This is a genomic window from Sphingomonas citri (assembly GCF_019429485.1).
GTDB classification, from domain to species: Bacteria; Pseudomonadota; Alphaproteobacteria; order Sphingomonadales; family Sphingomonadaceae; genus Sphingomonas; species Sphingomonas citri.
On record NZ_JAHXZN010000008.1, the window covers coordinates 1 to 115,343 of the forward strand.

A 115,343-nucleotide genomic window follows, 5' to 3' on the forward strand; every position below is an offset into this window, starting at 1 on the left:
CCAAGGGCGCGCGCGCGGTGCTGGTGCGCGGCACCGAGTTCATGCTGGTCGCGCCGGGCTCGCGGCTGACGCTGCCCGCCGCGACCGAGGCCAAGGGGATGACGCGGATCGTCGAGGAGTTCGGCAATGTCGTCTTCATGATCAAGAAGAAGATGACGCCGCACTTCGAGGTGCAGACGCCGTACCTCGCCGCGGTGGTGAAGGGGACGACCTTCAGCGTCAGCGTCGGCGGCGCCGGCAGCGCGCTGCAGGTGATCGAGGGCGCAGTCGAGGTCGCCACCAGCGACGGCGGCGCGCACGACCTGCTCACCCCGGGCGCCGTCGCGCAGGTCGGCGCGGACGACCGCTTTCGCATGGCGATCGAGCGCGACGGCGTGCGCCGCGTGATCGAGTCGCCGGCGCGGCCGAAGGAGGCGCCGGTGCCGGCGCTGCCGGTCGCGGTCGAGACCGCCGCCGCGCCCGAGTCGACTCCCGCCGCGACCGAGGCGGCGGCGCCGACGGCGCTCGCCGCCGCCCCCGCCATCACGGCGGAGCCGGCGGTGGCGAGCGTCGCGCCGGCGGCGGATGCGCCGACGGTCGTCGCGGTGAGCGAGACGGTCTATGCCGCGCCGGTGGCGCTGGCGGACACCACCGGGGGGCTCGTCCAGGGTACCACCGCGGCCGCGGGCGGCGCCAGCGCGGCGCTCGCCGCCGTGGCGAGCGCGACCCGCACCGCGACCGAGGCGTCGACCACGACGGTCAAGGCGGTCGAGATGGCCGCCGAGATCGCGGCGGCGCGCAGCGAGCAGGCCGTTGCCAGCGCCGCGGCCGAGAAGAGCGCGACGCAGGCGGCCGCGGCGGCCGCGGCGAAGGCGGCAGCCGAGCAGATGGCGGCCGCCACGGCACAACAGATTCAGGCAACGCAGGCAGCGGCCGCGGCCTCGTCACTGGCCGCGGCGCAGGCGAGTGCCGAGCAGGAGCAGGCCGCGGCCGCGCGTGCCGCGGCGATGGCGCAGGCCGAGCAGAGCGCCAAGGCCGCGCAGGACGCGCTCGCGGCGCAGCAGCAGCTCGCGGCGAGCCAGGCGGCCGAGGCGGAGGCACAGGCGCGGGCGGCGGCGGAGGCGGCAGCGGCAAGCGCCGCGCAGGCGCAGGCTGAGGCCAATGCCGCGACGATGGCGCAGGCAGCGGAGGCGGCGCGTCAGGCCGCCGCGGCGGCGCAGGCAGCGGCCGAGGCGCAGCAGAGTGCTGATCCGGCCGCGAGCGCGGCCGCGGCGCAGGCCGCCGCGGCGGCACAGGCACAGGCCGCGCAGGCCCAGGCAGCCGCGCAGGCGGCGTCACAGGGCGCGAGCAACGCTGCCGCGGCGGCGGTGCGAGCCGCGGGTGACAAGGCGGCGCGCGACGCCGCCAAGGCGCTGACCGACGCCGCCGTGCAGAAGGCGGCGCAGGAGGCGGCCAAGGCCGCGGACCAGGCGCAGAAAGCGGCCGACCAGGCCGCCAAGGCCGAAGCCGACAAAGCCGCCAAGGACGCCGAAAAGGTGGCGAAGGACGCCGACAAGGCCGCGAAGGAGCAGGAGAAGGCGCTCAAGGAAGCTGCCGATCAGGCCGCCAAGGCCGCGGCCGACGCCGCCAAGGAGCAGGAGAAAGCGGCGAAGGACGCCCAGAAGGCAGCCGACGACGCCGCCAAGGCGGCGCAGAAGGCGGCGGACGATGCCGCCAAGAAGCCGCTCCCCGGCCCGCTCGACCCGATCAAGCAGGTAATTGACCTGCTCCTGCCGAAGAAGCCCTGAACCGTAGAGGCTTGCGCTCCAGCCGCTTTTGGGGTCGCCGAGCGCGCATGGTAAAGATCGACTGCCACCCTCAAGTTGCGCGCTCACTACTTCCCTAGAGGGATCTTAAGGCGCACCATGCTTCGGTTGCTGACAAAGCCGCCTACGCCAGCCTGCTCAGCCTCCGCAGCAAGCTTCGCCCGGCCGCCCAGGATCGAGGTCTCAGCTTTTGGCAGGGCCGCTGGGTTCTGATCGTAGCGTTCCGGCAGTGCGCGGAGCCGAAATGTCTCTTGGTCGACGGCACGGCCACAAACCACCACCTCACCCGCAGCGGGGGCACTCGCGCAGGGACGCACGGGCGGCTTCCGTTGATCTAGCACAGGACCTACGACAGCCGCTTGTAGAACAAGCCACACCAGCATCGCTGTACATGCCTCACCTAGCGGAGTGACAGCGGAAGCGTAGCACCGCATGTCGCTGCCGACGACCGATGTATCGCGGTGGATGATGCCTCGTCGCGAGGCTTCGTAATCAACGAACACGTCTCCCTTCCCGCCCGCGGCGGCGAGTCGTGACGCTCCGCGCCGGAAAAGGCTACCTTTGAGCGCTCCCGGTCCCCTCTCCGCTCGTGGCGAGGACCCAGAAACGGCCGTTTCCCGCGCCCTCACCGCTTCCCAACTCCAGCCGCTTGTTCATGTCTATCGTCGTCGTACGCCCGCCCGCCTCACGCCCGCCTTTCCTTGCCCACTAAACGCCCCGTATTGCTGCCGCGAGCATAGCGGCGAGCGCTTCCTCAGCCCTTTGCCGCAAGGCCGGGTTGGTGGATGAAAAATCCCGGCGGATCCAGTCAGGTGCCCGGCTAACAACAGCGGCAACCACCGCCAGCTGCTCTTCCGTCATAGCGTCACTTTTCCCTTTTGTTCTCGCGCTCGCTGACTCATAGAATCGGAATGTCGATACGTCCCGAGAACCGCTGGCTCTACCCCATTGACTGGGAGCAGCTGTCGGCAGCGGTACGCTTCAAACGCGCACGCTCGCGGTGCGATCACTGTAGCCGCCCTCACCTGCGCAGGATCATCCACCTAGGAGATGGTAGGTGGTGGGACGCGGACGCCGGGTGCTGGCGATCGCATCTGGGAAGACGAGTTCCGCTCTTAGGCTATCTCGCACTCTCGTCTGTGCGATCGATCAAGGTCGTGCTGGCCTGCGCCCATCTCGACCACGATCTCGGCAACAATGCCCGCTCCAACCTGGCTGCGCTCTGCCAGCGTTGTCACCAAGTTCACGATGCTGCGGAGCACCGCTGGCAACGTTGGTGGAACAGGTTCCGGCGCCGAGCCATCCGCGACCTTTTCGAGGACCCACGTTTAACCAGACGGCGTGTCGTTCAACCGGCTGCTAAGTCGCTAAGGCGCCTTGCTCAGCGAGCTTAGGTGCGGATACCCAGCGTCTTGCGCGCGGCGCCAAGCGCCTCTTTGCCGCCCTTCTCCGCTTTGCCGACGATCTTCTCGGCCACCTGTTCGATGGCAGCACCGGCGCTCTCCACCAAGGTCGCAGCCTTTCGCCCCAGTCCGATCTGCTTCGCATGTGAGCGGCGCCGCTCACTGTAGCCCGGTGCCACCATCGGATAATTTGACTTGAGCTTGAAGCGCTCGCGATACTCAGCAGGCGTGAGCCCGTGGCTCGCGAGATGCCGCTTCAAGCTGGCGTACGGCTTGCCGTCTATCATGCTGATGATCCGATCCGGATCAGCGAGCGACTTGCGGGCCGAAACCGCCGGGATATGCTCCTCCGCCGACGTGGCGTCTGCGACCGAAGTGCGGCTCGACAAACCCTCCACAGCCTCATGCATCGACTTCAGGAAGGCGAGTACCTCGGCCGAGCTTGCACGCGTGTGTGGATTGGTGAGCCAGGCCGCTGTCAATTCCGCGGCGAGCGCAATGGTGTCGGGCGCATGCGCGCTTGGCTCGGAGGTCATAATAGTCATTCTTTGGGTCTAGCGAGGCGGGAAATCCGCTGTCCAGCGATCTGATCGCCCCCCTCCGATTTACTGTGTGTTTTTTGGAGCTCTAAACTTTCTGTTGGTGAGACCCAGGTGCGGTCACGCGTGGCGCCTCAGTCGCGTTCGGACATGAGCCTGCCGTCATCTGTTCGCGCCTCTTGCGTGCCCTACGCTGCCAGGTCATGCCTGGATCCCATTCAACGATTGAGGGAGCCGCGGCATGCAGGTGAACGCAGACGGTGAAGACACTGAGTCAGAGCGCGCCGAAGTCCACTTCCTCGCCGCGCTGCTAGACGAGCTGATGCGCAAGGTGCTTAGCGCCGGCGTGCTAACGCAAGCGGAATTAAACGAGGTTGAGGCCGCCGCTGCCAAGAGAGTCGGCGGAGTACCTCGAGCTTGGTAGCGTCAGGAGTGCCAACCGGTATCAGTGGGCGCGTGCGACCTCCTACTCTCTCGTGCCGAGGACTCATCTCCGGTCACTCCGGGCCGCCTGTCGGCCTCCCAACTTCGTTGGGGTGGACGCGCCCTGACGGCATCGATGTGCTAGAGTGGAGGTGTTGAAGTATCACTGCAGGAGGCGTGCATGAGCAAGGTTAGCACAGTCGGCATCGATCTGGCCAAGTCGGTTTTCGAAGATCACGGCGCGGGTGTGAGCGGCGCGGTCATAATCCGCAAAAGCTGCAACGTGACGAGGTCTTGGCGTTCTTCTCGACATTGCCGCGATGCGTGGTGGCGTTGGAGGCGTGCGCAAGCGCTCATTACTAGACGCGCGATATCGCCGCATTGAGGCACGACACTAAGCTGATCCCGCCGACGTACGTGAAGCCGTTCTTCAAACGGCGGAAGAACGACATGGCTGATGCGGAGGTGATCTGCGAGGCGGCACAGCGCCCGACGATGCGGTTCGTCCAAGGCAAGAGCGCGGAGGCGCAGGCATCGGCGGTGGTGTTCCGGACCCGCGACCTTCTCGTGCGTCAACGTACCCAGTTGATCAACGCCCTGCGCGGCCACCTCACCGAGTTCGGCTGCATCGTGCGTCAGGGTGTTGGGCACGTCGGCAAGCTGATCAAGGTGGTAGGCTACCCCACCTCCGACATCCCGGCTCAGGCGCGACCCGTGCTGGTCGTGATTGCGCAAGGGCTAGAAGCGCTGCCGATGCAGATTGCCCTGATCGACCGCGAGATTGCGAGCCGTGCGAACGCTGATTCCCGTGGCGAAGCGGCTGATGACGATCCCCGGCGTCGGCCCGGTGATAGCGACCGCCCCGGTGGCGCTGGCGCCCGCTGCCAACACCTTCCGTCGGGGGCGCGACTTCGCCGCCTGGCTCGGGCTGGTACCCCGACAGCACTCCAGCGGCGGCAAGGATCGCCTCGGGCGGACAATGAAGATAGGAGAGCGTAGCTTGCGCAGGCTTCTGATCATCGGCGCGAGCTCAGTGACGAAGGTCGCGGCGCGCAATCCTGATAAAGCCGGTGCATGGCTGGCCGGCGTGCTAGCTCGCAAGCCACGCATGCTGATCACCGTTGCGCTCGCGAACAAAATGGCGAGGATCGTCTGGGCGCTGATGGCCCACGGCGGATCCTACAAAGCGCTGGCCGCAGCGGCGTAGCCGCCAAGGCTTGAGGCGTCAGGGACGCAGGGAAGGTCAGTAGAGGGGTATGGCGCAACGGTCAGAAGACGGGATCGGGAAAACCAGTAGAATGTCCGAGCGCTTCGAGGGCGCAACCTCGGTCTGGACCCGGTCCGCGATATCAATACAGGCCAGCAGCCGTGATGATGGCTGCATAACAGGCCGGACATACGGAAGCACCTGAACCCGCGCGATCAAATCTTCCGAACACCCCCTTGTATCCGGTGGGGCGTCTACACACGGACGTTCACGGCTTTATCTGCCCTGCTCGAAAGCAGTCGTTCGTTCACGTTTCGTCTGGCCCAGCGCCTCACCCGCTGCTTCTCGCGGCTGCCGAGTCCGATCAGCGCCGCACCGTAGAAGCGCAGACCTTCGGTGGTGATCGCCTTAGGCGAGCCGTGGCGCTTAAACGCCTTCTTCATCAAAGCGAGCGCTGACTTCTTGTCGCGCGTTCTGGTGACGTAGCTTTCGAGGACCTCGCCCTCGTCATCCACCACGCGCCACAGGTAGGCCAGATTGCCGTTCAGAGGCACGTACATGTCATCCAGGTGCAGCGCCATTTGCAAAGGCCGCGCATTTGCTCACCCGCTGGCGCCGCACCTCGCCCGCGAGTAGCGGACCAAACCTGCTTCTCCACAGCCTGACCGATTCCATGGCAGATGTCGATCCCGCGTTCGAACAGCAGGTCCTCCACGTTCTGCCTCGACAGCGGAAAGCACACGTAGAGCAGCACCACGGCCGGACCATCCCGGGCGACGAGTTGAAGTAGCGGAACGGACTGCTGGCTTGCGCGGGCAAGGCATGGCCCTTCTTAACCCGGCGAGCGCCACAGGTGCATTAGCGTCGAAGGAGCCCATCGTAGCCTTCTTGCGAACCGCAGCCAGGCTCCCGCGGCAATCGTCCCCTCAACGCCAAGCTGCAAAGCTTGAAACGTCCGCGACCGACAGCACCGGCAGCCCGGCCTTAGGACCCACTAAGCGACAACCTTCCGACGACGATTGATTTAGCCGGCAAGCTTACGATGCCGCCGGTCGTCAGCGTCGCTGAAAATCTGGCGGGCACTAGGCGATCTGGCTCGTCAAAATCGTTATGCTGATCCATCGCTTCGGCGGTAAGGATGTGGCCGACCAATGCGCACGGCGACGACATGCCAGGTATCGTCAGCCGCACATTGCGCGCTCGCGTCGGATCCAGGTTCACCAGGGAAATCCAGATTATCCCGTCCTCGGCGCGAGCTACCGAGGCGTCGACCGCCGGCAACGTAATGGCGCCGACACGATACCTTGGCCCCCCGGTAACCGACGCTAGCGGTGTCGCGCCGCGGAATGGTTTGTAGAGGTCGAACACCCAGTAGGTTGGCGTCCGGAACATGCGCGGGCCATCCGTGTGGATCATGGCCTGATCGACATTGACCATCTGAGCGATGGTGGCCATACGAACGCGATCGCTGTGCCGATGAAAGACGTTGAGCGTGATTGCCGCTACTAGCGCATCACGCAATGTGTTCTGCCACGAATACAGATTTGGATCCTTCCCGGGCGGCGTGTCCAACCAGCTCCCCCATTCGTCGACGGCAAGCATGACACGCTGCTCTTGATCGTACCGGTCCATGATCGCACTGTGACGCGTCACCAGCTCTTCCATGCGGCGTGCATTTCGCAAGGCGGAGCCCCACTCGGCCTCGCTGAACCCGATCGCTGACCCCTTTCGCTCCCAGGTACCGGCAAAGGTGTAGTGATGCAGGCTTAAGGCATCGAAATACCGCGCCCCGGCGTCACGCATCATCACTTCGGTAAAGTGGTAGTCATCGACATTGGGGCCGGCCGCGACACGGATCGTGCGGGTACCGGGCGCGGTGGCGAAGAAGGCAGCGTAACGCCGTGTGGTCGCCGCCGCCTTTTCGGCGGTCATGTTGCCGCCGCACCCCCAGCTTTCGTTGCCGACGCCGAAAAAGGCGACGCGGAACGGCACCCTGCTGCCGTTCTTACCCCGTTCCTTCGCGAGGGTCGAGCCACCGACGGCGGTCATATACTCCATCCAGCGCGCCATGTCGGTGGGGGTGAGCGAGCCGATGTTCCCGGCTATGTAGGCCGACGTGCCGCCGAGTTGATCGAGCAAGTCCATGAACTCATGGGTGCCCACGGCGTTTGTCTCGGGAACGTCGCCCCAAGCGGTATTCACCCGGTTGGGCCGCCGCTTGCGCGGACCGATGCCGTCGCGCCAGTCATATTTATCGGCGAAACAGCCGCCCGGCCAGCGCAGCAGCGGCACTTCCAAGGCCCGTAACGCCGAGACCACATCGTTACGGAAGCCGCGGGTGTTCGGAATGGACGAGTCCGGCCCCACCCACAGGCCGCCGTAGACGCCGTGGCCAAGATGCTCTGAGAACTGACCATAGATATTCCGGCTGATCGGTACGCCTTCCGAAGCCGGACTGACGACGACGTCGGCGATCTCGGCCTTATTCGGCCGCTGCGCCCTCGTCCCACTCGTCGGCCAGGCGATGAACGCTGCGGCCAACAGCAGAATGTGCACCAGAGCCCGGGCATTGCCCCGCTTCCCCCCGATGGTCAAAGGCATACCAAGGCCTCCACTGGTTGTCGGCTGAATCACCAGAATGCCGCATAAAGAGCGATCAGGATCAGGATCACGCCGGCACTGCCGACATTGAACGATCGGGCCGACGCGTAGGAGACGTTCTCGACGTCGACCGTAATCGCACGGCGCTGGGGAACGATCAGCGATACAGCGACCGTCGCGCCAAGCGCCAGCACGAAGACGACGAGCCAGCGGTCCATGAACGGCAGGGAAGGCCAGATCCGAGCGAGCATGATCGATAGCAGAAGCGACCCCACCGCACCGACCAGCGCCCCCGCCTCGCTCGCGCGCCGCCAGAACAGGCCGAGCAGAAAAATCACGGTGATACCCGGCGTGAAGAAGCCGGTATATTCCTGGATGAACTGGAACGCCTGGTCCGCTCCGCCAAGCAACGGCCGTGCGGTCGCCGCCGCGACGAGCGTGGCGATGACGGCGGTCACACGCCCGGCCAGCACAAGTCGCCGATCTTCCGCGGCGGTGCCCTGATGCGCAGACGAGGCTCCAGTAACCGCATCCGGGCGGGCGCGCCGGCGGCCGAACAGATCGAGCGCGACGATGGTGCCGATCGCGTTGATCTTTGATGCCGCCGACGCGATGATCGCGGCGGTCAGCGCGGCGAAGACGAGCCCGAGGAGGCCCGGCGGCAGTAGCCGCATCATCGTCGGATACGCCTGATCGGGCTTGTCCAGCCCCGGCGCGAGCACTACCGCCGCGATACCAGGCAGCACGATGATGAACGGCATCAGCAGCTTGAGATAGGCCGCGAGCATCACGCCCTTCTGCGCCTCTGCCAGCGATCTCGCGGCAAGTGCGCGTTGGATGATGTACTGATTGAAACCCCAATAGGCGAGGTTCGCGATCCACATGCCGCCGACGATTACGCTGATCCCCGGCAGGTCGCGGTAGAAGGGATTGTCGGAATGAAGGATCATCTCGAAGTGCCCCGGCGCCGCTCGCATCAGCCGCCCCGCGCCCGCGAGGATGCTGCCCTCGCCGATCTGCGACAGCGTCATGGCGCTGATCGTCAAGCCGCCGAACACCAGCAGCGTGACCTGGACGACATCGGTGAGCGCCACCGCCTTCAGACCGCCGCGCAACTGGTAAAGGAGCGCAAAGGCGGCGAGGCCATAGAGCGCGACATCCTGGTCAAGGCTCGAAACCTGCGACACGGCAATCGATCCCAGCCAGATGATGCTGGTCAGGTTGACGAAGACGTACAGTCCGACCCAGAACACCGCCATCAGCGTACGGATCGACGGACCGTAACGCTGCTCCAGGAATTGCGGCATCGTGTGGATGCCGTTCTTCAGGAAGATCGGCAGGAAGAACTTGCCGACCACCAGTAGCGTCAGCGCCGCCATCCATTCATAGGACGCGATGGCCAGACCGATCGCATAGCCCGATCCCGACATGCCGACGATCTGCTCGGCCGAGATATTTGCCGCGATCAGGCTGGTGCCGATCGCCCACCAGGGCAGCTTCTTCGATGCCAGGAAATAATCGGTGGAGGTCTTTGGTCCCTCGCCGCGATCGCGCGACAGCCATTGTGCGAGGCCGAAGATGAACACGAAATAGACGCCGACGATCGCCAGATCGAGAGTGGAGAACCGCATCGCCGCTCCTGTTCAGTAGGTCGCCCGTCCGCCCGACAGATCGAAGACCGCGCCGGTGGAAAAACTGTTCTCTGCCGAGACGAGCCACGCCACCATCGCCGCCACTTCGTCGAGCTCGAGGAAACGTCCGCGCGGGATCTTTGCGAGCATGTAGTCGATGAACTCCTGTGTCACGGCGTCGAAGATGCGGGTCCGCGCCGCGGCCGGAGTGACGCAGTTGACGGCGACGTCATAGGCGGCGAGCTCCTTTCCCAGCGACTTGGTCATGGCGATCACGGCCGCCTTCGATCCGCTATAGGCGGCGGCACAGGGATTGCCTTCCTTGCCGGCGATCGAGGCGATGTTGACGATGCGGCCATAATTCCGGGCGATCATGCCGGGAACCAGCGCGCGGCTCACCAGGAACGTGCCGTCGACATTGACCGCCTGCACTCGGCGCCAGTCCTCCAGCGAATAGTCCCACAGGTTCGCGGTCGGGCCGGCGATCCCGGCGCAATTGACGAGGATGTCGATCCCACCGCAGCGCGCGCCCGTCTCCGCCGCCGCCGCCGCGACACTCAGCTCGCACGTCACGTCCACGGCAAGGCCGTCGTCGCTCGTATCCAGATCCCAGGCGACGACCACCGCGCCGGACGCGCGCAACCGCGCACACACCGCCGCCCCGATCCCGCGCGCACCGCCCGTCACCACCGCGACCCGCCCGGCAAGGTCGATCGCGTTCACGCGCCCGCGACCTGCTGGCGCTGCTCACCCAGCCCGTCGATCCCCAACCGCAGCTTCGCGCCCGGGCCGAGGAAGCGCGGCGGCTTCACGCCCGCCCCCACCCCCGCCGGTGTGCCCGTACAGATCAGATCGCCGGGCATCAGCCGTGTGAAGTCGCTGAGGTACGAGATGATGCGCGCGACCCCGGCGATCATGTCGCGCGTGTTGCCGTCCTGCATGCGCCCGCCGTCGACGTCCAGCCAGAGCGACAATGCCTGCGGATCTGGCACCTCGTCGCGCGTGACGATCCACGGACCGACGGGACAGAAGCCCGGATGGCTCTTGCCCTTCATCCATTGGCCGCCGCGCTCCATCTGCCACGCGCGCTCGGACAGGTCGTTGACGATCGTGTAGCCGAGCACGTGGCCGAGCGCGCGATCCTCGGGAACCCGATGCGCCGGGCGGCCGATCACGATGCCCAGTTCGACTTCCCAGTCCAGCTTCGTCATCGACGCGTGCCAGTGGATGGTATCGTTCGGGCCGGCCAGTGCGCTTGCCGCCTTGCTGAACACCACCGGCTCGTCCGGGATCGCCGCCCCCGCCTCTCGCGCGTGGTCGGCATAGTTGAGGCCGATGCACCAGATCGTGCCCGGCCGCGCCAGCGGACTTCCGATCCGCGCACCGGCGAGGTCGATCACCGGCTGGTCGCGATACCCGGCGAGCCGTCCGACCAGATCGTCGCTGATCGCCTCGGGAACAAGATCACCGATCAGCGCCGACACGTCGTGCGCATCGCCCGCGTCGGAAATGACGGCGGGCCGCTCGCTGCCGACGGCGCCGATCCTCATCAGCTTCATGCGTCACTCCCTCTCTTGTGCCACCATGTCCCGGCGAGCGGGCGACCGCCCATGAAGGCCGCGTCGCCCAGCGCGTCGGCGATGCGCAGGCACTCGTTCCACTTGGCGGTGCGTTCGGATCGCGCGATCGATCCGACCTTGAGCACATCGGCGCCCCAGCCGACGGCCAGATGACTGATCGACACGTCCTCGGTCTCGCCCGAGCGGGCCGAGACGATCGTCCGCCAGCCGGCGGCACGCGCCGCGCGGACCGCCTGGAAGGCCCGCGAAACGGTCCCTGCCTGATTGACCTTGATGAGTGCGGTGTTGCACGCCCGCCCGGCAGCCGCGATGCGCTCCGCGCTCGTCACAAGGAAGTCGTCGCCGACCACGAGCACGTGCGATCCGTGTGCTTCGCCGAACGCCGTGAAGGCGGCGACCTCGTCCTCGGCCAGGGGGTCCTCGACCGCCACGATCGGATATCGCTCCAGCCACCCGGCAATGCGTTCGGAAAATGCCGGGGCGTCAAGGTGCCGATCGTCGATCCGATAGCCGTGCGGCCCGCGAAACTGGGTCGCGGCGATGTCGAGCGAGATGACGACGCGCTCGCCCGGTACTTCGCCCACGCGCTCAATTGCGAGCATCAGCATGTCGAGCGCTTGCTCGTTGGTGCCGAAGGCGGGCCACCAGCCGCCCTCGTCGGCGACGCCGGCCCGCAGGCCGCGTTCCTCCATCAGCGCGCCCGCCGCGTGATAGACACCCGCCGTGATGGCCATCGCCTCCGCGAAGGTGTCGGCACCGGGAACCATCACCATGAAATCCTGAAGGTCGACCCGCCGCGCCGCATGTGCGCCGCCGCCGAAGATCTGCACCTCGGGCAGCGGCAGCAGCGGCGGCGCACCCGACGTCGCGGCAAGATGCGCCCAGAGCGGCACGCGTGCATGCGCGGCGGCGGCGTGAGTGCCCGCGAGCGACACCGCAACCGCGACGTTTCCGCCGATCGCGGCGAAATTCGGCGTGCCGTCGACCCGGGCCAGTACGGCATCGAACGCCGACTGATCGCGCACGTCAAGGCCGTGCAGCGCGGGCGCGACCCGGCTCGACAGCGCCGTCAGTGCTCGATCGACGCCCTTGCCGTCGAAGCGCGAGCCGCCGTCGCGCAGTTCAACCGCCTCGCCGCTCCCGCACGATGCGCCTGCAGGCGCCGCCGCTCGTCCGACCGCCCCGCTTTCAATCGCGATCTCGACTTCGACGGTCGGATGTCCGCGTGAATCGTAGATGCGGCGCCCCCGGACGGATCGGATATCAGCGCCGCTCATGTCGCATAGGCTCCCAGCAGCGCCTCGACACCGGGTGGCGGCGATGCGATCAGGCGGCGACCGAGCCGACGCAACCGCACGCGCTCCACCTCATCGAGATATCCCAGTGGCGACATCCCATCGACGCGCGCCAGGGTCAGCGCGGGCACCAGATCGAGCACGCGCGTCTCGATCGCAGCGACGGCTTCCCAGGTGACGCCCTCCGCATAGGCTTTCCAGGCCGCCGCGGCCGCCATGGACAGCGTGGCCCTGGGCAATCGCAGCAGCGCCGACTTGATCGCCAGGTGGTTGAGGAGGAACGCGATGTCAAATGCCGGGTCACCGAAGGTCGCGCATTCGGCATCGATGAACACCGGCCCCGCCGGGCCGTGCAAGATGTTCTTCGGACTGACGTCGCCGTGCACGAGGGCGGTCCGCGCTGCGTCGAGCTGATCGGCGAGACTGGACAGGCGCGCGAGGAGGTTGGGGTGGCGCCGCGCCGTGGCGCGCAGATAAGGATCGGTCCGCAGCCGCCGGAAATCCTTCTCGTTCGAAAAGCGCGCTGCGACGTCCGTAGCGAAGGCCGACCGCGCGTGGATGGCGGCTAGCTGTGCGCCGGCGGCACCGGCGAATACCGGGTCGACCAACCCGGTCAGCAATTCGCCCTTCCACACCGGAAAATCGGCCGGCGGCAGGAAACGAGTGACCACCGCCTGACCGGCGGCGTCATAACCGAGCGGTTCGGGCACGGCCGCACCGGCGGTCGGCCGTGCGAAAAGGAACCACTCGAACTCGGCAGCGGCGCGATGCAGCGGCGCCGTCCACCGCGCGGCGACGCGCAGCCGTTCGAGCGCGAACTTCACGCACACCGGTGGTTTGCCGTGCAGGTCGACGCGGAAGACATCCGCCGACACGCCGCCGGACAGCGCGGTTACCGTCGCGATCTCTGCCGGCGCGGCGAGCGCCAGCCGCCCGAGTGTCGCCGTCACCCGCGATCGTCCCGGCTCGATGTCGCTCATCAGTAGCGCAGCCGCACGCCGATCAGGAACGATCGCTCATCATAGGAATAGTCGCGAGGCACCAGCACCTCGTCCTGGTAGCTGCGGAATGTCCGAGTCTTCGCACCAGTCAGGTTGAGCCCGTCGAAGGTGATCGTCATGTTCGGGCCGACATCGTAGTTGATGCTGGCGTCCAGGCGCCCCTGCGGCTGGGCACGCGTGAAGTAGACGCCGGTATCGACCGGACGAACGTCCTGGCCCTGCGTCTGCTCGTAGAGGTTGTAGGCCGAGCGCCAGTTATAGACCGCGCGGGCGGAGAGGCCGAATTTCTCGTAAAGCAGGCCGACATTATAATTGTTTTTCGATACCCCGGTGAGCGCATAGCCTTCGAGCGTATCGCCCGGTGTCGTCACCTCGCTGTCAGCGTAGGTGTAATTGGCGAACACGCCCAATCCACCGAACGCACCCGGCAGAAAGTCGAGGAACACCTGACCCGACGCTTCGATTCCCTGAAGCGTGGCGGAGCCGACGTTGCGCGGTCGGTTGATGTTGTACTCGATACCCGCGATCGTCTCGCGCGCGACCTGCCCGACCACACGATCGGTTATGTTCTTGCGATAGGCGCCGAGCGCCAGATAGCCTCGCCGCCCGAGATAATATTCGAGCGTCGCGTCATAGCTGTCTGACTTCTGCGGTCGCAGGTCGGGATTGCCTGCGCTGCCGGAGTTCAGGATGTAGTCGCTGGTCGACAGCGTATAGTTGATGCCCGGATTCAGTGATCCGAAGCCGGGCCGGCTGATCGCCTTCGCATAGGTGACGCGCGCTTGCAGGTCGCTCCCGATCTTGAGCCTCGCGCTGGCGTTCGGCAGGAAGTCGGAATCGCTGGTGCTGCGTGCGACCGCAACAACCGAGGAGCCGCCGGCGTCGTCGAATACCCGTCCGGCGCCGGCGATGTCGCGATCGGTCTTGGTAAACCGCACGCCGACTAGGCCATCGAGCGACAACGCGCCGCTGATCGGCACGTCGTATCGCACCTGTCCATAGGCGGCGTAGGTTCGCTCCCTCACCGAATAGCCGCGCTCGGCCTGATCGACGGGGCGGCCAGCGGGCAGACCGTAGACAGCGCGGATCACGTCCTGGTTGGCGGCCTCGAGCAGGTAATCCGTGCGCGGGACGCTGAAAGTCGCCCCGCCGTCGAAACCGGCGACCGACGATGCTCCGAGAAAGCCGCTGCCGAGGTCGTAGTTGGAGATTGGCGTGGCGAAAGCGCCGCCGGGTGCACCGCCGCCCTGATAATAGCCACTTACTTCCGCCTTGCGCTCGGCGATCCGACCGCCGAACTGCAGTTCATCCACGATACCGCCGACATCGTAACGCGCATCGAAGCGGGCCGCCTTCAGCGTGGCCGCCGCGCGCGAGAACGAATCGTCGAGACCGTAGGTAAACCGAAAATCGCTCGGATCGGCCAGCGGCAGACCAACGGCGTCGGCCAGCGGCTGTCCACCCTCGTTCGTGCGCACGGTGACCGACGCGATCGGTTTTCCAATCAGCACCCGGAAACCCTCGTCGCTTGTCACCGATCTGACCCAAGACAGGTCCGCCATCAAATGCAGGCGACCCGAGTCATATTTGACGCCGCCGCCGAGCTGATAATTGTCCGTCCGGTTCCGATGCGCCTCGGTCGCGGTCAGCGCGTTGAGGTTGTTGGCGGTGAAGCCGCGCGCCACGCAATAGCGCCCGACGCTGCCAGTGGGGCTGTAGAAGCCGTTTCCACCCACCTGATAATCGCTGCAATCGTCGGACAGGTCGACGTTCGTCATCGATTGTGCGGAGACGTTGTCGTACAGGATATAGTTGTCGGCGCGGGTCGTACGGTCGCCGGCGTACAGCCCGTCGATGTAGAATTCGAGTTCGACGGATGGCTTCCACTGGAGAGCAAAATTGCCCTGTGGCCGCGTATAGTGGCCGTTGGCGTTCAAACCCGTCTGCGCAGCGGGCAGGATGACGCCGCCGACGCCCGGAATATTGCGCGCGAGCAGATTGTCGTTGAACGGCGTCTGGCGGCTGTATTGATACTGCCGGACCGACGCGTTCACGAGCACGCCGAACTCGCCGCCCGCACCGTCCCAATGATGGGCCGCAAGGACATTCGCGGTGATGCTGGTGCGACCGACCCGTTCACCGTAGATGGCCCGGACGTTCGCCGCGAGCGTCGTTCCAGCCTTGAGCCGCAGCGGTTTCTGAAGGTTCAGATTGACGACACCGGCCACGCCGCCCTCGATTAGGTCGGCCGAACTCGACTTGTAAACGTCGGCCTGCGCCAGCGCCTCGGCGGGCAGGTCTTCGAAAGCGAACCCGCGGCCGGCACCGGTGAACACCTCGCGCCCATTAAGCGTCGTCAGGATGTCGTCCAGACCGCGGATGATCGGCCCGCCGACCTCGTTGCGGCTGTTGACCGCCACCTGCACGCCGGGGATGCGCTGAAGCGCGGAGGCGACGCTGGTATCGGGAAACTTGCCGATATCGTCGGCAACGATGCTGTCGACGACTTGATCGGCGCGCTGCTTGATATCGGCCGCCTGGACCAGGCTGGCGCGCTGGCCGACGATGACGATGTCCTGGGCGGGGGCGGCTTCGGCCGCTTCGGCCGAGGGCGCATCCTGGCTCGTCGGCGGCACCAGATCGACCGTGCCGGACTGTGCACGCGCGACCGGCGCAACGACGACCGACAGCGCGGAAACCGACAGCAACCAGGATGTGCGCATGACCTCTCCCCTCGTCCGGCCGTCCCTCTAGTGGGGCAATCCTCAGAGTATTGAAAGTCTGCTTATCCTCAGAGTATTGCGCTTGTCAATCAGGCAAGTCGAAATGTGCGAACGTGGGAGAAGAGCCGGCCGGCACGGCCCGGCACCCGCTCGAACCCCTTGGCGAGGAACCGGATCGTCACGCGCTTGCGGTTCTTCGTGAGCTCTGGCGGCAGGGGATAGGTGACATCGTGCCACTTACCCGGCGCCTCGCGCGCCAGCGACTGGGTCGCCACCACCACCGCGCCAGCGTCGGGAAGCACGATGTCGAACAGCCGCGCGAAGGTCGCGTCGCCCGCATCGCCACCCCAATAGCGGCACGTCAGAAAGGTTTTCCGCACCGGATCAACGGCAAGCGTCATGTCGATCGCCTCGTCGCCCTCGATCCAGGCTTCGCCATGCGCCTGCCCGAAACGAACCCGGTTGGTGGTGAGCCGGTGAAGCGCCTGCGAGTGCGCATCGCCGATCGTCAGCTCGTCGAGGAGCCGTTGTTCGGGCTCCCCGATCAAGCGCGTATAGCCTGCATATCGATGATCGACGACGCGGTGCAGCGGTCGGAACCGGACCGGCGACGCGCCGGTAAGATCGAAAGATCCGGGCTCCGCCGCCGGGCGCAGGGCGCGCAGCAGCGCGTCGGAAGCGCCCGTGAACGTGACCTCTCCGTCTGCGCAGCCCACCAGGAAATTGGGACCGTGGTGGAGCGAGACCATGTCGGCGCGGTCGGTCATCGGCTCGGCCCGCAAGGCGAAGGGCAGATCGATCTCGACTCGGTCGCCGTCGCGCCATACGCGGGTGATCGGCAGGAAGGCACCGGGCGTAACGACCTTCGACACGGCACGATCATTCACGCGGACCGCCGCGCCGCTCGCCCAAGCCGGGATCCGCACGTGAAGCGCGAAGCGGCGGGGGGCCGGCATCGCCATGCGCAGCCCGATCCGCCCGTCCGCGGGAAACCGCGTCTCCTGCGTTACGCGGACCCCCGCGGCGCGCCAGTCGAGCGTGCCGGGTACGTAGTTCACGACATACAATGCCTCGGCGCCGCGATGAAGGAAGGCATTCTCGGGCAGCTCGGCATAGGCCTCGACCCCCGAGCCGTAGCAGCACCAGAAACTGTCCTCCGCGGTGCCGAACTTCTTCACCGAACCGGGCGCGAGATTGAGGTTGTAGACCAGCATCCCGCTTGCCGGATGCTGCTGTGCAAGTACCGCATTCACGTAGCGCCGCTCATAAGCGTCACCCCAGCGTGCGTCGCCGGTCACACGCAGCGCATAGGCGGTTACGCGGTTGAGGTTGTGGCTGCAGCAGCTCTCCCCGCATTCCCGGTGCCCGGCGCTCGAGACGCTGCCGACGCCCCGTGCGGACGGGGCCACGCTCGCCTGCCGGAACGTCAGGCCGGGAGTGCCGAACAGCTCGGCGCCGTAATCGAGTGGCGCGGGATAGTCGCTCGTCCCGCTCACCGATCCGTTGGCGAACTCATGCCCCTCGCGCATCCAGCGAAGAAAATTGAGCGTCGCATCGCGATAGGCCGGGGCGCCCGTCGTCTCGTGATGCCGCGCCAGCCCCATGACGTTGGCGATCTCAGTATTGGCGTGCTGGGCATTGCGGCCGAGCTCGTCACGGTCCTCAGCCAGCATCGACAGGAACCAAGGCCGGTCGAAACACGCGGCTAGGCGGCGATGCGCCGGGTTGCCGGTCTGGCGCCAGAGCAGCAGGCAGACGTCCTGCATCGCGCCAAATTCCATGAAGAATCTCGGCGTCTGCCCCTGATAACGGCGCGTTTCAGTCATCGCGGCGATGCGCGCCGCGTCGAGCCGCGACATCCGCCAGGCGAAATAGTTGGCCATGCCGGTGGCGACCGACAGCGCCTGACGATTGCCGCCGATCAGATAGGCGTCGAGTAGACCGGCCATAAACTTGTGGATCTGGTAATAGGGCACGTCGCACGGCTTCAGAGCCTCTAGGCGATCAAACTGAGCGGTGGACTGGGTGTTGAGATAGCCGAAGCGGCCCGGCGCGTCCTCACCCTGCAAACGGCCAATCGCCTGCTGGCATTGATGCAGATCGGCCACCAATCGGTCACGGCGCGCTGCCAGACCCCGCGCCGCCTCGGGATCGAGCGCCGCCATCGACTTTGCGGCCTTGCTGACCGCGGACAGGTAGTGGCCGATGAAGTGGCCGCGCGACCCCCATGTCGGCGCCTCCCACCCGCCATATGGCTTCGCCGATCGGGTCGACAACCCGGCATAGCTGCGGACGCTGTAGAGCAGTCGGTCGAGATCAATCGAGAGCAGATAGGCAAGGTTGACGCGCATCCGCGACGCGGTCTCGCTTGCGGGATCCACAGTGAAAGCGTCGTGCGAAAAGCTGCGAAGGGGGTCGAGCTCAGCCCACTGACCGTCGGTCGTCACTTGCGCCATCAGCGGCAGAGAAGCTGCGCCACATGCGCCACCCTTCATCATGCCTCGCCGGCTCAACCGCATACCGTCGTCGTTACTTATCATCACGGCCTCTCCTATAGGTCGTCAATACCCTGAGTTTTAAGGTTTTGAAAGATCAGCCTGTCGATCGAGGAGTGAGGCTGCGCGAGGCTATGGTGTGTAAATACGCGGGCGGCTACAAACGATTGGCAACAACGGCGTAAACCAATGTCCACTATGCCTTCCAAGACCCGTCGGACGTCCAAGCCGATCCTGGCAATCGAGCCGATCAACGCCGATTCCGATGCGGCGCGGATAACCCGCCCGCACAACGCCGTTGCCGAGCGGTTGGGCATCGCGATTCTGGGGGGCGACTATGTTCCCGGCGACACGCTGCCCAACGAAGATGAGGCAAGCGGACAGATGCAGGTGTCGCGCAGCGCCTACCGCGAAGCCATTCGCACGCTCGCAGCAAAGGGCCTGGTTCGAAGTCGACCGAAGGTCGGCACGCGGGTGACCGAGCCTGCCGACTGGAACCTCCTCGACGTCGACGTCCTTAAATGGATGTTCGCGAGGGAGCCCGCCCCGCGCTTCATCGCCGATCTGTTCGCGCTTCGCTTGATGGTCGAGCCGACCGCGGCACGGCTGGCGGCGGCGAACTGGACTGAGCCGAGCTTCCGCGAGCTGCGCGCCGCGATGGACGGGCTAGTTTCGCACGAGCCGTCGAGCGAGGCATGGCAGAACGCCGACAAGCAGTTCCATGAAGCGATAATCCGCCTTGCCGACAACGCGTTTTTAACCACGCTGTCGATCGCAATCACGACAGCGGTGCGACTAACGACGATGTACAAGCTGAGCGAGCCAGGAATCATCAACAATTCAACCGTTGACCATCTACGCGTTTACGAAGCGATCGCTGCGCGCGACGGCGCGTTGGCCGAGGCACGAGTTAAAACCTTGATTGAAACGGCACGCGACTTGACGGTTGCGATCGGCCAGCGCCCAGGACGGCGGCGGCCATCAACGACTTAGTTGCCCGCTTGCTGAGTGGCACACCGACCAGGTGATTAGTCATCGTTGATGGCCTGCAACGCGAGCTGCAGAGCGAGTGCACCCAAGATTAAGCTCAGCCTAAAGCGAAATGCCTCGAAGACGTCGTCGATGGTTTGCCTGCAACCTTGCTGTGATCGATTGCGCTTCCCCGTGCAACCCCTGCTCAGGCAATGCTCTGCTCACAACTCGATAGGAGCAAAGCTTCGGTGCCTCGCTACCTTACTGCATGAACGGTTGGCGCTCGATTCGATCACGGTGGAGTGAAATGTGGTGTCCGCCGGCTGCCAACATCCGCTTGATCACAGCGACGATCAACGCGCATTGCTGACCCGAGCCGTGTCGACAATGAGCTCGGCGGCGCGGCGTTTGATCGCCGATCGCACATCGATAACGACGAACGGGGCAAACAATCTTCGCGGAATCATCACCAAGAAAGACCTACAAAGAGCTGCAATGTCGAGACCCTTTTCATCTACTCGCAAAGCCATAGACCGGCACCTCATTGGCGCTGGCCTTTACCTTGAGTAATGCTACGGGATTGCTATCATCGTAGCTTTTAATTGCACAGCAAGGTCGCGATCAGGGCACTAATTTGCTGCCCGCGAACGCACAGCAGAGCACTGGGACGGCGAGCAGCGCATAGCCGCGCGAACATGTATCCGGGTGCGGACCGGCTGATCCGCACTGCCTGTGGGGAGGCGCTTGTCATCGCATTCAGCCCTAAGTAACTTAATGTATGATTTTAAGGGCGAGAGCGGTATAGAGATGCTCGACAGAACGCTGACCCGCCGCTCGCTCGTCGCCGGGGCGGCGACCATGCTGATCCCGACGAGGGTCCGACCTTCCGAACTCGACCGTTTGATCGCCGCGGTAGACCCGGACCTTCGTGCGCCGCTGCGCGGCCGTGTCGATCTCGGTGGCACGCCTCTGTCGCGTGCGACCCTCGCGGCCGCGCGCAACTCCATCATCACGCCGCGACCGCTTCCCGCACCGCCGATCGCCGCCCGCCGCATCGCCGGTGTTCCCGGCGCGCCGCCGGTCAGCCTCTATGTCATCAACCAGGGCGAGCCCGGCACGCGCCGACCCGCCATCCTCCACATTCACGGCGGCGGCTATGTGCTGATGCGCGCCGACGACACCTTCCCGCAGCTGCAGACGATCGCACGCGCGCACGACTGCGTCATCGTCACCGTCGACTATCGCTTGGCGCCCGAGACCCGCTTCCCGGGCGCACGCGACGACAATGAGGCGGCGCTGCGCTGGCTCCACCGCGAAGCGGATTCGCTCGGGGTCGATCGCTCGCGGATCGCTGTGATGGGTGAGAGCGCCGGCGGCGGCCACGCGGCGATGCTGGCGCTGGCGGCGCGCGACCGCGGCGAGGTCTCGCTCGTGGCGCAAATTCTGGTCTATCCCATGCTCGATGATCGCACGGGCAGCCGTCGCATGCCGCGAACGGGTATCGGCGAGATCGGTTGGACCTCGGCGCAGAACCGCTTCGGCTGGGGCGCGCTGCTCGGCGTGGCGGCAGGGTCCTCTGTCGTGCCGAGCGGCGCCGTGCCAGCGCGCGTGCCCGATCTCGCTGGCCTGCCGCCGACGTTCATCGCGGTCGGCTCGATCGACCTCTTCGTCGACGAAGACATCGACTATGCACACCGGCTCATCGATGCGGGCGTATCGACCGATCTGATGGTGCTCGACGGCGCCTACCACGGCTTCGACGGCGCGGTGCCCGACGCGCCGGTGACACGACGCTTCGTCGCCTCACGCGACGCCGCGCTGCGCCGCGCTTTCACCCCCGGCGGGTGGCGGCGCGGCTGAGGTCTGACCCATCTGCGACCCGATCATGCTCCAGCGTGGGCAATAGCACGGTGGCATCATGGCGGGAGGGAGGCCGCCCTAGAAGGAGTCGTGTGCCGGATGCCCTCCGGCCTCCAGCAACAGCCGCAGCGCGCCGTCGATCAGCTCGCGCATCAGCGAGGAGGCACCCCGCGCATTCCCCTCGACGATCGCGTTGGCGACGCGGCGATGGTCGATCGCGCTCGCCCGGCTGACCCCGGCGTACGCGTTGGTGCGGCGGATGCTAAACCGCAGCGTCGCCTCGGAGAGGTCGGTGAACTGACGCATGAAGCGGTTGTTGCTCGCCTCGATCACGGCACGGTGAAAGGCGATATCGGCCTCGAGCGGATCGTCCTCGCCCTGCTCGGCGGCGAACATCCGGTCGATCGCCTTCACGATCGCGGCCCGCTGCGGACCGGAGGCGCCGTTGGCGGCGAGCCCCGCCGCGCGCGGCTCGATGGCCATGCGCATTTCGGTGAAATCGATCAGCAGGTCGATCGAGAAGTCGCGCTCCATCAACCAGCGCAGCACGTCGGGATCGAGCAGGTTCCAGCTGCCTTCGGGCTGCACCACCGTGCCGGCGCGCTGGCGAGCGCGGAGCAAGCCCTTGGCGGTCAGCATCTTCACCGCCTCGCGCACCACCGACCGGCTGGCGCCATATTGCTCGCATAACTGCGACTCGAACGGGAAGCCCGTGTCGGCGGTGAAGCGCTGCGTCACGATCGCGCGGCCCAGGTCATTGGCGATCCGCCGGGTGACGTTGAGACCGTCACCGCCGCTCGCCGCACGTTCGCGTTCCAGTTGTTCCATCGTCGCATCATAACCGATGGTGCCGCGACGGCCACACGCTTGATCACCGCATAAGTCATACTTTTCTTGATTTGCCGCGGCTTGGCTCTATGCTCCGTGGGGACGATGCGCCGGAATGGCGACGGAGGGGGCGAAGGCGTGACCAGCGGTACTCCAGCGAGCGACGGCGGCGAGGCGGGCGACCGAATCGGACGGATCGAGTGGTTCCCGGTGCGGCCGCGTTGGCTGTTCGTCCGCGTCGAGACGGTACAGGGCGCGGTCGGCTGGGGCGAGGCGACGCTGGAAGGCCATGCCGAGGCGGTCGCAGGCGCGCTCGATGCCGCGCGCGACCGGCTGATCGGGCACGATCCCGCGCGGATCGAGGACGCATGGCAGCTGCTCCACCGGCTCGGTTTCTATCGCGGCGGGCCGGTGCTGCTCTCGGCCATCGCGGGGATCGACCAGGCGCTGTGGGACATCAAGGCGCGCAAGCTGGGCGTGCCGCTCTATCAGCTGCTGGGCGGGCGCGTGCGCGACCGGATCCCGGTCTACGCCTGGATCGGCGGCGACCGCCCCGCCGACGTGGCCGAGGCGGCGCGGCAGCGGCGCGCGCAGGGTTTCACCGCGGTGAAGATGAACGGCACCGAGGCGCTCGGCTGGCTCGACGGCATCGGCGGGATCGACTCGATCGCGCGGCGCCTCTCCGAAGTGCGCGAGACCGGTATCGACGTGGGCGTCGATTTCCACGGGCGCGTGCACCGCCCACTCGCGCGCACCGTGCTGCGCGCGATCGAGCCGCTCGGCCCGCTGTTCGCCGAGGAGATCGTGCTCGGCGACAATCCCGAGGTGGTGGCCCAGCTCGCGGGCTTCACCAGCGTGCCGCTCGCGCTCGGCGAACGACTCTACAGCCGCTGGGATTTCCGTCCCTTCTTCGAGCGCGGCGCGATCGACATCGCGCAGCCCGACCTGGCGCACGCGGGCGGCATCTCCGAGTGCCGCCGCATCGCGGCGATGGCGGAAGCCTATGACGTCGCGCTGGCGCCGCACTGCCCGGTGGGACCGATCGCGCTCGCCGCCTGTCTCCACCTCGCCGCGGCGACGCCCAATTTCGTAATCCAGGAAATGTCGCTCGGCATCCATTACAACGGCCCCTCGGAGGACCTGACGACGCTGATCCGCAATCCCGAGCTGTTCCGGATCGCCGCCGGCGGCGTCGCGGTGCCGGAGGGCGCGGGGCTCGGCATCGAGGTCGACGAACATGCGGTGCGCGCGATGGCGCGCGACCCGCACCGATGGCGCAACCCGGCCTGGCGCGGCCCGGACGGGGAGCTGCGCGAATGGTGAGCGCGCGGGCCGTGATCGTAACTGGCGGGCTGGGTGGGATCGGCCGCGCGGTCGCCGCCGCCTTCGCGCGCGAGGGCGCCGCGGTGATGCTGGTCGACTCGCGCGCCGCCGACACCGCCGACACCGACGCGCTGGCCGCCGCCGGCGCGATCGCCGTCGCGGCGTGCGTGACGGACGTCGCCAACGCGGCGCAGGTGACGGCAGCGGTGGACGCCACCGTCGGTGCGTTCGGGCGGCTCGACGTAATCGTCAACGTCGCGGGCATGATGATCTACAAGCCGATCGCCGAGCTCGACGCGGCGGACTGGCGTCGGCTGCTCGACGTGAACCTGGTCGGCGCGGCGCTGTTCACCGGCCACGCGCTGCGCCGGATGCGACCGGGCGGGTGCGTCGTCAACGTCGCCTCGGTCCACGCGCGGCGCACCTCGGCGCTGGTCGCACCTTATGCCGCTGCCAAGGCCGCGCTCGTCAGCCTCACCCGCTCCGCCGCGATCGAGGGTCGGCCACTGGGGATCCGGGTCAATGCGGTCCTGCCGGGCGCGATCGACACGCCAATGCTCCACGCCAGCCCCAACCTGCGCTCGGGCGTCGAGACGATCGCTCCGGAAGATCTCGGCCGGCCCGAGGACGTCGCCGCGGTGACGACGTTCCTCGCCTCGGACGCCGCGCGCTTCATCACCGGCGAGGACGTGGTGGCCGACGGCGGCCGCATGGGGAGATTGTAGATGCACCTCGCGGACATCGCCCCGCCCGCCGACGACGCCGAGCGCGATCGCGGCGCCAGCGGCGCGGTCTGGCTCGCCGCCGCGGTGTCGGCGCTGGGCGGCCTGTTGTTCGGCTATGACTGGGTCGTGATCGGCGGCGCCAAGCCCTTCTACGAGGCCAGCTTCGCGCTGACCTCGCCGGCGCAGCAGGCCTGGGCGGTGAGCTGCGCGCTGATCGGCTGCCTGGTCGGCGCCAGCCTCTCGGGCGCGCTCGCGGATCGCTGGGGGCGCCGCCCCGGGCTGGCGCTGGCCGCGGTGATCTTCGCGGTGTCGTCGCTCGGCACCGCCGCGGCGGGCGGGATCGGCGCCTTCGTCGCGTGGCGGATCGCCGGCGGAGTGGCCATCGGCATCGCCTCGGGGCTGTCGCCGCTCTACATCGCCGAGGTGGCGCCGCCGCGCAGCCGCGGCCGGCTGGTGTGCCTCAACCAGGTCGCGATCGTGCTCGGCGTGCTCGGCGCGCAGATCGTCAACTGGCTGATCGCGCAGCCCGTCCCCGCGGGCGCCTCGGCCGCCGCCATCGCCGCCTCGTGGAACGGGACGCACGGCTGGCGCTGGATGTTCGCCGCCGCCGCGGTGCCGGCGGTCGCCTTCCTGATCGGCTGCCTGCTGATCCCCGAGAGCCCGCGCCATCTCGCGCGGCGCGGCGACTGGGCGGGCGCCGAGGCGGTGCTGCGCCGGCTCGGCGAGGGCAACCCCGCCGAAGCGGCGGTCGCCGAGATACGCCGCGCGCTGGCGACGGCCCCCGGTCGCACGCTGGGTGCGGTGTGGCGCGAGCCGCGCTTCCGCCGCGTGCTGGTGATCGGCGTGGTCCTGGCGGTGCTGCAGCAATGGTGCGGCATCAACATCATCTTCAACTACGCGCAGGAGATCTTCGCGGGCGCGGGCTATGCCGTGTCGGACACGTTGTTCAACATCGTCATTACCGGCGCGGTCAATTGCGTCTTCACCTTCGTCGCGCTCGCCACGGTGGAACGCTGGGGACGGCGCCGGCTGCTGCTGCTCGGCTGCGTCGGACTGGCGCTGATCTACGCCGCGCTGGGGGCGAGCTATGTCGCGGGGGTACAGGGCTGGCCCTTGCTGCTGCTGGTGGTCGCGGCGATCGCGGTCTATGCCATGACGCTCGCGCCGGTGACCTGGGTGGCGCTGGCGGAGATCTTCCCGGGCGAGGCGCGTGGTGCGAGCATGGCGGTGGCCACCACGGCGCTATGGGCGGCGTGTTTCCTGCTCACCTACACCTTCCCGCTGATCAACGCCGCCGCGGGCACGGGCGTGACCTTCTGGATCTACGGCGTGATCTGCGCGCTGGGCTTCGCCTTCATCCTGCGCACGCTGCCCGAGACCAAGGGCAAGACGCTGGAGCAGATCGAGCGCGACTGGCGCTGAGCGCCGGATCGCGTCGGACGCGCGTGAGGGGGCGCGTCGCGATTACCCGGTGGACGATCAGTCGCGCCGCCGCAGCACCAGGGTCGTGATCGCACGCTCGCGCGCGAGCGCGGACGTGCCGGCGCATCCGTCCGCCGCGCCGCGCCGCGCGTCGGCGTAGCGCTCGCCGACCGCCCAGCGGCCCGGCAGGCCCGACGTAGCGACGTCGATCCGGCGCGCATAGGGTCCATGGTTGACGTGCACCACCACCGCGCGCCGCGCGTCGGCGGAGAGCGCGGTCACCGTGTCGGGATCGTCGTTGCGCACCAGCCGGTCACCCGGCCTGACATGGCGGCTGAACCCCGCCATGGCCCAATATTTGGCGGTGAGGTGGACGGTCATGTCGCGCGGCCGCGGCACCGACATGTCGGCGCGCAGCAGCCCCCAGTTCGACCCGGCCTCGCCCGGCGCCGCGCTGGGTTCGACCGCCTGCCAGATCACCCAGGCGGCGGGCTCGAGCCGCTTCAGGTCGAGCACGATCTGCTCGCCGAGCGCGAGCGCGGACGAGCGGTCCTCGAAATCCTGCACGCTGTTGGGCGCGGAGAGATCCACTTCCGACATCCACAACGGCAACCCCGCCACCGCGGCGATGTCGCGCGGGCCGGTCGCGCCGGTCGTGCTGTAGCTGTGGACGTTGAGTTGGCGCACCACTGCGCGCGCCGCCGCGGGGTAGCCGGTCCAGTCCTTCACGAACGTGTCGTGGTTGGTCTCGTCCATCGCCGAGAGCATCGCGGTGGAGCGATGCGCGGCGAGCGAGCGCGCGGTCGCCAGCAGCAGCCGCGCCTGCCCAGCGGGGTCGACGTAATTGCCCTCCTGCCGGTTGCCCGCGACCCAGTACGGCGTGTTGGGCTCGTTGAGCGGGGCGATGCTGTGGAAGCGAATCGCGTGGCGCCGCTCCAGCCCCTGCATCGCGCGGACGAGATAATCGGCGAACTGCGGCTCGAAGCCGGGGCGCAGGTTGGGCTGGTATCGGGCGCCGGCGCCCGCGACGTCGCCGCTGACGGTCATGAACCAGGGCGGCGAATAAGCCGCCGCCTCGATCACCCGCACGTCCGCCGGCACGCGACGGCGCACCGCGTCGAGCCACCATTGCTGGCCCGGGTCGGCCGACCAATCCCATTGCCGCGGGTCGTCGCCGCGCCACCAGTCGCGCCCGGTGGCGCCGGCGGGCATCTTCCACATGCCGGGGATGTTGGCATTGGGGCGCGTCAGCGGCGGGGTGCCGGGGCGGCGGCCGCCGCCGATATTGTAGCGCGCGATCGTCCAACCCAGCCCGTCCGGGCCGTAGAGCAGGTCGGCGAGCCGCTCGCGCACCGGGTCGACCCAGCCCCCGGTCGTGCTCGCGAACCAGGCGAGCGAGGTGCCCCAGCCGCGGAAGCGCGTGCGCGGGTGCGCCCAGTCGGCGGCGAGCGCGATCGTGACCGGCGCGGCGCAGCGCGGCGCGTCGGCAGCAGCGGTCTGCACCACCGCGGCAGCGGGGGCGGCGAGCGCGACCGTCGTCGCGGTCGCCAGCGCGAGGCGCCGTAGCCGCGCGGTCACGCTGTCACCGAGGCGAGCTGCGCGGCGGTCACCCGCGTGGCGGGACGGAAGGCGAACGAGGCCATATATGTCTCCAGGCTGGCGACGAGCTGCCGGCTGACGGGATCGTCCGTCCCGGCGCCATCGAGCGCGAAGCCGCAGACGATCGCGCGCCCCTTGCCCAGCGCGACCTCCACGATCAGCCCGAGCGGGCGCGCGGTGAACCAATCGTCGATCACGCGCACGATCGGGGTCAGTCCGCGCGGCAGGCCGTCGAGCCGGAGCGCGCCGGCACGATGGATCAGGTACCACCAGTGCCAGTCGCTGTGCGGCGTCGTCGGAAAGTCGGCGAGCGCGGGATGCGCCGGGTCGCAGAGCACGCCGAGCGTCGTCGGCGCCTGGCGCTCGGTCCACAACGTGTTCCAGAAGATGCTCGAGAAACCCAGCTTGACCGGGCGATCCGCGTGGTTCGCGACGCGCTCGGGCGGCAGGCCGATCAGCGCGGTACCGCCCTCCTCCAGGTGGCGCAGCAGTGCGGCGTCGATCCGGTCGGCGCGCCGCACGCGCGGTGTCGGCGCCAGGGCGGCCAGATAGACCCATATGTCCCAGTCGTTCTCCGCGATCGTCTGCCCCGCTGCGGTGACAGTGACGACCAGCTTGGCAGCGGTCGCGCGCTCGGTCCGCAGCCGCGGCGCGGCGCTGAGGTCGAGCGGCGCGTTGCCGAGCGGGAGCGCGCGTTCGGGAAAGGCCCCGCTCGCCAGTTCGGCGCCGTCGGCGGCGACGACGCGCCACCCCACCCTCGCCGCGGCGATCGGGGCGGCGCCGAAATGCGCGATGTCGACGGTGAAGGCGAGCGGCTCGCCCGATCGCAGCACGCGCCGCGGCAGCCGCGCCAGCGGCACGATCGGCGCGCAGAAGCGCCGATATTCCTGGCCCGTGACATAGCCCTTGTCGTCCCAGAACGGGTCCAGCACCCCGACCAGCGCGCTGCCCTGGCCGGGGAAGTCCTGCAACCCGAGCAGCTGGAAGCCGCCGAAGCGATGCGTGCGCAACGCGCTCTCGATATCCTCCTTGTAACAGAGCAGCTGGAGCCGGCCGGACGCGCTGACGAACGCGGGCGCGAGCTCCTCCAGGCCATTGTCGCGCAGCCGGTCGGCGAAGATGTCGAAGTTACGCGCCTTGAGATAGCCGGTATATTTGCGCCGCTCGTCGAGGTTCGGATAGACGCACCATTGGCCGATCTCGTGGCTGATCACGGGCACGCGGTGGCGCGCGACGAAGTCGCGATAGTCGGTCACCGTCTCCGGCGGCGCGCGGTTGATCCGCGAGCGCAGCTCCTCGCCCCAGGCCTGGACCCGCGGCGTCGGGGTGACGTGATATTGGTTCTCGCCGATCTCGGGCCAGCCCGAGCCCGAGGTCCACAGCCGCCGGTCGTCCAGCGCGCGATAGTGGCGGACGTAATCGGCGAGGAAGGCGTCGCGGCGCTTCTCGCCGTCGGCGGCCTTGCCTCCGCCGGGTTCGTTGCCGTGGGTCATCAGCACGAAGGACGGATGGTTGCCGTGCGCGGCGAGGATGCGGTCGGTCTCGGCATAGACCCAGCGATCGACCGGAAGGCCGCTGCCGATATGGGTCGACTGATTGGCCCAGACCGTCTCGATCTGCAGGTACACGCCCGCCTCGTCGGCCGCGTCGAAGGCCGCCTCTGGCGGGCAATAGCTGTGGCAGCGCAGGTGGTTGAGACCGTATTCCTTGATCCGGCGCATGATCCGCCGCCAGCTCTCGGGATCGGTCGCGGGATGGCCGGTCAGCGGGAAGATGCTGCATTCCAGTGCGCCGCGGAACATCATCGGGCGGCCGTTGATGGCGAAACCGTCGGGCGTGCCGACCAGCTCGCGCCAGCCGAACCGCCCCTGCCACTGCTCGCCGCCGTCGACGTGGACGGTCACCTCGTGGAGCACCGGGTCGAACTCGTCCCAGGGCGCGCGGTCCGCCGCGGCGACGGCGATGGCGAGCCGCGCCTCGCCCTCGCCGCTGCGCCACGTGACCGGCGCGCGATGCGTCGCGCCCTGGAGCCGCACCTCGACCGCGGCCACCGCCGGCGCCCCCGCCTCGCGCCGCAGCAGCGCCCGCACGCGCAGCTCGCCCGCGGCGAGCGACGGCGAGAGCTCGACGCGCTCGATCGCCACCCGATCGCGCGCGCGCAGCTCGATCCGCCCGGCGATGCCGTTCCAATTGCCCTGGGTGTGATCGGTGACGCCGTGGCCGTTGTGGCCGATCTCGACGATCATTCGATTGTCGACGCGGATCGTCAGCCGGTGCGTGCCCGGCGCCAGCACGCCGAGGTCGTGGACGTGGGGGACGTGCAGCGCGTCGCTGTGCCCGGCCGCGCGATCGTCGACCCAGACACGCGTCTCCCAATGCGGCCGCTCGAGGAACAGCTCGACGCGGCGGCCGCGCCACTCGGCCGGCACCTCGATGTCGCGCTGATACCAGGCGGGGCCGCGGTACCAGCTGTCGGGCTGGAGGAAGAACGGCACCTGGACGTTACCCGGCGCGCGATAGCGCGCGTAATCAGCCGCGGTGAAAAAGGATCGATCGTTGATGTCACCGGTCCAGGGCGTATCCACCGACACGGCGCGACCGACCTGATGCTGCTCGAGGCTACCCGGTAGCGGCAACGTCTCCGCCAGCCGGCGTCCCTGCCAGCGCTGCGCGACGCCGCGGTCGTCCGGGTCCAGCGCGCGGCGCCACACGCCGACGAGGCCCCGCTCGCCCGACGCGGCGGCGGTGGACGCGGGCACGCCGAGGAACGGCGCCGCGAGCAGCGATTGTACCAGCCGGCGACGGTCGATCATCGATGCCGCATCCACGTCGCTCATAGCTCACCCTCTCGCGATTTATGTCATACAATAAATCGTGAAATGCAGACGATCAAGCGGAAGCGTCGCGTAAGAGCACGGCAGCGCGCAGAGCAGAAGTATGACTTATTGACGAAAGGGCATACGCATTTTATGCCGTGACGATGCCGGCGGCACAGCCGGCGACGAGGTGGAGGGGAAGATGGCGGCGCGGCGCGTACAATGGACCGGCGGATCGGTGATCGCGCTCTGCGCGGTGATAGCGAGCGGCGCCGCGGCGCAGACCGGCTCACCCCCCGTGACCGCCACCCAGGCGCCCGCCGACGACGGTGGCGCCGTCGGCGACATCGTCGTCACCGGCGTGCGCTCCAGCCTCGACTCGGCGCAGGAGCTCAAGCGCAACAGCGACCAGATCGTTGACTCGATCCAGGCGCAGGACATCGGCAAGCTGCCCGACGCCAACACGGTGGAGTCGCTCCAGCGCATCACCGGCGTGCAGATCCAGCGCCGCTACGGCGAGGGCGGCACCGACGTGGACCATCGCACCCAGCCGGCGATCGCGATCCGCGGCCTCACCCAGGTGCGCACGCTGATCGACGGCCGCGACACCTACTCCGCCTCGGGCGGACGCAATTTCGACATCGAGGCGCTGCCACCGGAGCTGCTCGCCGGGATCGACGTGTTCAAGAACCCCTCGGCCGAGGTGATCGAGGGCGGCATCGGCGGCGTCGTCAACCTGCGCACGCGGCTGCCGTTCGACCAGAAAGGCGAGGTGATCAACGCCACCGCGCGCGCCAATTACTACGATCTGGCCGATGCCTGGGGCGGCTCCGGCTCGGCCTTGTACAGCAACCGCTGGCAAACCGGGCTGGGCGAGATGGGGCTGCTCCTCAACGGCATCTACAGCAAGAGCAAGTACCGCCAGGACGCGCTGCTGGTGCAGCCCTTCTTCGACGTGACCGCGGGGACCCTGCCCGACGCGCCGGCCGGTGCGCGCGCGCCGCTCGGATTCCAGATCTACGACGAGCTCGGCTCACGCGAGCGGCTCACGCTGGCGGGCGCCTATCAGTGGACGATATCGGATCGGCTCGGGCTCACGCTGCAGGCGCTGCACAGCCGCTACCGCTTCCTGCGCACGGGGCGCTATTTCTACAATATCACCCATGGCGAGAACCCGATCGCCACCCCCGGCGCCAGCTTCGGCTATGCCGACGACGGGCGCGTCACCAGCGGCTCCTACGACAATATGGTCTTCGAGTCGGCGCGATACGATCAGGACCTGAACACCAAGAACACCAATCTGACCGCGCGGCTCGCCTGGCAGGCAACCGACACCCTGTCGGCGACGTTCGACGCGCAATATCTAAAGTCCAGCTACGACGTGGACGGCAACGGCTTCGTCATCTCGCAATTCCGGGACCCCAGCGAGCTGCCCTCGGCAACGCCGAACAAGAGCATCGTCGACTTCAACATCGCGGGCGATCCGCGCTGGACCGTCAGCGATCCCGGACTGCTGACCGACCCGTCGCGCTATCGCTTCGCCTATCTCGCCGATTATCTGACGCGCAACGACACCGACCAGCTCGCGCTGCGCTACGACCTGAAGTGGGAGCCGGTCGACTCGATCGTAAAGTCGATCACCGCGGGGGTGCGCTACGCCGACAGCAACGTCACCCTGCGCGGCTATGGCGTGGGCTTCTGCACCTTCACCAGCGGCAATTCGGAGAGCTGCGCGGCCCCTGCCGGCGCGGGCTACATCCCGTACAGCTCCGACCGCGAGCAGCTGATCGTCCGAGGCCCGGCACCCGGCTTCTTCGAGGGGCGCACCGTCGACGGCGTGCTCTATCCAGGCTTCCCGCCGGGCAGCGTTTCGGCGAGCCTGACCGACACGTTCGGCATCTTCGGCGCGCAGCGGCGCGCGCGCTTCTACCCGGCCGAGATCAACCGCCAGACCGAGCGGACGCTGACCAGCTACGCCAGCGCGCGACTGGCGACCGAGCTGCTGGGCGTGCCGATCGACGGCAGCGCGGGAATCCGCCTAATTCGCACGCGCACCTCCTCGGTGGGCTACCTGTTCCCGCAGGATAACACGCTCGACCCCACCGACCCTGCCAACCTCACGCCGATCACGGTGCGCAAGAGCTATCTGTCCACGCTGCCGAGCGTGAACCTGCGCGCGCTGCTGACCGATCAGCTCCAGCTGCGCTTCGCCTTCGCCAAGGCGATGGCGCGCCCCGACTTCACCCAGATGGCGACCAACGTGACGCTGGGGCCGCCCAACGTCGTCAATCCCTCGACCGGACGGCCCGGCGGCTCGTCGGGCAACCCGCTGCTCGACCCGATCCGCTCGACCCAGTTCGACGCCTCGCTCGAATGGTATTTCGCGCGTGCCGGCTCGCTCACCGCCGGGCTGTTCCACAAGGATGTCGCCGGCTTCCTCACTAGCGGGCGCGTGGTGCGCGATTTCGGCGGCGTTCCCTATGACATCAGCACCACGATCAACTCATTGTCGGGCAAGGTGAAGGGTTTCGAGGTCGCGTATCAGCAATTCTACGATTTCCTGCCCGGGCTGCTCGGCGGACTGGGGCTTCAGGCCAATTACACCTATGTCGACAGCAGCGTGCAGAATCCCTTCGCGACACCCGGCAGCACGATACCCACACTGGTGCCGCTCGAGAAACTGTCCAAGCACAGCTACAATATCGTCGGCCTCTACGAACGCGGCCCGATGAGCGCGAGGCTGGCGTACAATTGGCGCGGCCGCTACCTCGACACCACGGTGGGCAGCGGCGCGAACGGCCAACCGCAGATCCAGGCGCCCTATGCCAGCCTCGACGCGTCGGTGAGCTACAACATCACAGCGCATGTCGCGCTGTCGGTCGAGGCGGTGAACCTTAACAATCGAATGAACGAGACGTTTATCGGCACGCCGACCGAGCCCTTGCAATATACGCTTAACGATCGCCGCTTCGGCGTCTCCCTACGCGCAACCTACTAGCCCCCGAGCGTCAGTCCTTGCCTCGCCGCTGAACAGCCGCGACACTGCGCCATGGATAAGGCGAAACGCGCGACACTCGCGGGCCTGACGGCGATGGCCGTGGTCGCTTCGGCGCGGCCGGGTGCAGGCGCCGAGCGGCGGCAAGACGATGTCGATCCGCTCGATCGACGCATGGCCGACTATGATCCCGTGTGGCGCAGCGCCAGCCGCGACGCCGGCGAGTCGATGCCCTGCGGGGCGGGCGATATCGGGCTGAACGTGTGGGTCGAGGGCGATGACGTGCTGTTCTACGTCGCCCGCAGTGGCGCTTTCGACGAGACCAACAGCTATCTGAAGCTCGGCCGCGCGCGGCTCCGCTTCGATCCGTCGCCGTTCGGCCGCGGCGCCTCCTTCGAGCAGCGCCTCAGCCTCGTGACGGGCGAGATGGTGGTGACCTGCGGCGACCTCGTCGTCACGCTGTGGGCGGACGTCGCGTCACCGATCGTCCGCGTCGCGGTCGAGAGCAGCGCCCCTGTCGCCATGACGGCGACCTGGGAAAGCTGGCGAACCCACGACCGCGACTATCTGCCGGCCGAAATGTCGATGCACCGCGCCTATGATGGCGCGCCCGTCACGCCGCGCCAATATGCCGATGAGGTCGGCTTCGCGGAGGGTGGTGTGCTCAGCCTCCATCACAATCGAGACAACAGCGTCTTCGACCTGCTCATCGAGCAGCAGGGCCTGGATGAGGTGAAGGATCAGCTGTGGAACCCGCTCGCCGGGCTGGGCTTCGGCGCCTTGTTGCACGGCGACGGGTTCGTTCCTGCCGGGACGGTGGAGGGACGATATGGCAGCACCGCTTTCATCGGCTGGACGCTCGGCAGCCGCCGCCCGCAGCGCCGGCACGAGCTCCGCCTCTTCTGTCACGTCGCCCAGGCGCCGACGCGCGATGAGTGGATCGCGGGCCTGCGCCGGCTGGCTATGTCGGATTCGGGCGCGGCAGTGTCTCGCCGGCGCAGCCGACGATGGTGGCGATCCTTCTGGGAGCGCAGCTGGATCGTGGTCGAACCCGGCGGCGCTCGGCCGAACAGCCAGCCCTGGCGCATTGGGCGCAACTACCAGCTCTTCCGCCACCAGCTTGGCACCAACGCGCGCGGCGCCTGGCCGACCAAGTTCAATGGTGGCAATTTCACGGTCGATCCCGAGTTTACCCAGCCCGAGCTGCGTCTCTCACCCGATTATCGCGCCTGGGGCGGCGGCGAGTTCACCGCGCAGAACCAGCGGCTGGTCCATTGGCCGATGCTGAAGAGCGGCGACTCCGACCTCATGCGACCGCAACTCGACTTCTACCGTCGGCTCCGCCGCACGGCGGAGCTGCGGACGCAGCATTACTGGGGGCACAAGGGCGCGTGCTTCGTCGAGCAGATCGAGAATTTTGGCCTCTGCTGCGGGCAGGAGTGGGGCTGGCAGCGGACCTGGAACAAGCCCGCCACGCGCATGCCCGGGGTCGAGGACAGCGCCTTCGTCGATTATCTCTGGGACACCGTCCTGGAATTCTGCCTCATGATGCTCGAGGTCGGTCGTTTCACCGGCGCCCATGTGTCGGGCGACCTCGCGTTCATCGACAGCTGCCTCACCTTCTTCGACGAGCATTATCGGCGGGAGCATGCGCGCATCACCGGTTCCGAGCTGGGTGCCGACGGCAAACTGGTCCTCTTTCCAGGCACCGCGTGCGAGACCTACAAGAACACGCTGAACTCAACCGTCACAATTGCCGGCCTGGACGCGGTTCTGGCCGCCCTGCTCGCCCTGCCCGAGCGGATGCTCGGCACGGCGCTCCGGGAGCGCTACGCCGCCCTGCGCACGACCTTGCCGAAGCTCCCGACCCGCCGCATGAGCGGCCGTCAGGTGATCGCGCCCGCTGCGCTATGGGACCGTATCCAGAATGTTGAAATCCCGCAGCTGTACCCGGTTTTTCCATACCATCGCTTCGGCGTCGGCCTGCCCAACCTTCAACTCGCGGTCGACACCTGGCACCATGGCGTCGACACGGCTGCGCAGAAGGACATCAAGAGCTGGCACCAGGACGCGATCTTCTGCGCCCGCCTCGGCCTGACCGACGAGGCTGCCATGCTCACCGCGCGCAAGTTGGACGATTCGGGCCGTCGCTATCCGACCTTCTGGGGTCCCGGTCACGACTGGGCGCCGGATCATAACTGGGGCGGGTCGGGGATGATCGGTCTACAGGAGATGCTGATGCAGACGCCCGGCGACTTGATCCACCTCTTCCCCGCCTGGCCACGCGATTGGGACGTCGACTTTCGCCTTCACGCGCCGCACGGCACCCGCGTCGATGCCACCCTGCAAGCAGGCCGGTTGGTCGCGCTGTTGGTTGAACCCCCTGCCGCCCAGTCACGAGTGGTGCTGCCGGCATGGGCGACCGGCCTTGAGCCCAGCTAAGACCCAATTTCGGTCATTCATCAGCTTATTCCCCTTCCCAGAAGCGGACGCTTATTCATCTCGGCAGCGACGAACCAGATGCGGATGGTGGATCTGCACTAGACAGCCCATTATCCCTCAGGCAGACGATCTGACGCGGTCTTCTGACATCCCGAACGCCGCAGCAAACCACCGGCTGCGCGTTGGTGTCACAACCGGACGTGGCTGTTGGAAAAATTCCGTTAGGCGCTGATCTCGTCTCGATTGGAACGGCGAAACGGGAAAGCCCAGGCTGAGGAAGCTCTGCAGGTGCCCAGGGCCGCATAACGGATACGGCCCAACAGCCAAGCCAGGCCAGTTCAGATGGCGCTGACTACGATGCCTGGGACGACCGCGGGGCAGAGCGGGATTCTTGGCGTCGCGGCCACCGCGTATCACGCGCGCGATCGCCGATGCGAGCCCACCGTCGATGCCGCTCGTCGGAGTATTGTCATCAGCATTCAGACCGAGAACACAACCGAGACACCGAGAAGCGCGTTTGTGCGCGGGCGGGACGTATAGTTGTTCTCGACCACTCCGATGGCGGTCTGTGCCAGGAGTAAGGCGATCATGGGCGCGATGACGCGCGCGAGTGTGACAGGGATCGGCCCCAAGATTATCGCCGAGCGCACTCCGGCCTTGGCCGAAGACGGCACGGACAGGGTCGGAATCGTCATAGACGCGTCGGATGCTCTTGGCCTAACACGTCGCCGCACCGGTCCCAATGCGCGGACCAGTCGCTGATCGCGTCGATGACGGCGCGAGACCCGGCGCCGCGCGGCGTGAGCCTGTATACCTGCCGGTCGGCAGGCTCAGGCAGGCGCACACGCTCGACCAGGCCCGCCTGCTCGTAGAGCCGAAGGCGCGCGGCCAGGATGTTCGCCGAAACGCCCGGAATGGCCTCGCGCAGGCCCGAGAAGCGCGCGGGGCCGGCCAGCAGCGTTCGCAGGATCGCAATGCCCCATTTCGCGGTGACGAGTTCCTCGATCGAAGATCGCGCGGAGGGCACCATGTTCATGCCGGATCGCGGTCCGGCGGGGACGCGGTGGGCAACGCCGCCTCGACCTCTTGGAGGCGACGCTCCAGCGCGTGGATGCGCTGGGACGTGATCTCGTGCACGTCCGTGTCCAGCGCTTTTGCCCAGAGGTCGAGCCAGCGGACCGCTCGACCCCAGATCGACGTGCGAACCGGCGAAGTATTCATGTCCATGCTCCTCTCGGTGATGTGGACGCCACGTCGCTGAGAGCTGCTGCGACCGCGAGTTGATCCTCGGTTAGTCCGCAGCGGACGCACTCGGCGATGACCGAGGCGCGCCTTGCGTCGCTTAATCGGAGCCTCCGTCCGATGCAGAACCGCCGCAGCGCCTCCAGCCTCGGATCCGCAAGCGGGTTCGCCCGCCGGACGCCGAACAGGAGGTCTGCCAAGCGTCGCAGCGCACCCCCTGGGCAGATCGTCGCCGGCTCGTCCCGCAGCGCGAGCATCACCACCTGACGCTCGATCGGCGAGAGAAGCGGTGACGGCGGAGGCGTCGGGCCCGCGGTTGTGGCTGCGGTGACCGGGCGGTGGAACATCGTGCGTCAGGCCAAGGCCGGGGCAGCGGATGCCGACGCGGGCCGCTCGCCTTCGTCCGGTGTGATCCGATACCAGAGCGCATAGAGCGCCGGCAGGAAGACCAGCGTCAGCACCGTCCCGCCCAGCGTCCCGCCGATCAGGGTCACCGCCATCGATCCCCAGAACACAGACTCGATGAGCGGGACGAAGGCCAGCACCGCAGCCAATGCCGTCAGGATGACCGGGCGCGAGCGCTGCACCGTCGCCTCCACTACCGCGTCGTGCGGGGTCATGCCGGCCTTCTCATTGTCGTGGATCTGACCGATCAGGATCAGCGTGTTGCGCATCAGGATGCCGGCGAGCGAGATCAGCCCCAGGATCGCGTTGAACCCGAACGGCTGGCCGGTGACGAGCAGCGTCGGCACCACGCCGATCAGCCCGAGCGGTGCGGTCAGCAGCACGATCGCCATGGCCGACAGGCTGCGCACCTGCAGGATGATGACGACCATCATCAACACGATCATGATCGGGAAGATCGGCGCGAGCGCGGCGTTGGCCTTGCCCGCTTCCTCGATCGAACCCGCCATGTCGATGCGATAGCCGGCTGGCAGCGACGCGATGATCGGCTGGAGCTTCTCCATCATCGCGGTCGACACATCGGGGGGCTGGAGCCCGTCGGCGATGTCGCCGCGCACGGTGATCGTCGGCACGCGGTCGCGGCGCTGGAGGATCGGGTCTTCCATCCGCACCTCGAACCGACCGACCTGACTGACCGGAACCCGCTGGCCGTTCGCGCCCACCAAGGTGAAGTCGCCGATCCGCGCGGGATCGAGCCGCTCGTCGCCGGCGGACCGCGCGACGATGTCGACCGTGCGGATGTCCTCGCGCGCCTGCGCGACGGTGACGCCGGTCAGCAGGAACTGGAGCTGATTGGCGACGTCCGCCGATGTGAGGCCGAGCGCGCGCAGCCGATCCTGGTCGAGCACCAGCCGCATCGCGGGCGCACGCTCGACCGAGTCGACGTTGACGGTGCGCATCATAAGATCGTTCTGCATCACCTGTCGTACCCGCTCCGCGATGGCGCGCACCTGGTCGCGGTCGGGGCCGTTCACGCGGAAGGCGACAGGGAAGGGCGACGGCGGGCCGAACACGAGCTGGGTCGCCCGCACGCGCGCCATCGGGGCGAGACCGTCCGCGACCGCTCGGCGCAGGTTCGCCTTCAGCGCGTCGCGCTCCTCCTCGTCGTCGGTCCGCACGACGATCTTGGCGAAGGACGGATCGGGAAGCTCGGAGTTGAGCGACATGAAGAAGCGGGGGGCGCCCTGGCCGATATAGCTCGTGACGATCTTCGCCTGCGGCTGGCGGCGCAGCCATGTCTCAACCTCGCGGCTGGCCAGGCTGGTCGCCTCGAGCGCGCTGCCCTTGGGCATGTAGACCTCGACCAGCAGCTCGGGCCGGTCGGACTGCGGGAAGAACTGCTTCTTGACGGGCCCCATCCCGACGCCGGCGATCAGAAACGCACCGAGCGTCGAAAGCGCGACGAGCTTCTTGCGGCGCACCGCCCAGGCGATCAGCCCGCGCACCTTCTGATAGCGCGGCGTCTGATAGATGGCGGCGTGTCCGCCCTCGACCGGCTTGATGTCGGGCAGCAGCTTGACGCCCATGTAGGGGGTGAAGATCACCGCGACGAACCACGAGGCGATCAGCGCGAAGCCGACCACCCAGAAGATGTTGCCGGCATATTCGCCCGCGCTCGACTGCGCGAAGCCCACCGGCATGAGCCCGATGACGGTGACGAGCGTGCCCGCCAGCATCGGCGCGGCCGTGTGGCTCCAGGCATAGGCCGACGCCCTGATGCGGTCGTAGCCTTCCTCCATCTTCACCACCATCATCTCGATCGCGATGATGGCGTCGTCGACGAGCAGGCCGAGCGCGAGGATCAGCGCGCCGAGCGTGATGCGGTCAAGCACGCGGTCGGTCGCCCACATGACGACGAGGACGATCGCGAGCGTGAGCGGCACTGCCGCCGCGACGACGATGCCGACCCGCCAGCCGAGGCTGACGAGACTGACGATCATCACGATCGCCAGCGCCTCGAGGAAGGTTTTCATGAACTGGTCAACCGCGGCCCGGATGTTGACCGCCTGGTCGGTGACGGGCGTTAAACTCATGCCCAGCGGAAGCTCCGACTGGATCTTCTTCACCTCGGCACCCAGCGCCTTGCCGAGCTCCAGTCCGTTCCACCCCTGGCGCATCACGACGCTCAGCAGCAGGGCCGGCTCGCCTTCGCTGCGGATCTTGAAGGCGGACGGGTCCTGATAGCCGCGCTTGACCGTGGCGATGTCGGACAGCTGCAGCGTGGCGCCATTGGCGACGATCGGCAGGTCGCGGATCTTGGCGAGATCGTCGAACGCGCCGTCGAGGCGGACGGTGACCGTCTGCGCCTTGCTCTCGACCGAGCCCGCCGGGGTCAGCAGGTTCTGCTTGCCGAGCGCATCGAGGATCGCACGCGGCTCGACGCCAAACGTCGCCAGCCGACCTTCCGAGAACTCGACGTAGATGCGCTCGGGCTGCTCGCCGAGGATCTTGATCTTGTTGACGCCGGGCACATGCAGCAGCCGCTGCCGCAGCTGTTCGGCCTCGCGGGCGAGCTTGCGCTGCGGCTCCCCCTTCGCCTTAAGAGCGTAGAGCGCGAAGGTGACGTCGCCATATTCGTCGTCCAGGAACGGACCGGCGACCCCCTGCGGCAGGTTGCGCTGCTCGTCCTGCAGCTTCTTGCGGGCCTGGTAGAACTGCTCCGGGACCAGTTCGGGCGGCACCGTGTCCTTCAGCCAAAGCGTGATGAAGACGAAGCCGGGCCGCGTGAAGGTGTCGGCGCGATCGTAGTAGCGCAGCTCCTGCAGACGCTTCTCGATCGGCTCCGCGACCTGATCCTGCATCTCCTGCGCGGTGGCGCCGGGCCATGCGGCGGCGACCGTCATCACCTTGATCGTGAAGCTCGGATCCTCGGCGCGGCCGAGCTTCATGAAGGCGATGGTGCCCGCCATGATGATCGCCATCAGGAAGAACAAAGTCACCGATCGTTCGCGGACGGCGAGCGCCGAGAGGTTCCAGCGGCTCGGCTGCGCGTCGGACGCGCGGTTAGCATCGGCGCTCACTGAGCCGCATCCTTTGCGGCGACCTGCCGGGCGATCCGCACCGGCTGGCCGTGGTGGAGCAGGTGCGCCCCGAGCGCGACGATGGCTTCTCCCGCGCGCAGGCCGGCCGACAGCGCGGCGCTCTCCTCTCCAACCGTCGCGATCCGGACCGGACGCCACGCCACTGTCGGCTGCTTGCCCGCGCGAACGACCCAGACGCCGGGGCCCTTCCCGTTGTCGGTGATCGCGGCCAGCGGCACTTCGGTCCCAGCTGCGGCGCCCGGCTGCGCTAGCGCGACGGTGACGGTCGAGCCGAGCGGCGCCCGAGCTGGAGCACCCGCCAGCACGTAGCGTGCCGCGAAGGTTCGTGTCGCCGGGTCGGCGGCATCTGACAGTTCACGCAAGGTCGCCGCGCCGGTCGCCCCGCCATAGGTGCGCGCCTGCGCCGTCGATCCGATGCCGGGCCGCAGCGTCTCGGGAAGCTGGATGAGCGCCTCGCGCGGACCCGAGCGCGCGATCCGCACGACGACCTGGCCCGCGCCGACCACCTGGCCCGGCTCGGCCAGCGTCTCGACGACCGTCCCGTCGGCGTCGGCGAGCAGGACGCTGTAGCCCGTTTCGTTGCGGGCCACGCGCGCCTGCGCGGTGGCCGAGGCAAGCTGGGCGCGCGCCGCATCGGCCGCCGCCCTGGCCTGGTCGTAGGCGGAGGCCGACACCGCGCCCGCGCCCACCAGATCGCGGAGACGCGCCTCGTCCGCGGCGGTCTGGCGTGCGCGGGCGCGGGCAGCTTCGACCGTCCCGGCCGACGCCTGGCTCGCCAGCGCGAGGTCGCTCGCGTCGATGCGCATCAGCGGCTGGGCGCGCCGGACGACCTGCCCCGCATCGACGAGGCGCTGCACGACCTTGCCGCCGACCCGGAACCCCAGGTCGCTCTGAACCCTGGCGGCCACCACGCCGGTGAACTCGCGCCCGGTCCCTGCGCCGGATGACGGGACCGTTACCCGGACCAGCGGCGACAGCGTCCGGGGATCCGCCTCCTCCTTGCCGCAGGCGGCGAGCGCCAATGCGATGAGCGGCGCCACGCCCGCGGTGCGGATCGGTAACCGTTGCGACACGAATCAGTCCTCCCAGGTTCGGGAGCCTGACTGTTGTCTTGTGACCAATCTGTCAATAGGTCACATGGAAAGGCTACGGAGCAAGGCTGCGAAGGATAAGGCTCGCCACCTCCTGCTGCGCATCCGGAAGCAGGTCGAGGTTGCGCTCGAGGTGCAGCGGATCGACGAACGGCATCATCGCGTAATAGATCGCTCGGCAGGTCTCATCGATCGGCGTCTTGCGCTCGAACTCCCCGCTGTCGCGCCCGCTCCGGACGATCTCCAGGATCATCGCCTTCAACGTCTCGCGATAGCTCCGGGCCGAGTTCCACTGCTCCGCGGCGGAATGGGCCGCGATGTCGTAGATCTTGCGATCGTCGAAGAAAAGTTCGACGCTGTGCGTCGTTAAACTCTTAAACATGCGCCGGAAACGATCAGTCGCGCTGCCACCCTCATCAATCGCCGCGCGGGTCGCGGCGACGATCCGATCCAGGCGCGAGCTGCAGATCGCCTCGCCGATGGCCTGCTTAGATTCGAAGAACCGGTAGATGTAGGCCTTCGAAAAACCGATCTCCCGGGCTAGATCGGCGACGGTGGTCTTACCGTAGCCATAACGAGCGAAGCACTCGTTCGCGGCGTCCACGATCTGGTCGCGAACGGTGTGCTCGGCTGGTCCTCGCGTAGACGTGGGCTGGGAGGCAGTGGCTGTCATGTCCGCCATATAGTCGCAAGACCGACGCTTGACAAACAGTGACCAGAACGGCCATTAGTCACACCTCATCGCTTGAGGTTTGTCCATGCGGCGCATCTTTCTCCTCGCCACCGTCCCGCTCGCTCTCGCAGCTGGCGGCTGTGCAACCGGTCCCCGCTACGTCGAGCCCGCCTCGTCAGCGCCGGCGGTCTTTCCGACGGCCGGTGCCGTCGACATCCGGATGGCCGGCATGCCGGCGGCGGACCTCGTCGACTGGTGGCGTGCCTTCAACGACCCGACGCTGACCTCGCTCGTGGAACGCGCGCTGGCGCAGAACCTCGACCTTCAGCAGGCCGCAGCGCGCGTCACGCAGGCAAGGGCCGCGCTCAAGGGTGCCAACGCGGCCTTGCTCCCATCGGGGCAGGTGAGCGGCCAGGCAGGTGAGGTCTATCAGTCGCTTGAAACCCCGGTCGGCCGGATCGGCAGCGCGTTTCCACAATTCGAGCGCTCGACCGAGCTCTATCAGCTCGACCTCGGGGCCAGCTGGGAACTCGACGTGTTCGGCGGCAAGGACGCCGCGCGTGATGCGGCCCGCGCGGACTGGCAGTCGTCGGCAGCCAGCGCCGTTGCCGCACGGCTCGCGGTCATCGCGCAGACCGCAGACACCTACGTCACGATCCGCGGACTGCAGGCGCGGCTCGCCATCGCCCGGGCGCAGGCTGAAACGCAGGACCGGCTGACCGACATCGTCGCGCTGCAGTTCAGGAAGGGCGTCGCCGCCGAACTCCAGCTGCGACAGAGCGAAGGTGCGCTGGCGCAGGTCCGCGCGTCGGTGCCGGCGCTGCAGAACGAGCTCAACAAGGCGATGAACGCCCTCGATGTCCTGCTCGGCGACCAGCCGGGCTCCTCGCGCATCACTCTCGCGGTCGCCGCGCCGATTCCCGCGGCGCCGGCGATCTCAACCGCGGGCGGGCCGGCGGCCGTCCTCCGACGCCGGCCCGACATCATCGCCGCCGAGCGCACGCTGGCGGCGTCGAACGCACGCATCGGCGTCGCCATCTCGGAATATTATCCCAAGTTCTCGTTGAGCGGCCTGCTCGGCACCGCGACCACCGCCGCCGGCGGGCTGTTCGGCGGCAACTCGATCCAGGCGAGCGGCTTTCTCGGCCTGCGCTGGCGGCTCTTCGACTTCGGACGGATCGACGCGGAGGTGAAGGCGGCGAAGGGACGGAACGCGGAAGCGCTCGCCGCCTACCGCCAGACCGTGCTGCGCGCCGCACAGGATGTCGAGGACGCCTTCTCGACACTGGTTCAGCAGGAAGCGCGTGCCGCGGCGCTCGGCCGAGGGGAGGCGTCGCTGTCGCGCGCCCAGGCCGCGTCGCTCGCCGCCTACAAGGGCGGCGTCGTCAGCCTGGTCGAGGTTCTCGACGCAGACCGCCGACTGCTCGAGACGCGCGACGGCGAGGTGCAGGCCCGCGCCGCCGCCAGCCGCGGCGCGATCGCATCGTTCCGCGCCCTCGGCGGCGGCTGGTCGCCCGCGACGGCGGTGGCGAAGGAGAAGTTCGGTGGATGAGGCGGACGGGCCGAATGGCCTCGATCAGGTCCGCGCCATGCTCGAAGACGGGCAGCAGCCGCCCTATGGTCGCAAGATGGCGGTATCGCTGGTCGAGGCCGGACCCGGTCATGCCGTCTTCGAGCGCACGCCGGACCACAGCTGTCTGAATCCCATGGGCACGGTCCATGGCGGCTACGCAGCCGCGATGCTCGACAGCGCCTGCGGCATCGCCGCGCACACCGGACTGAAGGCCGGCCAGGCATACACCACGCTGGAGTTAAAGACGTCGTTCCTCCGTCCGCTGACGCCGCGCAGCGGCACGGTCCGTGCAGTCGGGCGACTTGTATCCATGACCCGCCGAGCCGCCTTCGCGGAGGCCACGCTCCACGACGCCTCCGGGCGATTGTGTGCGACGGCGACATCGACCCTGCTGGTCTTCGACGCCCGAGGGAAGGGCGGGAATTCGCCGGAGACGCCGAGGTGACGTCGGTCGACAAGGCGCGGGCGCTCTTCCAGGTGAATGCGTTCGGCTTGATCCGCATGACCCAAGCCAGACGGCCAGTCAGGCGTGCGAAGCAGGGCGGACGCATTGTCAGCGTCAGCTCGGTCTTGGCCTGATGCCGACATCGAATATGGAAATCTACGCCGCGACGAAGCACGCGGTCGAGGACTACACCGCGTCGCTCGATCATGAGGTCCACCACTTCAGCATTCGGGCCAAATGGGATCAGTCGGATGGGCGACGAGGCGTTCAGCCGCTCCGCGGCTGAGAAGACCCATTTCCGGTCATTCGTGCGCCACTTGCAGCTGCCCGCTTTCTGCCATTCGTTGATGTGAGTGGACCGGTACGCTCGCGAACCACGCCACGTGGAACGACCACTCGTTGCCCGCTACGCCCGATCATACCGTCTCCTCATCGGCTGTGTCCGCCCAATCGGTGCGCCCGAGAGCCGCGGCACGGGCGGTCATCGTGACATAGTCGAGCTTGCCTGTGCCCAGGACCGGCAGCGCATCGACGAGGCGGACATCCTTCGGCACGAACAATTCGGCGATGCCGTTCGCGCGAGCCCACTGCTGCAGGGCGCCGGCGGTCGCCTCCGAATAAGTGGTGAACAGCACGAGCTGCTCGCCCTTGCGAGCATCTGGTCGCGTCACCACCGCATGCTCGGCAATCGGCCAGAGCCGGGCGGCATAACCCTCGACGGCCGGCAACGACACCATCTCGCCGCCGATCTTGGCGAAGCGCTTGGACCGCCCCTTGATCGTCACGAACCCTGCGGCATCGATTGTCACGATGTCGCCGCTGTCGTGCCAGCCGTCTTCGGGCGGCTGAAGCAGGCCGGGCGCATCCGCCTTCAGGTAACCGGCCATGATGTTCGGTCCACGGATCGACAGCCGCCCTCCTTCCTCGATGCCGGGCACCGGCTCGATCTTCGCCTCGACGCCGGGCAGCAGGCGCCCGACGCTGCCCGCCTGAAAATGCATCGGCGTGTTGACCGCGATCACCGGCGCTGCCTCGGTCGCACCGTAACCCTCCAGGATGCGCAGCCCGAACTTTTCGGCATAGGTCCGCCGCGTCTCGTCGCGGACACGCTCGGCGCCGGCGAAGATGTAACGCAGCGAATAGAAGTCGTAGCCGTGCGCCATCCGCGCATAGCCCGACAAGAAGGTGTCGGTGCCGAACAGGATCGTGGCATTGGCATCGTAGGCGAGCGCCGGGACGATCCGATAGTGCAGCGGGCTCGGATAGAGCAGCGTCTTCACCCCCGACAGGATCGGCAGCAGAGTGCCGCCGGTCAGGCCGAAGCTGTGGAACACGGGCAAGGCGTTTAGCACGACGTCGGCGGAGTTGAAGTCGATCCGTGCCGACAGTTGCAGGCAGTTCGACAGCAGGTTGCGGTGGGTCAGGACGACGCCCTTGGGCAGCCCTTCCGATCCGCTGGTGAACAGGATCACCGCCGGCGCGTCCGGCTTGACGCCAAAGCGGCGATGCCGGCGCCCGGCCCAGCGCGTCGCGATCAGGGCGCGCAGCTTGGCGAACGTGCCGATGCTCGCGCCCAGATCCTCCAGAAGGATGATGCGAAGCCCGGCCGCCGCCAGCCCGTCCACTACCTCGCCGAGCTTCGCCTGCTGCACGAAGGCGCGTGCCGTCACGATCGTGCGGACCTGTGCCGCGGTGCAGGCCGCCTTCAGATTGGCGAGGCCCGCCGTGTAGTTCAGCATTGCCGGCACGCGGCCGATGCCCTGCAGCGCGAAGAAGGTTGCCGCGACGGCGCTGACGTTCGGGAGCAGCACGCCGACCGCCTCGCCCCGCTGCGTCGTCGCTGCCAGAGGTAGGCCGAGCGCGATGCTGCCGGTTACCAACCGTGCATAGCTCATCGGCTCGCGCTTGACGTCCTCGACCACCGGGCGCTTGGCACCGTGGATGTCCTTGGCATCGAGCAGCGCCTGATACAGCGTGCGGTCGACGTCGGAGGTCGCGAAGATCATGTCGCTCATCACGTCGTACAGCTTGGCCCCCGCCGCGGCCCTGCGCTGGCGCGCGGTGTCGCCCTCGACCGCAAACCGCCGCGGCGGCAGGATCGTCAGGTCGATCTTCGGAAAGGCGCGCAGCCGCACCTTGCCCTTGAGACGCGAGAAGCGCGTGAATTGCGCACCGGCGATTCGCACCGGTACGATCTGCGCATCGGCCTTGTCGGCGACCATGCCGGGGCCGTCGAACACCTTCATCAGCGCGCCCGTCACCGTGATGCGCCCTTCCGGAAAGATCACCAGCGTGCGACCCTCGCGCACCGCTTTGACCATCGCCTTCGCCGCCATCGGATTGGTCGGATCGACCGGAAAGGCGTCGAACATGCCGAGGAACGGCTTGACCCACCATGCCCTGGCGATCTTCGTCGCCACCGCGAAGGTCGGCTTGCCGGGCAGGAACGCCGCAAGCAGCAGGCCGTCGAGGAACGAGACGTGGTTGACGACGACCACCGCGCGCTCGCCCGGCTGAGGCATGTTTTCCGCGCCATGCACGTCGACACGATAGAACAGCACCAGCAGTCCGCGGACCAGCGCCTTGAACACCGTGTCCGGCAGCAGCCAGCAGGAGATCAGCGCAATCGTCAGCGTCGCGAACCCCATCGCGCCGATGATCCCCGGAACGCTGGTGCCAAGCTTCAGCAGCGCGGTGACCACGACCACCATGACCACCGTGACGAAGGCGTTGACGACGTTGTTCGCTGCGATGACCCGCGAGCGTTCCGCCGGATCGCTGTGGACCTGAAGGATCGCGTAGAGCGGCACGATGAAGATGCCGCCCGATATCGCCAGCCCGACAAGTCCGAACAAAATTGGCCAGCTGCCCGACATCGACAGGAACGCGGCGACGTCGGCGCCCGGGTGAACGACGGCGAAGCTGCGCGTCGCCAACCACAATTCGACGAGGCATGCGGCCATGCCCAGCGCTGCCATCGGCACGAAGCGCGCCGACACCTCGCCACCGAGCAGCTTGTTGACGATCAGAGACCCCAGCGCGACCGACACCGAGAAGACGAGCAGGAACAGCGTGACGACACCGGCGCCTGCGCCCAGCGTGCCGCTGACCAGCGGCGCGAACTCTGACAGCAGGATCGCACCGACCGAGAAGAACCAGCTGATGCCCAGTATCGCCAGCCACACGCCACGGCCGGAACGGGCGGCGGACAGGATTTCCATCGTGCTGCGCCATACGTTGCGCTCGATCGGCAGGTTGGGCGCGACCGACGGTGCGCTCGGCACGGCAAGGCTGGCGACGAAGCCGAGCACCGCGACGCCGACCGCAACCATCCCCGCCGCCCACACCGGGATCAGCCCGCCTGCGAGCTGACCTGCCAAGATCGCCAGGAAGGTACCCGCTTCAATCAATCCGGTACCGCCCATCAATTCGTGGGAGCCGAGCTGCTGCGGCAGGATCGAATATTTCACCGGGCCGAAGATCGTCGAGTGAATGCCCATCAGGAACAGACAGCCGAGCAGCACCGCCACCGACTGGAACCAGAAGCCGCACAGCGCGAGCAGCATGATGCCGACTTCCGCCGCCTTGACCGCGCGCACCAGCACCGCCTTGTCCCACTTGTCGGCGAGTTGCCCTGCAAGGCCCGACAGCAGGAAATAGGGCAGGATGAAGAGCCCCGTCGCAACGGTCGCCAACAGCTCGGCACGCGCGGGCGCCGCCACATAGAGCGTGAAGTTGGCGAGGAAGAGCATCGCGAACTTCAACAGGTTGTCGTTGAACGCGCCGAGGAACTGGACGGCGAACAGCGGCGCGAAACGGCGCTTGCCCAGCAATGACAGATCTGGTGCGGACATAGTTGCAATTCCCCTTGATACGAGGCGATAGCGTTGATTTCTTAACGGGAAGCGTCGGGCAAATACCGGCTGTAAAGCCAGCCGACCCCGATCAGGCTGAAGCCGAGCGCGGCGAACGAGGCGATCCGGGCCAGCCCGTCCAGCCCTGCCGCGTCGAACAGGAAGACCTTGACCACCGCGATCAGCATCAGCGCCAGGCTGGCAAGCCGCCAGTCCCGCGCCTGCCGGCGGATACCGATCCCCAGAAACGCCCCCGCCAGCACCAGCGCCAGGATCGAGCGCGCGATCTGCTCTCCGGCGTCGGTGCCCGTCCAGAGCGGCATCGGCGCATGGCTCGCCTGACGCAGCAGCGTGAAGGCGGCAACGACGATCACCCCCATCAGCGCCCCGTCGCGCACCCGGCCCGTACCCGGCACGATACGGGGCGTCGCCCAGAGGATCGCCCCGATCACGGCATAGGAGAGCGCCAGCCAGGGTCCGGCATGCTGAAGCACGACCAGCGGATTGAGGACCAGCCCGGTGAACCACAGGCCATGCGCCAGCGCCGCTGCCCCCAGCACCGGCGCCGCGTCCCGCACGCCGAGACGCCAGGCGCCGACGGCGGCCAGCGCCAGCAGCGTCTCCCACAGCGCGTCCGCCATCGTCGTACGCGCGACGAAGCTCGCCTCGCCGTCGATCCCAACCGCATGCTGAAGCGCGACATGCACGGTGATGCCCAGCAGAGCCCCCCCAACCCCGATTGCGGCGCGGCGCACCTCGGCACGCTGCGGCAGGAGCAACGCCGCCGCGAGGAGCGCGGCGCCGGGGCACGCCAGCCGCGATGCCGTGTCGAGCAAGGCGGGCCAGTCGCCGGCCGGGACCATCGCGCCGCTCGCGGCGATCACGGCGGTGCGTGCCCATGCGAGCGCCGGCATCACCGACCAGCCGAGCGCGATGCACGCCGCCGCCACGCTCGCCGGCAGCACGGCGACGCGACGCGTCATCGCGAGTCCCGTCAGCAGCGCCGCCGCCACGAGCGGCATTACCGTGGCCGGCACCAGCTGTGCCGCCGCAGCATAGCCGAGGGCGACCGTTGCAGGCTGGATCACCGTGGCGCGCAGCCCGCGCGATCGCACCGCCATGCCGGCCGCGACGCATGCCGGCACGATCCAGGACGCAAAGTCGCCGTCCCCCGCCCCGCCGAACGCGCGGCCGAGGCCCGGGTCGATTGCCAGCACCGCGAGGGTCGCCGCACCCAGGGCCCAAGCGGCGCGCTCGATCCGCCGGTCGCCGGCCCGATCGGCCAGTGCCATCATCCCGGCGCAGAGCAGCGCGGCCACCGACGCCCACGCGGCCAGGGGCAACAGCTGCACGGCCGCCAGCGCGGTCAGTCCCGCCGCGGTGATCACCAGCGTCGCGAAGCGCGCGTCATCGGCGCGGCCGGCGACGCGCCACCCGCGTGCCGCCACACCGGCCGCCAGCGCCACGCCGACCAGCGTCACGACAGCCGCGTGGAAGTGCAGCGCCGGCAACACGCCGATCGCGACCGCGACCGCCGCCACCATCGGCGCATCGACCGGGCGCGCGTCCTGACGCCACACGCGCAGTGCGGCAGGCACCGCATGGATCGCGACCAGGGCGACGAGCAGCGCCGTCATCTCCCAGCCGCTCGGCGACGGCCAGGCGCAGCCGAGCAGGAGCGCCACGCCCAGCGCCAGCGCAGGCAGGTCGACGAAGATCGCCTCCCGCCGCGACAGCCACAGGATTGCGACGGAGATCAGGCCGAACAAGCCCCAGTGCAGGGGTGCGAAGCCGCCCAGCGCGACCAGAGCGGCAAGCTGCGCGCAGCCCAGCGCGCTCGACGCCGCCCGCAGCAGCGCGGCACGCTCGCCCGTGAGCAGCAGCGGCAGCGCGATAGCCAGCGCCAGCGTGTAGAAACCGACCGTTAGCGCCGCGGTGAGATCGAGCGCGCCGCCGAGGATCAGCATCGCCCCCCAGCCAAACCCGCCGGCCAGCGCCAGCGCCCCCAGCCACCACCAGCGCTGCTGCCGCCCCAGCGCGCACAATCCGCCGACCGTCAGCGCGAGGTACAGCGTCAGCAGCGGCACGCTCGGCTCGCCGGCACCGACCAACGTCGGCGCCGCCAGGCCGCCGGCCAGCCCGAGCAGCGCGCTCGGCGCACCGAAGCGCACGGACAGCGCGCTGGCGAGCACGGTCACCAACACCATTGCGGCGAACGCCGAGCCTGGACCGATCAGGTTGTACAGATGAGCCGAAGCCAATGTCACCGCATAGAGCGTCGCGATGCCGGCGCCCGCCAGCGACTGGCGCACGCGCGGATCGCGGATCGACGCGTCGCGGCGTAACGCGAGTTCCGCGCTGCCAATCAGCCCGGCGCCAAAGATCAGCCCGAACACGACCCGCACCCACGGCGACAGCAGCCCCGCCTCGATCGAATACCGAACGATCAGCACGCCTGCGACCGCCAGCGTCAGCCCGCCCGCCCAGATCGGTAGCCGCCGGCCGAACACATCCTCAAACCTCGATGACGACGGCGCTGGGACGTCCTGCCGTTCGGCCTCCCATTCATCCGCGACCTCGAAAGGTAGCTGCGGGCGTTCGATTATGGGAACACGCACCGCAGCTAAAAATCCGAATTCTGGCTCAGGGGCGGGACGCACGACAGCGGCCCGCTGGAGCGCGGGTGACCGGATCACCTCAACGCTCTCGTTCGGCAAGTCCGATACCACCAGCGCCTGCCCTGCGGCCTCCAGCGTTTCGATGCGGTCGCGCAGGCGCCGCACCTCCTGCCAGAGCAGCGCGAGAGCCACGGAACAGACGATCAACAGCAGCAGCGACATCGCCGACCTCCTCGATTCGGCTGACGATATCACAAACTGAGCATCGCTCAATATAAGAAATAGACAGTGCTCAATTTGTGACGTACATCCATTTCATGGGACGCCGATCCGACCATAGCCGTGCCGAGCTCGAGGAGCTGATCCTGTCAACCGGATCGACTCTGATCGCAGAAACCGGGCTCGCCGGTTTCTCGGCGCGCGAGGTGGCGCGCCGGATTGGCTATTCCATCGGCACGATCCACAACGTCTTCGGCACCGCCGACCGGCTGGTGGCGGCGATCAACACGCGCAGCTTTAAGGATTGGGCGGCGTCGCTACGCGAGCGGCTGAATGCTGTCGGTCCGGACGGCGATCGAATCGCAGCGCTGGTAGATGGCTATTTCGGCTTCGCGCGCGAGCACCCGCATTTGTGGACCGCGATCTTCGATCACCGCCTGCCCCCTGATGGTGGATTGACTGAGGCGGACGAGACCGGCCGGGCGTTGTTGACCCGAATCGTCGTTGAGGAGATCGCGCGTGCCGTTGGCTGCGAGGTCGATGACGAGGTCGCCGCCTTGTCGCGCTCGCTCATCGCCACAGTCCACGGTCACTGCTCCTTCGCGATCAGTGGTGCTTGGTCCCTGATGGGCGAAGCAGCGCCAGAAGCGGCCGCGCTCGCGCGCGTGCGGGAGGCACTCTCAGCATGGGACGTGTGCCTTACACAGTCTTGAGCTTCGGAAGCGTGTACGTCCGCATCGACCGCGATAGTCGATCAGCCGCTAGCATCTGCAGAAAGCGGCCGGCGGGCAACGCGCCCTCACCCGTGCTCCTCTCTGCTCAAGACCCACTAGCGGTCACTCAGGGCAATCTGCCGACCGAATGGTTCCGGACATTCGTTCATGTCGGCGCCTAACCGTTCGGGGCTCTGTCCGTGGCCGCCCGGCTGACTTGATCTGGCGACACGACCGACATCTGGCTTGAGAGTACGTATATCATCGCGTTACGTCGATCGTGCTCTACCTCGCGGTGTTCGGTCTGCGCCGGCGCAGTTCAGGTCGGGTACGTCCCTGAATCTCCGGCGTGACGGCCAGGCCTGTCCCGAGCGGCGCCACCTTGGCGTCGAACTCGCGGATCGTCATGATCAGGGCGCAGGTCATGACAAGCGCTCCGACGAAGGCGCCGCCCATGAGATGGACGAGGAACGTCGCATAGGCGAGTAATGACGCCAGCTGCACCAGCACGGCGATCCGTGCAGCGCGCGGCGAGGGCGAGGCGCTCGCGTACGCGAACGACAGCACGTCCGCGAGGAAGAAATAGCGGTTGTGCATCTTGGGCAGAACGTAAGGCACTAGCATCGCGCCGGTGAGCGCCACCAGCAGAACGCGGCGCGGATCGTCGAGCCGGTCACGCGCGGCAAGGGCGACGAGCACAACGGCGATTGCCGCCACGATCAGGCCGACAACCACGCCCGGGCCGTAGGGCAGGTTCGGCGCCAACGCACGAAGCACCTGCCACATGTTCGGCACTGAGCGAGCGAGGTCGTGGAAGTACTCGCCCTGCGTCACGTACAGCCGGGCGAGATCAAGAGCTGGACGGCCGGCGAGCCACGCCGGTACCATCATGGCGGCGAAAGCGGATGGCAGGAATGCCAGCGTCCACCAGCGTCCGCGTGATGCCAGCAGCGTCGCAAGGACAAGGGGGGCTATGAAGACGGCCTGCAGCTTGAAGGACACCGCCACCCCGGTCGCGAGCATGGCGAGCGCAATACGTCCGCGCGCGACCCCGCCCACCGCCACGAGTACGAAGCCCGCGTAGAGCGCGTCGCACTGCCCCCATGCCGGCCCGTTCGCTACGACCGTAGGTATGACGAGGAGCAGCAGCGCGCCGCGCCGCGCGGTGTCCCTGTCCACGACTGCGGCGAGCAGCCATCGCATGCAGCCCGCCAGAAACAGCGTGCCGGCTATGGACACCAGCTTGATCGCGACCAGCTGCCCGGTCAGCGGCGCAAGCAGGGTGCCGAGCGACAGCAGGTAGAGGTAGGGCGGCGCGTATTCGGAGAAGCCGTCGCCCAGCGCCGCGAAGCGTCCATGTTCGATGAGGTAAGCGGTCCAGTGCAGCAGGTGCTCCCGGACGTCGCCGTTGGAGAGCGGCAGACAGGCGACGTAGAGGACCATCGCCAAGAGCACGCAGAGCGCCGGTGCAGGCCACCTGAAGGTCCTGCCGCTGGCAAGCGCGTTTCGGATCAGCGGCCGAGCAGGCTCGCAACTTTCGGTGGGTCTCGTCATGCGCACCTCAGAAGCTCGCGTCGACGCCGACGCGCAGCGTGCGCGGCCGCAGCGGGGTCACCTGCTCGCGCCCGGTCGTGAAGGGAGTTCCCAGCGCGAAGCGATTCCCCTGCGTGTCGAGGAGGTTGGTCACGCCGGCCGTCAGGGCCACCGGGCCGAACGCCAGGCGTGCGGTAAGCCCGGTGTCGACATAGTCGCCCTGCGCTTGGCCAAGCACGGGTCCGACGCCCAGCCTCGAGCGGCCGACGTAACGCAGCCAGCCGTCGAGCCGGAGCGCCCGTGCCCCGAACTGCCCGTCGTAGCTGACGCCCAGTCGAGTCGTGATCCGAGCGATGTTCGGGATCTGTCGAAGCCGCGCCAGCACCTGCGCGCGCGCGTCGGCGACATCGGACGCGACACCTGCGGTAAGGGCGTGGACTAGATCCGCGGAGGGTTCGTCGATCTCGCTGTCGTTGAAGGTCGCCGCAGTCTCGACGCGGACGCCGGCAATCGGGACGGCGCCGGCAGTCGCCTCGATGGTCCACAGTCGCCCGTCCCCCACATTGGCCGTCGTCGGCAGCCCTGACGGATCGATGAAGTCGGCCTGGATGTCCCGCCAGGACGTGCGCGCAACCGTCACCGCGAGGTCGAGGGCATCGCGCCGCGGCCGACCCGTGCGCACCCCGGCCTCGATCGTGGCCACGCGGTCGTCGCGGAAGCGGCGGACGTAGTCGCCGTCGATTGCGATGCCGCCGGGACGGAAGCCCTGCTGATAGCGCAGGAACAGGCTTGTGTGCGGCGCCAGGTCGATGAGCGCGGAGGCGGCCGGAAGCGCGATCGTCTGACGCCTGCTCGCTGACGTCGCCCGCGCGGCCGCCAGCGCGAACTCCGGGACGTCCTCGCCTGCCCCGCCGAGCTCGGTCCGGGTGACGCGCAGACCGGCGGAGGTGAGCAGTCCCGGCAGCATCCGCACGCCAGCCTCGCCGTACAGCGTGGTCTCGTCGATGCGGTTGGCGACGCCCGTCGTCGGCAGCGGAGTGTCGGGCGCGCCGAACAGCCGTCGGAGCCGTGTGTCGTTGCGGACGTAGCTGAAGCCGGCGAGCCAGCCCGAGCCGTCGGGCGCGGACTGCCACAGCCGGGTCTCGTTGGCGGTCATCCGCGTGCGGTTGGCCTGGGCGAAGAGCTGTGGCGGACCGCCGGGCGGCGTGGCGTCGTAGCGCTCGGTGAGGTCGTGCGCAGTGACACCCGTCGTGGAGCGCAGCCGTACCGCACCGAGCTGCCCCGCGAGCACCAGCTGCGCCTGCGCAAAGTCCGCGCGGAACCCCTCCGTGACCATGGCGTCCCGCGTCAGCGGCGCTGCGTCCCGGTCGGCATACTGGCTATCCGCGCCGCGGATGCGCTGCCCCACGGCGATCACCTCGGCGCTCCAGCCGTCCCCCAGCCGCAGCAGCGCCGCGGCGCGGCCGCCGTAGATGCGGGTGGCGTTCACGTCGGTGCGTCCCAGCGCCGGCTTGTCGATGTAGCCGCCCTCGCGCGCGGCTGTCCCAACCACACGGAGCCCGAGCCGGTCATCGACGATCGGAAGATTGAGGGTGGCCTGCGCGTCGGCGCTGCCCGCACCGTGCGCCGTGAGCGCGCCGCCGAGCGTCGCGCTGCCGTAGCTCGCTGCCAGATCGGGCTCGTTCGGCACGAGGCGGATCAGTCCGCCCAGCGAGCCTGCACCGTAGAGCGTTCCCTGGGGCCCCTCGAGCACCTCGACGGCGGCGAGGTCGGCGAGTCTAAGGTCGGGATCGGGCGCGTTGTAGCTCAGACGCAGGTCGCCGAGGTACTGGCCGACCGTAGCCTGCGTAGGGCCGGTGAAGCTCGAATCGGCGATGCCGCGGATGAAGAGCTTGTTGCGCCCTGCACCCAGGTAGGTGGAGGCGATGCTGGCGAGGCGAGTGGTCAGCCGGTCGGTGCCGCCGGAGCCGCCGAGCTTGAGCTCGACGCCCTCGACGCGGTGCGTGTCCCCGGCGAAGCGCTCGTGCGGGATCTCACGCTTGCTCGCGGTGACGATCACGTCGTCGGGAGCAGGCTCGGCTTGCGAAACCCTGTCGGCAGGCAGTCGCCGCGGCGTTGGCGCCGGGATCGTAGTCGGGACGATCCTCCAGCTCGCCGCACCGATCGGCTGGACGCGGGCGCTAGCCGCCTTGGCGATAGTGAGAAGAGCGGCGGCGGGATCGTATCGGCCGTGGAGAGCCGGAACCGGACGGGCCCAGAGACGGCGGTCAGGCACCACTACGCTGATCCGCGCCGCACGCCCGAGCGCTATGACCTGCCGGCCAAGCGGCGCCGCAGGCAGATCGAGCGACAGGACCTGTGCCGCCGCGGGGGCCGCCCAGAGCGCCGCAGCCATCGCAAGCGGCACCAGCCGCGAGAACAGGAGAGCGCGCCGAACCTGCCGCAATATGAGTCTTGCGGGCACTTCTGTTTCAGTCGGGAAGGGACGAGGACATCTGCCCTCCGCCCCTCTCACTCGCGTGGTTCCAGAGTCCAGCCTGATGCGTCGACATGCACCCTCACGTCGAGCAGCGCCCCCAGCGTCGCCGGATCGGAGCGCAGGCTGGGCAGGTCCAGCGTACCTTGGAACTGCCGGGTCGCCACTGCCGGCGAGACCCGCACACGACGGCCGAGCTGGCGTGACAGGTCCGCCGCTACTTCGCCGAGCGGGGCACCGTCATAGGCCAAGCGGCCCTCGTGCCACGCCCCAACGTCCGACACCGCCACTCGGCCTTCCACCAGGCGATCACCCTCCGCAACGACCGTCTCGCCTGCATCAAGACGCAGGGCCGCACCGTCGGGATCGACGAGCACCGCGCCTTCAGAGACCGCGACACGGGTCAGCGCGCCGGCACGCTTCACGTCGAAGACGGTCCCGATGTCGGTCAGCGCGAGGCCGCCCGCGTCGACGCGGAAGGGCCGTGCCGCATCGTGACGGACGCGGAAGAGCGCTTCACCGGCTTCCACGATGGCACGTCGCTGATCCGCGCGATCGAGCATGACCCGCGACCCCCCAGCGAGGATCACCGAGCTGCCGTCTGCGAGCGCCAGGACGCGCTGCTCTCCGGCGCGGGTCTCCACGGCGTAGGGCTTTGCCCGCTCCTGCCAGGCGGTGACTCCGATCGCACCGATCACGGCAGCAGCCGCTGCGGCACCAAGCCAGCGTCCGGCATGAGGGCGGGCCGGGCCAGGCTTTTGCGACGCTGTGGCCACCACCGAAGTACCGGCAGGCAGCTGCGCCACCGTGCGCTCGGCGCCTGCGAGCGCGAGAACCGCGGCGTCATAGCGGGCCGAACGGGCGGCGTCGGCCTCGAGCCAGGTGGTGAAGCCGTCCCAGTCGGTGAAATCGCGATCCGCCACGCGCGCCGCCCAGTCCACCGCTTCCTCGTCGATCCGGGTCATAGTTCTTCCTTCAGGGCGGCGAGCGCGCGGCAGGCGACGCGGAGGTCAGCCTCCACTGTGCTGAGGCTGACGCCGAGCTCGGCGGCGATCTGGCGCTGCGATACGCCGTCTATGCGCGCGCGGCGGAACACCGTCTCCCGACGCGTGCCGAGATCGGCGAGCACCTGTGCGACGCGCGCCACCTCCTGGCGCGCAGCGACGACGCGCTCGCCCGTCGCCGCCTCGCTCGCGCTTGCCTCGCTCCAAGCATGGTCGCGCGCCTGCGCCTTGATGCGCGAGCGGTGACGATCGATCATCAGCGTGTCGGCGGCGCGGAAGAGATAGGAGAGCGGGTTGTCGATCGGTCCGTTCGGTCGCGCCGAGACCTTGATCCACAGGTCGTGCAACAGGTCCTCCGCCGCATCGCCCGCCCCGCGCGCGACGAGGAAGCGGACGAGCCGGTCGCGGTTGTCGAGGTAGACGGCTTCGAGCCCGGTCGGGGGCATGGGTCTCACTGTCTGTGGTCTTGGAAACAGCGCGTCCCTAGCCGTCGTCGCTCGAAGAGAGAAGGAGCTCCACCCGCTAGGGGTGGACGGGTGGAGCTCCCGTAGTCCGCACGTGGCAGGGGGATGCACGTGCGGTTCGCCTAGAAGGCGAACTGGAGAGCGGCGCGTGCGGAGAGCGCGACGTCGCCGAAGCGGCGCTCGGCGGCAGCTTCGCCGCTGAGCCTGACCTCGCTGGTACCGGTGACCGCGCGCGCCTTGGCGACCCAGCCGCCGTCGCGCGCCTCGGGGTCTAGCGTGAACGCCGTACCGTTGGCGAAGCTGGCCGTGGTCTGGCCGAGCGCGCCGGCGACGCGCTCGCGCCAGCCGCCCTCGAGCTCGAGCCTGGTCCACTGGTCGTAGCGGTTCGAGCCGCCGATGTTCAGGCCAGCGGCGAGGCTGCCGGTCAACGCCAGCTCGTCGCTGGTGCGCTCGCGCACTGCGAGGTCGATCGCGGTGCCCCCGCCGCTCTCGCGATAGGCATCCTCGTTGAGGCGGTAGTAGTCGAGCGCGACCGTGGGTCGCAGCGAGATGCGCCCGATCAGGTGCTCGTACGCGACGGCCGCCGCGCCCGAGTAGAGCTGCGCGTTCCAGTCGGCGGTGGCGCGGCGGCTGACCGCCTCGTTGCCGATCGCGCCGTCGAAGCGCCGCACGCTGTCGAGCGAGATCCACGCCGCCGACGCCCGTGCGCTGGCGGACAGGCCGCCCCAGTGGCCGCGCCAGTGGCCGGCGAGCTCGTACTGCTTGTGGTCGACGCGGTTGAGCGCCTCGCCCTCGCTGTCGCGGCCCGACAGGTAGCTCAGTGACACGCCGATGTTGCCCATGCCGGTCTTCCGCTCGAGCCCGCCCGAGAAGCCCCAGCCGTTCACGTCGTAGCTGAGCGTTTCGCGCGTCGCCTTCGACGAGTCCCAGCCGAGCGGGGTGAGCCAGGCACCCCAGCTTCCCTCCTCCGTGAAGCGGCCGCTCGGCTCCAGCAGCTGTCGTGCCGCGACGCGCGAGCCGAGCGTCACGCCCTCGAACACGCCGCCAGCGTAGTTGGGCAGCATCTGATCGACCGCACCGCGGAACTCGCCTCCATCGTAGATGCCGCGGATCGCCGCGGCGAGCTTCGCGTCACCGCCGAGCGCCTTGTCGATCGCGTCGAAGGCGCTCGCCTGAGCGCGGTTGAAGCCGAGCTCGCCCGTCGCTTTCCGGATCACGTCGACGGCGATCTGGTTGGGCAGCGTCGTCACCAATGCCCCCTTGTAGAGGAAGGGCACGTTCTCGGTGGTGAGCGACAGATTGGACGCGCCGGTCAGCGTGCCCGCGGTGAGCACGACGTAACGGCCCGCGACGTCGCTGCCGCCAGTCACGCGCAGCGCGAGCTTGGTGTCGGTGCCGATGGTGGTGGCGCCGGCGACCTGGATGACGTTGGCGGCGGGGTTCGCGCGGTCGAGGCCGACGCTCAGCACCGACTTGGCGCCGAGATCGAGCGAGCCGATGCTGGTGGCGCCGGTCGGCGCGAAGGTGCCGCCGCCCGCCGCGACGCTGACGGCGGCGCCGCCAGCGTTGAGGAGACGGCCGGCGAACACGCCGGTGCCCGCGATCGTCAGGCGATCCGCGCCGCCCCCGAAGTCAGCGGTGCCGGCGAACTTGGCGGTGCCCGAGATCGCGAGCGTGTCGGCACCCGCGCCGAAGGTCGCGGTGCCGGCGTAGCCGCTCGCTCCCGCCATCGTCAGCCGGTTGCTGCCAGCGCCGAACGTCACGTCGCCGGCGACCGTGCCGGCCCCAACCTCGAGCAGATCGTCGCCGCTGCCGAAGCGGATGACGCCTGTGATCGACGGGGCGGTGGCGCCGCTCGCGCCCACCACCTGGCGTACGACCGTGCCCGAGGTCGTCGCCGAGAGATCGATCGCGACGTTCCCGCTGGCGGAGCTGGCGCCGCTCGCGACGATGGCCCCGCTGTTCTCGACCAGCAGCAGCGTGCCCGAGCGATCGAGGATCGCGGTCGCGGCCGTGCCCGCGCCGGCGCGGATCGTCCCGCTGTTGCGGATCGCGGGGAGCAAGGCCCCCGCCTCGACCGACACCGCGATCGCTTGGGTCGCACCGCCCGTCGCGGCCGCGTTGACGAGGCCGCCGACGCGCAGCTCGGGCGTGGTCGCGCCGGCGCCGAAGCGGATCGCGGTGGCGTTGCCGCCGCTCGCCCCCGCCTGGACGCTGCCGCCCACCGCCACGCCGCCCGTGATCGTGACGGCGCCGCCGAGGCCGCCGATCGCCAGCGAGTTCGACGCGACGCCCGCGTAGACGCCGTCCGCGGTGACCTTGCCGTCGATCACCAGCCCCGCCGCGGGGGTCTTGCCCGAGACCGCGCCGATCGTAACCGCACGCCCGGCGGTGCCGATCTGGAAGGCGGGCGCGCCGCCGAAGCTGACGACGTCGGCGACCTTGCCGGTGGCATTGCCGAGCACGATGCCGCCGCCCACGTTACTGGCGACGATCAGCGCGGGCCCGCCCTGGAGCAGGTCGTCGGCGTCGAGCTTCGATGCGCCCGTGGGCGGCGAGGTGTAGCGATAGCCCGTCGCGCCGATCAGCCCCTGCACGGTGAGCGCTCCGCCGACATCGCCGTCGAGCCGTGCGCCGACCGCGCCCTGGCCTGACGCGGTGATCGTGCCGCCGAGCGTCACGCTGCCGCTCACGGCGTCCAGTCGCACGCCGACGGAGCGGTCGCCGACGACGGTCGTCTTGCCGTCGTGGGTGACGTCTCCTGTGGCCGCCCCGCCAAGATAGATGCCCGCGGAGTCGTTGCCCTCGACCATGATCTCGCCGGCGTTGCCGATGTTGCCCGTGAACCGGCCGGCGGTGCGGATGCCGTAGCGCCGGGCGCCATTCGCGAAGGGACCGTCGAGATCGCCGTCCTTGTCGGCGTCCGCCGGCGCGTAGGTCTCGTCGAGGATCAGCTTGCCGGTGTTGGCGATGTCGCCGCGCACGTTGTCCTGCGTAAGGATCGCGGTGGCGTCGCTGGCGTCCGTGATCTGGACGAGGCCGCCGTTGGCGACCTTGTTGTCGCTGTCGATCGTCACCGCGACGCCGCTGGTGGGCACGACGGCGCCGTTGGCGCCGATCCGCAGGTCATCGCGCGCGCCGGCCTTCACGGTGGAGGTGCGCACCGACGTGGTCTGGCGAGTGTCGATGGCGGTCTCCGCCGACGCTACGCCGGTGACAATCAAAGTGGACAGGCTGGTGGAAGCAAGCAGTCTACGCAATGATGAGCCCCTATGATCTTGTTCTCGAGGGGCAGGACGGAGCGGTTTGTGCGAAACCTTGGTTCATTGCGGATGAAAAGATGATTGTCGCCGCATAAAGGTATCGGCCGCACGTCTCCGTCTGCTAGTGGGGTACTTCGGATCTGGCACAACGCCGACCGCCCCACCAAGGAGACGACCATGATCGTGAAGTTTCTCGGCGCCACTGCCGCGCTGACCCTCGCCGCCGCGCCCGCTCTCGCGGCACGGGCAAATCCGGCCGCATCGCTATCTGTCGCCAAATCTGGGCGCGCCGCCTCCTCCGCCAGCCGCTCGAGCGAGATGTTGGGTGGCGGCGGCGCTATCGTCGCTGCCGTGGCCGCGGCCGCAGTGATCGCCGGCATCATCATCATCGCGGACGACGGAGACGATTCCGACAGCAATTGAGTCGATTAAGGCTGGCGGCGCGAAATTGCGTCGCCAGTTTAGTGGTTGATCGCTGACCGTTCAGCTAGCTGTGGCACATGACTCATCGACGGGTCGACCGTCGTTGCATCCTATCTTCAGGGTGCAACCGTACCGCTGAAGGTGACCGACCGTCACGGCACCTCAACGCGATCCGGATCCAGTAGTGAACGGCTGACGATCAATGTGCAGATCGTCGGTAGATGGCGACCCATATATGCCCAGACGAACCAGGCACGTCGCAGCACGGCTTTATCCACAGCCAGCTTTTCGCAGCCAATATTCTTCTCGGCGAAAGCGACCGGGGTCAGCCAGTGCCGGCGATTCGCAAATCACCGACTCGAGAGCGGCTGCTCCTTAAAATTTTCCGCTTGCGGACGTTCGCAACCGTGGTTCGCCACTGCATCGTGCGCCTGAAATCGGTGCATCGTCAGACGTTTCTCGAGGATAGGGTTGTTCTCCATCGTCAGGGATCATCCCGCCGGTCCATCGCCGCGGCGGTGACATCTGCCTCTTCAAGGCCGGAGTCCGGCGGGGTGGGGCACGGTTCACGGCTATGTAAGCAATTTGTACGCATCGAAACCCACCCGACTACAAGGGTGATAACTATCCAGATGCTGCCTAAGATAGCAAGGGCTGCATCTATCATTCCTTCGTGGTCGTGAAGAACGATTAAGGTGCTGTATCGCCAGTACAGTAGAAAGACAAACAACAATACAAAGAATATGAAATTAACTCTCGGCCCGATCCCCCGTGATTTTTGCGCTGATGAAACAAGCATTACCATCGTAGCTATGTACCGCATGTTATGCACACTCCGATCGTACGATATCTGCTCCCATACAGCAGGCGACATCGGCATCAAACGTAACATCCGACTCAGAACTAATCAATGCTTGGATCAGGCCAGTGGATGCTGATGCTATTTGGCGCTGCCGAGTCTTGACAGCGGCAAGTAATCTTCCGCAACGATGTTAGAACATGTATCTTAGCGGTTTAAAAGTGATCTCACCGAGCTTGCAGCTAATGAAATAAGCCAAGCTTACGGGTGCTGACGGACGATCGCAAAAGCACGTCAAGACTGCCATTCAATTTTCCACTGGCCACGTTTCCGTCATGGTCTTTGCAATTTAGCTCTAAGATGCCGTTGTAAGGCTCAACCTTCCTATTATTAACATTTTTTGAATATCATGCTGCCCGCGCTCAGAAGAACGTCTCGATCACCTCGGTGACGCGGTGCTCCGCGTCCGCCACCAAGATGCGCCGCCATTTGTCGAAGGTGAGGCACGGGTGTGAGATGTCGAAGGCGATCACGTCGCCGACCGCGAGATCATCGCCCGGCGCGATCGCCAGATAGGCGTGCTGGTCCATCAGCCCCGTCACCGTCCAGTGCGGCGGCGCCGCGCCCGGGCGCGCGTCCTCTCCCGGCCGATGGCGCGTCGCCGGGCGCGGCAGGCCGGCGTCGAAGGCGACGTCGCGCTTGCCCATCGCCACCACCGCGCGTGCCGGATCGGGGATCGACTGGACCGCCGCCCACACCCGCAGCGCCGGCCGCAGCGGCTCGCCCAGCCCCGGCGCGACGGGATTGCGGCGCAGGATCTGTTCCTGCGCGACGCGGTACAGCCCGTCGTCGTGGCTGATGTAGCAGCCGGGGCGCAGCACCACCTGCACCGCGCCGCCGCGCGTCACCGCCGCGCTCTCCTCCGCGACCACGTCGTACCAGGCCGAGCCCGCCCCCGTCAGGATCGCCGGGCACCGCTCGACCGCGCCCTGAGCCACCAGCCGCTCGACCGTCGCCACCGCGCGGCGGGCGAAGCGTCGCACCGACGCCTCGTCGGCGAGCACGCCCTCGTAGAACTCGATCCCCGCGAGCCGCAGCGCGCCGCGCCAGTCCGCCAGCGCCGCGAGCACCGCGTCGAGCTGCGCCGCGTCCCGCACGCCGCAGCGCAGCCCCTCCTGGTCGCGCTCGGGCGCGAGCTCGATCAGCACGTCGAGCGTGGCGCCGCGCGCGCGGCACGCCGCGCCGAGCTGCGCCACCCCGGCGGGGCTGTCGACCAGGCAGAGCAGGTCGAGCCCGGGACGCGCCGCCAGCTCGGCCACCGCGGCGACATTGGCCGCGCCGACCACCTGGTTGGCGATCAGGACGCGCTCGACGCCGTGCGCCGCGGCGACGCGCGCCTGCTGGCTCGTCGCAACCGTGATCCCCCAGGCGCCGGCGTCGAGCTGGCGGCGGAACAGCGCGGGCGCCATCGTGGTCTTGCCGTGCGGCGCCAGCGCCAGGCCGTAGGAATTGATGAAGGCGCGCATCCAGGCGAGATTGTGCGCCATGTCGGGGCCGCTCAGCACCGCCGCGGGGAGCGGCACGTCGCCCGCCAGCAGGTCCCACCCGCTGCCGCCCTGCCCGACCCCTTTGTTCAGCTCGTCCACCTTGTGTCTCCCAGATACCTAAAAATGTTTACATTAATCACGCGGCAGGAGACAGTGTCGACGGCATCGCGACGGGGAGGAGCCATGACCGAGACGATCATCGCCGGCGCCGAGCTGTACGACGGCTCGGGCGCCGCTGGCTACCGCGCCGACGTGACCGTGCGCGACGGCGTCATCGCCGCGGTCGCTCCCGCCTCGGACATCCCGCCCGAGGACGCGGTCGACGCGCGCGGGCTCGCGCTCGCGCCCGGCTTCATCGACGCGCACACCCACGACGACCTGGTCGCGATCACCGCGCCGGCGATGACGCCCAAGATCACACAGGGCGTCACCACCGTGGTGGTCGGCAACTGCGGGATCAGCGCGGGCGCGGGCCGCGCGGGCGACGCCCTGCCCGATCCGATGGTGCTGCTCGGTGCGCCCGGCGACTTCGCCTACGTCGACTTCGCCGCTTACGCCGCCGCGGTCGACGCGGCGATGCCCGCGACCAACGTGGTCGCGCTGGTCGGCCACACCGCGCTGCGCGCGCGCCGCCTCGATCGGCTCGACCGCGACGCCGCGGAGGACGAGCGCGAGGCGATGCGCGCCGACCTCGCCGCCGCGCTCGACGCCGGCGCCTTCGGCCTCTCGACCGGGCTCGCCTATGCCAATGCCGCGCACGCCTCGACCGAGGAGGTGATGGCGGTGGCCGCGGCGCTGCGCGACACCGGCGCGCTCTACGCCACGCACCTGCGCAGCGAGGGCGCCGCGATCCTGCCCGCGATCGACGAGGCGGTCGCGATCGCGCGCCACGCCGCCGCGCCGCTGGTGGTGTCGCACCTCAAATGCGCCGGGGCGAGCCAGTACGGCCGCAGCGGCGAGATCCTGGCGCGGCTCGAGGCGGCCGCGGCGACGCACCCGACCGGCTGCGACTGTTATCCCTACACGGCGAGCTCCTCGACGCTCGACCTGAAGCAGGTGGTGCCCGAGACACCGATCCTGATCACCTGGTCCGAGCCGGCACCCGACCAGGCCGGGCGCATGCTCGCCGACATCGCCGCCGACTGGGGCTGCGACCTTCGCGAGGCGGCGCATCGGCTCCAGCCCGCCGGGGCGGTCTATCACTGCATGGCGGAGAGCGACGTCGACCGCATCCTGGCGCACCCGCTCACCATGATCGGCTCGGACGGGCTGCCGTGCGACCCGCGCCCGCACCCGCGGCTGTGGGGCAGCTTCCCGCGCGTGCTGGCGCATTACGTGCGCGAGCGCGGGCTGCTGGTGCTGCCCGAGGCGATCCGCAAGATGACCGGGCTCACCGCCGACCGGCTGGGGCTGCGCGACCGCGGCTATGTCCGCGCCGGGCTCGCCGCCGACCTGGTGCTGTTCGATCCCGCGCGCGTGCTCGATCGCGCCAGCTACGACGATCCGGCGCGCGCCGCCGAGGGGGTGCTGGGCGTGTGGGTCAACGGCGTCGCCACGCTCGATCGCGGCGGCGTCACCGGCGAGCGCGGCGGGCGGCTGCTGCGGCGCCCGGGCGCGGCGCGGTAGTGAGGCAGGGCAGAACAGATCCTCCCCGTGCCGGGGAGGATTTTGAGAAGAACCAACGAGAAGGACATCATCGATGAGTGACGGCATCAAGCGCTACGGCGTCGAGGGCGGCAGCGGCACCGGCGGGCAGCACCTGCCGTTCGCGCGCGCGGTCCAGGCCGACGGCTGGCTCTACGTTTCGGGCCAGGTACCCATGGTCGACGGCGAGGTGATCGACGGCGGCATCGTGCCCCAGACCCACCAGGCGATCCGCAACGTGCTCAAGATCCTCGAGGAAGCCGGTTACGGCCCGGAGCATGTCGTGCGCTGCGGCGTGTGGCTCGACGACGCGCGCGACTTCATGTCGTTCAACCGCATCTTCAAGGAATATTTCGGCGCCCACCCGCCGGCGCGCGCCTGCGTCGTCTCGCAGATGGTGGTCGACTGCAAGGTCGAGGTCGACTGCGTCGCCTGGAAGCAGCCCTGAGTGAGCGGCGGCACGCTGCTGCTGCTGGAGGCCGCCGGCGCGGTCGCGCTGCTGATCCTGCTGATCGTGCGCGCGCGGCTCAGCCCGTTCGTCGCGCTGACGTTGGTGTCGCTCGCGCTCGCGCTGGTCGCGGGCATCGCGCCGGCCGATATCGTCAAGGGGTTCGAGGCCGGGGTCGGTAGCGCGCTCGGCCATATCGCGCTGGTGGTCGGGCTCGGCACGATCCTCGGCAAGATGATGGTCGAGTCGGGCGGCGCCGACCGGGTCGCGCGCACCGTGATCGGCCTGTTCGGCGCGCGCCGCGCCGACTGGGCGGCGATGACGGTGGCGCTGATCGTCGGCCTGCCGGTGTTCTTCGAGGTCGGCTTCGTGCTGCTCGTGCCGATCGTCTTCGCGGTCGCGGGGCGGCTGCGCCAGCACCCGCTGCGGCTCGGCCTGCCGATGGCGGCGGGGCTGTCGGTGGTGCACGCGATGGTGCCGCCCCACCCCGCAGCGATGCTCGCGACCCAGGCCTACGGTGCCGACGTCGGGCTGACGGTGCTGTTCGCGCTGATCGTCGGCGTGCCCACCGCGGCGGTCGCGGGGCCGCTCTACGCGCGGTGGGTCGTGCCGCGGCTCGCTCCCGCGGTGCCGCCCCCGCCGGCGGCGGAGGACGTGCTCGATCGCGCGCTGCCCGGGTTCGCCATCACGCTGGCGACGCTCCTCCTGCCGGTCGCGCTGATGCTGCTCGGCAGCCTCGCGCCGTCGCTCGCCGCGCCGGGCACGCCGCTCGACCAGGCGCTGCGCTTCCTCGGCACGCCCGTCGTGGCGCTGCTCGCGGCGGTGCTGGTGAGCTATTGGACGCTCGGCCTGGCGCGCGGCCTGAACGCGGCGACGCTGCAGCGCTACACCAACGAGTGCCTCGCGCCGACCGCGATGATCACCTTGGTGGTCGGCGTCGGCGCGGGGTTCGGCCGCGTGCTGACCGACAGCGGCGCGTCCGACGCGATCGTCGCGCTGGCGTCGCAGCTGCACGTGCCGGTCGTGCTGCTCGCCTGGCTGATCGCGGCGCTGATGCGCGTCGCGACCGGCTCGGCGACGGTGGCGATGGCGACCGCGGCGGGGATCGTCGCGCCGCTCGCCGCCGCCAACCCGGGGGTGCGGCCCGAGCTGCTCGTGCTCGCCACCGGCGCGGGATCGGTGGTGCTGAGCCACGTCAACGACGGCGGCTTCTGGCTGGTGAAGGAGTATCTCGGGCTCAGCGTTGCCGACACGATCCGCAGCTGGACGGTGTGCGAGACGCTGATCTCGGTGGTGGCGCTGGTGCTGACGCTGGGGCTGTCCGCGCTGGTGTGAAGCACCGTACCGACGCGCTCACTCCGGCAGGACGGTGCGCTCGCCCGTGATCGTCAGCTCGGTCCAGGCGCCGTCGGCGTCGCCGGGCTGGCCCCCGCCCACGAACAGCCGATAGGCGCCGGGCACGATCGCGCGCGTGCCGTCGCGCGCCACCAGGCTGAGCGAGCGCGGGTCGATCGTCAGCCGCACCTCGCGCGACTCCCCCGGCGCGAGCGAGGCGCGCGCGAAGCCGACGAGCTGGCGCTGCAGCACCGGCACGGTCCGCCCCTGCGGCTGCGGCGCGACCGGGGCGAGATAGGCCTGCACCACCGCGTCACCGGCACGCGCGCCGGTGTTGGTCACGCGCACCGCGGCGCCGAGCCCGGCCCCCGCCGCGATCGTCACCGCCGCGGGCGACGCGGCGGCATAGGCGAAGCGCGTGTAGCTCAGCCCATGACCGAACGGGTACAAGGGCGTGCCGGTGAAGAAGCGGTAGGTGCGGTTCTTCATGCTATAGTCGATGTACGCCGGCATATCGCGCGTGGCGGCGTAGAAGGTCACCGGCAGCCGCCCGCTCGGGCTGATGTCGCCCGCGAGCAGCCGCGCGATGGCGGTGCCGCCAGCCTGGCCGGGATACCAGGCCGCGACCGCGGCGTCGGCGGTCGCCTTGGTCCAGGGATCGGCGATGGCGGCGCCGGTCATCTGCACCACCACCAGCGGCTTGCCCGTCGCCGCCAGCGCGGCGAGCAGCGCGCGCTGCGGCTCGGGCAGCTCGATCTTGGTGCGATCGCCGCCGACGAAGCCGGGCACGTCGAGCCGCAGCGCCTCGCCCTCGAGCGTGGGCGACAGGCCGGCGAAGGCGACCACCACGTCGGCGTCGCGCGCCGCGGCCACCGCCTCGGCCAGCTGCGCCGCGGCGGGCGCGACCCAGCGCAGCCCGATGCCGCCGTCGGCGCTGACATGGTCGAGCTCGACCCGCAGCGCGCGCGGGCGCGCGTCGGCGAAGGTGACGCTCGCCTCCACCCCCTCGTCGCTGCCGCGATCGGCGATGACGGGTTTGCCGTCGACCCAGAGCCGCACCGGGTCGTGGCCGTCGCAATCGAAGCAGCGCGGCACCTCGAGCCGCAGCGTGTAGGTGCCCGGCGCGGGCGGGGTCAGCTGCCCGGTCCAGCGCACCGCGTAGCCGCGGTCCTCGAGCCCGCGCGCGGGCGGCGCGCGGTCCCAGTCGAAGTCGATGACGCGGTCCTGGCGCGTGAGCAGCGGGCGACCACCCGCGATCGCGCCGCGGAAATACTCGCCGCGCAGGCCTGGCCGGCCATCAGCGGAGAGCGCGGTCTCGGGCACCGGCACCGCGACGCCCTCGGCGAGCACGCTGCCCTGCGCGTAGCGGACGCGCGCGGCGCCGAAGCGCGCCCGGATGCCCTCCAGCGGCGTCACCGGCGCCGCGGCGGTCCCGTGGTAATTGGCCTCGAGCACGTCGAGCGAGTCGGCGTTGGCGCCGATCACCGCCAGCCGGGTGCCGGCCGCGAGCGGCAGCCGGTCCTTGTTCGTCAGCAGCACCAGTGACTTCTCGGCTGCCTCTACAGCAAGCGCGCGGTGCGCCGGGGTGTCGACCTGGTCGGGGCGGATGCGGTCCCACCGGCTGCGTCGCCCGAAGGCGATGCCGAGCGCGGCGCGCGAGCCGAGCACGCGGCGCAGCGCGGTGTCGATCTCGGCCTCGCTCACCAGCCCCTGCCGCACCGCCGCGGGCAGCGCGTCGTAGCTCGGCCCGCAGTCGAGGTCGGTGCCCGCGCGCAGCGCCGCCGCGGCGGCGGAGGGCAGGTCGAGCCGGTAGTTGTGGAAGCTCTCGATATAGCCGACCGCGTCGCAGTCGGAGACGATCATGCCGCCGAAGCGCCAGCGCGCGCGCACCCGCTCGTTCAGCAGCGCCGTCGAGGCGCAGGCGGGCACGCCGTGCAGCGCGTTATAGGCGCACATCGTCGACAGCGCGCCGCCTTCGGTCAGCGCGAGGCGGAAGGCGGGCGTGTACGTCTCCGCCATGTCGCGCGGCGAGACGTCGACATCGAAGGCGTTGCGCCCGGCCTCGGGGCCGGAATGGACCGCGAGATGCTTGGGCGTCGCGATCGCCTTGGGGGAAGCGGGGTCCGGCCCCTGCACGCCTCGGACGAAGGCGACCCCGAGCCGGCCGGTGAGATACGGGTCCTCGCCGTAGGTCTCCTGCCCCCTGCCCCAGCGCGGGTCGCGGAAGATGTTGATGTTGGGCGACCACAGGTGGAGCCCGGCGAAGCGCGGCCGCGCCGCGCCGCGGGGCAGCGCGTTGTACTTGGCGCGCGCCTCGGTCGAGACGACGTCGCCGACGCGGCGCAGCAGGTCGACGTCCCAGCTCGCCGCCAGCCCGATCGCCTGGGGGAAGACGGTGGCGACGCCGTTGCGCGCGAGGCCGTGGAGCCCCTCGCTCCAATAATCATAGGCGGGCAGCTCGGCCGCGGGCAGTGCCGGCGCTGCGTTGCCGAGCTGCGCGGCCTTCTCCTCCAGCGACATCGCCGCGATCGCGCGCTCGATCGCGGGTGCGGCGGTGTCGGCCTGCGCCGCGATCAGCAGGAGAGGGAGCATGGCGACAATTCCTAGAGTGTACTGGCAATCAGCTGATCCTCCCCTGCAAGGGGAGCGCGGGCTTTGGCTTGCCCCCGGCAAGCCAAGATGGTGCCTGGGGGGCACCATCTCGCCCGCACTGGCGCGCGCAGCGCGACGGAGGGGCGTCGCCGCCCGCGAGGGCGAAAGGACTCACCACCCGCGACACCCCTCCGTCAGGCCTTCGGCCTGCCACCTCCCCTTGCCGGGTGGGATCGACGAGCTTCTTGTCCATACCGACCCGGATCCGGCCCTCCCCGCCATGCGGGGAGAACCGAGTCGGTCAGAAGTTCGCCCTTAGCCCAAGGCGGAAGGCGCGGCCGACCACGTCGTACAGCGTCGGCGTGGTGATGTTGCCCGGCACCGTCTCGCCGTCGCGGTTGAAGACGTTGTCGACCTTGGCATAGGCCTGGAACGCCGGGGTGAAGCGGTACGACGCCGCGAGGTCGACGTAGAGCGCCCCCGGCACGCGGTTATAGTCGTAGGTCGGGTGGTTGACCGTCGAGACCGGGCAGTTCGTCTGGCAGACGATGTTCTCGTTGGAGAACACGCCCGCGCTGAACCAGCGCTCCTGCACCGTGAAGCTGACCGTGTCGGTGCTCCAGTCCTGCGACGCCAGCACCTTCCAGTGCGGCACCGCGGTTGCCTCGATGTTGGTGCCGGCGAGCTGGCGCGGGATCGTGCCGGGCAGGCCGGTGTCCTGCACGAAGTTGATCGTGTGCGTCGCCAGCCCGCGCAGGCTGAGCCGGCCCGGCAGGCCGATGCCGTCGAGCTTGGTGGTGTAGCTCGCCTCGATGTCGAGCCCGTCGGTGAAGATCGACGCGAAGTTGAACGGCTGCACCGTGACGTACGCCGAGTCGAGGTTGCTCAGGTCGAACGAGCCGCAGGTGAACTGCACGCCGCCGTAGCACAGGTTGATCTGCGTCTGCGCGTCGAGCGCGGAGATGGCGTCGTCGATCTTGATGCGGAAATAGTCGACCGACAGGCTGAAGCCGGGCAGCCAGCTGGCGCGCGACAGCACGAAGCCGACCTCGGTGTTGCGCGCGATCTCCGGGGTGAGCGCGCGGTTGCCGGTGGTGGTCTGCAGCACCGTGATCGAGCGATTGCCGTTGAACGGGTCGATCGTGCCGGTGCGGTTGCTCGTCACCGGCGCGGCGAACAGCTCGGACAGGTTGGGTGCGCGGATGTCGCGCGAGGTCACGCCGCGCAGGCGGAAGCCGTCGAGCGGCGTGTCCCAGGTGCCGCCCACCTTCCAGGTGTAGACCGTGCCCGAGGTGCTGTAGTTGGTCGCGCGCCCGGCTACGTTGAGGTTGGCGCGGCCGATCGACTCGCTGTCGAACAGCGGCGCGTTGAGCTCGAGGTACGATTCGAGCACGTCATAGCCGCCGCTGCCGTTGCGGTAATTGCCCGCATACCAGTTGCCGCCCTGCTGGCTGAGCAGCGGGTCCGCCGGGTAGTCGTCGGTATAGCCGTTCCCGGTCAGCACGCCGTTGCCGTACGGGTCCGCGGTGACGCGGTAGAATTCGTGGCGGAACTCCGCGCCGAACGCGACCGCGAGCGGCCCCGCCGGCAGCGCGACCGGCTCGCCGCTGACCGAGAAGCTGGCGACGTCCTGGGTCTGGCGGGTGTGCTGGTACGGGCCGTTCTGCGGCTCGATGTAGTAGCGCGTCGCGTCGGTCGGCGCCTGGCCGCCGAACACGTTGAGCGGGGAACAGCCGCTCGCCACCGCGACCGGGTCGGCGCAGGTGATCACGCCGTTGGCGCCGCGCACCGCCTGGATCGCGGCGCGGTAGCGCGGCATCAGCGGGATGTTGTTGACATTGATGTCGGTGATGCCGGTGCCGTGCTCGTAATAGGCATCGTAGCGCCAGTCGGTGCCGAACGCCGCGACCTTGCCCTTGGCCCCGACCACGCCGCGGTACTGGTGCCGCCGCGTGTTGACGTCGATGAAGTCGAACATCGGGTTGACCGTGCCGAAGCGGAAGCTGGTGATGCCGTTGGCCGCGCAGGCCGACTGGATCGCCGCCGGCACGAACGGATTCGAGCATTGGATCGTCAGGTTGTCCTGCGCCGAGCCGGGGTTGGGCGTGTTGCTGGTGTCGACGCGCGCGACGTTGAGCGTGGCGTAGATCTCATTGTCGGGATCGACGTCGAACCCGATTCGGCCGTAGGAGTTGAGCCGCGTGATCTCGGACTTGAAGCTGTTGCCGTTGGTGACGCTGCCGCTGAGATCGCCGCCGATGCACGAGCCCGGCAGACAGCCGGTGCCGTAGCGGAACGGCACCGGGTTGCCGTTGACATCGAAGGCGGTGCCCGCGAGCGGGCCCGCGTTGATCAGGCCGTAGCGCCCGAACAGGGTCGACTGGACGTGGTCGCGCACGAGATACTGCGGCAGCCCGTCGGTGGTGATCCCGCGGTTCTGCACGCCGCGCGCGACCAGCCAGGTGCGGCCGTTGGGCCCGTCGCCGTTGGGATCGTTGCCCACGCCGAAGCCGGCCGAGGGGATGCCGTCCTCGTGGCTGTACTCGCCGCTGACGATCAGGTGCAGCCGGTCGCCCGCGAGCGACTTGCCCGCGGCCGCCTGGACGGTCCAGTTGGCGTCGTCGCCGTAGGTGCTGATGCCGCCCATGACGTTGGCGCGGAAGCCGGTGAAGCGCGTGTTGGTGACGAAATTGACCACGCCGCCGACCGCGTCCGAGCCGTAGGAGGCCGAGGCGCCGCCGGTGACGACGTCGACCCGCTCGATCAGCAGCTGCGGGAAGAGGCTGACGTCGGCGACGCCGGTGACGTTGGCACCGACGACGCGCTGGCCGTCGATCAGCGTCAGCGTGCGGATCGGCTGGAGCCCGCGCAGGCTGAGCGTGCTGAGCCCCTGCACGCCGGTGGAGGTGCCGTTGGCGCCGACGGTCGCGCCGGTCGAGCCCTGGAGCGCGGGCAGCTGCGCCACCGTGGTGAAGACGTTGGGCTGGGCGTTCTTGGTGATCGCCTCGTAGCTCAGCACCTGGGTCGGCGTCGGCGCGGTGAAGCCGCTCGACACGATGCGCGAGCCGGTGACGACGACGTCGCGCGCGGGCTCCTCCGCCTGGCCTTCAGCCGGCACGTTGGCGGCGGTGGTGCTGCCGGTCGCGCCGTCGGCGGGCTGGTCGGTGGTGACGCCGGGGGGCAGCTGCGGCTCGCCCGCGGCCACCTGCCGCGCGCTCGCGCTCGCCGGCGCGCTCACCGGGCCGAACATCGCCGCGACCGGGCCGAGCACGACATAGGTCTGCGGCCCGCTGCGCTGGGCGCGCAGCCCGGTGCCCTCGAGCAGCCGCGTGAGCGCGGCGTCGACGCTCATCGCGCCGCGCACCGCGTTGGTGCGCTTGCCGCGGCTGAACGACCGCGCCGCGACGATCTGTACCCCGGCCTGGCGGCCGAGCGCGGTGATCGCGCTCTCGGCCGGCTGCGCGGGTATGTCGAACTGCTTGGCCTGCGCGATCGCCGGCTGCGCCGCCACCACCATCGCCGCGCCCGTCGCGAGCCACAGGTGCCGCCTCATTCCCCCCATCATTCCACTCCTCACGGTCTCGTTTCTTTCCCGTGCTGGTGGAGAGACATGGGCGAGGAAGTTCCTTCCGCGTCGGATACGATGTTCGCGTGGCCGATGCGGATCGCCGCGGCGTCGGACGTGTCGAGCGGCACCCCGAAGCTGTCGTGCAGCGCCTTGGCGAAGCCCTCCGGATCGTCGGTGCGGAAGATGCCGTCGATCTGCTCGCCGGCGAGCCGCGGGTCGGCGAGGACGAGCTTGCGGCGGTTGTAGCGGTTGAAGTCCTCGACCGCGTGCGCGACCGTCTGGCCGCTCAGGTCGATCGCGCCCGAGCGCCACGCCAGCGCGCGGTCGACCGCCGAGGGCGGCCCGTCGCTGATCCGCACCGCCGCATTGTCGCCGAAGAAGGCGCTCTGCCCCGCGACCAGGCTGGTGCGATAGCCGTCGGCCTGCGCCGCCCAGACCTGCACCACGCCCTCGGTCACGATGATGTCCGCGCCGCCGTCGCGGCGCCGCACCGAGAAAGCGGTGCCGACCGCCTGCACCACCACCTGCCCCGCCTCGACCACGAACGGCCGCGCGGGATCCTTGGCGACGCGGAACCACGCCTCGCCGCTGGCGATGCGGACCTCGCGCCGGCGGCTCGCCAGCGTCACCTCGATCTGCGTGTCGCTGTTGATCGTCGCGGTCGAGCCGTCGGCGAGCGGGACGCGGCGGATCTCGCCGATCTCGGTGCGATAGGTCGTGCCCCCGGCGAGCCACAGGAACCCGCCCGCCACCGAGGCGGCGATCGCGCCGCCCGCCGCCATGAACAGCCCGCGCCGCCGCACCGTCGCGCGCGCGCGCGGCGCCGGCGGGTCGAGCGCGACCCAGCAGGCCTGGGCGTGGAGCAGCGCGCCGCGGCGGCGCGGGTCGGCCGCCATCCATTGCTCGAGCAGCACCTCGTCCGCGGCCGACCAGCCCTCGGCGTCGAGCCGCGCGACCCAGGCCGCCGCCTCGTCCGCGATCGCGCCCGCGCTCTGCCTGTTCCCCGAACCTGTCACCGGACCCGTCATCGCCGACGCCCTCCGCGCTGCTCGTGCTCGCCCATCAGATCGTCCGCGTCCTGCTCGGCCTGGCTCCAGGCCTGGCGCAGGAACCGCACGCCGAGCCAGACCTGCTTCTCGACCGCTTTCTCGGTGGTGCCGAGATGCTCGGCGATCTGGCGCTGCGACCAGCCCTCGATCTTGCGCAGCTGGACGATGCGGCGGCAGCGCTCGGGCAGGCGCGCGATCAGGTCGAGCGCCTTGCCATAGGCCAGCCGCCCCGCCGCGAGCTGCTCGGGCGAGGGGCGATCGTCGTGATAGGCGTCGATCTCGGCGATCGTCTCGAGCGGCACGATGCGCTGGCGCTTGAGCCGCCGCACCAGCAGGTTGCGCACGATCGAGAAGAAATAGGCGTAGGGGCTGTCGATGTGATCGACCGCCTCCAGCATGGCGAGCCGGCAATAGGCCTCCTGGATCAGCTCGTCGGAATCCTCGGGGGCGGCGCCCGCGCGCCGCAGCCAGGCGCGCACGCGATGTTCGTGCGGCAGGATCTCGCGCGCCACCCAGACGGCGGTCTGGCGCCTGCGCGCGGCGTCGATCGCGCCCCCTGCCGTCCCGCTCGCCATCTCGCCCTTTCCGGTTCCTCGCTCGTGCCGCTGACGGTTGAGAGGCTCGGCGCGGCGATTTCCTTCCGCGCCGCCGGCACGGGTGCGGGCGGCGATAGATGATTGCCGACGCGAGGGACGCGTACCATCGTCGCGCGGCGGGGTCGCGATGATTATGCTGGTGGCGAGACCGACCCGCCCGGTCGACGTCGGCCCGGCGCGAACGGGGCGCGCCGACGCCGCTGGAGCAGACCGCACCAGCCGTGCCGCACATAGGTCGGAAAAGACATTTAAGGTGGTGTCATTCGCCCCCGAACGCGCCCGCCGTCAGCGGTGCAGCTTCACCAGCGCCCGTGGTCCTGATTACGCAGGCGAGCAGGCGCGTGGTCCATTGGCGACGCGCCTGCTCGATCCGGTAGAGTGGGAGGGAAAGGCAACGCACCATTCGCAAGCGGCGCGAACCTCGGGCTGCTTGCCGCCAGCTACCGCAGCCTCGGCTGAGGCTCGTGCCCGTCCGCGGGCGACTTAAAAGCGACGTCGTTTCAGCGCGAAGAGCTCGGTTGACCGAGCCTGTGCTCAGCTTAAGATAGCCGTCTTTCTTAAATATCCGGAGACGGCGATGGTCCGCTATGGTCTGGCAGCTGCCACCTGCCTGAGCCTCACGGGACTCGCCGTGGCGCAGCAGGGCAGGCCATCGACGCCCGTCGCCGACGTCAACCCTTTCATCGGCACCACCAACGGCGGCAACGTCTTTCCCGGCGCGACACGGCCGTTCGGCATGGTCGCGTTAAGCCCCGAGCTCACGCCGCTGCCGGGCAAGCGGCTGCCGATCGCGGCGCCGGGCGGCTACGAGTGGCGCGGCAACGGCGTGCGCGGGTTCAGCCTGACCCATGTCTCGGGCACGGGCTGCGCCGGCGCGAGCGGCGACGTCCCGATCATGCCGGTCACGATCCCGGTCGAGCGCTCGCCCGCTTCCGTCGAGGCGGGATTGAGCTACGCCAGCTTGCTCGACCACGCCGCCGAGCGCGCCTCGCCGGGCGCCTACCACGTCACCCTCGACAACGGCGTCACGGTCGATCTCGGCGCGACCGAGCGCAGCGCGATCGGCCGCTTCGCCTTCCCCGCGGACAAGCCCGCCAATCTCCTGTTCCGCACCTCCGACAGCGAGGTCGGCAGCAGCGACTCCACGATCCGCATCGATCCCGCCGCCCGCACCGTCAGCGGCACCGTCACCTCGGGCAATTTCTGCGGCTATCTCGCGGCGGACCGGCGCGAGAGCTACTACACGCTCCACTTCGTCGCGCAGTTCGACCAGCCCTTCACCGTCGGCGGGACGTGGCGGGACGACCGCGTCAGCGCGGGCGCGTCGAGCGGGGGCGGGGGCACCGGCTATGGCGATCGCGGTCACCCGCCCGTGGGGCGCGGGGCGGGCGGCTGGGTCAGCTTCGCCCCCGACGCCGCGCGCGCGGTGACGATGCGCGTCGGCGTGTCGTACGTCGACGAGGCGGGTGCTCGCCGCAACCTTGAACGCGAGAGCCCGGCCGGCGCCAGCCTTGACTCGGTACAGGCCGCCGGTCGCGCCGCGTGGGAACAGGCGTTGGGCCGCATCCGAGTCGAGGGTGGCGCGCGCGATGAGCGCACCGTCTTCTACACCGCGCTGTACCACGCGCTGATGACGCCCAACCTCTACAGCGACGTCGACGGTCGCTATCGTGGCTTCGACGCCGCGGTGCACGCGCTCGCGCCGCGGCAGCAGGCCCAATATGCGAACTACTCGGGCTGGGACGTGTATCGCTCGCAGCTACAGCTCGTCACGCTGCTCGACCCGCAGCGCGGGTCGGACATCGCCCAGTCGCTGCTCAACCAGGCCGAGCAGAATGGCGGGACGTGGGACCGCTGGACGCATCTCACCGGCGCCACCGGCGTGATGAACGGCGACCCGTCGCCACCCTCGCTCGCCGCCATCTACGCCTTCGGGGGGCGCTCGTTCGACCTCGCGCGTGCCTATGCCTCACTGCGTCGTGCCGCGACGGTACCCAGCGCCAAGGACCTCGACCGCAAGGGCTGCCCCGTGCTGTGCGTCGGGCAGCGGCCCGGGCTCGATCAGTGGCTGAAGCTGCACTACATGCCCGTGGGCGCGCCGGGCTGGGGCACGGTGTCCGACACGCTCGAGCTCGCCGCGGCCGACTTCGGACTCGCCGAGCTGGCCCGCCACGCCGGGGACCACGCCGGCGAGAAGCTGTTCCGCGCGCGCTCGGGCTGGTGGCGCAACCTGTACAATCCCGCGGCGACACCCGCGGGCGGCTACCTCCAGCCGCGGCGCGCCGACGGCAGTTGGCCGCGCTTCGATCCGTCGTTGGACGAGGAGATGGTGGAGGGCAGCGGGGCGCAATATCTCTGGATGGTGCCGTTCGACCCGGCGGGGCTGATCGACGTGCTCGGCGGCCGTGCCGCGGCGTCGCGCCGGCTCGACGCCTTCTTTCGCGCGCCCGACGGCGGCTTGGCGGTGACGAAGGCGGGGCCGCTCCACGCCGAGCTCGACAACGAGCCGTTGATCGCCTCGCCCTGGACCTATCTGTTCACCGGTGAGCCGTGGAAGACGCAGGAGACGGCGCGCGCGGCGATGCGGCAGATCTGGACCAACACGCCCGCCGGCATCTCCGGCAACGACGACCTGGGGCAGATGTCGTCCTGGTACGTCTGGTCGGCGCTGGGCCTGTACCCGCTCTATCCCGCGCGCCGAGCTGGTGATCGGCAGCCCGCTGTTCCCGCGCGCGACGGTCGAGCGCCCCGGCGGCGTCCGGCTGGTGATCGACGCGCCCGGCGCTGCGCCCGACGCGCCGTACGTCACCGGGCTGCGCGTCGACGGCCATGCGAGCGACCGCGCCTGGCTGCCCGCCGACGCGGTGACCCGCGGCGCCACGCTCTCCTTCACCATGGCGCGTCAGCCGGACCGCTCCTGGGCGACGCGTACCGTGCCACCGTCGTTCGGGCCGAGAGCAGGGCGAGTGGCGAGGCGGTGATGAGGCTGCGCGTCGCCCCCGCGGCACGATGCGAGTGGCGATCGGCTCGCTGAGGTCAGCCTGCACAAGCGCTCGGCTGCCGCCGATCCGCTCGTCTGCTCCTCGTCTGGACCAGCGTCTGCCACAAGCGTTACCGGCGTCGCGTGCGATGCCGACCGTGGTCGGATGCTAGGTACCCGCTCGATCGACGATAAGCTTCACCTTAGCTGACGACCCTCAGGGTGGCCTCGGTCGGATCTACCGGGTCCATGATGAAGGCACCGGCGTCACGCTGCGCCACCAGCCAGGCGACGTGCTCGGCCGAGATACGCTGGCCTGGAACGAGCCGAGGCACGCCCGGCGGTGCCGGGGCGATCATCTCCGCCGCGATCCGTCCGGCGGCGTCTTCATATCGCACCATCTCCGCCGGGCCGTTCAGCGCGCGCGGTCCGGGCATGGCCATGTCAACCGACAGCGTCGCGACCGACGGTATCGATCCCAGCGGTGGCAGCAAGTCAGTCTCGGCCTCGAGACGGGCGAGGAGATCGCTGAGCGCATGCTCCAACGCTCGAAGATCGGCGCGGGTAGTGCCGAGGGAGATCACCGCCAGAAGGTGTCGTGCGTCGGACAAGCCCACGCTCACGCGATGGTGCGCGTAGAGCCAGTCGTCGACCGCGTAGCCGGCGACGCTCAACGCCGATACGTCGATCAGGATCTTGGTCACGTCGAGGTCGGCTCCCGCGGGCAGCTCCGCCGGGCCGAGCACGCGCAACGGCGTCATGGCCGCGATCCGCTCGCGAGCGCCCTCGGCCAGCGCGACCACGTCGGACCACAACTGCTCGCCGCGCAGCGCGTGATCGCGCCGGGCCGCATCGAGCGAGGCAAGAATCGGTACCGACGGGCTCGTCGTCTCGAATAGCTCATATGCCATCCACAGGCGTTGCCGATCGATCAGCGCTCCCTTGGCTACGATCACCGATCCCTGTGCCAACGCTCCCATCGTCTTATGGGCACTGTAGACGGCAACATCAGCACCCTTCGTCAGCGCGTCGTCGGGCAGCACGGTGCAGAAGGCGAAAGCGCCGCCCCACGCCGCGTCGACGATCAGGGGAATGCCATGATCGTGGCAGATGTCGGCCAGAGCGGCGATGTCGCTCGTCACGCCATAATAGGTCGGGCTGACGAGCACGAACGCTCGCGCGGCGGGATGGCTCGCCAGCGCTGCGCGCAGCACCTCCGGCGCAACCCCGTGCTCGATATCACGCTCGGCATCTATGATGACGGGGACGATGATGGCATCCAGCCCGGCCGCGAGAGCGTAGGTGCGTTCCGCCTTGTGCGCGTTCGCCGCGATCAGGATCGTCTCCCCTGGAGCGGCGACCGCGGCCATCACCGTATGAAGGCTCTGCGTCGAACCGCCAGTGACGAAGCGACAGAAATCAGCGTTCCATGCCTCCGCGGCGATCTCGTGCGCGCGCTGCAGGGCGAGCGCGCCTTCCGTGCGGTCGTCCAGCCCCTTCGGTGTGAGCACGTCCGCGCGGAACAGCCGGCGGCCGAGCAGGCCGCGAAGACCGTTCGGCATGGCGGCGCCCTGGTTGTGGCCGGGTGCGCCGAACCCGACGGGCGGGTTGCGCTCGATGCTCGCAAGCGCCTCGACGAGAGGCGCACTTTTCTGATCCATGCCGCATGACCCATCACTGCACGCGTGCGACCTGGGTCAGGCGACCACGACGAGGTACCACGCGTGTCAGCGACCTCGGTTATTCAACCAGATCACACGATCGTCGTTCCGAACGCCTGAAAAATCAGTTGCCTAGTCTTGCTGTACTCACTCCGGGATGGAACCCGGCGCTGACGCTGACGGGCAGGTAGGACCGCTGCGTGACCGAATGAGGGAGAGTGATAACAAGTCGGCGGCGCCGAAAGCACGACGAGGTGGATCGGATCGTCGGCGATCGAACTGTTGGCACCTACGGCCGCGCGTTGCATCACCGAAGAAGGCCCGGTTATGAAGAGCTATGGCTCTTTCACCCGATTATTACTCGGTCCTTGGGGTACCCTCGACGGCCAGTCGCGACGCTATCCATGCGGCGTGGAAAGCGCTGCTTCGTCAATATCACCCAGATGCCAACCCCGGTTTGGACGTCTCTGCGCGTGCTAAGGAGATCAACGAGGCCTACGCCGTGTTGGGGAAAAACGAAGCACGCGCCGCCTATGATCGCTCGCGGATCAGGCCGTCTGCCCACCGAGCGACGGCGAACCGCCCGTTTCAGCCCAGGAAAACTGGCAGGCGCCCGATGCGGCCCTACCCGTCGATGCAGCCCGGCGCTAGCTTCTCGCGGCCGCTGGCGACCAATGAATGGCTGATGGGCCTTTTCCTGCTGATTCTCACCGCCGCACCGATCGCTACGATCGTGGTTCTGTATTTCGACGAGTCCGGAGTGGCGTCTACGGTCCGACGCAGCGATGCCGCTCGCCCCTTGCCTGAGCCTGCTGCACAAGCGGTTCGCCGCTCGTCCGGCGCAAACTAGGACTCGCACAGCCTGCTTCATGGACGATCGCTTATTCTCGGCGATCGACTCCGCAGGTTCAGCCATCAGAAGCGGTCGCGACGCGCGGATGAACCGGCGACCGAAGGCCGTAAGCTGGGAAGGAAGCGGGGTCGTCTGCTTCTGGGTCTTGGCTAGCGTACTGGCCGCTGCTCATTTGCCCTCCGGATGGCCCGCACGACTAAGCTCATGATGACGGGGTTCTGCCGCGATGGAACGTCGTCGCCCGCGATCGAGCATGACCGGTGCGGGTGGCGCAGTATCTCGACGTCATTCGCGAACGGTCAGCATGCGCCGACACGCACGCGGACCGAAGAAGTTCCCGAGCGCGGAAATATAAACATTCGTGTCCCAAGACATCCCGTTCGATCCCGTCGCCGTATCTCTCGGCGCTCGCGCGTGGGGACATCGCCCTCTCCTGTGAGCCTAGGGAGATGCCACAATGAATGAAGACGATCTGGTCATCGACGCGTTTGAGGCACGCGCCCAGCGACGCCACGACCGCCGCGCCCTGTTCACCGCGGCGCTCGGCGCCGCCGCGGTCGGTTCCGCCTTTGCTTACTCGGATCCCGCCCTGGCCCAGTCCGCGGTGACCGACGCGGACGTGCTCAACTTCGCGCTCAACCTTGAGTATCTCGAGGCGCAATTCTATCTGTACGCGGTCAACGGCACGGGGCTGCCCGCGACGCTGACCGGCAGCGGCAGCACCGCCGGCGGCACGGTGACGGGCGGCGCGCAGGTCGACTTCACGACCGATCCGACCGTCGGCGCCTATGCGCGCGAGATCGCGGCGGACGAGCAGGCGCACGTCAACTTCCTGCGCACCGCGCTCGGTTCGGCCGCGGTGGCGATGCCCAACATCAACATCTCGGGCGCGGCCGACGGCCCGTTCACCGCGGCGGCGCGCGCCGCCGGCGTGGTCGATTCCACGAGCGGAGTGTTCAACCCCTATGCCGACCCGACCAGCTTCCTGCTCGGCGCGTACATCTTCGAGGACGTCGGCGTCACCGCCTACAAGGGCGCCGCGCCGCTGCTCAGCAACAAGACCTTCCTCGAGGCCGCGGCCGGGATCCTCGCGGTCGAGGCCTATCACGCCGCGATCGTCCGCACGACGCTGTACGCCAAGGGCGTGCCCGCGCTGGTGGAGGCGACCGAGAAGATCTCGGCGGCGCGCGACGCGCTCGACGGCAGCCCGACCGAGGATCTGATCCGCGGCATCGCGCCCAAGGACGATGCCGGCATCATGCCGAGCGGCAGCGGGGCGACGCTGACCTCGAACATCGCGCCGCTCAACGTCAACGGACTGGCCTACAGCCGCAGCACCGGACAGGTGCTCAACATCGTCTACCTCAACGCCGCGACGGCGACGATGGGCGGGTTCTTCCCCAACGGCGTCAACGGCAACATCCGATCGACCACGTGAGCGTGCGGCGGCTCCCCTGCCCCGTCCCTCCCTTGTCACAGGAACCACGCACATGATCGATCATCGCAACGCCCTCGACCTGCTCGCCGCCGCAGACACGCGCCGCGCGGCGCGGCGCCGCTTCCTCAAGGTGGCGGGCGGCGGCACGCTCGCGCTCGGCGGGATCAGCCTGCTGTCCGGCTGCTTCGACTCCGGGGACGACGACGCTCCCAATCCCACGCCGACGCCGACGCCGACCCCCGCCGCGGTGACCGACAGCGACATCCTCAATCTCGCGCTCAACCTCGAGTATCTCGAGGCGCAATATTATCTCTACGCGGTCAACGGCAGCGGACTGGCGGCCAATCTGACCGCGAGCGGCACCGGCACCGCGGGCGGCAGCGTCACCGGCGGCGCCAAGGTGGACTTCTCGGGTGACGCGCTGGTCGGCGCCTATGCCCGCGAGATCGCCGCGGACGAGGCCGCGCACGTCGCCTTCCTGCGCGCCGCGCTCGGCTCCGCCGCGATCGCCATGCCCAACATCAACATCTCGGGTGACGCGAGCGGCGCCTTCACCGCGGCGGCGCGCGCGGCCGGCGTGATCGGCGCGAGCGACACGTTCAACCCCTATTCCTCGCCCGAGAACTTCCTGCTCGGCGCCTATCTGTTCGAGGACGTCGGGGTCACCGCCTACAAGGGTGCGGCGCCGCTCTTGTCGAGCAAGGTCTTCCTCGAGGCCGCCGCTGGCATCCTCGCGGCCGAGGCCTATCACGCCGGGCTGGTGCGCACCGTGCTCTACGCCAAGGGCATCGCCGCCCCCGCGCTGGTCACCGCGGCGGGGAAGATCTCGGACGCGCGCGACGCGCTCGACCAGGGCGGCGACACCGACCAGGGCCTCACCGGCTCGGGCGGCGCGGCCAATCTCGTCCCCGCCGACTCGGACGCGATCGCCTACAGCCGCAACAGCCGCCAGGTGCACAACATCGTCTACCTCAACGCCACCGGCGCCAACCAGAACGGGGGCGGCTTCTTCCCCAACGGGACGAACAACCCCAACCCGACCCTGCGGGTGGGGCTGCCCTGATGCGGCGCCGGGCGCGCCGCACGGCCGCCGCACGCTGGGGATGACGACGACAGGGAGGAGGCCACCGCCTCCTCCCCGCTGATTCACGAGGGAGTGAGACATGAAGGTGATCGGATTGACCGCGGCGGCGCTGTTCGCCGCCTATGCGCTGCCCGCGACCGCGCAGGAGAGCGACGGCGGCTTCAGCGGCGTCTATGTCGGCGCGGCCGGCGGCTATGACGTCCAGCCCAACGACGGCGGCCGCTCGCGCGTGCTGTTCGACCGCAACCTCGACGGGCAATATGGCGACGTGGTGCGCACCGGCTCGGGCGCCGACGCGTTCGGTCCCGGCTTCTGCGGCGGCCAGGCCAGCAACCAGCTCAGCCCGGCCAACGGCGGTCGCTGCACCAACGACAAGGACGACTGGGCCTATTACGGCCGGGTCGGGTTCGACGCGCAGCGCGGCCGCATCGTCGTCGGCGTGGTCGGCGAGTTCGGCACCACCAACATCACCGACGGGGTGAGCGCCTTCTCGAGCACGCCGGCGAGCTACGTCTTCAACCGCGGGATCGACTGGGAGGCGGGCGTGCGCGCGCGCGCCGGCTACACCCCCAACGACACCACCCTGTTCTACGGCACCTTCGGCCCGGGCTATGCGCGGATTGACCGCGCCTTCGGCTCGACCAACATGACCAACACGTTCGAGGGCAGCGGCAAGCGCAACCAGTTCGGCTTCCAGGGGGGCGGCGGCGTCGAGCAGCGGCTCGGCCGGCACTTCTCGATCGGGCTGGAGTACATCTATCACCAGTATCGGGACGACGATTATGTCGTCCGCGCCGCCGGGCCAGCGGGTACGCCCTTCACCAACGCCAACAATGGCGGCAGCGCGTCGGGCACCGACTTCATCCGCAGCGACGACAAGTTCCGCTGGCACTCGCTGCGCGCCACCGCCGCGTTCCGCTTCTGACCGGCGGCCCCGTGCCGCCGCGCGACCCCGGTCCGCGGCGGCACGGGGCCAGCGACTTCTCGCCGGCGATCAGACCTGGCGCATGCCGCCGTCGACGCACAGCTCGGCGCCGGTGACGAAGCTGGCGGCGTCGCTCAGCAGGAACAGCGCCGCGGCCGCGACCTCGTCGACGCGCGCCATGCGCCCGAGCGGGATCGGCGCGACCAGCGCCCGCCGCGTCTCGTCCGGCACCGCCGCCATCATGTCGGTGTCGGTCGGCCCCGGCGCGACGACGTTGACGCGGATGCCGCGCGGCGCGAGCTCGGCCGCCCAGCTGCGCGCGTAGGAGCGCAGCGCCGCCTTGGTCGCGGCATAGGTGCTGTACGGCGTCACCCCCATGGTCGCGGCGATCGAGCCGACCAGCACCACCGCGGCGCCGTCGCGCAGCGCCGGCAGCGCCGCCTGCAACCCGAACAAGGCGCCGCGCACGTTGACCGCGAAATGCCGGTCGACGTGCTCGGCGGTCTCCTCCGCCAGCGTCGCCGGCTCGGACAGGCCGGCGTTGAGCACCAGCGCGTCGATCCGCCCGTGCCGGTGCTGCACCTCAGCGACGACGCGCGCGAGATCGGCCTGCGCCGCCGCATCGGCGACGATCCCCTGCGCCGCCCCGCCGATCCCCGCGGCCGCCGCGGCGACCTCCTGCTCCTTGCGCCCGGTCAGCACCACCGTGGCGCCCTCCTCCGCGAGCGCGCGCGCGGTCGCGAGACCGATCCCCCGTGCGCCGCCGACCACCAGCGCGATCCTGCCTGCCATCCGCGTCATCGTCCGTCCTTCCTCGTCATGGAGGGCGGGTAGATATACGACGCATATCTGCTATCAAGAACGCACCCGGAGGTGAGTAGATATGGCGAGCGATACCGAACTGGCGGCGCTGTCGTGCCAGGCGATGATGGACGTGCCGCGCATCCGCCCCGTGCTCGACAAGATCGCGGACAAGTGGACGATCATGATCCTGACGGTGCTGTGCCCCGAGCCCGCGCGGTTCAACGAGATCAAGCGGCGGCTCGACGGCATCACGCACAAGTCGCTCGCCGACGCGCTCAAGCGGCTCGAGCGCCACGGCCTGATCACGCGCAGCGTGATCCCGACCGCGCCGATCGGCGTCGTCTACGCCATCACCCCGCTGGGCCACTCGCTGCGCGCGCCGTTCGAGGCGCTGTGCAGCTGGGCGCTCGCGCACGAGCGGGCCTTCGCCGAGGCCGCGCTCGCCTATGACCGGGCACGCGCCGCATAGCCCTCCTATCCGCCTCACCAGAAATAGTCATTCCAACTCCTACTGGCTTGGTGGATGATCGCGGCCGGAGGTGGCGATGTCCGACGAGCAGGCGACGACGGAGGGAGGCGACCCGGCGCGGCGCGGCGCGCTCGAGTGGCCGACGGTGGCGCTGGCGGCGCTGATCTACGGCGGCTGGCTCGCGCTGACCTTCTGGCACGCGCTGCTGCCCTGGCCCGTGCTGGTGGCGGCGGGCGGGTGGCTGGTGGCATGGCACGGCTCGCTCCAGCACGAGACGATCCACGGCCATCCGACGCGCTGGGCCTGGGTCAACGGCGCGGTCGGCGCGGTGCCGCTGGCGCTGTGGCTGCCCTACGGCGTATACCGCGACAGCCACCGCGCGCACCATCGCAGCCCGCACATCACCGACCCGCGCCACGATCCCGAGTCGCGCTACGTCGCCGGGACCGGTCTGCCCCGCGCGCTCGCCGCGGCGCAGGCGACCTTGCTCGGGCGGCTGGTGCTCGGTCCGCCGCTGGCGGTGCTGGCGGTGGCGATCGACGAGGCGCGCCGGCTGCGGGGCGCGCCCGTCGCGGTGCTGCGCGACTGGGCGCCGCATCTCGCCGCGGTCGCGCCGCTGGTGGCCTGGCTCGAGTGGACCGGGTTGGGCGTCGCGCGCTACGCGCTGCTGATGGTCTATCCCGGGCTCGCGCTGACGCTGCTGCGCTCCTTCGCCGAGCATCGCGCCGACCTGCCGGGGCCGAGCCGCGCCGCGACGGTGGCGCGCGGCGGCGTGCTCGGGCTGCTGTACCTCAACAACCACCTCCATACCGCGCACCACGACCGGCCCGGGCTCGCCTGGTACCGGCTGCCGGCCTATCAGCGCCGCCACGCCGCACGGCTGGAAGCGCAGGCTGGGCGGATCCACCGCAGCTACGGCGAGATCGTGCGCCGCTTCGCGCTGCGCGCGCACGACCGGCTGGTCCATCCCGCCGCGGCGCCCCGGTGAGCGGCGCGGTCGCCTCGCTCGGCATGTACGACCACCCGGCGCAGCGCTGGGCCAATGACGCCTTGTGGCAGGCGATCGCGGCGCGTCTGGAGGCGCGCGGCGTGGCGGCGCCGGACGCGCTCGACCGCGCCCGCCCAGTCGAGGCGATCTGGCGCGACCCGCGGCTGCTGCTCGCGCAATGCTGCGGCTACCCGCTGGTGACCGATCCCGCGCTCGCGCTGCGCGTGGTCGCGGTGCCGCATTACGCGGTGCCCGACTGCGCGCCAGGGCGGCACGCCAGCCGCGTGTTGGTGCGCGCCGACGATCCGGCGACGACGCTGGCGGGGCTGCGCGGCCGCCGCGCCGCGGTGAACGCGCTCTCCTCGAACACCGGCGCCAACCTGTTCCGCGCCGCGCTGGCGGGCGAGCCGCTCGACCAGGTCTTCGCCGCTTTGGTGGCGACCGGCTCGCACCGCGCCAGCGCCGCCGCGGTGCGCGACGGCGTCGCCGACGTGGCCGCGGTCGACGCCGTCACCTATGCGGCGCTGGCGCGCGACGAGCCCGAGGCGGTGGCGGGGCTGCGCCAGCTCGCGCTCACCCGCTCTTCCCCCGCGCTGCCCTTCGTCACCGCGCGCGCCACGCCCCCCGCGCTGGTGGCGGCGCTGCGCGACGCGCTGCACGCCGCGGTGCATGACCCGGCGCTAGTATGCGCGCGCGCGGCATTGTTCCTCGCCGACGTCGCGCCGGCGAGCGTCCACCGCTACGTGGCACTGCGCGCGCTCCACTGAGCCGCGCGCCGCCGCGGACGGGCGCGGGCACGGTTCCTTTCGGCGCCGTCACGCGTATGCGCATCGGATGGAACAACAGGCACTCGTCATCGCGCTGATCGGCGCGCTCGGCATCGGCGCGCAATGGGTGGCGTGGCGCACCGGCTGGCCCGCGATCGCGCTGATGCTCGTCGCCGGCGTCGTCGCGGGGCCGGTGACCGGCCTGATCGACCCGCATCGCACCTTCGGCGCGCTGCTCGAGCCGCTCGTCTCGGTCGCTGTCGCGATCATCCTCTTCGAGGGCGGGCTCAGCCTCAACTTCCGCGAGCTGCGCCGCACCGACGGCGCGGTGACGCGGCTGCTGCTGGTGGGCGTGCCGGTCGGCTGGCTGCTCGGCGCACTCGCCTGCTACTATATCGGTGGCTTGGTGTGGCCGGTCGCGATCCTGTTCGCGGGCATCCTCGTCGTCACCGGGCCGACCGTGGTGCTCCCGCTGCTGCGGCAGAGCAACATCGCCGCGCGGCCGCGCGCGATCCTCAAATGGGAGGCGATCGTCAACGACCCGATCGGCGCGTTGTGCGGCGTCGTCACCTACGAGTATCTCCGCCGCGCCGGCGAGGGCGTGACGATCCCGCAGCTTTTGCTGTCGCTGCTCGCCGCGAGCGTGGTGTCGGGGCTGATCGGCTATGGCGCGGCGCGCGCGGTCGCCTGGGCCTTCCCGCGCGGGCACGTCCCCGAATATCTCAAAGCGCCGGTGCTGCTGGTGGCGGTGATCGGCACCTTCGTCGTGTCCAACCTCGTCCAGCAGGAGACCGGGCTGCTGGCGGTGACGGTGATGGGCGTGGCGCTCGCCAACCTGCGGCTCGACTCGCTGCGCGACATCCATCCGTTCAAGGAGAATGTCACCGTCCTGCTGATCTCGGGCGTGTTCGTGCTGCTGTCGGCGACGCTCAACCTGGGCGTGCTCGAGCGCTTCGAGTGGCGCTTCGCCGCCTTCCTGCTGGCGCTGCTGTTCCTGGTGCGACCCGCCACGGTGCTGCTCAGCCTCGCCTTCACGCGCGTGCCCTGGAACGAGCGGCTGCTGGTCGCCTGGATCGCGCCGCGCGGCATCGTCGCGGTGGCGATCTCGGGGCTATTCGCGCTGCGGCTGGGCAATCTCGGCTATGACGACGGCTCGATCCTGGTCACGCTGTCCTTCGCGGTGGTGGTGGCGACGATCGTGGCGCACGGCTTCTCGATCGGCGCGGTGGCGCGCTGGCTCAAGGTGACCGGCCCGACCGAGCGCGGGCTGCTGATCGTCGGCGCGACGCCGTGGAGCATCGCGCTCGCGGCGCAGCTGCGCCAGCTCGACGTGCCGGTGACGATCTGCGACACCAGCTGGCAGCGGCTCGCGCCGGCGCGGCGCGGCGGGATCGACACCTATCACGGCGAGATCCTCGCCGAGGCGACCGAGGACCGGCTCGACCTGTCGCGCTACCAGGTGCTCGTCGCCACGACCGACAATGAGGCGTATAACGCGCTGGTGTGCAACGAATTCGCCCCCGAGCTCGGCCGCGACAACGTGTATCAGCTCGGCGCCGGCACGCACGAGGACGATCGCCGCGCGCTGCCCGCCTCGCTGCGCGGCCGCGCGCTCTTCACCAGCGGGCATGGCGTCGAGGAGATCGTCCGCCGCGTCGACGACGGCTGGGCGTTCCGCAAGACGCGGATCACCGATAAGTTCAACTATGAGACCGCGCGCGCCGACCTGGCCGACGAGGCCGACATGCTGCTGCTGCTGCGTAAGGGCGCGCCGATGCGCTTCTTCTCGCACGCCAGCCGGCCGGTGCCGCAGTCAGGCGACACGATCATCAGCTTCGGTCCGCCCGCCGGGGTGCGACGCGCGCAGCAGGAGGTGAGCGTATGAGCGGGACCGGGGTCAAGCGGATCGGGGCGATCGAGGCCGGCGCGGCGGCGCTGCTGCTCGCGCTCGCTGCCTGCTCGTCGCCGCCCGCGCGCGACCGCGGCAATGCCGCCGACGTCGCCGAGGTGGCCGACCATGCCGACAACGTCGCCGCGCCCGGCAACGACACCGAGGCGGTGGCGCCGCCCAGGTCGATCCTGCGTCCGGAGGTCGCCGCCCCGGTGTCGGAGCCAGAGGCGCCGCGCGCCGAGGACGCCGTGGTCGGCTTCGACGAGGCCGGCAAGATCCTGACCGACGAGGCGACGGCGGCGCTCGACGCGCTGGTCGCCAGCCCCGCGGCGCGCGCCGGCGGCGCCTTCACGCTGCGAGGTCACAGCGACTCGCGCGGCGACGATCGCGCCAACCTGCGCGCGTCGCGCCGCCGCGCCGAGACGGTCCGCGACTATCTCGCCGATAAGGGGATCGACCCGGCCCGAATGACCGTCATCGCGCTCGGGGAAACCACCCCGCTCGTCCCCAACGCGCACCCCGACGGCAGCGACGACCCCGTCGCCCGCCAGAAGAACCGCCGCGTCGAGGTGCATGTCGCGCCGCCCGCGCCCGCGCCCGCCGCCACCCTCGCGGCGGAAGGCGACGACGCGGCCACCGGCAATGCCGCGGCGCCGACCGAGTAGAGGACGATCCGCCGTCTGGAAGCGCGAGTGTGCTCCTGCGCCTGCAGGAGCCCAGTGTCGCAAACCTCCATTCTGGCCAGTCGCGCCCCCCTGCAGAAGAGGCGGGATGCGCGGCGTGCGGCGTGCTAGCCTCGATCGGGTCGCTACACGAAGGGCCCGCATGACCAGCACCGACCGTCTCCGCCGCGCGCTCGGCGCGTCGCTCCTGCTCGCGGGGAGCGTCGCCGCCCCCGCCGTGCTCGCCCAGCATGTGCCCGCGACGCCGGTACCAGCCACCGCACCGACCCTGCTCCCGGTCAGGGTCGAGCGCGACACCGGCCAGGTGCTCGTCACCGTCCCCGCTCCCGACAGCGACGGGGTCTCGCCGCGTTTCCTCTACGCCACCGCGCTCAAGACCGGGCTGGGCTCGGCGCCGATCCGGATCGACCACGGCATGGTCGGCGACACCCAGCTGCTCGCCTTCCGCCGGCTCGGCAAGAAGGTGGCGGTGGTGTTCGAGAACCCGCGCTACCGCTCCTCGGGCGACGCGCTCGAGCGGCGCGGCGCGAGCGCGGACTTCCCGTTCAGCACGGTCGCGATGCTCGACGTCGCCGCGACCGCGCCCGACGGCGCGGTGACGGTCGACCTCGCCCCGCTGCTGCTGCGCGACACGATGCGGCTGGCCGACAAGCTCAACGCCGCGGCGAAGGGCTTCAAGCTTGTCGACTCGCTGAGCGCGGTCGACCCCGGCTCGGTCAAGGCCTTCCCCGACAACATCGAGATGGAGGCGGTGCAGACCTATGCCTCGGACACACCGGGCAAGGAGGTCGACACGATCGCACCCGACGGACGGCAGGTGAGCTTCACCGTCCACCACTCGCTGGTGCGGCTGCCCGCGCCGGGCTTCGTGCCGCGCCGCTTCGACATCCGCTCGGGCACCTTCGCGACGCCGGTGTACGAGTTCAACACGCCGCTGGGCGCGCCGGTGCTGCAGCAATATGCCAACCACTTCCGGCTCGACAAGCTCGACCCCGGCGCGGCGCGCTCGCGCGTGCGCCAGCCGATCGTCTTCTACATCGACAACAAGGCGCCCGAGCCGATCCGCACCGCGCTGGCCGAGGGCGTGGCGTGGTGGAACCAGGCGTTCGACGCGGCCGGTTACATCGACGCCTTCCAGGTACGCGTGCTGCCCGCCGACGCCGACCCGCAGGACGTGCGCTACAACATGGTCAACTGGAACGAGCGGCGGACGCGCAGCTGGTCCTATGGCGGCGGCGTCACCGACCCGCGCACCGGCGAGATCATCAAGGGCAACGTCGTGCTCGAGGGGCTGCGGCTGCGCCAGGACATCTGGATCTTCGAGGGGCTGGTCGGTACCGCCGAGGAGAACAAGGGCACCGCCAACGATCCGGTTCGCGTCGCGCTGGCGCGGATCCGCCAGCTCGGCGCGCACGAGGTCGGCCACGCGCTCGGCTTCGCGCACAATTTCGCGGCGAGCACGCAGGATCGCGCCTCGGTGATGGACTATCCCTTCGCCAAGATCGCGCTGAACGGCGACGCGATCGACCTGTCCGACGCCTACGCCAGCGGCATCGGCGCGTGGGACAAGTTCACCGTCGACTGGCTCTACGGCCAGCCCGCCGCAGGCACCGACCCCGACGTCGCCGCCGCGGCCAAGGCCGACGCGGCGCAGCGCGCGGGCATGCGCTACCTCACCGACATCGACGGGCGCGACTCAAGCCTGGCGGTGCCGGGCGACAGCATGTGGGCCGAGGGCACCGACTCACCCGCGGACCTCGCGCACGTGATGGCGGTGCGCCGCGTCGCGCTGGCGCGCTTCGGCCCGGGCGTGCTCCACGCCGGCGCGCCGCTCGCCGACCTGCGCCGCAGCTTCGTGCCGCTGTGGCTGTTCCACCGCTACGCCGTGGCGGCGATCGGCAAGACGCTCGGTGGGGTCCACTACAGCTACGCCACCGCGAGCGACAGCGCCCCGCCGCCGACACGCGCCACCGCGGTCGAGCAGGGAGAGGCGCTCGACGCGCTGATGGCGACGCTCAGCCCCGCCGCGCTCACCGTGCCGCCCGCGCTCGCGCTGACCTTGTCGGCGAGGGTCAACGGCAACGCCGACCCGCAATATGACAGCGAGGTATTCGACACCGCGGGCGGCGCGGTGTTCGATCCCCTGGTCGCGACCCGCGCATGATCGCCATCGGCTTGCTTCCGGCTCGACGCCACGTCCTTCCACGGTCATGTCGCCCGCCGACGGACGTGCCCCGGTCCGGCGCATAGCAACTAGCCAATCGCAGCGAATGCCTTTAGGCGCTCTGCGCAGAGTCAACGAGGATTGTCGCGATGATAGGATCGACCAGCAGCCATCCCGCGACGGCGCCGCTTCATCTGTCCGACGCCGCTCGTGCCGCGATGGCGTCGTCTCGGTTCCACGATGCGGATCCGTTCCCAGTTCTTATCTTGGACGATTTCCTGCCCGAGGCTTTCGCCGCCGGCCTGCACCAGGAGATCCTAGCGCTGAAAGACCTCAGCCAATCGAACGACTACATCTTCGCCAAGAACAAATTCGAGTATCCGACCTTGGAGGCGATCGGACCGCACGGGGCCGAACTCAAGCGTTTCCTGCTATCGGAGGAGTTCGGCGCCGCACTGACTGCGATGTACGGGCGCCCTTTATTCGTCGACGCGAACTTCACGGGCGGCGGCGTGCACCGCGGCGGATCGGGCTCGTTCCTCGACATGCACGCCGATTTCGAGCGTCATCCTGGTGAGAAGGACTGGGTCCGCGAGCTCAACATCCTGCTCTATATGAACAAGGATTGGGCGCCCGCGCACGGCGGCGCACTGGATCTAAAGCACGCTGATACGGGCGCGGCGAGCGCGATTGAGCCGCTCTACAACCGCTTGGTGCTGATGCTGACCAAGTCGTTCACGCTGCATGGCTACAAGCGTACCTCCTTCCCGCCGGGTTCGTATCGCAATTCGATCGCAGCCTATGCTTACTCGCGCGAGGCCGATGAGGGCCGGCTCGCCCGTCTGTCCACGACGACGCGGTGGCAGCCGTCCGATGCCGGTTCGGTTAAGCGTACGATCGCCGCGCTTACTCCGAGGCTTGTCAGGCTGAAGCAGCGGCTGCTTGGCAGCAACACGGCGAGAGGCGCTGGGAAGAAATAAGCTCCCGGTCGATCGCTTCGGCGCGGCACAATTGCTCGTCAATGTGAGCCAAATCTCTCTGGACGCGAGGAAGTCGGCTGATTAGCCCTCGTCTGCGCGATGGGGTTCGCGTGAGTGTCCGGGGGGCTTAACTATAATGAGAATTCAAGGTTCGGTGCGTATGCGCCGGTGGTCGCTCGCACTCGGCGCTAGCGTCGTGGCGATCGGTATGGCCAGCAGCCCCGCGGCGGCGCAATGCAACCCAGATCCAACGATCGCTAACGCCACGACGACCTGCGCTGGGACCGATCCAGACGGTCTCGTGGTGACGACACCCGGCTCGACGGTGAGTGTCAGCGGCGACGCGATCGTTCGCACGGGCCCTTATGCCGCCATCGACGTGGCTGCGACCGGCGTCACGCTATCGATCGCCGGAGAGATCGACGGCAGCAGCCACGCCGGCATCCGGCTCGACGTCGGCGCGCCGTACAATCTAGCCTGCGACGACCGCCTGCCGGGCGCCCCGGTCCCATGCCCGCCGGGCTATATCTACTCAGCCTATCCCCCATCGGCGTCGGCCACTATCGCCATCGCGGCCGGCGCGAGCGTAGGCGGCGCGCACGCGCTGAGCGTCTCTCTCAGTCCGGCCAATTACGGCGCCACCGCGCGCGCGGTCGTTACCAATGCCGGGTTGATGAGCGGCAACGCCGGCGCAGCGATCATCGTCGATCTGCCGCAGACCAGCAGCTATTCCTACAATCAGGTGAGCGTCGTCAACGGCGGATCAGGGGCAATCGCGGGAATCACAGGTCATGTTGCCAACATCACGAACGACGGTACCATCACCGGAGTTGGCGGTACGGCGATCAACGTCAGCCGCCCGCTCTCACTGATCAACCGCGGCACGATCGTCGGCGCGGTCGTTGTTGACAGCGGCACCTCAGAGACCAGCACGATCGACTCACGCGTCGGGACGATCGACGGTAGCCTCACATTCGGGAACGGCAACGACGTGCTGCTCGCGCGCTACGTCGATGGTGCGATCCGCACCGGCGTGACCGGCGCGATCAACGGTGGCGCCGGGCTTGATACGCTTCGCCTCGACGTCGAGACCGACGCGACGCTCGGCGCGGTGGCGTTGCCGACCAACTTCGAGCAGCTCGGGCTGAACGTGGCGAGTGGCGTCACCGCGACCCTGGGCGACGGCTTCAACGGCCCGGTCCAGCTTGCCGGCGCGGGCTCCATCGTCAACCGGACGACTCTCATCGGCAGCACGCAGGTGATCACGACCAGCGGCTTGGGCCTCGATGCACCGGTCTTCGTCAACGCCGGCACGGTGCGCACCACCGCCGGGGGCAGCTATGCGATCAACGTGTCGGCGCAGACGATCGAGAACCAGGGAGTGATCGAGGCGGCCGGCGACGGCGTCTCGCTCGGTTTCGCTGCACAACGCTTCATCAACAGTGGCACGATCACCGCTGCGGGCACCGGGGTGTCGGCGTTCGGCGTCGCTTTCACCAACAGCGGCACGATCCGCTCGACCGCCGGTATCGGTGTCGCCCTGTCGGGATCCTACGGCGATAAGGCGATTAACAGCGGCACTATCAGCGGCGCGGTCGCCGGCGTGCGGCTGTCGACGTCGCTCGTCAACGAGGGGACGATCAGCTCGGACGGTACCGCAGTCCGGCTCGACTGGTACGGTGGCATCGACAATCGCGCCGGCGGCCGGATCAGCAGCGGCACGCTTGCGATCGGCCCGGAGGGCGGTGGCTCGCTCTATAACGCGACGGTGGTGAATGCCGGCACGATCGACGGCGACGTCGTGCTCGGCCGCGACACCCGCCCCGACAGCTACAACGGCAATCGCTACTTTGCCGCGGAGGGCGGCGTCCTCAACGGCAACCTGACGCTGGGCGGCGGCGACACGCTGGTGGTGGGGCTCGCGGGCAGTGGCGCGGGTACGTTCGCGGGGATCAACGGCACGGTCAGCGCCACCAACAGCACGCTGCATTATCGCGTCCGCGACACGCGCACCGCGGACGCTGCAGCCCGGGCCGGCTTCGTCTCGATTGGATACGACCTGTTCGATGGCGCGGCGCTGACGCTGACCGGTGCCAACGCGCCGCTCCAGTTCGCCGGCGATGGCAGCGTAGAACTCAGTGGCGATATCGTCGCGGGCGCCTCGCCTGCGATCACTTCGGGCTTCGTGAGCTATGCGCCGGGTGAGCAGCAGGCTGCGTCCGGCGCGCTGGCGGTCACCAGCCACGGCACGCTGACGCTGGTGCGCGCGCCGAACGCCAACCTCTATCCCGGCACCGCGGTGATCCTGGGCGAGCGCGACACCTTCACCAACGCGGGCACGATCCTGCTCGGCGGCGCGGTCAGCGCCGCTAGCGCGGGACGCATCGTCAACACCGGTGCGATCCGCCAGGCCGAGGGCAGCGCGGCCTCGGACGGCATCACCGGCGGCTACGGTCGGCTCGACCTCCTCAACACCGGGACGATCGAGGTCGCCGGTACGGCGGTTCGCGGCCAATATTACGGCACGACGATCGACAATAGCGGACGGCTCGTCAGCACTGCGACGACCGCGGTGATCACTAGCAGCTATGCCGATACGATCGTCAATCGCGCCGGCGGCGTCATCGCGGGCAACGGGACAGCGGTGCGGATGTACGGCGGCACGCTGACCAACGCAGGGACAATCACCGGCGACGTGCTGCTCGGCTTCAACGACTACGGTATCAGCTACGGCCCGGTGACCTATGTCGCGCAGGGTGGGACGATTGCGGGCGATCTACACTTCGGCAGCGGCGACGACCAATTCGTCAGCTATAACGACGACACCGGCGTGAGCGGCACGATCGACGCAGGCGACGGTTCCGACACCTTCGTCCACGCGCGTGGAAGCAGCGGGAACGTGACGCTGGGCGCGCCGTTGCTCGCCAGCTTCGAGCGCGAGGGCGCGCGCGCGACCGGAGATGGCACCTTGCTGACGCTGCGCGCCGACACGGCGCTAACGGCCGACCTGCTACTTTCGGGCGACGCCACCATCGTTAATACCGCGACGTTGAACGGCACTATCTTCGCGACGAGCGCGCAGCTGCTGCCCGGCGGGGAGGTCAGCACGCTCGCCGGCCTAGTCAACCGCGGCAACGTCACCGGCACGATCAGCGGCACGGTGCGTGACTTCACCAACGAGGGCAGCATCAGCGCGGCCCGCGGCGCCCAGTGGCAGCAACCGGCGGCACTGAACCTCATCACCGACGTGGCGCTGACCGCGCGTAATACTGGCACGATTCGCGGCGCGACGATCCTGAGCGGCGGCGACAACGGCGCGTCGTTCACGCCCGAGCTCCGCACGCTGGCGCTCGACTTCAGCAACAGCGGCACCATGTCGGCGGCCGGGGCGACGCTGCAGGTGGCTGCGAGCACCTACCTGCCGCGCGAGACGGCGCTGTCGCTCGACAATCAGGGAACAATCGAGGCCACCGGCGGCGCGGGTAATGCGGTACAGCTCAGCGTCTACGGCAACGCCCCGGGTAATGCGGCGAGCAGGATCGCGGTGACGAACAGCGGCACCATCCGCGCCAATGGCGGCGGCGCCTTCGCCGACGTCGGCTACCCCTATTACTTGTCCGGCATTTTTCGGCCGGCGACCGCACTCACGCTCAACGGCACCGCCGATACCGCGATGTCCGTCACCAATACCGCAAGCGGGGTGATAGTGGCGATGGGCGCGCGCTCGACCGCGATCGTCGCCGAGACTGGCACATTCACGCTCGCTAACGCGGGGACGATCCGCGGCGGCGTGGGGGAGACGATCGCCTACAGCAACTGGTATGAGCAAGAGGGCTCAACCTATTATCTTCCCGGCGCGATCCAGGGCAGCGACGACGGCAACACCATCGTCAACAGCGGCACGATCGTCGGTTCGATCGATCTGGGCGACGCTGCCGACCGGATAGAGAACACCGGCCGCATCGTCGGCGACATCTTCCTCAATGACGGCGACGACCGCGTCACGCTGGCGGGCAGCTTCAGCGGCGCGATCGACGGCGGCGCCGGCACCGACACGATCACTGTCACCGGCGGCACCGCGACGACGCCGATCGCCTTCACCCGGCTAACCGACGTCGAGCAGCTGTCGGTGACCGGCGGCTATGCCACGGTCGCGGGCGCCGCGGCGCTGCGCCAGCTCGACGTCACCGGCGGGCGGCTGGTCGGGCTGGCAGGCTCGACGATCAGCGCGCCGCTGATCACCGTCGCGCGCGGCGCCACCTTCGGCTCGGCCGGCACTGTCGACGCGAACCTCGCGATCGCGGGCACGCTGAGCCCCGGCGCCTCGCCCGGCACGATGACCGTCAACGGCAACGTCGCGCTCGCCGGCGGCGCGACCGCGCTGTTCGAGATCACGCCCAGCGTGTACGACAGGCTGGTGGTCAACGGCGCGGTGTCGATCGCGTCGGGCGCGACGCTGCAGCTCGTCTCCGACACGCCGCTGCGCGCGGGCACCAGCTACGAGTTGATCACCGCCAGCGGCGGGGTGAACGGCGCCTTCACGACGGTGCAGCTGCCCGGCAGCCAGCCCGGATTGGTGCTGCAGGACGCGGGGAGCCTGCGCCTGCTCGCGCAATTCGCCCAGCCGACCGGCCTGGCGCCGCAGGTCGCCAACAGCGTCGCCTACGTCAACGCCGCGCTCGCGGCGGCGCCGCGTGACGCCGCGCTGCTCGCCGCGGTGCCAGCGCTGCTCGACGCCGCGGGCGCGACCGACGCGCGCGCCTTCGCGCGGCTCACCCCCGAGTCCTATGCCTCGGCGACCCAGCTGGGCGTCGACCAGGCGCTGTCGCTGGCGCAGGTGGCGCGCGGCGGCGCCTTCGCGACCGACCGCGCCGAGGCGGGCGCGTTCACCTTCGCGCAGACGGTCGGCCAGTGGCACCGGCTGGCCGGCGACACCGCCAGCGGCAGCAGCGCCGCGCGCGCGCAGAGCTACGGCTTCCTCGGCGGGCTGGGCTACGGCGATCGCGGCTGGATGGTCGGCGCCTTCGCCGGCTATCTCAACGGCCGCCAGCAGATCGGCGCGCTGGGCGCACGCACGCGCGCCGACGGCGTCGTGGCCGGCGTGCACGCGCGCTACACCGCGCCGGCGGGCTGGGGCTTCAGCGGCTCGCTGCTGTACGACGGCGGCGAGGCGCGCACCGATCGCGCGCTGCCCGGCACGGTCGCGGCGAGCGCGCGCTACGGGCTGCACAGCTGGGTCGGCGACGCGTCGCTGCACCAAACGCTGGCCGTCGGGGGCGACTGGACGCTGCGCCCGCGCGTCGGCGTCACCTATGTGCGCACCACGCGCGACGGGGTGAGCGAGGACGGGGCGAGCCCGTTTGCGCTCCAGGTCGCGCGCGAGCGCCACGTCGCCGGCTTCGTCGACGCCGGGCTGGCGCTGGCGCGCGACGACGCCTCGGACGCCCGCTTCCGCCCGCACGTCGCGTTCGGGCTGCGCCACCAAGTCGAGGGGCGCCGCGTCGACGCGCTGGCGGGCTTCGCCGGGGGGCCGCTCGGGCTCGCCGCGGCCGGCGCGTCGCGCGCGTCAGTGGTGGGCACCGCCGCGGCGGGCGTCGACTATCGCCTGAGCGCCGCGGTCAACCTGTTCAGCGCCGCCACGGCGCAGACCGGGCGCGACGACCACCAGGAGACGATCACGACCGGGGTGCGGCTGCGCTTCTGAGCCGCTGCTGCCCCCATCATCGGCGAGGCTCCGGCCGATGATGGGGGCGGTCTGATCACACTCTTAGCGACATCACCGGCGACCACTCCCCGGTCGGGCGAGAAGCGACCGACCAGCATCACCGCCTATCTTCGGTACCGCGTTCCAATCTACAAAACGTTCTTCGCCATGCTTTTCACGCGCTAGCTCACTGGCACTGCGATCGGCTTCCCTTCGCTCACGCCACAGACGTTCCGACCGGCGCCGATATTAACCGGGTAGCGCCGAGGTAGATCTTTCGCGGCGTCGGACAGCAAGAGCGTTGGATAGCTGCAGCCCTCGACGTAGGAATGGGTGACCTGCCTGTGTCGTGTCCGGCCTGGATCGAAGGATTGGCCGACCGCCGTGAAGCAAGGTTGGCGGACCAGACCAGCGCCGGTCCGTTGCGCAGATGCGCCTCGTGCGGTTCGGGACCGTGTTGGGCGACAACCCCGGCGATGCCGGGCTCGTACACCGTACGGTACAGATCATACGGGTTTCGCCCGTTCAACAACGTGACGCCGAAGCCGGCCAGTGTCACCTGCAGCAGTTTGTGCGACCCGGGATAACACTGAAGCGGGCCGTTCGCCGCGCTGATGTCCTCAAGTGCCACTCAAGACACCGCTTATGAATCCCTCCGGCTCACTGTCGAAATGGATCGTGTCGCTGTGCGTTGCCTGCTGGGTGCCGCGGTCGAAGTTCAAGGTCTGGAACGGGAAGGCTTCGCGTCCATAAAGATAGTGCAGGGTCTTGAGAATCTGCGGGTGCGTCGCGAGCTGACGCTCCACCTGATTGGTCCGCCACGCGTTCTCGATCCGGTGCGTATCGTCGAATTTCGGCGCGAGACCGTCGACGATCTGGCTCGCGACCGAGTCGAAATCGGGTATGTCGAGGTCAAACACGACATAGCCATCGCGCTCGTAGATGGCGGCCAGAGCCGCCAGATCATGTGACCATCATCGTCCTCATCGCTACCCGCATCGGTGAAGAGAAGCGACGCCTCGACAATGATGGCCGCGTATTGCCGATCGACGAGAAATCGTCGCCGATCCAGCGCCTTCGCGCGACGATGTCGACCGCACCTTCGTGTTCTGCCTAGCCCAATGATGCAGTGACGCCAAGACGAGACAACATCCCCGCGGTTCGCTCAGTCTGCCACTACGCCGCGCGTGGCCGCGAGGCAGGTCGCCAGACCGCCGAGGATCAGCATGACGAACTGGGCGAAGTGGAACATGCCGTCGAACAATCCCTCGATCGCCAACACGTCCACCATCAGGACGACGGGCAACAGCGCCGATGCTCGCGCGGCGGCCTGATGGGCGTGCCAGGCGGCGCCGGCGAGCAGCGACCCAGCCGCCGCGCCGCCGACGATGCCCCAATTGAGCAGGAACTCGACGACGACGTTATGCGGGTGGATGTAGAAGGGCGGAAGCAGCCACCAGCTCGCCATCATCCCGCTTCCCAGCAGCGGGTGGTCGAGGGCGAGCCGTAGCAGTGCCGACCAATAGCTCAGCCGACCCGTCGCGAACCCATCGACGGAGGTAAAATTGTTCGCTTCGAAGAAGGTGTATGAGGGGTCGTTATAGGGTTGGAACGGGAGCGTCAGGAGCGCGCCGGCCACCAAGTAGAGCGGCAGGATCGACCAGAAAGCGCGCGCGCGCGGTGCTCCCGCCACGAACCACGCGATCGGGAGGACACACAGGTCTGCGAGCAGCGCCGCGCGCGTCGTCGTCCAGAAGGTGAGCGCAAAGGCGAACGCCGCCGCGGCATACAGGCGATGCGCGGCCGGCCCTCGCCCCGGCGAGAGCCAGGCCAGGCCGAGGAGTGCTGCGAATACCGCGCCGGTCCAGGATCCGAACAGTCGAACGTTGATGAAGCCCGGTATGGCGACCTTCCAGTCGACCGACCGTTCATGGCCGACGAGCCACGCCGGCAGGAAGGTAAAATGGATCACGATCATCAAGGTCAGCGACACGAGGCCGACGACGAAGCCGGGCCAAAAGCGCGCCAGCGCGACCTGCGGCACGTCACGCATCAGATGGAACAGGCCAGCGGCGAACAGCAGATGAATCGTCCAGGCGAGGCAGAGCATGATCGAGCAGGACGGTAGCCGCGACACGGTCACCGAACTGATCCAGAAGGTCGTCAGAAAGGCGGTGAGTGCGACCTGAGCCCAGCGCGGCAGCGCGCGCGCGATCGACCAAACGTCGAGGCCGCGCGCTTGGGCATGGAGGATCAAGGCAATCTCGCCGGCGAGATAGACATAGCCCCACAGCTGTGCGTTCTGCACGACGATCGGCCGTGCCGCGAGATCGTAGGTCGCGAAGAGGATGCCCGCGATCACCGGCAGCACCGTGCCCATGGCAAGACCCAGCCAGAAGGGACGCGCCGCCGGGTCGAGCCGAGTCGCGGTGGGAGCAGGGAGGCTTAAATCCATGCCGGCGTTGCTAGCGCCGCAGTGGTAAATACGGCGTTAGTCGCTAGCTGGCCGGAGCGTACGGGCGGGCGGTGCCGACCGCGTGTCGTCCCGCCGGCCCGCACTGCGCACCTCCCGCTCGGCCGCCCGATAGGCGGCGGCGCCGCCCATCAAAGGGTCATAGCCGCGGTCGATCCGGGTGTGCAGCCGAGTCTCGATGCGGTTCTGGATACGACTCGCGACACGGGCTGTGGGCGCAATCCCCGCTGCTGACTGGAGCCGCGTCTGCCGCTGGCCTACGGCGCCGGCGGTCGACCTCGCGACTCGGCCCATCGGCGGCGACGGATCGTCGCGCCCGCTCTCCTGGGAGGCGGCAGGCGCCGCGCCGAGGAGCGACACGACCGCCGCAAGCAGGCACCATCCACGGAGGGTCCTCACGCCGCCGGCTCCAGCTGTACACGATCGATCTGCGCCGACAGCCCGCTCGCCGCGCTGACCGGCCGCGCGATGAGCTGCAGCATCTGGATACCGCATCCCGACGGAATCACGATATTGCCGCCGAACCGACCCCCGGTGCGGGACAGATCGGGTAGATCGACGCGACCGAATTCGCGCCCGTCGTGGCAGGTGACCGACCAGTACGGGCGCTCGCCGTCAGGCTGGCTGATGCCCGCGCCGTGGCCGATCAGCCGGTATCGACCAGGAGGAAGCAGCTGTAGCTGCCGGAGAACGGCGCCCCCAGCGCTCGCTGGTGCAGCGACCTCAAAGACGCCTCCCCGGTCGCCGCGCTGGATCGAGGCGCTGATGCCCGGGCTCTCCACCGGGGTCCAGTCCAACGGCGTCGCCGCGCTCGTGTCGGCGGTGAAGCGTGGATCACGAGAGCGCCGCCGGTCGAGCCTGCGTCGTCCCGCGACGTAGAAGTTCCACGTCTGCTCGACATAGCCGGCGCGGGCGAGCGCCGTCACCGCAGCGGCACGCGCACTCGCGGGAACGACGAATCCCGCGTCGCCCGCCGCGCGGAGCAGCTGCGCCGCGGCGAGGGGATCATCTGCATGGTCCGCGACATAGCTGACGAACGGCGCTGCCCAAGTAGGTGCGCCGGCGAGCAGGCGCACGAGCGGGGCGCGGACCGTCGCGTTCGCGCTCGCTGCCGCGAGCACTGGAAACAGCAGGTCGGCACTCTCGGGTGAGGTCCGCAGCGCGATGTCATAGTGCCGCAGCGCGCCGCCGACGTCGCCGCGCCCGACCGCATCTTCGAGCGCCCAAAGCTGGGTGGTCAGGTCACGGCGCGAGAGCCGTTCGCTGTAGGCGAAGAGACGGTGCGCGCGCGTGCGATCGCCGGCGAGCTCGGCATCGAGGCCCAGCGTCACGACCGCGGGCACGACCGTGGCGTCGCGCCGCAGCGCCTCCAGCGCGAGCGCCCGCCCCCGTTCGCGATCACGGCCCCGTCGCCCCGAGTCTTCGCGGATCAGCGACTGGGCGAGTCGGCCGGTGATCTGCGCGTTCGCCGGCGCGAGCGCATGGCCCGTCGCCAGGTCTCCGCGCGAGAGGGCTCGGCCAAGCGACGCGGAAACGCCGATCCAGCCCGTCACCGCCAGCGCGACGGCGATTGCGCCACGTACGAGGCGGCGCTTGGTGCGGCCCCCGGCGCGCCGTTCGCGCGCGGTTCGATCAGCCGGCGCGCGCACGAGCCGACTGACCGTCACTGCGACCGTAGCCATAGCCATAATCGTAGCCATAGCCGTAATGCGCCTTGCGCGCGTCGAACTTGGTCAACACTGCACCGAAGATGCGTGCGTTAGCGCTCGCTAGGCGGCTCAGCGCGGTTTTCACCAGGCTCGACCGTATGCCGTGCGACTCCACCGTGTAGATCACGCCCTCCACGCGGCTGGCGATCAGCGGCGCGTCGGCCAGCCCCATCACCGGCGGGGAGTCGATGATCACGTGATCATACGTCTCCAGCAGTCGCTCGATCAGTACCGACAGACGATTGCCGGTGAGCAGCTCCGCGGCGTTCGGCGGGATCGGACCCGCCGACATGGCGGTGAAGCCGAGCTCGGCCATGGTGAAGGTGAGCGGTGCGATCTCCTCCTCGCCCGCCAGGAAGTTGCTCAACCCGCGGTCATGATCCACGTTGCCGAGATGATGGACGGAGGGCGAGCGCATGTCGCCGTCGACCAGGATCACACGCCGCTGCGCGCGTGCCAGCGTCGTCGCCAGGGCGAAGGCGGTGGTCGACTTACCCTCGGCAGGGCGAGTCGAGGTCACGACGAAGGAGCGCGGAACACCATGTTCGGTGGTGAAGCCGAGATTGGTCTGCACGGCCAGATAGGCGTCGAACAGGTCGGACTTGCGGTCGAGCAGGGCCTCCTGCGGCGTGCTCGTCGCGACCTTGGGAACCGAGCCGAGCAACGGGAGGCCGAGCCGCCGCTCGATCTCGGCGGGGTCGGCGATCGCCTCGTCAATCTGCTCAAGCGCGTATGCGACGGCGGCGCTGAGCCCGAGCCCGAGAAGCAGCGCGAGCGCGAGATTGAGCCCGAGCTTGGGGCTCGAGGGACGCTGCGGCACGTCAGCGGTGTCGACGATCGCGATGTTGTTGATGCCGACGCCGCCGGCGACGCCGATCTCCTTGAAGCGCTGAAGCAGGCCGTCGTACAGCGCGCGATTGGTATCCACCTCCTGCTGGTAGATGTTGTACTGGATGCTGCGGCGCCGCACGTCGAGATAGCGGCTCTTAAGCTGGTTGACCTTGGTCTGGAGAGCCTGCTCTCGCTCACGCGCCTCACGATAGTCCGCCAGCTGTGATCCAGTGACGCGATTCTCCTCGCGCGCGATGGAACGGTCGAGCTGATCGATCTGGGATTGGATCGCGCGCGCGGCGGGATAGCCCGGTTCGAACTGCACCATCAGCTTCTGATAATCGGCCGCCAGCTCCGCGCGCCTCTGCCGCAGAGAGTTGATCGCGAGGTTCCGCAGAGCCTCGGTCGAGGCGCCGGATCGTCCGATCTGCTCGTAGCGCGCCTGCGCCTGGATACGGTCGGTGGTCGCCGTCGCGAGGGCGCCGTTGAGCGCGGCGAGGTCGTCGACCACGATCGAGCGCTCCGACGCGGTCTTGCCGTCGCCGCCCGACTGTGCGGGCAGTGTGATGATCTGCTGCGCCGAGGCGTAGCCGACGAGCTGACGCTGTGACTGGTCGAGTTTCTCCTTCTGCAACGCAAGCTGGCGTTGCAGAAGGTCGCGGCCATAAGCCGTCGCCTGGACCTTTCGCTCCAGATTGGTCTGGATGAAATTGTCTGCCCAGGCGTTAGCGACCTGAGAAGAGAAGATCGCGTTCGGGCTGGTGAACGCCACGTCGACCAGGCGTGACAGTCGCGTCGGGTTCACCGACAGGTTCTTCAGCAAGATCTCACCCGCCACCCGTTGGCGCTCTGGACGGCCCGATGCCGGGTAGCGGCCGCCGACGAGATCAAACGCCGGTTTGGAACTAGAATAGCGAAAGCGGGTGTAGAACTCGGGATCATCCACGAGACGCAGCTGGTTGGCGACACGCTCGGACAATGCCCGCGACCGCAAGAGCCCATATTGCGTCTGGTAGAACTCCTGATCGGCGACGCTGGTCTCGCGCTCGACCCCCTGGAAATTGGTGACCTGGTTCGACTCGCGCGACACCTCGAGCGTGGTGATCGCGGTATATTTGGGAGTCATGAGAAGAGTTATGACCAAGCCCAGCATCAGTGCTGCGACGGTGATACCGATGATGACATAGCGCCACCGCATGGCCACGCGCATATATTGCTTGAGCAGAGGCAAGCGCTCGGCCTCGACCCTGGTCGGGCTCGGCGGATTGAGTCCCGACGCGGGCACAAAGTTGGTCGAAGCCACGTTCATGACAGTCCTAGGCAGCCTTACTGGAGTACCGCGATGAGCGGCCCTGCGAGAAGCGGAGACAGCGACACGAAATCGCGGAAGAGACGACGCTGCGGCGAGTCGCCGACCATGATGATGTCGTTGGCGTAGATGGATGGATCGTCATAATAACCGCGCCGAATCGCATCGATGTTGTATAGGCCCGCCAGCTTGCGGCCGTTTACCGTTCGTAGGATCACCACGTCGTCCTGCCGGGCAAACTCCGAAAGGCCCTTCGCGGAGGCGATCGCTCGCAGCAGCGTCATCTGGTTCGTCACCGGATACAGACCCGGCTCCACTACCTGTCCGTCGATCGTGACGACTTGGCTGACCGAACTGCGGATATTGACCGTCACCTCAGGATTGCGAACGTATCGGCCCCGAAGCGCGCTCTCGATCGCGCGCGCTAGCTCCGCCGAGGTCTTGCCGCGCGCGTCAATCGTGCCCGCCAGCGGCATCGAAATCCGCCCGCTGGCGTCGACCTGCATGTCGCTGCTGAGCTCGGGTACGTTGAAAACGTCAACTTGAATGGTGTCGAGCGGGCCGATCAGCGAGGGGCGATCGCCCGCGGTGAGATCATTCCGATCGGGTGCCGGGAGCCCAGTATCCGGTATCACGGTAAGCCGCTGGTTTGACTGCAGCGGCGGCCGCCCCGCACATCCGACCACGGCAACCGAGAGGATAGTGGCAATGAGAACGTTACGCATGTGCTAGGCGGGGTTCCAGACTGGCCGAAGTTGGGCCGCTATAGATGCAGCCACCGGCGCGGTAAAGCGCGGCCACCGGCGCACTATTCGGCCGGGGGCGGCGCGTAGGCGAGCCACGAGGCGGCCAGCGCGATCACCGCCATCATCAGCGGCGTGCGCGCCGGGTAATCAAAGACGCTGGCAACCATGATCAGCAGCAAGATTGCCGCGCCGGTGCGCGCCGGCAACGCGTCAGGCATGGGCGCCCGCATGGCGCGCACGGCGGACATGGCCCACCACACCAGCGCGCTTACTAGGACGACCAGCCCCGCCGCGCCACCGTCCAACACGATTTCGAGGAAGTCGTTGTGCGCGTGATTGAAGAAGGTGGGTTTAAGCAGCGCGTAAGGTTCATTGGCGCGAAAGATCGGATCGAAGCTGCCGAATCCCGTTCCCGCCGGAAAATAGTCCGTTACCATCTTCAGCACGGTCGGCAGCGCGCGTAAGCGCGTATCCTGCGCGGCGTCGATCGTGACGAGCCGATTGATCGATTGAGCCCGGTCCGCGGTGATGCTGATGCCGATCAGCAGGGCCAGGACCGCGACAAGCGCGGCGACGGTGGTCGGAAGAACCCACCGCGGCGCACGGCGCAGCTCGCGCCGCAGTCCCTGCCTGGCGAGCACCAGTGCCAGCGCCACCGCCATCGCGCCGACCGCAAGACCGGCGCGGGAGCCGGTCGCCAGCAGCGTGAGCACGAAGAAGGGCATGAGCCCGAGGGCGACCGGACCGCGCCATCCGGAGCGCCGCCCACCGTTGAACGCCCAGCTTGGCACCACGACGCATCCGATCGCGACGAACAGTGCGAAGTGGTTGCGGTTGGCGAACGTACCGCTGACGTCGCCTGGCGTGCCGTTGATCAGGGCATTGCCAAACCCCGCCCCCGATGCCTGGAGGAGGCCGACCAGCGTTCCAGCCAGCACGACCGTCAGGAGGATCGCGGGCAGATGGCCGCGCTCGCGCTCACGCAGCCCCGCCGTAAGTACCAGAACCGCGGCGGGGACAATCAGCGCACCGAGCGCGTTGGCAGTGGCCGCCGGAACCATCGACCACGGACGCCACGGCTGCGACTGCCCGCTGGCCGCTGCCGCCTCGCGCAACAGGTCGCGTCCGGGCAACGATTGCCACAGCGCGACCGGGAGCGGAATGAGCTGCAGCAGCGGCAGCAGCGCTACGAGTGAGAGCAGCACAGCCGGCAGGGCCACGCGCCGCATTGCGGGACGCTCACCGATTAGCGACATGGTGATCAGCGACAGCCACGCCGCGCCGCGCACGATCGCCTGCCCCAAAACGTCCGGGCGCGACGCACCACCGGCGAGCCATAGCCCCGCCAAGAGGCCGGCGAGAAGACAAAGCGAAACGCTGAACTTGCCGGACAGTCTGGACCGATGCGCTGAGGACATGGCTTCTCGCCTAGGATCTTGCGCGAGCGATCGCAACGTCTGTCGTGCTTGAAACAGGCGGCACTCTCCTGCCGTGTGGCATCACGTGCCGGTTGCGCATCCGACGCAGCTGCCCTACCACGCGGCGCCGTATGGTGAGCACCGCACGAGGCGTAGTGGCTATGCGTTCCCCATGGCACCGAGAGGTTGACATCATTCGAGTGCAAGCGATGCATCAGCTGAATATGGCCAGGCGCGAGTACTGCGCCAGGGCGACGGACGGGATGAACGAATGGGGCGCTAGCCTGGTCGACGCGTGAGGACGCGCCTATAGCGCGGCTGAGGCTGCACTGGCGCACTGGTGGGTACCTTTAGAGATGGCATCGGTCGGCTCGATCGTGCCAGATGAACGCGAGTGGAACCGTTCATGCTAATGACCAAGCAGATCGTCGCAAGTCCGATGCGGAACATGACGATCGTTCGGCGATTGCGCTTCCAGATCGTGCTCATGTGGGCGCTCTCAGTCGCGGCGCCGGGATTGTACGTCTATCTCGGCTTTATTACCGCGGAGTCGAACCGGGCCATTCTGAACAGCGTCGTGGCAGCGGCGATAGCGACGTTGACCGGGCTGATGATCCTGCGCCGCGTCGACGACTTTCCGGGCATGCGGTCCTATTCGATGATCCTACCGTCGCTCGCGGCCAGTTACGGCATCGTTCTCGTCGGGATCCTGGGCCTGAGACTGGTCTACAGCCGGGTGGTGCTAACAAGCAGCTTCGTGGTCGCGGTGCTCACCGCCTTCGGCCTCGCCTTCCTGACCGAGCGGCTCGTCAAGCCGATCTTCTCTGTCGTGCCTGGCGGCGACGCCGACACGCTCCAGGACATCGACGAGGCGCGCTGGATGATGCTCGACACCCCTGTCGTACCGCAGCATGAGCCGTGCCTCATCGTCGCAGATTTTCGCCATGATCACGCCGCCGCTTGGGAACGGATGCTGGCCGAGGCCGCGATCAGTGGGCGGACCGTCTATCATTCTAAACTGCTGCGCGAGTCGCTCACAGGGCGTGTCACGATCGAGCATCTGTCGGAGAACAGTTTCGGCTCGTTGCTGCCCAACCACGCCTATCGCCGGGTTAAGCGGCTGCTTGACCTCGTCGGTGTGGTATTGCTGTTGCCACTACTGCTCGGTCCAATGGCCATGATCGCGATGATCATCGCTCTGGACTCACCGGGCGGAATCTTCTTTCGGCAGGAGCGGATGGGATATCGTGGCCAGACCTTCCGGATGGTCAAGTTCCGATCGATGCGCCCGCGCGACGCGATCGCGGACGAGCACGGCGCTCGCGAGGACGCAATGACACGCAGCGACGACGATCGGGTGACCCGCATCGGTCGGGTGCTGCGCCGTACCCGGCTCGACGAGCTGCCGCAGATCGTCAACATCCTTCGCGGCGAGATGAGCTGGATCGGTCCGCGACCGGAGGCGGTGCCGCTGTCGCGCTGGTACGAGAGCGAGATTCCGTTCTACAGCTACCGTCACATCGTTCGGCCCGGGATCAGCGGCTGGGCGCAGGTCCAGCAGGGACACGTGACCGATCTCGACGCCATCAACCAGAAGCTGTCGTACGATTTCTACTACATCAAGTATTTCTCTGCCTGGCTCGACATCATCATCGCGCTGCGGACGATCCCCACGATGATCGGCGGCTTCGGTGCCCGATAACGCCGCCTTGCCGGCGCCGGGGCTGCTCTCCCTGCCGTCCAACGCGTCGGTAGCGCCCGCCGCCCCCGTCGCGCCCTCCCTTTGGCCGACGGTTCGGGCCATGGCCTTTCCGCTGCTGACCAACGCCTGGCCGTTGCTCCTCTTGGTCTCGCAGAAAGCGTTTGTCGTTCCTGGGTTGCTGCTGGTCGGGAGCGGGGACACGCGCTACCGCCGCGACCTGATGCTGGCTCTCGCCCTCGGCGTGGTCGGGCTGCTGGTGTACTTTACACAATTCGGTAACGGATATGACCAAGTCCACCTGATCGGCTTCATGCTGTTCGTCTTCGCCATGCCAGCGCTCAACTACGGCGTCCGCCGTGACCCGCGTCTGCTTCGCAAATTGCTGACGTACTTCACGTTGTTCAATGTCGCTCTGAGCATCTACTTTCTCGTCTATGATGTCGATCTGTACGGATTTCGCGGTCTGAACCGTATCGAGGGCAGTGACGGCGTGACCTACCGGATCTATTTCGAGTCCTCGAGCCTCGCCGCAATTGCGCTTCTGTCGACCTTCCGTCGCCGCTGGTTGCAGCTCGCAACTCTGGCGGCGGTAACTTTCTTCGTTGTCCTAATCGCTCGAAGTGCTGTGGTGATGGCACTGCTCGCGGCCAATCTCATGGCGCCCTACATCCTTCGCAGTCCGCCTCACATCAAGGTCGCGACGGCGATCGCGGCGGTGGGGAGCGCGGTGCTGCTCTTCATCTACCTGCCCGTGATTCGGCCCGACATCGACCTCAGCCTCAGCGCGAAGCAGCTCCAGCTCCAGGTCATTCTCAGCTTGCTTCAGGATAATTGGAGTGGTTGGGGCTGGGGCACCTTCATTCCCTACCTTTCGACCGACCGCGACCAACCCTATCAGATTGAGATGCAGCTACCGATGCTGGTGCTCCAGCTCGGCCCCGCCGCCACGACGGCGATACTGCTGCTCATCCTCGCCATGTTTCTATCTGCCGCGGAGCAATCGCTCCGCGGCTATGCCCGGTTTGCAACCTACGCACTGATCGGCTTCAACAATCCCTGGCTCTTTCTGCCATCCTGGTATCTCACCTGTCAGCTGCTGTTCCGCGTCGAACCAGATCCGCCGACCGGTCCGGAGCTCCAACAATGACGCTTGTTCGCTAGGAGCCTCGCCGATAAGGCCCTGCTCCGGTCCGGTGACAGGAACATGCGCGCTCCACACCGTGCTGTCTTCCTGCTGTATTATTTGGAACGGCGCGGGCCGCCGTTTGGGTTTGAGCAAGGCTGGTTGATAATGCAGAAGACGAAGACGGCGCTGATCACCGGGATCACGGGACAGGATGGATCTTATCTCGCGGCCCTGCTGCTCAGCAAAGGGTACGTCGTTCACGGCATCAAGCGGCGGTCGTCGAGCTTCAACACCGATCGGATCGACCATCTCTACCGCGACCCGCACGAAGAACAAGTTCGTCTCTTCCTCCACCACGGCGACCTGACCGACGGCGGCAACCTGATCCGGCTGCTTCAGCAGATCGAACCGGACGAGGTCTACAACCTCGCCGCGCAGAGCCACGTCGCCGTGTCGTTCGAGCAGCCAGAATATACCGCCGACGTCAACGCATTGGGTACCCTTCGGCTGCTGGAGGCGATCCGCGCGCTCGGACTGGCGCGGCGTACGCGCTTTTACCAGGCGTCCACCTCGGAGCTGTACGGCCTGGTCCAAGAGGTGCCGCAGCGCGAGACGACCCCCTTCTACCCGCGCTCGCCCTATGCCGTGGCCAAGATGTTCGCCTATTGGACGGTCGTCAACTACCGTGAAGCATACGATATTTTTGCTTGCAACGGAATTCTCTTTAATCATGAGTCCCCGGTCCGCGGCGAAAATTTCGTAACGCGCAAGATCACGCGCGGTGCGGCACGGATCAAGTTGGGTCTGCAGGACTGTCTCTACCTCGGCAACATGGACGCGCGACGCGATTGGGGCCACGCACGCGATTACGTCGAGATGCAGTGGCGCATGCTCCAGCAGGATCGTCCGCGCGATTTCGTGATTGCCACGGGGGTACAGCATACGGTGCGTGACTTCGTCGGTGCGACGTTTAGAGAACTCGGCATGCCACTCACGTGGCAGGGCGAGGGTTTGGATGAAGTCGCGCTCGACGACACCGGCCGTCGCATCGTCGCGGTTGATCCGCGCTACTTTCGTCCCACTGAGGTCGAGACGCTGCTGGGCGACCCGACACTGGCGCACGAGGCGTTGGGTTGGCAGCCCAGCACCAGTTTCGATGAACTCGTGCGCGAGATGGTCGCGTCTGATCGCCGCGGCGCCGAACGCGAGGCACTGCTGCGCCAGCACGGTCTGCATAGCTGACGATCGTGACGAGCGGTCGGAATTTTATCGCCGGGGTGGCGAGCTCCGGCTGGACCGCGCTGATCGGCCTACTCGTGGTACCGTGGTATATCCGCTACCTCGGGATCGAAGCCTATGGGATGATCGGCGTTCACCTGACGCTGCAGAGCCTCTTCGTGCTGCTCGATCTCGGCCTCTCCCCCGCAGTCAGCCGCGAGGTCGCTCGCGCCGGAGTCAGCGGCCACATGGCCGCGGCGCGGCGCCTCGTCCACTCCATGTCTGTCCTCTTCGTCGTCGGGGGCTGTCTGGTCGCGGCGCTTCTGGCCGCGATGGCGCCGTGGATCGCGCGCAATTGGCTTCACGCTGGATCGCTGCCCACTGGTCAGGTCACGTTGGCGCTCGCGCTCAGCGCGGTCACCGTCGGGCTGCGCTGGCCCTCGACGCTGTACACCGGCGTGCTGAACGGCACCCGTCGGATCGACCTGGCCAGCGCGATCACCATCGCGACGACGACGTTGGGCAACGGCGGGGCCGTCGCGGTGCTGGCCTTTATCGAGCCCTCACTTCGCGCTTTCTTTCTCTGGCAGGCGGCCGTCGGGCTGCTCCACTCGCTCGCCATGCGCCATGCCGCGCGACGGGCGATCGGCCAGGACGCGACCGATCGCTTCGACTGGACGGCGATCCGATCGATATGGCGCTTCTCGGCCGGGATGGCGGGCGTGGCGGCGACCGGGATCGTGTTCTCGCAGATCGACAAGGTCGTATTGATGCGCACCGCCACGCTGGTGCAGGTCGGGCATTACACGATCGCCACCGCACTCACGAGCATCCTCTACCGGCTGATCACGCCGGCGTTCAACGTGGTTTATCCGCAGTTCTGCTCGTTGGTAGAGGCGGGTTCCGAGCACGAGCTGTCGCGTCAATATCACTCGTCGACGCGCTTGTTCCTGTCACTGATCCTCCCCGCTGCGATGTGCATCGTCGTCGGCGCTCCGAGCATTCTCACGCTGTGGGTGCATGACCCGATGATCGTGCAGCAGACGTCGCTGATCGTCGTGCTGCTCTGTCTCGGCACCGCAGCGCACTGCATCATGTACTTTCCTTACGCGCTGCAACTCGCCATGGGGAATACGACGTTGCCGCTGACGATCAACCTATGCCTGTCCCTCGTGTTCCTCCCGCTGGTCATCGTCCTGGCGCTCGCTCGCGGCGCGTTCGGTGTCGCCGCCGCCTGGCTGGTACTTCACTTATGCTATGTCGTGCTCGGCACCTGGCTGACGCACCGGCATATCCTGCCCGGCGAGGGGCGGCGATGGGCGACGAAGGCGGTCGGGCCCCCTCTTGCCATTTCAGTCGCTTTCGGGTTTGCAGCGGCGGCGGTGATACCGATCGCGGGCAGCGACGTGATGCGTCTGCTGGTGAGCTTGGTCGGTGCGGCGGGAGCAGCGGCGACGAATGTGCTGCTGATGCCGGAAGGGCGGCTCTTGATGAGGCGCGCCAGGGCTGGACTGACATAGGATTATGAGGGTCGTGGCAGAGCAATTTTACGGGCAGTTCGGTGAGGACCGGCTGCTGGCCGACATGTTCCGCGACGGCGGCGCCGGCGTGTGCGTCGACGTCGGCGCCAACGACGGCGTCACGGGCAGCGTCAGCCTCTATTTCGAGCGGATCGGCTGGCGCTGCGTGCTCGTCGAGCCCAATCCCGACCTTTGCGCCCGGCTACGAAGGGAACGCGCTTCCTTCCTGTTCGAGGGCGCCGCCTCAGCGGCGCGCGGCACGACCACGCTGATGCTGGCGGAGGGCGCCGATCTGTCTCACGCGGTCTCCAGTATCGAACCCGGTGCGCGCGACGGGATACGGCGGCAGGGCCTCACGGTGCGCGAGGTGGCGGTGGCCACGGCGCCGCTCGACGAGATCCTGGAGCAGGCCGGCGTCGCGCCGGGCGAGATCGCCTTCGTCTCCATCGACGTGGAGGGCCACGAGGCGGCAGTGCTGGCAGGCTTCAACTTGGCGCGCTGGCGCCCGCGCGTGCTGATCATCGAGGACAATTCGATCTTCTTCGGCAACGGCCTACGCGGGCTCCTGGAGCGGCAGGGCTACGTCCGCTTCCGACGCACCGGTGTGAACGACTGGTATGCCGCGCGCGGCGACGCGGTCGCAGGGGAGCGGCCGGAGCAGGCCTATCGCACCTCGATGGTGCGCGCGCGCGGTCTGATGATCCGACGCAACCTCTCCGATCGATTGTTGGCACTCCCCGGAGTCGGGGGCGCGATTGGCCACGTTCTGCGCTCGTTGCGGGGGCAATCGAGTGACTGAGCCGCTGCTCTCGATCTGTATGGCGACGTTCAAACGCGGCAACTTCATCGCGGCGACGCTCGACACGATCCTCCCGCAGCTTCGGCCCGACGTCGAGCTGATCGTCGTTGACGGCGCCTCGCCCGATGACACCCCTGCGGTGATGTCAAGCTACACGCGTGACTGGCCGCAGTTGCGCTACGTTCGCGAGGAGACGAACTCGGGGGTAGACGCCGACTATGACAAAGCGGTCGGCTATGCGCGCGGCCGATATGTCTGGCTGATGACCGACGACGACCTGCTCAAGGACGGTGCCGTCGACCGGGTGCTCGGCTTGCTCGACGAAGATCCCGACTTGCTGGTCGTAGACGCCGAGATCCTGGATGTCCGTTGCGCGGCGATGCTGCAGACCCGGCGTTTCGGATTCTCGGGGATACGCCGCTATGGCGCGGATGACGGGAACGCCTTTCTCGCCGACGCCGGCGATGTGCTGTCGTTTATCGGTGGCACCGTGATCCGTCGCTCGTTGTGGCTGAGCCGCGCGCGCCAGCCTTATTATGGCTCCCTCTTCATCCATGTCGGCGTCATCTTTCAGGCGCCGATCGAGCGCGTGATCCTGCTCGGCGAACCGCTGATCCAGATCCGCTTCGGCAATGCGATGTGGAGCGCGCGCGGGTTCGAGATCTGGATGTTTATGTGGCCCGAGATGATCTGGCGTTTCCCAGGTTTCTCCGATGCCGCCAAGGCCGCGGTCACCCCTGTCCGACCGTGGCAGATCCCGCGTAAGATGCTCGGCTTCCGCGCCAATGGCTCGTACGACCTTGGCCAATACCGGCGCTTCTTCGGCGGGCGGCGCGTCGGCGTTTGGCGCCTCGGTCTGCTCGCGCTCGCACTGCTGCCGGGTCGCCTCGCGAACGTGCTCGCGCTGTCGTTCCTGCTCGCCATGCGCGGGCGTTACCGACCGGCCTGCTATGCGCTCGCCTGGAACAGCCGCTTCGCGAGCGCGCTCAGCCGCCGTATGGCGGCGCAATCTCCGTCAAAGCATCCGGCGTGATGCCTCGCACCGCGCTGATATTCGGTATCGCCGGGCAGGACGGCTCCTATCTCGCAGAGCTGTTGCTCGGTGAGGGCTATCGCGTCGTCGGCACGTCGCGCGATCCGTCCTCCGCGCGCGCGCGCCTTGGCGCGAGCGGCTGCGGCGCGGCGGAGTTGACTGATGTGGACCTGCACAGCACGGCCGCGATCGCGGCGCTCGTCGACCGCTTCTGCCCGGACGAGATCTACAATTTCGCCGCCTTCTCGACCGGCTCGGGGATGCACGATCGGCCCGTCGAGATCGCCGAGATCAACGGAGTTCTGGTCGCCCGCGTGCTCGACGCGATCCGGGGCGCCCCGACCCGTTTCTGTCAGGCGTCGAGTAGCGAGATGTTTGGTATCGCGCGAACCAGCCCGCAAGACGAGCACACCACCTTCACCCCACGCAGCCCCTATGGTGCGGCGAAGCTGCTGGCGCATCAGCTGATCGGCATGGCGCGGCAGCGCGACCGGACGTTCGCCTGCTCCGCCATTCTTTTCAACCATGAGAGTGAGCGCCGCCCTGCCGCCTTCGTCACGCGCAAGATCACGCGCGCGGCCGCCGCCATCGCGGTGGGAGCGACGGACGAGCTGGTCCTCGGCGATCTCGAGGCGCGGCGTGACTGGAGCCATGCCGCCGACATCGTGCGCGCCATGGCGCTGATGCTGCGAGCCGACCAGCCGGATGATTATGTCGTCGCGAGCGGCGAGACGCACTCGGTTGCCGAATTGTGTGAGATCGCCTTTGCTCATGTCGGGCTGGACTGGAACCGGCACGTCCGCGTCGACCCGGCGTTGCGGCGATCACCCGACGGCGCCCAGCTGATGGGTGACGCGCGGCGCGCGCGCACCCGCCTCGGCTGGGCACCACGCATAGGATTTCAGACGATGATCAAGAACATGGTGGATGCCGACCTGCTCGCCTTGCGGGCAGGCATTCAAGAAGGGAAGATGGCGTGACGGATCCGATCAAAGCATGTCGCATCTGCGGCAACGAGCGGCTGGAGCCGGTCCTTGACCTCGGCGAGCAGCGCCTGACGGGCACCTTCCCGCGCGGGGAGGATTTTGAGCTGACCGGCGGCCCGCTCGTTCTGGTCAAATGCGTCGGCGACGACACCTGCGGACTGGTCCAGCTCGACCGCAGCTATGACCTTGAAGAGATGTATGGCGAGAACTACGGCTATCGCTCAGGTCTGAACCAGAGCATGGTCAAGCATCTAGAGGCCAAGGTCCGCCGTATCACCGATCTCGACCTGATCCGCCCGGGCGACCTGATCGTCGACATCGGCAGCAACGATGGCACCACGCTGGGTTTCTACCCGGCGGACGGCGTGACACTGGTCGGCATCGACCCTACGGCGGCGAAGTTCCACCAATATTACAAGCCTCACGTCGATGTCATTCCCGACTTCTTCACGGAGCGTCTCGTCCGCGAACGCTTCCCCGGCCGCAAGGCGCGTGTGGTCACGTCCTTCTCGATGTTCTACGACCTGGAGGACCCGCTCGCTTTCATGCGCGAGATCGAAGGGATCCTGGAGGACGACGGCGTCTGGGTGTTCGAGCAGAGCTATCTGCCGACCATGCTCGCGCGCAATTCCTACGACACGGTTTGCCACGAGCATATCGAGTTCTACGCGCTCCGGCAGATACACTGGATGGCGGAACGTGCCGGCCTGGCGATCCGCGACGTCGAGTTCAACGACGTCAAC

At 68.6% G+C, this 115,343-nt stretch carries 76 protein-coding genes and 2 pseudogenes (1 of these 78 running past the window's edge); 38 read left to right on the forward strand and 40 right to left on the reverse strand.

The genetic code is table 11. The features are described 5' to 3' along the window. Positions 1–1,766, forward strand: a 1,766-nt coding sequence (locus KZ820_RS17300) for a FecR family protein (protein ID WP_219750010.1), incomplete at its 5' end; no start/stop codon positions are given. A 1,408-nt stretch (positions 1,767–3,174) separates the two neighbouring features. Here the strand turns inward: KZ820_RS17300 and KZ820_RS17305 are convergent. Further along, positions 3,175–3,732, reverse strand: a complete 558-nt coding sequence (locus tag KZ820_RS17305) for a Ros/MucR family transcriptional regulator (protein ID WP_373369037.1) — start codon at positions 3,730–3,732, stop codon at positions 3,175–3,177. A 598-nt stretch (positions 3,733–4,330) separates the two neighbouring features. On the opposite strand from KZ820_RS17305, the pseudogene KZ820_RS17310 reads away from it, so the two are divergent. Continuing rightward, positions 4,331–5,356: pseudogene (locus tag KZ820_RS17310) on the forward strand (IS110 family RNA-guided transposase). 254 nt (positions 5,357–5,610) lie between these two features. Here the strand turns inward: KZ820_RS17310 and KZ820_RS17315 are convergent. The 9 genes from KZ820_RS17315 to KZ820_RS17355 all read right to left on the reverse strand — a co-directional run bounded on the left by KZ820_RS17315 (position 5,611) and on the right by KZ820_RS17355 (position 18,727). Further along, positions 5,611–5,937, reverse strand: coding sequence for a DDE-type integrase/transposase/recombinase (locus KZ820_RS17315; RefSeq protein ID WP_219750012.1), 327 nt, complete (start codon positions 5,935–5,937; stop codon positions 5,611–5,613). Positions 5,938–6,340: 403 nt separating this feature from the next. After that, positions 6,341–7,957, reverse strand: coding sequence for an alpha-N-arabinofuranosidase (locus tag KZ820_RS17320; RefSeq protein ID WP_219750014.1), 1,617 nt, complete (start codon positions 7,955–7,957; stop codon positions 6,341–6,343). Positions 7,958–7,986: 29 nt separating this feature from the next. Continuing rightward, entirely contained in the window at positions 7,987–9,588 is a 1,602-nt protein-coding gene (locus tag KZ820_RS17325) for a sodium:solute symporter family transporter (protein WP_219750016.1), read from the reverse strand. A 12-nt stretch (positions 9,589–9,600) separates the two neighbouring features. After that, positions 9,601–10,311: an SDR family NAD(P)-dependent oxidoreductase gene (locus tag KZ820_RS17330; protein ID WP_219750018.1), complete on the reverse strand. Its 711-nt coding sequence runs from the start codon at positions 10,309–10,311 to the stop codon at positions 9,601–9,603. Next, on the reverse strand, positions 10,308–11,147 hold the full coding sequence (locus tag KZ820_RS17335; RefSeq protein ID WP_219750020.1) for a fumarylacetoacetate hydrolase family protein: 840 nt from the start codon (positions 11,145–11,147) through the stop codon (positions 10,308–10,310). The genes KZ820_RS17330 and KZ820_RS17335 overlap by 4 nt, the downstream gene beginning before the upstream one ends. Beyond that, positions 11,144–12,445, reverse strand: coding sequence for a phosphopyruvate hydratase (gene eno / locus KZ820_RS17340; protein ID WP_219750022.1), 1,302 nt, complete (start codon positions 12,443–12,445; stop codon positions 11,144–11,146). The genes KZ820_RS17335 and eno overlap by 4 nt, the downstream gene beginning before the upstream one ends. Then, positions 12,442–13,443: a phosphotransferase family protein gene (locus KZ820_RS17345; protein WP_219750024.1), complete on the reverse strand. Its 1,002-nt coding sequence runs from the start codon at positions 13,441–13,443 to the stop codon at positions 12,442–12,444. Before KZ820_RS17345 ends, eno begins: the two co-directional genes overlap by 4 nt. Continuing rightward, complete coding sequence (locus tag KZ820_RS17350) at positions 13,443–16,187, reverse strand: TonB-dependent receptor (RefSeq protein ID WP_219750026.1); 2,745 nt, start codon at positions 16,185–16,187, stop codon at positions 13,443–13,445. The genes KZ820_RS17345 and KZ820_RS17350 overlap by 1 nt, the downstream gene beginning before the upstream one ends. A gap of 89 nt (positions 16,188–16,276) precedes the next feature. After that, complete coding sequence (locus tag KZ820_RS17355; RefSeq protein ID WP_219750028.1) at positions 16,277–18,727, reverse strand: beta-L-arabinofuranosidase domain-containing protein; 2,451 nt, start codon at positions 18,725–18,727, stop codon at positions 16,277–16,279. A gap of 153 nt (positions 18,728–18,880) precedes the next feature. Here KZ820_RS17355 and KZ820_RS17360 point away from each other — a divergent pair, with 153 nt between their 5' ends. Then, the gene (locus KZ820_RS17360) at positions 18,881–19,675 is read left to right on the forward strand and encodes a FadR/GntR family transcriptional regulator (RefSeq protein WP_219750030.1); all 795 of its coding nucleotides are present in this window, start codon (positions 18,881–18,883) and stop codon (positions 19,673–19,675) included. A 786-nt stretch (positions 19,676–20,461) separates the two neighbouring features. Beyond that, positions 20,462–21,514, forward strand: a complete 1,053-nt coding sequence (locus KZ820_RS17365; RefSeq protein ID WP_258048306.1) for an alpha/beta hydrolase — start codon at positions 20,462–20,464, stop codon at positions 21,512–21,514. 78 nt (positions 21,515–21,592) lie between these two features. On the opposite strand, the gene KZ820_RS17370 is transcribed toward KZ820_RS17365, so the two are convergent. Further along, entirely contained in the window at positions 21,593–22,342 is a 750-nt protein-coding gene (locus tag KZ820_RS17370; protein ID WP_219750032.1) for a FadR/GntR family transcriptional regulator, read from the reverse strand. Between the two features lie 138 nt (positions 22,343–22,480). Between KZ820_RS17370 and dgoD the strand changes: the two genes are divergently transcribed. Genes dgoD through KZ820_RS17385 form a run of 3 tightly spaced genes read left to right on the forward strand, consistent with a single transcriptional unit; the run spans position 22,481 to position 25,812 of the window. Then, a complete protein-coding gene (dgoD, locus tag KZ820_RS17375) occupies positions 22,481–23,665 on the forward strand; it encodes a galactonate dehydratase (RefSeq protein WP_308462266.1) in 1,185 nt (394 codons plus the stop codon). Further along, positions 23,659–24,390, forward strand: coding sequence for an SDR family NAD(P)-dependent oxidoreductase (locus tag KZ820_RS17380; protein ID WP_219750036.1), 732 nt, complete (start codon positions 23,659–23,661; stop codon positions 24,388–24,390). The genes dgoD and KZ820_RS17380 overlap by 7 nt, the downstream gene beginning before the upstream one ends. After that, complete coding sequence (locus KZ820_RS17385) at positions 24,391–25,812, forward strand: sugar porter family MFS transporter (RefSeq protein ID WP_219750037.1); 1,422 nt, start codon at positions 24,391–24,393, stop codon at positions 25,810–25,812. A gap of 57 nt (positions 25,813–25,869) precedes the next feature. Here the strand turns inward: KZ820_RS17385 and KZ820_RS17390 are convergent, their stop codons facing one another. Together KZ820_RS17390 and KZ820_RS17395 are read right to left on the reverse strand one after the other, a co-directional pair. Next, positions 25,870–27,390, reverse strand: a complete 1,521-nt coding sequence (locus KZ820_RS17390; protein WP_219750038.1) for a glycoside hydrolase — start codon at positions 27,388–27,390, stop codon at positions 25,870–25,872. Next, positions 27,387–30,248 (reverse strand): DUF8487 domain-containing protein, encoded by a 2,862-nt coding sequence (locus tag KZ820_RS17395; RefSeq protein ID WP_219750040.1) that lies wholly within the window; start codon positions 30,246–30,248, stop codon positions 27,387–27,389. The genes KZ820_RS17390 and KZ820_RS17395 overlap by 4 nt, the downstream gene beginning before the upstream one ends. Positions 30,249–30,429: 181 nt before the next feature. Between KZ820_RS17395 and KZ820_RS17400 the strand changes: the two genes are divergently transcribed. Continuing rightward, positions 30,430–33,225: a TonB-dependent receptor gene (locus tag KZ820_RS17400; RefSeq protein ID WP_219750042.1), complete on the forward strand. Its 2,796-nt coding sequence runs from the start codon at positions 30,430–30,432 to the stop codon at positions 33,223–33,225. Positions 33,226–33,276: 51 nt separating this feature from the next. Continuing rightward, positions 33,277–35,664: a DUF5703 domain-containing protein gene (locus KZ820_RS17405; RefSeq protein WP_219750044.1), complete on the forward strand. Its 2,388-nt coding sequence runs from the start codon at positions 33,277–33,279 to the stop codon at positions 35,662–35,664. Positions 35,665–36,143: 479 nt separating this feature from the next. Here the strand turns inward: KZ820_RS17405 and KZ820_RS17410 are convergent, their stop codons facing one another. From KZ820_RS17410 to KZ820_RS17435, 6 genes are all read right to left on the reverse strand, one after another. Then, positions 36,144–36,359 (reverse strand): hypothetical protein, encoded by a 216-nt coding sequence (locus tag KZ820_RS17410; RefSeq protein WP_219750046.1) that lies wholly within the window; start codon positions 36,357–36,359, stop codon positions 36,144–36,146. After that, on the reverse strand, positions 36,356–36,700 hold the full coding sequence (locus tag KZ820_RS17415; protein ID WP_219750048.1) for a winged helix-turn-helix transcriptional regulator: 345 nt from the start codon (positions 36,698–36,700) through the stop codon (positions 36,356–36,358). Before KZ820_RS17415 ends, KZ820_RS17410 begins: the two co-directional genes overlap by 4 nt. Beyond that, a complete protein-coding gene (locus KZ820_RS17420; protein ID WP_219750050.1) occupies positions 36,697–36,891 on the reverse strand; it encodes a hypothetical protein in 195 nt (64 codons plus the stop codon). Before KZ820_RS17420 ends, KZ820_RS17415 begins: the two co-directional genes overlap by 4 nt. 368 nt (positions 36,892–37,259) lie before the next feature. Beyond that, positions 37,260–40,391 carry an efflux RND transporter permease subunit gene (locus KZ820_RS17425; protein WP_219750052.1) on the reverse strand — a complete coding sequence of 1,044 codons (3,132 nt, stop codon included), beginning with the start codon at positions 40,389–40,391 and terminating at the stop codon, positions 37,260–37,262. Further along, positions 40,388–41,485, reverse strand: a complete 1,098-nt coding sequence (locus KZ820_RS17430; protein ID WP_219750054.1) for an efflux RND transporter periplasmic adaptor subunit — start codon at positions 41,483–41,485, stop codon at positions 40,388–40,390. The genes KZ820_RS17425 and KZ820_RS17430 overlap by 4 nt, the downstream gene beginning before the upstream one ends. Before the next feature lie 73 nt (positions 41,486–41,558). After that, entirely contained in the window at positions 41,559–42,107 is a 549-nt protein-coding gene (locus tag KZ820_RS17435) for a TetR/AcrR family transcriptional regulator (protein ID WP_308462267.1), read from the reverse strand. A 154-nt stretch (positions 42,108–42,261) separates the two neighbouring features. Here KZ820_RS17435 and KZ820_RS17440 point away from each other — a divergent pair, with 154 nt between their 5' ends. Together KZ820_RS17440 and KZ820_RS17445 are read left to right on the forward strand one after the other, a co-directional pair. Continuing rightward, positions 42,262–43,728 carry an efflux transporter outer membrane subunit gene (locus tag KZ820_RS17440; RefSeq protein ID WP_219750058.1) on the forward strand — a complete coding sequence of 489 codons (1,467 nt, stop codon included), beginning with the start codon at positions 42,262–42,264 and terminating at the stop codon, positions 43,726–43,728. Further along, entirely contained in the window at positions 43,721–44,194 is a 474-nt protein-coding gene (locus tag KZ820_RS17445; protein WP_308462268.1) for a PaaI family thioesterase, read from the forward strand. The genes KZ820_RS17440 and KZ820_RS17445 overlap by 8 nt, the downstream gene beginning before the upstream one ends. A 416-nt stretch (positions 44,195–44,610) precedes the next feature. On the opposite strand, the gene KZ820_RS17450 is transcribed toward KZ820_RS17445, so the two are convergent. Together KZ820_RS17450 and KZ820_RS17455 are read right to left on the reverse strand one after the other, a co-directional pair. Continuing rightward, on the reverse strand, positions 44,611–48,048 hold the full coding sequence (locus tag KZ820_RS17450; protein ID WP_258048307.1) for an acyl-[ACP]--phospholipid O-acyltransferase: 3,438 nt from the start codon (positions 48,046–48,048) through the stop codon (positions 44,611–44,613). A gap of 41 nt (positions 48,049–48,089) precedes the next feature. Further along, a complete protein-coding gene (locus tag KZ820_RS17455) occupies positions 48,090–50,888 on the reverse strand; it encodes a DUF2339 domain-containing protein (RefSeq protein ID WP_219750060.1) in 2,799 nt (932 codons plus the stop codon). Positions 50,889–50,965: 77 nt separating this feature from the next. On the opposite strand from KZ820_RS17455, the gene KZ820_RS17460 reads away from it, so the two are divergent. Further along, a complete protein-coding gene (locus KZ820_RS17460) occupies positions 50,966–51,598 on the forward strand; it encodes a TetR/AcrR family transcriptional regulator (RefSeq protein ID WP_308462269.1) in 633 nt (210 codons plus the stop codon). Between the two features lie 285 nt (positions 51,599–51,883). Here KZ820_RS17460 and KZ820_RS17465 read toward each other — a convergent pair whose 3' ends face one another. From KZ820_RS17465 to KZ820_RS17485, 5 genes are all read right to left on the reverse strand, one after another. Continuing rightward, the gene (locus KZ820_RS17465; protein WP_219750062.1) at positions 51,884–53,041 is read right to left on the reverse strand and encodes a putative hexosyltransferase; all 1,158 of its coding nucleotides are present in this window, start codon (positions 53,039–53,041) and stop codon (positions 51,884–51,886) included. A 118-nt stretch (positions 53,042–53,159) separates the two neighbouring features. After that, the gene (locus KZ820_RS17470; protein ID WP_219750064.1) at positions 53,160–55,526 is read right to left on the reverse strand and encodes a TonB-dependent receptor; all 2,367 of its coding nucleotides are present in this window, start codon (positions 55,524–55,526) and stop codon (positions 53,160–53,162) included. A 116-nt stretch (positions 55,527–55,642) separates the two neighbouring features. Then, positions 55,643–56,572, reverse strand: a complete 930-nt coding sequence (locus KZ820_RS17475) for a FecR family protein (protein ID WP_219750066.1) — start codon at positions 56,570–56,572, stop codon at positions 55,643–55,645. After that, entirely contained in the window at positions 56,569–57,057 is a 489-nt protein-coding gene (locus KZ820_RS17480) for an RNA polymerase sigma factor (RefSeq protein WP_219750217.1), read from the reverse strand. Before KZ820_RS17480 ends, KZ820_RS17475 begins: the two co-directional genes overlap by 4 nt. A 140-nt stretch (positions 57,058–57,197) precedes the next feature. Continuing rightward, complete coding sequence (locus KZ820_RS17485; RefSeq protein WP_219750067.1) at positions 57,198–60,335, reverse strand: autotransporter outer membrane beta-barrel domain-containing protein; 3,138 nt, start codon at positions 60,333–60,335, stop codon at positions 57,198–57,200. Between the two features lie 180 nt (positions 60,336–60,515). Here KZ820_RS17485 and KZ820_RS17490 point away from each other — a divergent pair, with 180 nt between their 5' ends. Next, on the forward strand, positions 60,516–60,761 hold the full coding sequence (locus KZ820_RS17490) for a hypothetical protein (RefSeq protein ID WP_219750069.1): 246 nt from the start codon (positions 60,516–60,518) through the stop codon (positions 60,759–60,761). A 1,221-nt stretch (positions 60,762–61,982) separates the two neighbouring features. On the opposite strand, the gene KZ820_RS17495 is transcribed toward KZ820_RS17490, so the two are convergent. Continuing rightward, positions 61,983–63,206 (reverse strand): alanine racemase, encoded by a 1,224-nt coding sequence (locus tag KZ820_RS17495; protein ID WP_219750071.1) that lies wholly within the window; start codon positions 63,204–63,206, stop codon positions 61,983–61,985. Positions 63,207–63,290: 84 nt separating this feature from the next. Here KZ820_RS17495 and KZ820_RS17500 point away from each other — a divergent pair, with 84 nt between their 5' ends. The 3 genes from KZ820_RS17500 (at position 63,291) to KZ820_RS17510 (ending at position 66,534) form a co-directional block, all read left to right on the forward strand. Further along, on the forward strand, positions 63,291–64,733 hold the full coding sequence (locus KZ820_RS17500; protein WP_219750073.1) for an N-acyl-D-amino-acid deacylase family protein: 1,443 nt from the start codon (positions 63,291–63,293) through the stop codon (positions 64,731–64,733). A gap of 73 nt (positions 64,734–64,806) precedes the next feature. Beyond that, complete coding sequence (locus tag KZ820_RS17505; RefSeq protein WP_219750075.1) at positions 64,807–65,199, forward strand: RidA family protein; 393 nt, start codon at positions 64,807–64,809, stop codon at positions 65,197–65,199. After that, positions 65,200–66,534 (forward strand): GntT/GntP/DsdX family permease, encoded by a 1,335-nt coding sequence (locus KZ820_RS17510; protein ID WP_219750077.1) that lies wholly within the window; start codon positions 65,200–65,202, stop codon positions 66,532–66,534. It abuts the gene before it with no gap. Positions 66,535–66,552: 18 nt separating this feature from the next. Here the strand turns inward: KZ820_RS17510 and KZ820_RS17515 are convergent, their stop codons facing one another. The 4 genes from KZ820_RS17515 to KZ820_RS17530 all read right to left on the reverse strand — a co-directional run bounded on the left by KZ820_RS17515 (position 66,553) and on the right by KZ820_RS17530 (position 74,318). Then, positions 66,553–69,126 (reverse strand): glycoside hydrolase family 3 protein, encoded by a 2,574-nt coding sequence (locus KZ820_RS17515; protein ID WP_219750079.1) that lies wholly within the window; start codon positions 69,124–69,126, stop codon positions 66,553–66,555. A 301-nt stretch (positions 69,127–69,427) separates the two neighbouring features. Continuing rightward, positions 69,428–72,679, reverse strand: coding sequence for a TonB-dependent receptor domain-containing protein (locus KZ820_RS17520; protein WP_219750081.1), 3,252 nt, complete (start codon positions 72,677–72,679; stop codon positions 69,428–69,430). 20 nt (positions 72,680–72,699) lie between these two features. After that, the gene (locus KZ820_RS17525) at positions 72,700–73,722 is read right to left on the reverse strand and encodes a FecR family protein (RefSeq protein ID WP_219750083.1); all 1,023 of its coding nucleotides are present in this window, start codon (positions 73,720–73,722) and stop codon (positions 72,700–72,702) included. Continuing rightward, positions 73,719–74,318 carry an RNA polymerase sigma factor gene (locus KZ820_RS17530; protein ID WP_258048308.1) on the reverse strand — a complete coding sequence of 200 codons (600 nt, stop codon included), beginning with the start codon at positions 74,316–74,318 and terminating at the stop codon, positions 73,719–73,721. The genes KZ820_RS17525 and KZ820_RS17530 overlap by 4 nt, the downstream gene beginning before the upstream one ends. 598 nt (positions 74,319–74,916) lie before the next feature. Here KZ820_RS17530 and KZ820_RS17535 point away from each other — a divergent pair. Beyond that, a pseudogene (locus tag KZ820_RS17535) lies at positions 74,917–77,320 on the forward strand (GH92 family glycosyl hydrolase). 202 nt (positions 77,321–77,522) lie between these two features. Here KZ820_RS17535 and KZ820_RS17540 read toward each other — a convergent pair. After that, entirely contained in the window at positions 77,523–78,980 is a 1,458-nt protein-coding gene (locus KZ820_RS17540; RefSeq protein ID WP_219750087.1) for an aminotransferase class I/II-fold pyridoxal phosphate-dependent enzyme, read from the reverse strand. A 337-nt stretch (positions 78,981–79,317) separates the two neighbouring features. Here KZ820_RS17540 and KZ820_RS17545 point away from each other — a divergent pair, with 337 nt between their 5' ends. The 4 genes from KZ820_RS17545 to KZ820_RS17560 all read left to right on the forward strand — a co-directional run bounded on the left by KZ820_RS17545 (position 79,318) and on the right by KZ820_RS17560 (position 83,280). Continuing rightward, positions 79,318–79,830, forward strand: a complete 513-nt coding sequence (locus tag KZ820_RS17545; protein ID WP_219750089.1) for a J domain-containing protein — start codon at positions 79,318–79,320, stop codon at positions 79,828–79,830. Between the two features lie 460 nt (positions 79,831–80,290). After that, complete coding sequence (locus KZ820_RS17550; RefSeq protein ID WP_219750091.1) at positions 80,291–81,271, forward strand: ferritin-like domain-containing protein; 981 nt, start codon at positions 80,291–80,293, stop codon at positions 81,269–81,271. Positions 81,272–81,323: 52 nt separating this feature from the next. After that, complete coding sequence (locus KZ820_RS17555; RefSeq protein WP_219750093.1) at positions 81,324–82,334, forward strand: ferritin-like domain-containing protein; 1,011 nt, start codon at positions 81,324–81,326, stop codon at positions 82,332–82,334. A gap of 100 nt (positions 82,335–82,434) precedes the next feature. Beyond that, the gene (locus KZ820_RS17560; protein ID WP_219750095.1) at positions 82,435–83,280 is read left to right on the forward strand and encodes an outer membrane protein; all 846 of its coding nucleotides are present in this window, start codon (positions 82,435–82,437) and stop codon (positions 83,278–83,280) included. 69 nt (positions 83,281–83,349) lie between these two features. Here KZ820_RS17560 and KZ820_RS17565 read toward each other — a convergent pair whose 3' ends face one another. Continuing rightward, positions 83,350–84,081: an SDR family NAD(P)-dependent oxidoreductase gene (locus KZ820_RS17565; RefSeq protein ID WP_219750097.1), complete on the reverse strand. Its 732-nt coding sequence runs from the start codon at positions 84,079–84,081 to the stop codon at positions 83,350–83,352. Between the two features lie 82 nt (positions 84,082–84,163). On the opposite strand from KZ820_RS17565, the gene KZ820_RS17570 reads away from it, so the two are divergent. The 8 genes from KZ820_RS17570 to KZ820_RS17605 all read left to right on the forward strand — a co-directional run bounded on the left by KZ820_RS17570 (position 84,164) and on the right by KZ820_RS17605 (position 97,730). Continuing rightward, positions 84,164–84,553, forward strand: a complete 390-nt coding sequence (locus KZ820_RS17570) for a winged helix-turn-helix transcriptional regulator (RefSeq protein WP_219750099.1) — start codon at positions 84,164–84,166, stop codon at positions 84,551–84,553. A gap of 76 nt (positions 84,554–84,629) precedes the next feature. Next, a complete protein-coding gene (locus KZ820_RS17575; protein ID WP_219750101.1) occupies positions 84,630–85,541 on the forward strand; it encodes a fatty acid desaturase in 912 nt (303 codons plus the stop codon). Continuing rightward, on the forward strand, positions 85,538–86,308 hold the full coding sequence (locus tag KZ820_RS17580) for a phosphate/phosphite/phosphonate ABC transporter substrate-binding protein (RefSeq protein WP_308462270.1): 771 nt from the start codon (positions 85,538–85,540) through the stop codon (positions 86,306–86,308). Before KZ820_RS17575 ends, KZ820_RS17580 begins: the two co-directional genes overlap by 4 nt. 67 nt (positions 86,309–86,375) lie before the next feature. Beyond that, positions 86,376–88,193: a cation:proton antiporter gene (locus KZ820_RS17585; protein ID WP_219750103.1), complete on the forward strand. Its 1,818-nt coding sequence runs from the start codon at positions 86,376–86,378 to the stop codon at positions 88,191–88,193. Next, positions 88,190–88,864 carry an OmpA family protein gene (locus KZ820_RS17590; protein WP_219750105.1) on the forward strand — a complete coding sequence of 225 codons (675 nt, stop codon included), beginning with the start codon at positions 88,190–88,192 and terminating at the stop codon, positions 88,862–88,864. The genes KZ820_RS17585 and KZ820_RS17590 overlap by 4 nt, the downstream gene beginning before the upstream one ends. 160 nt (positions 88,865–89,024) lie before the next feature. Then, positions 89,025–91,046: a zinc-dependent metalloprotease gene (locus KZ820_RS17595; RefSeq protein ID WP_219750107.1), complete on the forward strand. Its 2,022-nt coding sequence runs from the start codon at positions 89,025–89,027 to the stop codon at positions 91,044–91,046. A 149-nt stretch (positions 91,047–91,195) separates the two neighbouring features. Beyond that, positions 91,196–92,026, forward strand: coding sequence for a 2OG-Fe(II) oxygenase (locus KZ820_RS17600; RefSeq protein WP_219750109.1), 831 nt, complete (start codon positions 91,196–91,198; stop codon positions 92,024–92,026). Positions 92,027–92,327: 301 nt separating this feature from the next. Beyond that, complete coding sequence (locus KZ820_RS17605; protein WP_219750111.1) at positions 92,328–97,730, forward strand: autotransporter domain-containing protein; 5,403 nt, start codon at positions 92,328–92,330, stop codon at positions 97,728–97,730. 217 nt (positions 97,731–97,947) lie between these two features. Here KZ820_RS17605 and KZ820_RS22335 read toward each other — a convergent pair whose 3' ends face one another. Together KZ820_RS22335 and KZ820_RS17615 are read right to left on the reverse strand one after the other, a co-directional pair. Continuing rightward, the gene (locus KZ820_RS22335) at positions 97,948–98,361 is read right to left on the reverse strand and encodes a phytanoyl-CoA dioxygenase family protein (RefSeq protein ID WP_219750113.1); all 414 of its coding nucleotides are present in this window, start codon (positions 98,359–98,361) and stop codon (positions 97,948–97,950) included. Continuing rightward, positions 98,351–98,650: a hypothetical protein gene (locus tag KZ820_RS17615; RefSeq protein ID WP_219750115.1), complete on the reverse strand. Its 300-nt coding sequence runs from the start codon at positions 98,648–98,650 to the stop codon at positions 98,351–98,353. The genes KZ820_RS22335 and KZ820_RS17615 overlap by 11 nt, the downstream gene beginning before the upstream one ends. 47 nt (positions 98,651–98,697) lie before the next feature. On the opposite strand from KZ820_RS17615, the gene KZ820_RS17620 reads away from it, so the two are divergent. Beyond that, positions 98,698–98,847 (forward strand): hypothetical protein, encoded by a 150-nt coding sequence (locus tag KZ820_RS17620; RefSeq protein WP_219750117.1) that lies wholly within the window; start codon positions 98,698–98,700, stop codon positions 98,845–98,847. Between the two features lie 48 nt (positions 98,848–98,895). Here the strand turns inward: KZ820_RS17620 and KZ820_RS17625 are convergent, their stop codons facing one another. The 5 genes from KZ820_RS17625 to KZ820_RS17645 form a co-directional block, all read right to left on the reverse strand. Continuing rightward, positions 98,896–100,185 (reverse strand): O-antigen ligase family protein, encoded by a 1,290-nt coding sequence (locus KZ820_RS17625; protein WP_219750119.1) that lies wholly within the window; start codon positions 100,183–100,185, stop codon positions 98,896–98,898. A gap of 413 nt (positions 100,186–100,598) precedes the next feature. Then, positions 100,599–101,885 carry a hypothetical protein gene (locus tag KZ820_RS17630; RefSeq protein WP_219750121.1) on the reverse strand — a complete coding sequence of 429 codons (1,287 nt, stop codon included), beginning with the start codon at positions 101,883–101,885 and terminating at the stop codon, positions 100,599–100,601. After that, positions 101,836–104,052: a GumC family protein gene (locus KZ820_RS17635; protein WP_219750123.1), complete on the reverse strand. Its 2,217-nt coding sequence runs from the start codon at positions 104,050–104,052 to the stop codon at positions 101,836–101,838. The genes KZ820_RS17630 and KZ820_RS17635 overlap by 50 nt, the downstream gene beginning before the upstream one ends. Before the next feature lie 17 nt (positions 104,053–104,069). Then, positions 104,070–104,777, reverse strand: coding sequence for a polysaccharide biosynthesis/export family protein (locus KZ820_RS17640; protein ID WP_219750125.1), 708 nt, complete (start codon positions 104,775–104,777; stop codon positions 104,070–104,072). A gap of 83 nt (positions 104,778–104,860) precedes the next feature. Then, positions 104,861–106,216, reverse strand: coding sequence for an O-antigen ligase family protein (locus tag KZ820_RS17645; protein WP_219750127.1), 1,356 nt, complete (start codon positions 106,214–106,216; stop codon positions 104,861–104,863). Between the two features lie 466 nt (positions 106,217–106,682). Here KZ820_RS17645 and KZ820_RS17650 point away from each other — a divergent pair, with 466 nt between their 5' ends. From KZ820_RS17650 to KZ820_RS17685, 8 genes are all read left to right on the forward strand, one after another. After that, a complete protein-coding gene (locus KZ820_RS17650) occupies positions 106,683–107,918 on the forward strand; it encodes a sugar transferase (RefSeq protein ID WP_219750129.1) in 1,236 nt (411 codons plus the stop codon). Beyond that, positions 107,908–109,065 (forward strand): hypothetical protein, encoded by a 1,158-nt coding sequence (locus KZ820_RS17655; RefSeq protein ID WP_219750132.1) that lies wholly within the window; start codon positions 107,908–107,910, stop codon positions 109,063–109,065. Before KZ820_RS17650 ends, KZ820_RS17655 begins: the two co-directional genes overlap by 11 nt. A 144-nt stretch (positions 109,066–109,209) precedes the next feature. Further along, a complete protein-coding gene (gene gmd / locus KZ820_RS17660; RefSeq protein WP_219750134.1) occupies positions 109,210–110,286 on the forward strand; it encodes a GDP-mannose 4,6-dehydratase in 1,077 nt (358 codons plus the stop codon). 5 nt (positions 110,287–110,291) lie between these two features. Further along, on the forward strand, positions 110,292–111,782 hold the full coding sequence (locus KZ820_RS17665; RefSeq protein WP_308462271.1) for a lipopolysaccharide biosynthesis protein: 1,491 nt from the start codon (positions 110,292–110,294) through the stop codon (positions 111,780–111,782). 13 nt (positions 111,783–111,795) lie between these two features. Beyond that, entirely contained in the window at positions 111,796–112,581 is a 786-nt protein-coding gene (locus KZ820_RS17670) for an FkbM family methyltransferase (RefSeq protein WP_219750138.1), read from the forward strand. A gap of 19 nt (positions 112,582–112,600) precedes the next feature. Next, positions 112,601–113,614 carry a glycosyltransferase family 2 protein gene (locus tag KZ820_RS17675; protein WP_258048317.1) on the forward strand — a complete coding sequence of 338 codons (1,014 nt, stop codon included), beginning with the start codon at positions 112,601–112,603 and terminating at the stop codon, positions 113,612–113,614. Then, on the forward strand, positions 113,614–114,594 hold the full coding sequence (locus KZ820_RS17680; protein WP_219750142.1) for a GDP-mannose 4,6-dehydratase: 981 nt from the start codon (positions 113,614–113,616) through the stop codon (positions 114,592–114,594). Before KZ820_RS17675 ends, KZ820_RS17680 begins: the two co-directional genes overlap by 1 nt. Beyond that, positions 114,591–115,343, forward strand: the 5' portion of a protein-coding gene (locus KZ820_RS17685; protein ID WP_219750144.1) for a class I SAM-dependent methyltransferase. Its footprint extends 486 nt past the window's final position; 753 of the gene's 1,239 nt are visible here — the first part of the coding sequence; the start codon lies at positions 114,591–114,593; its stop codon lies off the right edge, out of view. The genes KZ820_RS17680 and KZ820_RS17685 overlap by 4 nt, the downstream gene beginning before the upstream one ends.

Coding starts and splice junctions, on each gene's coding strand:
- KZ820_RS17305 (WP_373369037.1), bottom strand. CDS start 3,732: ATGACTATTATGACCTCCGAGCCAAGCGCGCATGCGCCCGACACCATT.
- KZ820_RS17315 (WP_219750012.1), bottom strand. CDS start 5,937: ATGGCGCTGCACCTGGATGACATGTACGTGCCTCTGAACGGCAATCTG.
- KZ820_RS17320 (WP_219750014.1), bottom strand. CDS start 7,957: ATGCCTTTGACCATCGGGGGGAAGCGGGGCAATGCCCGGGCTCTGGTG.
- KZ820_RS17325 (WP_219750016.1), bottom strand. CDS start 9,588: ATGCGGTTCTCCACTCTCGATCTGGCGATCGTCGGCGTCTATTTCGTG.
- KZ820_RS17335 (WP_219750020.1), bottom strand. CDS start 11,147: ATGAAGCTGATGAGGATCGGCGCCGTCGGCAGCGAGCGGCCCGCCGTC.
- eno (WP_219750022.1), bottom strand. CDS start 12,445: ATGAGCGGCGCTGATATCCGATCCGTCCGGGGGCGCCGCATCTACGAT.
- KZ820_RS17345 (WP_219750024.1), bottom strand. CDS start 13,443: ATGAGCGACATCGAGCCGGGACGATCGCGGGTGACGGCGACACTCGGG.
- KZ820_RS17350 (WP_219750026.1), bottom strand. CDS start 16,187: ATGCGCACATCCTGGTTGCTGTCGGTTTCCGCGCTGTCGGTCGTCGTT.
- KZ820_RS17355 (WP_219750028.1), bottom strand. CDS start 18,727: ATGATAAGTAACGACGACGGTATGCGGTTGAGCCGGCGAGGCATGATG.
- KZ820_RS17360 (WP_219750030.1), top strand. CDS start 18,881: ATGCCTTCCAAGACCCGTCGGACGTCCAAGCCGATCCTGGCAATCGAG.
- KZ820_RS17365 (WP_258048306.1), top strand. CDS start 20,462: ATGCTCGACAGAACGCTGACCCGCCGCTCGCTCGTCGCCGGGGCGGCG.
- KZ820_RS17370 (WP_219750032.1), bottom strand. CDS start 22,342: ATGGAACAACTGGAACGCGAACGTGCGGCGAGCGGCGGTGACGGTCTC.
- KZ820_RS17380 (WP_219750036.1), top strand. CDS start 23,659: ATGGTGAGCGCGCGGGCCGTGATCGTAACTGGCGGGCTGGGTGGGATC.
- KZ820_RS17385 (WP_219750037.1), top strand. CDS start 24,391: ATGCACCTCGCGGACATCGCCCCGCCCGCCGACGACGCCGAGCGCGAT.
- KZ820_RS17395 (WP_219750040.1), bottom strand. CDS start 30,248: ATGAGCGACGTGGATGCGGCATCGATGATCGACCGTCGCCGGCTGGTA.
- KZ820_RS17400 (WP_219750042.1), top strand. CDS start 30,430: ATGGCGGCGCGGCGCGTACAATGGACCGGCGGATCGGTGATCGCGCTC.
- KZ820_RS17405 (WP_219750044.1), top strand. CDS start 33,277: ATGGATAAGGCGAAACGCGCGACACTCGCGGGCCTGACGGCGATGGCC.
- KZ820_RS17410 (WP_219750046.1), bottom strand. CDS start 36,359: ATGACGATTCCGACCCTGTCCGTGCCGTCTTCGGCCAAGGCCGGAGTG.
- KZ820_RS17415 (WP_219750048.1), bottom strand. CDS start 36,700: ATGAACATGGTGCCCTCCGCGCGATCTTCGATCGAGGAACTCGTCACC.
- KZ820_RS17420 (WP_219750050.1), bottom strand. CDS start 36,891: ATGGACATGAATACTTCGCCGGTTCGCACGTCGATCTGGGGTCGAGCG.
- KZ820_RS17440 (WP_219750058.1), top strand. CDS start 42,262: ATGCGGCGCATCTTTCTCCTCGCCACCGTCCCGCTCGCTCTCGCAGCT.
- KZ820_RS17450 (WP_258048307.1), bottom strand. CDS start 48,048: ATGTCCGCACCAGATCTGTCATTGCTGGGCAAGCGCCGTTTCGCGCCG.
- KZ820_RS17455 (WP_219750060.1), bottom strand. CDS start 50,888: ATGTCGCTGCTGCTGTTGATCGTCTGTTCCGTGGCTCTCGCGCTGCTC.
- KZ820_RS17465 (WP_219750062.1), bottom strand. CDS start 53,041: ATGGTCCTCTACGTCGCCTGTCTGCCGCTCTCCAACGGCGACGTCCGG.
- KZ820_RS17470 (WP_219750064.1), bottom strand. CDS start 55,526: ATGGCTGCGGCGCTCTGGGCGGCCCCCGCGGCGGCACAGGTCCTGTCG.
- KZ820_RS17475 (WP_219750066.1), bottom strand. CDS start 56,572: ATGACCCGGATCGACGAGGAAGCGGTGGACTGGGCGGCGCGCGTGGCG.
- KZ820_RS17480 (WP_219750217.1), bottom strand. CDS start 57,057: ATGCCCCCGACCGGGCTCGAAGCCGTCTACCTCGACAACCGCGACCGG.
- KZ820_RS17490 (WP_219750069.1), top strand. CDS start 60,516: ATGATCGTGAAGTTTCTCGGCGCCACTGCCGCGCTGACCCTCGCCGCC.
- KZ820_RS17500 (WP_219750073.1), top strand. CDS start 63,291: ATGACCGAGACGATCATCGCCGGCGCCGAGCTGTACGACGGCTCGGGC.
- KZ820_RS17505 (WP_219750075.1), top strand. CDS start 64,807: ATGAGTGACGGCATCAAGCGCTACGGCGTCGAGGGCGGCAGCGGCACC.
- KZ820_RS17515 (WP_219750079.1), bottom strand. CDS start 69,126: ATGCTCCCTCTCCTGCTGATCGCGGCGCAGGCCGACACCGCCGCACCC.
- KZ820_RS17520 (WP_219750081.1), bottom strand. CDS start 72,679: ATGAGGCGGCACCTGTGGCTCGCGACGGGCGCGGCGATGGTGGTGGCG.
- KZ820_RS17525 (WP_219750083.1), bottom strand. CDS start 73,722: ATGACGGGTCCGGTGACAGGTTCGGGGAACAGGCAGAGCGCGGGCGCG.
- KZ820_RS17530 (WP_258048308.1), bottom strand. CDS start 74,318: ATGGCGAGCGGGACGGCAGGGGGCGCGATCGACGCCGCGCGCAGGCGC.
- KZ820_RS17540 (WP_219750087.1), bottom strand. CDS start 78,980: ATGGATCAGAAAAGTGCGCCTCTCGTCGAGGCGCTTGCGAGCATCGAG.
- KZ820_RS17545 (WP_219750089.1), top strand. CDS start 79,318: ATGGCTCTTTCACCCGATTATTACTCGGTCCTTGGGGTACCCTCGACG.
- KZ820_RS17550 (WP_219750091.1), top strand. CDS start 80,291: ATGAATGAAGACGATCTGGTCATCGACGCGTTTGAGGCACGCGCCCAG.
- KZ820_RS17555 (WP_219750093.1), top strand. CDS start 81,324: ATGATCGATCATCGCAACGCCCTCGACCTGCTCGCCGCCGCAGACACG.
- KZ820_RS17560 (WP_219750095.1), top strand. CDS start 82,435: ATGAAGGTGATCGGATTGACCGCGGCGGCGCTGTTCGCCGCCTATGCG.
- KZ820_RS17565 (WP_219750097.1), bottom strand. CDS start 84,081: ATGACGCGGATGGCAGGCAGGATCGCGCTGGTGGTCGGCGGCGCACGG.
- KZ820_RS17570 (WP_219750099.1), top strand. CDS start 84,164: ATGGCGAGCGATACCGAACTGGCGGCGCTGTCGTGCCAGGCGATGATG.
- KZ820_RS17575 (WP_219750101.1), top strand. CDS start 84,630: ATGTCCGACGAGCAGGCGACGACGGAGGGAGGCGACCCGGCGCGGCGC.
- KZ820_RS17585 (WP_219750103.1), top strand. CDS start 86,376: ATGGAACAACAGGCACTCGTCATCGCGCTGATCGGCGCGCTCGGCATC.
- KZ820_RS17590 (WP_219750105.1), top strand. CDS start 88,190: ATGAGCGGGACCGGGGTCAAGCGGATCGGGGCGATCGAGGCCGGCGCG.
- KZ820_RS17595 (WP_219750107.1), top strand. CDS start 89,025: ATGACCAGCACCGACCGTCTCCGCCGCGCGCTCGGCGCGTCGCTCCTG.
- KZ820_RS17600 (WP_219750109.1), top strand. CDS start 91,196: ATGATAGGATCGACCAGCAGCCATCCCGCGACGGCGCCGCTTCATCTG.
- KZ820_RS17625 (WP_219750119.1), bottom strand. CDS start 100,185: ATGGATTTAAGCCTCCCTGCTCCCACCGCGACTCGGCTCGACCCGGCG.
- KZ820_RS17630 (WP_219750121.1), bottom strand. CDS start 101,885: ATGGCTACGGTCGCAGTGACGGTCAGTCGGCTCGTGCGCGCGCCGGCT.
- KZ820_RS17635 (WP_219750123.1), bottom strand. CDS start 104,052: ATGAACGTGGCTTCGACCAACTTTGTGCCCGCGTCGGGACTCAATCCG.
- KZ820_RS17640 (WP_219750125.1), bottom strand. CDS start 104,777: ATGCGTAACGTTCTCATTGCCACTATCCTCTCGGTTGCCGTGGTCGGA.
- KZ820_RS17645 (WP_219750127.1), bottom strand. CDS start 106,216: ATGTCCTCAGCGCATCGGTCCAGACTGTCCGGCAAGTTCAGCGTTTCG.
- gmd (WP_219750134.1), top strand. CDS start 109,210: ATGCAGAAGACGAAGACGGCGCTGATCACCGGGATCACGGGACAGGAT.
- KZ820_RS17675 (WP_258048317.1), top strand. CDS start 112,601: ATGGCGACGTTCAAACGCGGCAACTTCATCGCGGCGACGCTCGACACG.
- KZ820_RS17680 (WP_219750142.1), top strand. CDS start 113,614: ATGCCTCGCACCGCGCTGATATTCGGTATCGCCGGGCAGGACGGCTCC.